This window comes from Runella zeae DSM 19591, assembly GCF_000423565.1.
Taxonomy (GTDB): Bacteria; Bacteroidota; Bacteroidia; order Cytophagales; family Spirosomataceae; genus Runella; species Runella zeae.
The window spans coordinates 1-105,119 of sequence record NZ_AUIF01000041.1 but is presented as its reverse complement, the minus strand read 5'-3'; the positions used below and the strand labels follow the sequence as shown (position 1 = coordinate 105,119).

Sequence of the window (105,119 nt, the reverse complement as noted above, 5' to 3'; positions counted from 1 at the left end):
CATTATCGCTGATATAGGGTAGCCCATCTACTCCCTTTTCAACTACCAAGTCCAAAAAGCCGTTGGCTTGACTCATATAGTAGTGAAGTACGTAGCTGCTTGGCAGCGTGGTACTACCACCACCGCCCCCACTGATTGGCTCGGCTACGATTGTACTCCAAGGAGAAGCAACGCTGTTTTGCCAGCTCCGGGCGCGCGCCTCGATGCGGCCTTGGGTGAAGTAGGCGTTTTGGAGCAGAAACGAAAAGTTTGCTTGTCCATTGTTGGGGCCGCTCAGCAGCGCAGGAGTCGCGGGAGCAGCCAACAAACCCGTGTTAGTGTAGACCCGCCAAGCCTCCGTGCCGACAACTCGGTAATTTAGCTCAAACAATCTCATAGGATTGTGAGGCAATTCCAAAGGAATCGTCACATTGATCTGGTTAGCCGCGTTGCGGGCTACTACGATAGGATTAGGAGCTGTAGGAGGCGTATCCCCTTCGGGTTCAGGTGCCACGGTTTCGCTCCACCAGCGACCAGAGTAGGCTACCCGCTCGTACTGCGTTTCTTCCACCACTGCCCCTTGACTCCACCAGCGACCCGAAAAGGCCACCCGCTCATAGAGCGTTTCGGTTATTACCGGCGCATTTGAATTGAAGGTAGTTTCGGCCAATTTCCATTCAGAGGGCACATTCTCTTTGTCGAGGTAGCGAACCCGTACCCCTACGTGCGTTACCCCCGTGGGAATGTGGGTTCGTTCCCACAGGTGTTCTTTTACTGAGAAGTCCGGTTGATTAAGCAGCACGTATTGAGTCCAATCCCCGTTTTGAATCCGATGCCGCATTTCCACCTGATAATAACCTGCTTTGCGGGTGATGTCTGTCCAAGTGACCTTGATGTCATTCACCTGCTGCACGATAGAAAGGCTTGTAATCGGCGCCACAACCCCACTCAGAACCGACGAAAGAGCCGGAAAAAAAGGCGTAAGCAGCTCGCCCAAAGGCATAATTTGTAGGCTATCGCCATCCTGCCCAATAATGACCACGTGTCCAGGCGTCAGGTTCTCACGTGAGAAGTTGGAGGAAAACCATGCAAGGGCTTCTTTTTGCTCCTCGGTGATGCTTTTAACGTGGGCTGGCACAGTCGGGTCAGCCTCTTCGGTGATAAGATTAAATTGATCACTTACCTGTTGCCAGTCAAAATCTTCTAGTGCATCGTTGATTAATTGTCCTACGAGACTTTGGATCCAAGTTGGTAAGTCACGCCACTCTTTTGTACCAACCCACACTTTTTGTACTGCATTTTCAGTAGGCGGCTCTATCGTTGGCTCCTTGTCATCTAATGCTTCAGCTACACCATTCGAACGTACTCCTTTCAGGCTTCCAATGGTTGGCGTCGCATCCAAATCAGTAGGCGCTGCAGGGGTTGCATCAGGAATTATATCACCACCCGGAACGAAGCCGGGCGGGAAGATGTCATCAACCATCGTAATTAGTGTTTTTGAATGCGTACTGATACTGAAATGTATGGTTGTAGAAGTTTTCTTCGTCGGTCTCATTTACCAGCGCATCAGCACTTACTACAATTGGAATCACTTGGCCGCCAACGTATTCATACTTGTAGCGACTCAGCTTAAAATCTTCAAAAAGATCTATTTGGGACAAGCTAACATTCCCACTTGCTACGCTAAAGTTGCGATGTGATTTAATGTTTGAGTCGGACAGGGGTGCTTGATTGGTGCTATATTGATGCGCAAGTACTGTTTCAATCTGGGTACTGGTATATTTGGTTTCACTAGCTGCTTTTCCATAGGTGCAGAAAGAATCCCAAGCCCCAAGTGAGTTCCACCATAGAAAAAATCGCTTATTTTCGCGATTCGCATAATCCACGAAGTACCTGTACTCCTGAAGCAGCTGTGTCGAACCAGCCCAAATCGAAACGTAATAAGACTTTACCCCTTTTTCGGGATTAACCGCAGGCACATTAAGCCCCAAGAAACTTACGTCGAAAGTAATTTTTTCGTAGAGCGAGACGCCAGCAAGTGCTGGATAATTGTAAGTCTGTAAGCTGTCATCTTGGTATTCTACCCTTATCCTGACGTTGATTTCTGCGTAAGTGCCTCTTGTATTGAAAAAAGTAAGGAAAGCAGGTTCGTCAATTTGTAGTACTCTCATATTGCTACCGTGCCTGAGCGCCCGATCGGCGTTACTATTTTCTCCCCTTACCCAATCAATAGGTATCTTGTTGAGGCCGCTTAAGTAGCCATTGCCACCCCAAATCACGTTTTTGTCGGTTGTCACTGCCGGGGTTCCAACTTGGGCACTTGCTTCAGCATACCGCAGCCGGTATTTCAACGCTGAAGCAGTGTGACGAATCGGCGCAAAACCCGCCCAGCTCCCCGGAAAATCGGGCTTTAGCTCGGCGTGGAGAAGGCTAGCAATGTCAACCTTGATTGAGGTTCGCCCCCCAAAAGGCAGACGCTCATCATAGATCGTCTCATAATTTAGTCCTCTTTTTATTTGGCACTCTAATTTCACGCCGTGGTTTTGCTTGAGCTTCGTAGCAACCCCATTGGTGAGGCTTCGCACTAATCCACCCTGAAAAGCATAGGGCGAAAAGTTGAGACCAATTTCTTTGCGCTTCGCGGTGAAAATAATGCGTGGAAAATCAGGGTCGTTAGGAACCTCCAGCGTAAAATCCCTATTCACGTAGAAATTAGCTTCGAGTACAGTTTTTATGGTACCGAGGTGAGCAATTTGGCCATTACCGGATGGGATTTCATTATTAGAAAGAGGAATGATTTTGGCCGTAAAACGCTGTAGATTCTCTCCCCATCGCAGTTCGATTACTATGTTAGGAGAAAGTGAGCCAGTGAAATATACATCATTGACAGCCAAGACCCCCTCGTTTTCATAAGGAGTATCGGTCGTGAAGGTAGCCACAATGCGATTTTGGCTAAAAGCAGCCGCTGGCAATGAAGAAATTGAAACACCCATACCCGAAAATAGGGTGCTTTATTACGATAAGAATAGGACACTAAGACCACATCGAAGCATTGACCCGAAACGGATCCCGGTATATTTTGATTTCTACGGAGTATCGGTATCCCCACGCGTAATTTAATACGGGTCCAATCCATTGCCCTTGTAGCCTAGTACTTATTTGCACCGGTGCACAATTATACTTGAGCGTTTTACTCCAAGCGTCCTTCTTCAGACGTGCGATGATTTGCTCTAGCAAAGGCACACAAGTTTCGTAGATATGAGACCTTATTTCATCAATCCCTTTGGTTTTCGTATCAACGTATTTCATCACCGACAGCCCTACTTGAAGGGTATCGGTCGTTACACTGCCTTCATCGATGTCATTGTCTGGAAATTCGAGAAGCAAAATTGGCCACCCTAATTCATTTCGTAGCGCACCCAAGGCCGTTTCGGCATTTTCAGGATCTGGTACCACAAAAAAATTGCGCTTACCATCGGCTCGTTTCAAGCCTATCAGCTGATTGGCGTAAGCTTGTAGGGTATTTTCAAGAAACGTAATCATGTTGTTTGGCTTTTGGTAAGGGATTTTTTATACGCTTCGTGGTCTTTGAGTCTCAGATTGAAGCTGGCGAGTATCTCGTATAGATTGGTATTTTTGATTACATCTACCTCACTTTGTTTGTGCTCCGCAAGCCGCACGGCCTGCTCTAGCCAATTGGAGCTTTGGGTAGTATCTTCAGAACTACCTTCTTGAAATACATAGGGAAAAAGACGTTTGAGGTTATACTTCCAACCCTGATAATTCAGTAGAATTGCGGTTTTGACATGAAAAGGCAAGTTTTTAAGCGCCTTGGCTCTCTCATCCACTTGCTTATTGTAAAATTTTGGCCGCGACCCCAAAAAATTATTGGGTCGATAGAAAATCGCAATAAACCTATCAAGCTCCCAACTGTCTTTTTTCTTGTAGTAGCGTTCAAGCATCGTCTCAGCATACATGAATTCTGCGAAAACCAAATTGCTTAGTTTCTCATTGGGTCCATGCCAAATTCGAACGCCTACCTTTATTTTAGAGATCAACCACTTAACAGGGAGCTCTTTGAATTCGCGAAGGTGCTGAAACGAAACTAAAAGGGTTGTCCGCTGGGTAATATTCATTTGAAAATACTCCTTCAGTGGAATATTTAACAAAATGGGAGGAATTGCCCAAACGTTTTCTGAGCTGCTTTCTACGCTCAACAGGATTTTTATTGTGGCCAGATACTGCTGAGAGTTCATCTCTTTCCATTCTGAAGGCCCTTCAAAATACCTTACTTCACCTCCTATGCTATACTGGATTTTTCTCATGCTACCACAATGCCAGAGTTGGTTGAAAAATATCCGTCGTCCGAACTTTTTGGTAAGGCTACGTAGCCATCTGGAAGATGCTCCTCAAGCAACCTGCGTAGCTCTTCCAGTGCTGCTTGGCCATCGGTCTCGTATTCATATATTTGGTCTGAAGGGTTATTGACTTTAGCTCCCACGACCTGAAAGCCAAATTCAGTCCGCTCATAAGTTCCGATTCGCAGTGCTTTTGCTACAGCAAGCAAAGCCAAAGCGGAACAAGCAACTTGCTTTATTTGCTTTTTTGCTTCGCTTTCTTCGTTATCTGGGTCAATTGCGAGCAAAGCTTCAAAAAAACCACTAGCGATCGGTACAATTTTCTGCTGCTGCACGTGGTAGAGCAGGTCATACATAGAAGCAAAAGTGACACGTGAATGAAAGGTTTGCACCAGCTCGTCGAAAGCACTGGCCGAGCGGATAAGTAAACTTTGGAATCTTTTGGCTTGCCTAGAATTTTTCCATATCGTTTTGTAGCCAGCGGTGCTTTCTGCATCAAGTGTTTCGAGCAACATATCTAACGACATCATCCCGGCGTCATAAAATTGCGCTCTCATATCAGCTTTGTCCTTATCTGAGAGTCGCCACATGTTGTCAGTTTTGGAGAAGAAAATCCCCTCATTACCAATCATGGCGCCCCCATTTTGAATATAGAGCGAAATGGCTAGATTGGCCAGCGTAAACCTCGCTTGCTCAACGATAACTTCATAGCCTTCCCCAGAGGTATTTTCAATAATATTTTTCCACAAATCACGTCCAACGATTGGAAAAATATGCTTCAGCTCCGCCAAGACAAAAAATGGCTTCATTGTTTGCAAGCTGAGGTCTGAAGTGACAGATACATAATCTTGCAACTGCTCGGTCGTGTCAAATAAGCCCATTAGGTGGTCACTTGTTTAGTGGATGCTCCTGTGTCCAGAGTAGTAAGGAGCGTTGTTTGATGAATGAAATCAAGCTTCGGATACTTCTTCTGCCAGCCGTTGAATCTCGCCACAAAACGCAATGGCTCCAGCTCAATTTCTCGGAGTGGCTTCATCTTTTCAAGGTAGATTAACAATGCTTCACGTTTATCGCTTCCTCCGGAGCGGCTTCCCATATCTTTGGACGCAAAGCCAGCCAATGTCAAGTCAATCGACAGTGCGTAAAAGAGGTTGGCAGTGGCTTCAAGACTATCCTGAACAAACTTTCCATCGTGGTTTGGATCTTTTATCGGCTCAATAGTCCATTGCTCTGAAGTCTTCCCATCTAGACTTTGTCCGTATTCAGAGACGAAAGCCTTGCCCGCATTTTTCTCGCCCGATAGGATTTTGTCAAACGCCTCAAAGTGTTCTTTCCTGATATTTTTTCGCTGCACCGCATCAGCCTTTTTCCATTTTTCGCCGTAAGTCTTTTCCCAATAGGAGCTAGGCACCTGTATGTGATAGGCTACTCGCATCTGAGTTTTCAGAAGATAGGCTTTGAGTGAAGGGATTTGGGTTAGGATTTCCATCCAACCAGATTGCCTAATACCGTCCCAAAAAGCGAGCTGATAGAAGTTGCGACCAGGAGAAGGATAAGAGCAGGGGTAAATGAATTTATAGTCGTTTGACTGTCCCCGGGTTGCCTCTACGATATCGTAAGCGTAAGGGTTAATGGCAGGGATTTCGGTTACGTACTTATCGCCCTTTTTGGCTTTTGGCCAGTTGGCCGACACCAACACGGATTCGCAAATACCCTGCTCATTTTGCTTTGCCCAACGGCAGTGCATTGCCTCATTGGGCGAAATAAGCGCGATTTTCTTCCGGTCTTTGGTAAGAATCAGTTCTGGGAAAGTATTCTGAAACCAGAAAAGGTCGACCGCGCACTCACGACGATAACGTTTGAAGTGAGCATTGTTCATAAACTCCCAGATTTCGGGATCATCTACTACTTCAATTACCTCTTTGATGCCTTGATTGTTTACCTCATAATGCTTAATCACGGGCAAAATGGTAGACCCTGAAAGCATATTGGCGTGGAAAAACAACGATGGTGGAACCACTGCTACTTTCATGGCCTGTTCCACGATTCTGCGTGGAAAATCATTGTCCTCACCCCAAAAGACAACTTCGGAAGATTGCCATTTGTTCTCTTCTACTACGGTCATGGTAGGCGAAGAGCCGGGCATGTCTCCCTCAGTGATCACAACATTGCTTTTGCCTAACACATAAGCATTTTCAGAAACTTCAATTACCATTACGCTATCTCTAAGTCGTTGACGGATAAGATTAAGTCAATATGAATCCTGTAATTTTTCATCGAGTCCTCATCATAGAAATCCCTCCAAGCCCGTCGCCTATAATGTTTCTTTTTGCCATTTTTCGGTTCAGATTTTGGATGGTACATGCCCATGAGTCTCGCTTTATGAAGCGTTACCAAGTCGCCTCCAGTGTTACGTTTTCTATCGGCAGTGCAAAAGGTGATTTGATTGCAACGAAAATCCATTCCGTCGCCTTGAGTAAGAAAAAAACGCTGAAAAGCCTCCTGAACAGTAATCATGACCGAAGATATAAGCAGAATTAGCGTACGATTCGGACAGTTACTTTCTCACCTTGACATTTCTTTCAATCAGCTTCCAACTTTTTATTACCGAAAAATCGAAGACAATAATCACATCAGAGGAGTTGAGAATAGCGTACTTTTTTGAGGGATAATCCACAACACCCTTAATCCTCACAGATTTGTATCCCTTTTGCTGCAAGTCATACACCATTTTCCGAAATGCACTATTATAAGTTGACTGGCCACGAAAGTTGATGGTATGCTCACAGTCTTCAATTTCAAATTCATGCACAAAACCCCCGTTTTCCATAAATTCATCCTCCGCATCGCTAGTTGCATAGAGCCGCGCTAAAAAAAGATGAGAAGCAAAAAACAACGCCTGAAATCCATACCGAGATTTCTTGTGTTTTTTAATTTGGAAAGTCTCTGAAGCTGATCCTTTATATACAATCATAACGAGTTGACGCTTAAATGCTGATTTTAGGGGTGTTTTTGATGTTTTTTTAGGTCAAAAGAACCCTGATTGCGCTTTAACATCGTGACTTTTAGCCTAAAAAATGGCTATTTGAACACCGAATTGTATTTTTTTTTCTTCTATCTATTTCACAAACAGGCATTTGGCGTTTTCCCTGAAAAAAATATAACCCGCACTGTCGGGCGTCAGCCATCGGGCCCCTGTCCCGTGTTGCAATTGCAACGCTGCCGGTCGGGCGATATATGATTAAATGATGTAAGTCTCAGGGATTGTGAAGCCTTCGCTCTCTCGCTCGCGGTGCATCCCAAAGTATACGATGTCGGCTGCATCAGAGAGGTGAGGGGCATCGACCTGGTCAGCGTTCTTGTCACGCTCAAGGTATTTGTCTTTGGCGTATGGATCCTTGCCTCCCAATTTAATGTCTGTTTCACTCATGGAACCAAGCAGCTCTGCACAGTTATCTTCGTTGAAGAGAGGGTACATTACTTGAGGATCATTGCCTTCGAAGCCTATACCCCATAACATATTACGAGTATAAGAGCTAGGTGTGAAGCCTATGTATCTTTCATCAACGTCCCATCCAAGGTCTCGGAGTTCGTCGACTAACTCATCCTTGGGGTTCTTATCTGAGACTGAGTTAGACTGGATGTGAGTGTGGTCGAAGTAGAAGATAAGTTTCTTCTTATAGTAATAGCGATAGTAGTCATTGAATAAGCCTGCTAGATCCTTGACACGTTGTGGATTCTTCACATACACATTCTTAAGAAAGCGACAGCATGCTCCATCAGGTTGAGCAGTTACAATACAGTTGAAGCTACCCCCAAAGTCAGGAGCAGCGTGCAGGGCTATCATGCGATTAAGGTCGAGGTCTTTCTTACAATTGTTCAGCAGACCTTTTCCATAATCAGTTTCAGGTAAGGCATCTACTACACTATAATCGATTGCATTGTACTTATGCCTATCACCCAGCAACCCATAAAAAGACTGTTGGCCACCAATGGGGCGCTTATTAAGAATCGCTCTATTGTACTCATAGCTTGGTAATTGCTTACGCTGCCGGTCGAAGAATGACTCACGTAACACATCAATGTTTTCGAGCGTGTCGGCTTCGGAGTAGTAGGATAGATCCTTTCTGAGCAGGAACAGTTCTTTCATGTAGCGCATAACCTTACGACGTCGGCCAATGGCCAACTGCTCCATGGGGATATGCTTGGGGTTGAGGCGATGCAGCTCCACCAAGATAGCTTTCACCAAGGCTACTGCCTCCTTATCCATTGTTTTCTCACGCTCAAATAGCCATTTGCCACTTGGCGTATTGGGCATGTCACTACACAAGCAGACCGAATGATGTAAGTAACTACCCGAAAAATACCGCTCGTTTCCACGGTTGGCTGGTAAAAGCTCATCGTCATAGCGTTGTTTGTTAAGGAACCGAACCTCATCACCGACGATCCAATCAATTGAGAGACCATTGGAACTACCGGGCCGGTCCTGGCTTACCAATCGCATCGCGGCCACTTGCTTGGCATTGGCACGTACAAATACGCTATGCTCTGCTGTTTCGGGCGAAAAGTAAGGTAATTCCATCGCATAACGCTTGTCTGGAAATTTGCGCACCCAAAAGTCAACGTCACGACGCATTCCCAAATCCTGCCAATGTTTGAGGATTGGCGGCAAAGTTCGGTCGAGGATTTGGAGATAGGTTTTCGCTACGTTGACACCGGTCGAGCGTGGCATTTCCTGAACACACTTGAGCGTGCGTACGGATAATCGCCCTTCTGATTTTCCAGTCGCTCGACCCCAGAGATTCGTTTCTTCGTTGGCATCAATCAGCATACCGACGAGCTGTGGTCTATTGTAATGTACTTTCTGTCCGTTGGGGGAGGATTGGTATTGCATTGGGGTTTTCCATTAATTCATCGTAGGTTACATCGATTGCCTGCGATTCATTTTTCTTACGTTCACGGTATTTTTTCAGCTTCAGCTCAAGGTTTTGGATAGGTTCAAACCCTAGCAGTGTGGGATCAAACACAGGATTGATCTCAATGATGACTGGCGCTGGGATCAAGTTGTCTGGCTCCATAAAGCCGAGCACTTCAGCAAGTAGCTTGTCTGCTTTCGTGGCTTCTCCAGCTGCTTTGGGTTCAGTGTCTACAATGGCATCGAGCTTGTGCCTTCTTTTTTTTAGACGATGCACCATCATGACCTTCTCAGCCTCCTTATTGACTTTCTCCATGCTCGCAAAGAACTTCATGGTGTTGTAGACATCGATGTAGGCTTGTTTCTCGCTGATCTCAAATTGTTGCATCATTACATTGACGAGCTCGCGATTTGTGAACGGCTCATAAGTGATGTACCATTCGCGGCACCACGTCCAACGTTGTAGCTGCTCTTGTTGTTTTTCACTTAGCTTCGAGTTAGGGTTAGTATAATGCCGGTAGATAGCATCAAAATCGTCCTGAAAACGTTCATCTAAGCTTTTTTTTGACTTTGCGACGGCTTTCTCTTTTTTCATTGATGTAAGTAATCTTTCACTTCTGCGGTTTCGGCCAGAGCGGTCAGCTCCAGTTCATATTTTTCTAATTTCTTCTGTAGTTTGGCGATATCGTCGGGCAATATGGCGGCAATCAATTGCTTTTTGGTACGCGAAATGTAGCTTCGAAGGTTGAGAAATCGACGCAATGGACTTTCTACGACCGGTATCGGTTGATATAGGTGACCTTGCTGCTCATAGAGATCAATCCGCCCAAAGAGATCATCAAGCGTATCAGAAATCTCCAAAATCTGGAAAGCCTTGGTTTTTCGCTCCTCCTTATCTACTACCCTCAGCTGGGCTTTCAGAGCAGCTCGTTCGTTCATCAGGCTTTTGGTGGCACGTCGCCATTCTTTCACCTGTTCGGGCTCATTGTTGTTGGCTTCAATGTGCTGCTCACGAAGCTCCTCTTCGAGCTGCGTGAGACTGGCCAAAAGCTTCTCCTGGTTGTAGCTACTACTGCCGAGCAAAAGCACCCAATAGGTGCCGTTTTCGCCAATCCACTTTTGGTAGTGTTTCACACCTTCGCTATAATCTTGGTGTTGCTTCCATTCTTCAAGGGTAGCGAGGATTTTGGCTCTTTCTTCATAGGACACAGCGCGCATAAATAATTTATTTTGTTATACGTTTTCTGGGTTTTATCTAATGAAAAAAAGTCGGCCAATGACCGACTTTTTCCTTTTTACCATCCTTCCTAGTTCTCTACTTTTTTCACAAAAGGACATTTTGTGGAGAAGAGCCATTCTAAATCCGCTTGAGATGCTTTCCCCACATTGGCGAAATATCGACCTCGGTGGTGAATCGGCATACTACCATCCTTGTTAGGCACCAGTCCGATCACTTGGTAGGTCGCCGCTTTTTCGTCTGGAGCTGCCACGTCAGTAGTATTTAATACTTCAGGCGATTCCTCTGCTTCTTGATTTGCTTTTTTTGCCATGACTAAAAAAGAGGTTTAGGCTTGTGGTGTCAACTGTACGGTACCAGTATAATGTACCTCAAATTTTTGGGCGGCGCTGACCGTAAAATTATACATGGCACCCTCACCCGTTACCTCACCACCAGCCTTGGTGGCGGTCATCGTTGCCTTATGCTTGAACCCACCGATGATCTCATACTCGCCCGCAGGGGTTGAGTTCGGTTTGCTGAGGAAAACGTAAGGCGTGTTGCCGTCTGAGATATTGAACAGAGAAATGGACTGTAAATTATTCCCTGGTACGGCAAACTCCAAACGTGCCATTTTCGCACCACTGTTGCCGGCCGGCTCATAGTTACTTTTCACCGTGTTGGCTTTTGCTTGGATTTTTTTCCAGCATTTTCCAGCCTTGAAGACGGGTACCGTATCAATCAAGAATTTATCGCGCAGTACCGTTTCACTCACAGGTGCTTCAGGTACGCTCACAAAATCCGAAAGCAGGGCGTAGTATAACTCATCCTCGTTACCTCCAGCGTTGGGGTTACAAGGGTCATTGTTTTCGACGATATCAATTACTTCACACATTTTTTCTAAAATTTAAGCCTACGTAGCGTACAGGCTCCCGTAGCCTTGGTGAAAAAAATTACTTTACTTCGCGCAAAAAGCCGACCTGAGCTTCGATTAGTTTAGCCAAAAGTTTGGCGTCTTTCAATGCCTCAATCGTGTATTCTTTTCTTTCGAAGATAAATTTCTTACAAGTAACCTCATAGGTTTTGCCTTTATGGGTCACTTTAGGCAGCCCAGAGCTGATGGACGCTTCCGGTTTTTCATCGAGTTTTTTTTGAAGCTCGTCGATCACCCCTAGCAATTCCTTTTCGCGCTCGGTGGGTGCTGGGGGATTTTGGTTGTTTTCCATGCTTATGGTATAGTTTAGGGATGGGCACTAGGCCCATCCTTTAGGTTTGATCGTTGGTAAACACAATTTCTGGGATGATAAACCCTGCCCCCATCCACCAGTCGGTAAGCAGCTTCACCTGACGGTCGAAAGGCTGGATATCAAACTTGGTCATGTTGTTGGTTTTCTTCTGAAGTAAGATTGCGTTTTCTTTTGGTGTCGCAAAAATCCGGCTACAAGCCGTACCGTTCGCTTTCAGGTTCATCGACGGGATACCCGCCAAAGTAAGATTGGTGAACTTCACTTTGGTCACGCCATTGGCGTTGTCCTCCGTATTGGTGTCCTTCCCGTACTTCTTGTTGTAGCCTCTCTTGAACTTCAGTACAAGATCCTCGCTCTGATAGATTGTCATTGGGATATTGCGGTAGGCTTGTTCAATCCCGGCGTGGAACTGTTCAAGATAGTCCACGTAATCCTCGTCATCGGCCGGAATCGCACCAAGGGTGATTGGCGTAATACGGCCTGAAGTGATGTGGTCGGCGATTATTTTTTGGAGGCCGTCCATCGAAGTCCCGGCCGCGCCTGGCGTATTGGCAGTAGGCGCTGTGTACACCCCACGGCCAATCTCGTTAAGCTCGATGTCCTGGGCGATTTGAGGAATGATTTGGGTCTCAATCCACCAACGGATAAACGGCCATTCGCTACGTTTCACGTTCTCATCGGCCATAAACCCAAACCATGATGCTTCGAGGTCATCAGGCGTTTCAGAAAGGTCGGCTTTCATTTGAAACTGACGGATTTCTACCGGCACAAAAGTCGTGGTTCCGGTCGGCGTGAAAGCCTTCTGAAACGGCTGCACGATTCGGCTGTGGCGTGCTTCACTAGCCCGCCAAATCGTATCATCGGTATACACGGGCGTAAACATCTTAGGCGTTACGAGCTGACGACGTAACTTTTGATGAATCCGCGTCAAGTTTTGTCCTTGATTGAGGTAGTACGCCCCAAACTCGGTGATAATGTCTTGGATATTCATTTATCGTTTTGAAAATTAAGGTGGGTAATGTGGGTACTTACAGTGGGTACTACCCAAATAGCTTATCGGCTTCTTGGTTGTGAGGCAGAGAGTCCATGATCTGCTGAGGCGTTTTGGCAGAGCCTGTTTTTTCTACTTGCTCCTCAGTCGCTTTTGGGGTAGGCTTATCGCCTGGCTGTTGGCCGAGGCGCGTTACTTCGGCTTTGGCCTCGTCACGCTCTTTGGTGAGTGTAGTTACTTGGGCTTTGGCCTCGTCACGCTCTTTGGTGAGTGCAGTTACTTGGGCTTTGGCCTCGTCACGCTCCTTGGTAAGCGCAGTTACTTGGGCTTGAGCATCGTCACGCTCCTTGGTGAGCTGTGCGGTAGTGTCTTCAGAAGTCTCTTCCTCGCCGTGCTTGCCCAGAAGTGACTTAAGGTCCTTGATTAGACTCATTGTAGTTGATTTACGTTTTTTAGTTAAAGATCGGTCGGTGATTTCCTCCATTGCGGAGGAGATATTGGAGATGCCATCGATAAGACCCAACTTTTGAGCTTCCTCGCTCAAGTAGGTAGCACCCTTGAAGGGGTCACCTGCTTTGGGGTTGAGCTTGCTGCCACGTGAAGCTTTCACGTCGTCGATGAAAAACTGATTGTATTCGGTGAGCTCCGCCTTCAGCAGTTTCTCGTCCTTATTGGCAAATAGCTCCCGCACCTCAAGGTTTTTTTCGGTGCTTTGCGCGGCATAGACCTCGTAGATAGGGAGGCCCTGTTTTTCGAAGTAAGCTTTATAATCGGCCAGAACACTATAGGTCCCGATGCTGCCGATGATGTCGTTGGGCTGCGTAGCGTAGATAGCATCTGAGCCTACGATGCCGTAGTAGGCTGCACTCGCAGCGAGATTGTCGACAAGCGAAATGATTGGTTTGACCGGGTTGGCCACGGTCTGAAACAGCTCTCTCGTACCCGAAACCATGCCGCCCGGAGAGTCGACGATCAGGATGGCGCCGAGAAAACGCTTATCTCCGTAGATGCTGTTAAGGGTCGAAACGTAGTCTTTCGAACCAATCCCATACCAGTTGGAGTACTTTACAATGGGCCCGCGAATGGCCATCACGGCTACGCTGCCCGCTGGTGCATCCGAAAGGCTGCTTACGCCCGCACTAGCCGAATAAGCCGCCGTGGCTACCTGCTTGGTTTTCTGCTTATCTTCTGATTCCTCCAGCGACAACACCTTGGCCATTTCGTAGGCATTGGCCAAAGCCCAGCTGGGTGAAATCCACCACTGACCCGAAGAAAGGGCTAATACGGTCTGCTGCAATTCTTTCATATTGCAACATTATTCCCCTTTTTTCAAGCTTAATAGGACAATTAGCGTTCATCGAAAAGTGCTGGCCGCGTAAATATCCCGCTCATTTCCAGCAGAAAACCCCGGCGCTGCTGCAAGGTGGTGATTTCGTAGCTACGTGAGCTAAACTTGAGGGTTTGGCGGTCGCTGCCTACTAATCGCCACTTATCGTCCATATCTTTTACGCGGGCTACCCAGTAGTAGTTTTTCATTTTTTCGAGCTGTTCGACGACTGCCCGACTGTCACGTGGATAGAATCCACCCGTTTTGATTTCGTAGACCGTCCCGTGCTGATTGTTCACGTCTTTTTCGGAATAGAATGCCGTTTCCTCCGAAAACTCTACCCGGAGCCATGCCCAGCTGGGCTTTAGCGTCAATGGCCCCTGAAACCTCAGCCCAGAAGGGATGGCCATCGATGCAATGGCCACCGAGGGTACTATTTCAATATACGGAATGCCGCCCACAGGCCGCTCACAAGGATCCCCACTCAACAATAGATTGGTCATGGTTTCATTAATAGTTTCGCTGGCAAAAATTTCATGTAAAATGAAGGGTCAGAGCCGTGAGTCCGTCGGATACGATAGTACATTTTTCGGATTCTTTCGTCAGGGAATTCTTTTTCGTAGATGTCATAGCGCTCCCTAAACTCATCGATGCAGGGTTGGATATCGCTTTTTCCCGAAATGAAATGATGGTACAGGATGTACATCATCAGTTCTGCGTACATCATGCGCAAGATGAGTCGATTGATGTGGAAGTTTTGCTCAAGCGAAATCTCGGTACCAACCCGAAACGCCACCCATGAGCCTACCACACAGCGGTAGCGATCAGTCAGGTGCGCATACTTGGAAGCGGAAGAAGTGGAAGCTTTTTTCTGAAGCGATAAGTTGACGAGGCTGCCTAGGAGCGTCTCGTTGTTGGCCTCATAGCCATCTTTATAATAATGCTTGAGGTACTTGTTGGTGGCGGGTTCAAGTTGTAGCCAAACCGACACTTTTGGCCAAGGTTTTTCTTTGGTAAAGGTCATAGAAATGCGTAATTTTGGAAAGCTCTCTCACAAGCTTTTCCCTCCTACGCAAGCGCACCTCAAGTGCGCTTTTTTATTTGATGCAATATAATAGCGATTCATTATATTTACCCTAAAAGTTATAATTTGACCTTAAAGAAGTAGATTGAAATAGAAAAAATCCTAGACCAAAGTTATAAAAAAAGCCCTCTTCTTTAGAGGGCCTTTACAAAATATTAATGGGGATTATGATATTTGTGCGCTTCCTCAATTACGGCATTAGCTTCAACTAAACCGTCACCTTCAGGTAAGGATATTTCAAGATTCTTACATATCCTACACACAGTTGCGGCGCGCAAGGGATTGTTTACTGGCACACCTGACATTTTAAAGTTAATTAAATTTCGAACGACAGAATAACCTTTGCTGTCTTCTCTTACAACCACACAGCCTTGCTGTATGAGGTGTACCATAAACTCATCCCGGTTCATACAAATTCAAGCTCTAGGGGTTTTGTTGAAAATATGTCTCCCGCATGCTCTTCTTGACTAGCTTCATCACGTTTAAACATGAGCATGGTTTTAAGTGCGCTCATTAGGTTTTCTACGGACTCTTCGTCAGTATTACCTTCGGCAACTACCTCTGGCAGTTCAGCAATATAAGAAGTAAATCCGCCATCGTTTGGATCTCTAATCAGTACGGCGGTCAGGCTGATTGTTTGCTTCATTGTCATAGTGAAATAAGGTTTATGGAGAATTTTGTTACAATTTTCTACGTACAGTATCTTATTTGTAATTGTAACACCAAAATTGTGCCAGTGATGATAGGTCCATAATAATTAGAATAGTTGGTTGATTGTTTAATAGTTGTTTTAGGATTGCTTAATAATGCCAAAATAGACAAAATCGCAATACCTGTCAAGTTAAAGTTTACAAACGGTCTAAATAACTACAAATACCAAAAAAAATCCCCCAACCAAGCGGCTGGGGGATTCTGAATTTTAAACGCATGTACACTTATCTTTACAAAACGCGCCTCCAATAGCCGCAAGCTTCGAGGTCGTTCATAAAATTCTCACAACTATCGGTTCGGGGAGCTGCCGACAAGCCGCGATATTCTTTCACGCGCTCTGCCATTTCGTCCATATATTCCTGAAGCTCCTGCTCGCTCCCGAAGCGTGAGCCATTTTTTAGGTTCATTATCAATTCTTCAGGGGAGGCTCCTTGTATGGCCTCCCCGTTGTGGTCTTTATATATCATGCCGCTAATTGATTTTGGCGTGTTATTAAATAATTATATACCTCGTTTTGATTAAATTTTTTCAGCGTTTCAAAGGTACCATTTTCAACCTTTTTTGTTTTTGAATATTCGACCAAATTATGAAGAAAAATCACCCAGTTCGAAATTTTACTGAATTCAACCGTCCCTGAATGCTGTCTAAATTCAATCGTTTTGTGTCTTTCGTATGCCTGCATGTTGACTTTAAAATAGCGTTGCGAAAATTGCTCTGCTATATTTTCGATGCTGGTTGCATTTTCAACCCGTGCCTCATACCCTCTTAGGCTTTTGCAGTAGGTGTTTGAATTTCCGCGTCGGCTCTGTGGCATAAAACTATCGATGGCCTCCTCCAATTTTGAATAATTCAAAAGTATATTTTTGGTTTGTTGGAGTCCGATGTTTGCCGCGTCAAAATGAATGTGCATCCCGCAGCTTTTATTGATTTTTACGTTGAGTGCTTCTAGTACCTCGCATACCTTTTTAAGTTCGTCTAACCCTGCTTGGCCTTCCAAAATCGGGCTTACGACTTCAAAAGTATTTTGTCCGCTGAGGCTGGCGTCGGTTATTATTTTCCAGTAGCTTTTTGTGTAGTGGTTATAGCCTTCAGCGTAGCATCTGATTCCTGCGTTTTGAAGCGCCTCGGCTAAAACACTCATGGCCACTCCGTATCCTTCAATTTCTACCCCAAATTTACGAGTGAAGGGCATCAATCTAAATTCCTTTGAGTTTACTCTTTCAGGCCAGTATTTTGCAAAAACGTTCTGAACAAATCCGTAATTACCACCTGTCAAATCAGCCACCTCTCTGCGGGTCAATCCTAGCTCTAATAAGCGTCTTATTTTTTCTGTTTTTGATAGATTTTCGTTTAAAATTGCTTGCGTATTCATTTGATTATCTGTGCGTTATGCGTTTATTTGATAGGACAAACAACGCACTTGTTGTCTCGACAAGCAAGTCTTTCGGCAAGTATTTTTATATATTTTCAGATAATTTTATCGATGATTTTCAGGCATTTATGAAGGATGTATATCTTAACTTTCGGAATACTTTTTCTCATTATTGGTGTGAGCTTTTCTTAAACTTAGGCACTATTTCGGCGCAGCTCCTGTACTACTCGCCGTTCATCCTCTCGCACATAAGAATCTAGGCTTCGGTCGCTTTTCAAGCCCAGGACTACCTTAACAGCCTCCCTGCTCCAACATAGCTCATTAAGCAGCCAATCAGCCAGCGTCTTACGCCCAGCCTTAACGGTCAGCTCTGGATGGACAGGTTGTAAGTTTCGTTCTCTCCGCTCGCCAAGCGTCATTTTCTGAATCACTACGTTTAGCTCTGCAGCCACCAGCTTCAGGTAATCATTCATTTTTTGGTTAGAAAGAATAGGCAGTTTTTCCCAGCCCCCGTATTTCCTTACGATTTCGTTTACCTCTGGCCAACTCATGGCAGGTACCTTGGCCACCTCCTTTGTTTTTATGCGAGTCCAGTTGATAAAATCATACCCGGCCACTTGATAGATTACCGTTTCACCCGCTGCCGCCATGTCTTTCAAATCTTGCCAGTGAAACCCCGTACGACAATAAATCACAAATACATCAGCTACACGCTGAAGCCTTTCGGTCGAAAACTGGTGCGTTCGAAGCAACTCATATTGGCTCACGCTCAGATATATATGAGGCTTCAGTTTTTCGTGTTTGATACGATAGCCGTCAAACGGATTTTGAGCCAGGTATTTTTCTCGTTTTGCCCATGTCACCATTTGCTTCACAACCGACTGATGTTTTCTGATTGTCGAATCCGCAAAAGCTTGCTTCTTGAGCCAGTTGCGATACTGGTGTAGCATATCTAGGTCAAAATTCTCAAGTAGATCCGTTTGTTTTTGTTTCGATATCAAAAACTTCAGTACATTATCCCTGATATCCTCATACCTACTCACCGTTTGTTCTTTCGGTGCACCCATGTCACGAAGTGCCTTAAGCCACTTGTCAAAAATATCCATGAAACGTAGCTCCATCTCACCCGTCATGTAGAGTTCCTTAATTTGATGAGGTGTAAAAGGCTTTTTTCGGCGACTCAGCGTAGTGTAGATATCTAAGAGGTCACCTTCTATTTCATTGAGCCTACCATTTTTGTAGAGGTAGTTAGGGTCAGAAGACTTGAAGCGCTGTCGCTCCACATCAAAATCTGAGGCTTTTCCGTCGAGGTGCGTGCTATAAAGCTCCGCTCTTACGCCATTGATAGTGATACGATGATAAATAGTGCAGTTGCCTTTTTTGCGCTGCCCCTTTGTAGCGTGCCTGTAAAACAGGAGTTCCATTCTTTTTTTTCATAAATTATTCAACGGTTTAAAATTGGGGGCGCTAACCAACTAAAATCCGCTTATTTGGCATAATCTAAAGGGGTACAAAAAATGTCTTTTTATCAAACGGTATGCGCCCGCGAGCTGAGGGCGTGCCTCCAGCTATACGCCCGAATCAATGGACATCTGAAAGTGAGGAGCATGTAAGGAGCTAAACGATTGGGTATGAAGCAAAAAAACCTGCCATTTTGTGGCAGGTTTGTCATTATCAGGGCTTTTTTGAAGCTTTGTGATCCCGCTGGGACTCGAACCCAGGACCCATACATTAAAAGTGTATTGCTCTACCAACTGAGCTACGGAATCCCGTTTTTTCAATTTTCGGTCTGTGTTCCCGTTAATTGTGGTGCAAAAGTAGTAGGTTTGAGAATACGACGCAAGCCCTATCCCAAAAAAAATTATAACATTTTTTCAAACCAGCCCATTATCAAGCACTTAACACTTAAACTTTTTTTTATTTTTATATTTCAAACCACATTTGTGTTAGATTTTCAAATTAAACTACTTCTTTTGACATAGAAATTGTAAATCCTCATTCATTCACTGATACATCGCTTCGGCGAGTTGTTTAAACACCCTTATAATTCCAATGAAACTTTTTCGCTTTGGTACTTTTGAACAAGAAAAACCAGGAGTGATTCTTCCCAATGGTCGTAAAATTGACGTTTCTGCCTTTGGAGAAGACTTTAACGAAGCTTTTTTTGCAACCGACGGCCTTAATCGCCTAGCACAATGGCTCCAAGTCAAAGCCGATAGTTGTCCCGAAGTATCGGATAGCGTCCGCGTAGGTTCGTGCATTGCGCGTCCTTCCAAAATCGTGTGTATCGGACTCAACTACGCCAAACACGCCGCCGAGTCGGGTATGGATGTACCTAAAGAGCCGGTCGTTTTCTTTAAATCTACTTCCGCCTTGTGTGGACCTTACGATAATGTCATCATTCCGCGCAATTCCGTCAAAACTGACTGGGAAGTGGAATTGGCCTTTGTCATCGGAAAAAAAGCGAGCTATGTAGAAGAAGCAGAAGCTATGGACTACGTAGCGGGCTATGTATTGCACAACGACTACTCTGAGCGTGCTTTTCAGTTGGAGCGTAGCGGTCAGTGGGTCAAAGGCAAAAGCAACGATACTTTTGCTCCGCTTGGGCCTTTTATGGCTACCAAAGACGAAATCGCCGACCCACATAGCCTCCGCTTGTGGCTCAAAGTCAACGATGAAATGCTCCAAGATTCTAATACCGACGACATGGTGTTTAAAATCCCAACCTTGGTCAGCTACTTGAGCCAATTTATGACGCTCCTTCCGGGCGATGTCATTTCTACAGGTACGCCTTTTGGGGTGGGCTTGGGCTTCAAACCTCCTCGTTATCTCAATCCTGGCGATGTAGTCGAACTTGGCATCGAAAACCTCGGCACCCAACGTCAAGTAGCAGTGGCGTATCAATAACCTCCGAATTCTTTTTAATGCAAGGGGCGGATGTATCTACATACCGCCCTTCTTTATCTCTCACCTTTCTCCCAAAACTCAGAAAATGTACCGTTTTTTGCCGCTGTTGTTGTTTGTATTTACGGCAACTTTTGCCCAAAAGAAAAACGAAGCTTTCCAATACCACATCAAAGAACTGAACTCTCCCCTCAAAATCGACGGTATTGAGGATGACGAAGCTTGGCAACATACCCAAACTGCCAAAGACTTTTTCATGATAACGCCGATGGATACGAGTCAATCGCGCGCCAAAACCGAGGTAAAACTAGCTTATGACAAAAATCACCTCTATATCCTAGCCATCAACTACAAGCCCGTCAAAGGGTCGTTTGTGGTGGAATCGCTCAAACGTGATTTTAACTTTGGAGCCAACGACAACTTTTTTGTGGTGCTCGATACTTTCGAGGATTTGACCAATGGCTTTTCTTTTGGGGCGAGTGCAGCGGGGGCTTATTGGGACGGGCAAGAAGCCGACGGTACTTTTATCAATCTTAATTGGGATAATAAGTGGCATTGTGTCACCAAAAACTACGAGGACCGCTGGGTATGGGAGGCGTCTATTCCGTTCAAAACCATTCGGTATCGCCCCGAAAATACCCGCTGGGGCATTAATTTTAGTCGCCTAGACCTTACTATCAACGAAAAATCGGCATGGGCGCCCGTGCCGCGTCAATTTCAATCGGCCAATTTGGGCTATGCGGGGGTGCTCGTCTGGGACAAACCCCTCCCTCCTGCTGGCAAAAACATTTCCCTGATTCCGTATGTATCGAGCAGTGTTTCTAAAAACCACATTACGGATAATCCTGCCGACTGGCGACCCAATATCGGCGGAGATGCCAAAATCGCCCTCAATTCTTCGTTGAATCTTGATCTTACGGTCAATCCTGATTTTTCGCAGGTAGAAGTGGATGTACAACAAACCAATCTCGACCGCTTTGAGCTGTTTTTTCCCGAACGTCGTCAATTTTTTCTCGAAAATGCCGATTTGTTCGCGAGTTTTGGTTTTGCTTCTTTACGGCCTTTTTTCTCGCGTCGCATTGGTTTGGGCGTACCGATTGACTTTGGAGTGCGAATGAGTGGCAAGCTTGACAAAAATTGGCGTATTGGGGTGCTCGACACCCAAACGCGCAAACAAGGTGACTTGCCCGCCCAAAACTTCGCGGTAGTGGCGCTCCAACGCAAGGTTTTTGCGCGCTCCAACGTAGGACTGCTGATGGTCAACAAAGAATCGTTAGGCTACGACGAACAGATTCATAAGTCGTTTTCGCAGTACAATCGCAACATCGGTATGGAATACAATTTGGCTTCGGCCAACAACGTATGGACTGGTAAAGCATCGGTGCTAAAATCATTTAGTCCACATCTTACGGGCAATGATTTTGCGGTGGCAACTAGCCTCAATTTCAACAAAGCCAATGTGTTTTGGCAATGGCGCCACGAAATCGTGGGCGAAAACTACAACGCAGAAGTGGGCTACGTACCCAACGCCGCCCGTAGAGGCTACCAAATGGCGATGCCTAATGTAGGTTATTTGTTTTTTGTCAATTCCAAAACCCTCATCAGTCACGGGCCTTTGTTGCAAACGACTTTGTTTTGGAACAAGTCAAATCACCTGACCGACAACGAGACTTTTTTGGCTTATAACTTCAATTTTCGCAATCGCGCCATTGGTATGATTTGGGCTGCCACCAACTATGTGCAGCTACTCGCGCCCTTCGACCCTACCAATACAGGCCGCGAACGGCTCCCTGCTGGCTCTAATCACTACTGGAAATCGTGGGGAACGGATTTTACTTCTAGTCCACGTACCAAATTTACCTACGCTTTTAGTACACGCTACGGCGGGGTTTATGCCAATGGTACGCGTCTCAATCTCCGCACTACGTTGGGGTATCGTTTTCAGCCATACGTTGCTACGAAGTTTTCGGTCGATTACAACATTATCAAAGTGCCTTATCTCCAAAAACCCGTCGAATTGCTTCTCGTAGGGCCACGTATCGATGTTACATTCCGCAACAATCTGTTTTGGACGACTTTTTTGCAATACAACAATCAAGCCGACAACGTAAACCTCAATACGCGTTTGCAATGGCGCTACCAACCTGCCTCCGATTTGTTTATTGTTTATACCGACAACTACCTTCCCGAAAACCTCCGCGTCAAAAACCGCGCTATCGTGCTAAAACTGACGTATTGGTGGAATGTGTAATAAGTCATAGGTATGGAAGGAAGTATGGGGTAAAAAAACGGCAGGTATAACAACAAGAAAACCCATAAAGATCTGAAAATGATCGTATTATATTTGTTATGTAAGGTTTTTGATCTAATCTTTGCGACAAATATGATTCTATGAATACCTCCTTCGAACGTAGCACTAATACAAAAGTAGATTGGCTCACACCACCAGAATTGGTAAAGAAACTTGGATATTTCGATTTAGACCCATGCTGTCCATTAGATGCCCCTTTTTATCATGCCAAACAAAATTTTACGGTAGATGAAGATGATTTATCTCAAGATTGGTTCGGTAGGGTTTACCTCAATCCGCCTTATGGCAAAGGAATGGAGCTATGGATTGAGAAACTAAAGTTTCATGGAAACGGTATAGCACTTATTTTTGCTCGCACCGAAACAAAATGTTTTTTTGACCACATCTGGAATGCCGCAGACGCTCTACTCTTTGTCAAAGGAAGGATTCGATTTTATCATGTTTCAGGAATACAAGGGGGAACTTCTGGAGCACCTAGCGTATTTGTAGCTTATGGACAAACAAACGCTCAAGCATTAAAAAATAGCGGAATAGCCGGGAGATTTTTGCCGTTAAAATAAATCGTTAAGTTGTTGCTAATTCATAACAAATAAAGTCGGCAATATTGAACTCTGCATCAAAAATCCACGGATTTTCTTGAAGGAGCTGTAGCAATGCTTCGTCTTCATGGCGTACGCCACGTATTATCCCAATCACTTGTAAATTTTCGACTTCCGAGCCATTTGGGGAGAAAGTTCGCCCTTCTGGAGAAAGAAATATGTAACTTTTCATTTCCATAGTTTTTTATAATTTCCATTACCCAAAAACTCAAGAAGGCCAATGTTTCGAAGTTGTTGTAATAATTGTCGTATTTTGTCTTTTATTCTAGTATTTTCAGGATATACATTCGAAAAATATTCCTGAAACTTATATGCTTCTTGAAGTGTAAAATGTTGATTAGGGATTGAATTGACGCATATAAACACCTCCTTTTTCCAGCCATTTAAAGAAGCAAGTATGGCTTCTGCCGATAAGTTTACAACCTCTTCTTCCTGATTATCAGGAGATTCTAAGGGCAAATTAGGAAAAGGCAATGCTTGAGATTTGGGAATATTTTCCAGTATTTTTTTTGCAGTGTTTATATCTCCTTGTTTAATTTGACTTGTCTGTTTATCTTTTGAAAGTTTATTAAAATCCTCTACTACTTGAGCTACTAAGTCTTTATCTTCTGAATACAATCCATATTCAAAATTATTGAGAAGACCACCATTGGTTAAATTTCCAGATGTAACAATCACTTTTTCTTCGTCAAATAGGTATATTTTAGAATGTAGTTTTTTATAATTTTTTACAATTCCCTCAGCTTTGATGATCTTTTCTAGTCCTAATAAATCTACCGCTCCTGCATGAACATTGGAAAGTTTTAGTGAAGTGATAAGCTCTATTCGGGTTGAAGGTTTCTTTACAGATAAGAGATCATTACAAATATTTGCTTTCACAAAAGGTGAGGTGATTTTGACAGAAACACTGGATTCTGCCACCAGCTTGAGAAAATCGTTTTTCCAAGGTGTTTTTATAATTTTCATCTAAAATAATTTATAAAATTTAACCCCAAATGTAACCAAAAACCCTTCTTTGAGACAAAGAGAGACTGATAAATTGTTGAGATGTTGGTTTTCTTTTTGCGTTAAAAAACGCAGTTTTGAAACCAAATCGACCATTTTCGTATGAATCCTATCCAAGTCATCGCTTTCGACGCCGACGATACCCTTTGGGTCAATGAACCTTTTTTTCAAGAAACCGAACGCAAATTGTGCGCTCTTTTGGAAGATTATCTGCCACATCATACCGTATCGCAGGAACTATTTAAAACCCAAATCCAGAATCTACCGCTTTATGGCTATGGAGTTAAAAGCTTTATTTTGAGCATGATAGAAACCTCGCTGGAGGTATCAGAAAAGACCATCAGCCTTGAGGTAATCGAAAAAATCATTGCACTTGGCAAAGAAATGCTCCAAAAACCTATTGAACTTTTGGATGGTGTAGAAGAAGTATTACAAACACTTCATGGTCGCTATCGCCTTGTAGTGGCTACCAAAGGTGACTTGCTCGACCAAGAAAGAAAATTGATGAAATCGGGCTTGGCGCACTATTTTCATCACATCGAAATCATGAGCGACAAACGAGAAAGTGATTACCAAAAACTCCTCAAACACTTGGATATTGCGCCTGAGGAGTTTTTGATGATTGGCAATTCTCTAAAATCTGATGTACTTCCGGTGTTAGCAATAGGTGGACATGGGTTTCATATTCCATACCATACGACTTGGGCTTATGAGCATATCGAACATACAATTGAGCATCCTCATTTTCAGAGTTTTTCTTCGTTGCGAGAGATTCTCAATTTATTGACCTAAAAGTAACAAGCCCTTGGTCGTGACTTTCCAAGTTTAGAAATCTCTGAAACCAAAACTTGGAAAGTCTGGTAACAAAAGTCTGGTAACAGGGTTTACTCGTTTCTATACAAAAATAGACTTTCCAAGTTTAGAAATCTCTGAAACCGAAACTTGGAAAGTCTGGTAACAGGGTTTACTCGTTTCTACAAAAAATAGACTTTCCAAGTTTAGAAATCTCCGAAACCGAAACTTGGAAAGTCTACTATCAGCAGTTACTCATTTTCGATGCGATAAAAACGCACCGCATTTTCACCCAATACTTTGGCTTGGTCGGCACTTGAAAAGCCCACATGCGCCATATAGTCGCGTACTAAGCCAATGACCTGCTCATACTCAGCCGCTACTAAACATACGGGCCAATCTGACCCAAAAAGGAGCCTATCTACTCCAAATGCTTCAAAAACAACATCTAAGTAAGGATAAAAATCTTTTTTGGTCCAGTTTTTCCAATCGGCTTCTGTGACCATGCCCGATACTTTACAACTCACGTGCGGGTGCGATGCGAGTTCACGCATGTAGTTGGACCAAGTATTGATTTTTTGGTCTTTGATATAAGGCTTGGCAAGGTGATCTACTACAAAGGAAACGTCGGGTGCTTCGCGAACCAATTGCACCGCTGCCTTGAGCTGGGTCGGATAGATCAAGATGTCGTATGAGAAATCAAAAGCCGCTAGTTGGCGAATGCCTTTGATGACTTCGGGGCGAGCCAAAAAATCATCGGGTTCGGCTTGTGCCACGTGCCGAAATCCTTTCAATAATTCATATTGTGAATAATAGTCCAGCTTATCATAAAGGTTGTCGGCACGCAAATCGACCCAACCTACTACCCCTTTTACAAAGCTGGAATGTTTTTCGGCGAGCGCCAACAAAAATAAAGTTTCGGCCTCCGATTGGTCGGCTTGTACCGCAATACATCCGTCTACGCCGCTGGCTGCTAATACTTGTTGGAGGTCTTCGGGCAAAAAGTTTTGCCGAATGCGCGTCATCTGTTCGTTAATCCAAGCGTCGCGCTCGGCATCATAAATCCAAAAATGTTGATGCGAATCAATTACCATTCTATTGTCTATTGTTGGTGATTTTGTATGAGTTTTTTTATTTCAATACCTCCAATGAAGTAAGCTCAGGTCCGCCGCCTCTATTGCCCGACCCTGCTGCTACATATACTTTCTTTTTGTAAATAGTAGCGCCCGTTCCGTGACGACCTTTGTTGAGGTTAGGGAATTTCTCCCATTTCATGGTCTTGGTGTCCAAGGCTTCTACTTCGGCATGGGCTTCTACTTGACTAGCACTTTCGCCCCCCAAAATAAGCAATTTGTACCCAAAAGGCACGGCGGAGTTTCCGGCCCGTTGCGTGGGCAAGTTGAGGCTTTCGGGGAGGGTTGTCCATGTATTGGTTTTAAAATCAAAGACATCCACGGCAGGTTCGGTCAGATTCAAAACTTGGTTGATACGTGCTGTAGAGCGGCGGCCACCGGCTACGTAGAGTTTATCATCAATCACTGCCACCGATACGTGGTCGCGTACATGAGGGGCGTCGGGAAGTTTGCGCCAAGTATTGGTTTTGGGGTTGTATTCGTCGAGCCATCCCACATGGCCGTCATAATGGCCGTCCTGAATTCCACACACCAAATAAAGTTTGTCTTTATACACCACCGAGCCTGCGGCACCCCGAAGTCGGTCGGTAGGAATTTGGGGGCCTTTGCGCCATTCATCTTTGACAGGATTGAAGATATAGATGTTAGGAATGGGCGTTTCGTGGGGGTAATTTCCCATAAATGCCCCCATCACATACGCTTCATTTTTGTACTCTATGGCCTGAAAATGATGCATTTCGAGCGGAGGTGAGGTCATTTGTCGCCAAGTATTGGTTTCGGGATTGTACTCATCTACGGGACGAGTGCCACGCCCGCCGATGAGATAGAGCTTGTCGGCGACTTTGGTGAAGGCATTTTCGTGCCTAGCTGTACAGCTTGTGCTTGATTGAACAGTCTCCCAAGGGGTTTGAGCCTGCGCCACGGCAACGACCATGCAGCTCATTCCAAATAAAGCAAAAGTAAGTTTCATAGTTTATAAAAATAGCTATTGTTAAAACCTGCACATGGATTATTTTTACTCAATACCTCAGACTTTCTAAGTTTAAAGCATGGACGAAAACTTAGTACATTGTTAAGTAAATAGTTTTATTTTTTGCTCGCAGAGGTGCGCTGAATAATACAAACGCAGATTTGCGCCGAAAAAAGGGGCATATAGCCAATAATCTGCGTTTCTCTGCGATTTCAATCTGCGCCAATCGGCGGGTAAAATTTAAAGAAACTTAGCTAACACTGTACTTAGAAAGCCTTTCTTTATCAATCACTTACGACTGAATTCTAAATCTTGAAAATCAAAACTAAAATCGGTCAAAGGCGAAATCGCCTGCATTTTCATGCCCGAGGCTTTGCCGGTGTTGTCGAGGTCAAACATCACGTAGGCGTCGGCATCCATGCTGCGTTCGTTCCATTTTACGATAAAGGTATTGCCTTTGTACGGAAAAAGTTCGCCCGTCAATTGGAAAGAACGTTTGGAGTCAAACCACATTTTGCCATTTTTGAGTGAAATCACCACTTCCCCAAACCACTTATCTTCATAGCTTCCTACGTACAAATTAGGGTCAATTTTGGCCGTATTGTTTTTTTGTTGGGTTTCGATGTCTTTCCAGATTTCGGTGGTTATTTTCTTGGCTTCGGCTTCATTTTGCAAAACGCGCTCGTGGTTTTCTTTGATACGGTCGATGCCCTTGATTCCCAAGTAACTATCTTTGATGGTATTGGTGATAGCCGTAAAAGCCGCACCTGATTGTTGATTGGTAAAGACAATGATACCTAGCTTGAGTTCGGGCAGGAGCGTTACTTGAGTTACAATCCCCGCCAAGCCTCCCGTATGCGTAGCTTGCTTATAGCCCTTAACATCGCTCAAAAACCATCCCAATCCGTAACTAGCAAAGTGGGTATTGTAAACAGAACTTCCTCTGACGGGGATAATCGTCTGCGGTGTCCACATTTCCTCGTGTACAGCTTTGCTAAAAAGTTGTTTGTTGCCATCGTATTTTCCACCGTTCATTTGCATCATAATCCACTTACTCATGTCGGCGATATTGCTGTAGATACCTCCAGCGGCATTGGCTACTTCACTCCAATCTCGACGTATTACTTTCAGGGTTCCCTCCACTGGTGCGTGAGGGTCTATTACATTTGATTTGTCTTTGAGTCGCTTAAACGAAGCTGCCGTTTGGGTCATTTTGAGGGGTTGCAAAATGCGGCTTTCGATAAACTCCTCCCAACTCATTCCCGATACTCTCGTCACTACTTCGCCCGCTACAATGTAGAGGAGATTGTCATAATCATATTTAGTGCGAAAGCCAGAAACAGGTTTCAAGTATCGTAGATTGTGAATGATGTCTTTTAAAGTAAAGTTGTTTTGGTCGGGCCAAAACATCAAATCGCCCGCTCCTAACCCCAAGCCACTTCGGTGAGTGAGTAAATCTCTTACCGTAAATTCCTCTGTCACGTAGGGATTATACATTTTAAACTCAGGAATCACGTCGGTTACTTTGGTATCCCAGCTGAGCTTTTTTTCGTCTATCAACATCCCCAATGCCGCCGCCGTAAATGCTTTGCTATTAGATGCAATTCCGAACAAAGTATTTTCATCGACTTTTTGTTGGGTATTGAGCGACCGCACGCCGTATCCTTTGGCATGAATCACTTTATCGTCTTTGACTACTGCTACGGCAATACCCGGCACATCAAAGGTTTTCAAGGTTTTTTCGACCAAGGCATCAATTTCGGCCGAGGAAATCACTTGTGCGCGTAGCACTACAGTGTACAATAAAAGAAGTAGGAAGAGAGTATATTTTTTCATGGTTTTTGATGAAAGTTGTCATTGAATCTAATGCGAACTTACACCTAATTTGAATCAAAAAAGGCTACTTCAAAGATAAAATCTATCATGAAGTAGCCAAAAACACGAAACGGCGTTTAAATCATAATTACATTTTTTTATCCAATCGCCTAATTTCCCGAATAACATTTTTCAAAAACGCTTTTCCTTTTTCATCAAAAGGCAAACGGGTATCTTCTTCGTAAAATTCGTAGCTAATTCTGCCCTTATCATCACTTTCTACGATAAGTAGCTGCCCGTTTTTGTCATAACTCAAATAAGAATGGGGAGGCATGGTTTGGATGGCAGTCCCTTCTTCATTGAATACAATTCCGCGTGAAAACCTAATAACGGTTTGACTAAAATCACTACCTTCTTTGATAGTAGTCATTGGTCCGCCCTTGTATTTGAGCCATTTCATACTGGCTTTTTCGCGTTCGCCGCAGGCAACTACTGCGACCATCAAAACAAAAAATAATATCTTTTTCATGACTATAGAATTTTTACATTGCTACTATACAATACAAAGATATAGGCAATTACTGATATTATGCAATACAAGGTACTATGTTTTAATAACACAAATTGATAAAAGGTCAACAAATCAGATAAGCGGCTTATTTTAGGTGAATTGGCTTAGAGGTATGAGATTTTGTTGTTCATCTAACACTATCATTTCTGCCAAATAGTCTGGGGCAATTTTGCCATACTGCGTATCGATTCCGAGATGAGTAGCTGGATAGAGCGAAGCCATCCTAAAAACTTCATCTTTAGGAATCCCCACTTTGTGAATGCAGTTTCTGACGGCGTCGAGTAGAGTAATGGCTGAACCCGCTAGCTTGCCGTCGTCGTTGAGGAGGCGTTTGCCGTCATAGTTGGCCGTAAAATCTTCAAACTTAAACTGCATAGGTTGTATTTTGGCGAGCGTGGCATCCGAAATCAAAAACAGCCGCTCCGCCATCAATTGTTTGGCAATTCGTACCGTTGCAAAATCGCAATGATATCCATCCACAATGATACTTGCATGAGCCACGGGAGTATCCCAAATCGCGGTTACGACGCCAGGCTCACGACTCTCAAAAGGCCGCATGGCATTGTAAAGATGCGTTGCTAAATGAATCCCGCTTTCAAAATACGTTTTGGCCTGTGAATAGGTCGCATTGGTATGGCCCAAAGACAATATAAAGTGGCTTTCTTGTAAAAGATGCAAAAGCTCTTCAGGCCAAATCTCCGGGGCGATTGTCATCATAGTGGTCAATCCTTCAGCTTGGGCGATGATTTCGACTACCTCTGCTTTGGTAGGAATCCTCACTTCTTTGGCACTGTGGGCACCTCTTTTGGCAAAATTGATGAAAGGCCCTTCTATATGTAGCCCTACGACGCCTTTTTTGCCAGAAGCGATATAGGCTTTCGTAACGTCAATGGCTTTTAGGATACGCTCATGCGAAGTCGAATACAAGGTAGGTACGATAGCGACCGTACCATCGGTTCCGTGGGTATCGACCATATCTTGCAAAGATTCTTCTGACAAATCGCGCACAAAAAAGCCTTGCGAACCTCCATACACCTGCAAATCCACAAAACCCGGAATGAGGTCGTGCCCTTGCAAATCGAGGATGCGCAATCCATCGGGGAGAAGGTCTGGAGAAACTATTTCTTTAATGCGTTCATTTTCAACAACAACCGCGTGATTTTCTATTATTTCGTCGCCAGTGTAAATTGTACAATTGGTAAGTGCGTACATAGGTAACATGATTTTTTTGGGAACTTCCCGAAAGATGTAGAACTTTCGGGAAGTTTTTAGAAGGAATGATGAATAAAATTTGGCTCTCTTCTCCGCACTTAAGCGGTCACGAACAAAAATACGTACAAGAGGCTTTTGCCACGAATTGGGTAGCGCCTCTTGGCCCCAATGTAAACGGCTTTGAAGAAGACCTTTGTAGCTATATAGGAGTAGCTCATGCCGCTGCCCTATCGTCGGGCACGGCGGCTTTGCATTTAGCATTGGTCATGCTGGGAGTAGGTGCGGGCGATGTGGTCCTTTGTCAGTCCTTTACTTTTGCGGCTTCTGCCAATCCAATCGTATACTTAGGAGCTACGCCCGTTTTTGTAGACTCCGAAACCCATACTTGGAATCTATGCCCTGATGCCCTTGAAACGGCGATTAAAGACCAGAAGAAACAAGGCAAACAAATCAAGGCACTCATAGCGGTACATCTCTATGGTATGCCAGCCCAACTGCACGAAATTTTAGACATATGTAATCGCTACGACATCCCATTGATTGAGGATGCCGCCGAAGCACTTGGCTCTACGTATGCAGAAAAAAAACTAGGGAGTTTTGGAAAACTGAATGTACTTTCCTTCAATGGCAACAAAATCATCACTACCTCAGGCGGAGGGGCCTTGCTATCTGATGATGAACAATTTATCCAAAAATCGAAGTTTCTGGCAACGCAAGCCCGTGATGATGCGCCCCATTATCAGCATTCGGAGATTGGATACAATTACCGCCTTAGCAACATCTGCGCCGGAATCGGACGCGGGCAAATGGAAGTTATTGACGAGCGCGTAGCTCAAAGACGCGCCAATTTTGACTATTATGTAAAATCATTGTCGTTTATCTCAGGCATCAGTTTTCAGCCCGAAGCCGCAGGAAGTTTCTCTAATCGGTGGCTGAGTTGCGTCATTATTGACCCATTACAGACGACGGGTGGTATCAGCCGCGAAGACGTGCGTCTTGCCCTTGCGGCCAAAAACATTGAAGCTCGTCCTCTTTGGAAACCCATGCACTTGCAGCCTGTTTTTGAAAAAGCTCCCTTTTATGGAAAAAACGTGGCCGAAAATTTATTCGACCACGGGCTTTGTTTGCCGTCAGGCTCCAATCTTACGCCTAATGAATTGGCGCAAATAGTGGAGGTTATCCAAGGTTGTTTTCAATAATAATCCATAGGGTCTTCGGCTACGCGGGTGTTGTCGTGCCAAGTATTCATTTGGGCCATATCTTCCGGCGAAATTTCAAAATCAAAGACCTCAAGATTGGCCTTCAAGCGGCTCTTTGTCACAGACTTAGGAATCGTAACGGCTCCTTGTTGTAATGACCACTTAATCAGTATTTGAAACGTGCTTTTACCATATTTTTCGGCGATTGCAATCAAGCGCGAATCTCCTGACTTTAGTCCTCTGACTAGCGAAGCATAACCTTCCACTTGGATGCCTCGCGCCCGACAATAGTCAAGTTCTTGAGGAAGATAGCAATAAGGACTCAATTCAAATTGATTGACTGCGGGAATTAAATCTGTATGCGGCCACAGTTCTTCAAAGTGCGGCGCATAATAATTAGACACCCCCACTGCTCTTGCGCGACCTTCGGCGTATATTTTTTCCAAGGCTTTCCAAGTCTGGATGCGATGCTCTCGTACGGGCCAATGAATGAGATACAAATCTACGTAATCGGTTTGGAGTTTACGGAGGCTTTCGTCAAAAGCCTTGATCGTAGACTCGTACCCTTGGTCTTCGTTCCAGACTTTGGTAGTGAGGAAGATTTCATCACGAGCGATACCACTGTCGCGCATAGCTTGCCCTACTTGGCGCTCGTTTTTATAAATTGTCGCTGTATCGAGCAGTCTATAGCCCATCTCCAATGCCCACAATACGGCTTGCCGAATATCATGGTCGGGCTGAGGGTCATAAATCCCCAAGCCTAGTTGGGGCATTTGGATACCATTATTGAGGGTAACGAAAGGAATCATAATGAGGAAAAATGCGATTAGTTAAAGGCTAATAGATGAACTATACCGTTTTGTTAATATACGTGTCAAGACCATAGAATGTTCCTGTGGTGTTGCAACAACCAAAACTATTATTAAAATTGCATTCAAAAGTGACATTTTTTATTCATTACAGTCAAGATAGGAAACTTATCTTTGAATCTATTCTTTAGACTTATTTCAACTACTTATGAGAATGCTCCCACGCTTCCTTCTCTTTCCAATGCTGGTTGGTGTAGTAATGCTACAATCATGTTCTCGCAATCCCGTAACAGGCAAGCGAGAAATTATTTTGATGTCAACTGACCAAGAAATTGCCCTTGGCCAACAATCGCACCCGTCGATTGTGGCTTCGATGGGTTTGTATGAAGACAAAAAACTGCAAAGTTTTATTTCTGAAAAAGGAATGGCAATGGCCAAAATTTCGCACCGGCCTGAGCTACCTTATCAGTTCAATATCATCGACTCACCCGTGGTCAATGCCTTTGCGGTGCCAGGTGGCTACGTGTATTTTACGCGTGGTATTATGGCTCACTTCAACAATGAAGCCGAATTTGCCGGCGTACTTGGTCACGAAATTGGCCACGTAACGGCTCGCCATTCCGCCCGTCAACAAACCAGTCAGATTTTGGGGACGGTAGGTTTGATTGCAGGAATGGTACTTTCTCCCAAACTTGCTCAGTTTGGCGAACAAGCCATGCAAGGATTACAATTATTAATGCTTAGTTATAGCCGCGCCCACGAGTCAGAATCCGATAAAATCGGGGTGGAATATTCAAGCAAAATCGGCTACGATGCCCACCAAATGGCTAATTTCTTTGGTACTATCAAGCGCATCTCTGACAACGCAGGACAGTCGATTCCCAATATCATGTCAACTCACCCTGACCCCGGTGACCGCTTTAACAACGTTCACCAAATGGCCAAAGAATACCAAGCTGCACAGCCCAAAAACTACGCTGTCAATCGGGATAGCTATTTGCAGATGATTAACGGAATCGTGTATGGCGAAGACCCTAAACAGGGTTTTGTTGAAAACAACGTGTTTTATCATCCTGAGCTACGTTTTCAATTTCCGACGCCTGCGGGATGGCAGACCCAAAATTCTCCTGCGCAGTTTGTGATGGCACCCAAAGACGGCAAAGCCGAAATGATTTTGATGCTTGCAGGTACCAACCTCGACTCTGCGGCGCTAAACATACAAAAACAATTTAATTTGAAGGTATTGGAAAGTGCCCGCCGTACCATCAATGGCAATCAGGCGATTGTGCTTGTATCTCAGCAGCAGCCTCAACAGCAACAACAAGGCCAGCCACAACAGCAGCAAACACCCGCCAATACAGTCCAAGTTGCTTCATGGTTGATTCGCTACAACGGCATGGTTTATGCCATTCATGGCGTAACAACGGCTGATATTTTCACTACGTTGTTTCCTACTTTCAAAAACACCGCCGAAAATTTCCGTATGCTCACCGACCCTGATAAGCTCAATCGCAAGCCCGAACGAATTTTTGTAAAGACTGTCCCCCGCGATGGCTCGTTTAAAGACATAATGACTACATTAGGAATGCCTGCTAATCGCATCGAAGAGCTAGGAGTAGTCAATAGCATGAAAGCCGACGACCAAGTAAAACGCGGTACTTTGATTAAGGTAATTGGGAAGTAAAACATTGATTTTTCCAAAGAAACGTTATCCTTTGAAATTATTCAGGGATAACGTTTCTTTGTTTTACCCCAAAGTAAAACGCTTACCGGGCAGCGACCGAACGTAGCCTTGGAGTTCTAAATTGAGTAATAAATTGGCTAGTTTTCCTGGGGCAATCTGACTTTCCCACGTCAAATCATCAATCGCCATTTCACCTTTTTTTCGAAGTAAAGCCACAACTTGCGTTTCTTCTTGCGTAAAGTGCTCGGGTATAACAATCTCCCCCTTTGAAAATTCTTTTCCTTCCTGCCAGCTTAGAGCAGCTAGAAAATCTTCTACTCCCGTATAAATTTGAGCTTTGTGCGTCCTGATGAGTTTGTTGCATCCTACCGAATAGGAATTGGTGAGATTTCCGGGTACTGCAAATACATCCCGATTATAATTGTTGGCATATTCTGCCGTGATAAGTGCGCCTCCTTTATCGGCAGCTTCTACTACCACAATAGCATCCGTCACTCCTGCAATAATACGATTTCGAGCTGGAAAACGCATAAAATCAGGTTTAGTACCGAGGGGATATTCGGTTAAAACACCCCCTTGCTGTTGCATCTCTTGGGCCGTTTTGGCGTGTGTACCCGGATAAATTATGTCTATTCCAGTAGCCATTACGCCTATGGTAGGTACTTGATATTTGAGACATGCCCGGTGCGCCATGATGTCGATGCCATAGGCCAGCCCACTCACCACCGTGATGCCTTTTCCAGCCAATCCTTCTATCAACTGCTCAGTTATATTTTTGCCATAATCGGTGGCTTTGCGTGTACCTACAATACCTACAAAATGCCCTTTATTCAAATCAATATTGCCTTTTCCGAACAGAACCACTGGTGCTTCATAAAGAGACTTAAAGCGCTGAGGATAATCAGCATCCGTAAAAAAATAAACTTGGACACCCGCTTGTTGAAGCTTTGTAAGTTCTATTTCGGCTTCTCGAAGTCCTACTTTGTTTAAGATGACCCGAGCAATACTCTCTCCTACCCCTTGAACACGGATGAGAGATTTAAAATTAGCCTCAAATACTTTTTGAGCGGTGCCAAAATTGGCAATTAAATGTCGAATCAAAACTCCCCCCAAACCGGGTGTCAAATGCAAGCCTAATTGAAAAAGGCGTTCGTTCATAATTTTGTTTTTGAATGGTTATTGGAATGATGTATTGGCAGATTATAAACCTTAAGTAAGGTCTACAATCTGCGTATGTAGAGTTTTCCATAACCTTTCCGAAACCTTAATGCTTCTTGCCGCCTAAATATTGACAGTTGACGAGGGAGTCAATCCCCTCATACAATACGGGCACCTTTTCATATTCATAAGCTACACTGAGAGGACGGGTGTGGTTGTTGTCGCCCATGGCTACGTCTACATCATGCATAGTAAACTGACAGGGGTGTTCGTAGCCACATGCTATCGAAATTTCGAGAATCTCTTTGGTGATGGTTTTGGCATAGTTATAAAAACGTTCGCTCTTGAGCGTGGGGTCAAGTCCTGCTTGTAGCCATTTACTTTGAGTAGCTACGCCCGCAGGACAATGGTTGGTATGACACAATTGGGCTTGAATACATCCAATCGACATCATTGCTTCGCGAGCCACGTTGATAATATCGACTCCCATCGCAAAGGCCATGATGGCCTGCGCTGGTAAACCCAACTTACCCGAACCTATGAAAGTGACTCGGTCAGTAAGACCATGTTTTTTAAAAATCTTATACACACTCGAAAAACCATACACCCAAGGCAACGCCACATGGTCGGCAAAAGACGGTGGAGCGGCTCCTGTACCACCTTCTCCCCCATCAATCGTAATAAAATCAGGCCCTACTCCCGTTTTGACCATTAGTGTCGCTAGCTCTTCCCACATTTCGAGTTTACCCACCGCTGCTTTGATACCCACCGGAAGACCCGTTGCCGCAGCCATTGCTTCTATAAACTCCAACATTTCGGGCAAGTCTGAGAAAGCACTGTGCGCAGCCGGCGAAATCACATCTCTTCCCATAGGCACATGTCGTATATCAGCAATTTCTTGGGTGATTTTGGCCGCAGGCAGTACCCCTCCTTTACCGGGTTTGGCTCCTTGCGACAATTTCAGCTCCAACATCCGAATGCTTGGATTTTTCTGGGTGAGTTTTATTAATTTTTCCATGACAAAATTCCCTTCATCATCTCTTATGCCAAAATAGGCCGTGCCGATATTGAGCACTACATCCGCTCCTTTGTCATGATAAGGCGAAAAACCGCCCTCACCTGTGTTGTGATAGCAGCCAAATTTGGCCGCGCCTTGATTGAGAGCCGTAATTGCCGAAGCCGACAATGACCCAAAGCTCATGCCAGAAATATTGATGACTTGTTTGGGACGATAGGGCCTTTTGCGGTTGTGGGTCAAACCTATCACTTTAGGGGCGGGCAACACATAAGGATTTTCACGATAGGGGTGATTTTTGGGCAGTCGTTTGGTCAATAAGGCTGGTTTTATAAAAATAAATCCCGCACTATTGACATCTTGATCGGTGCCAAAGCCCTGAAAATTGTTTTCGCGCTTGGAAGAAGCATAAATCCACGAACGTTGACGGCGGTTGAAGGGCAGTTCTTCGCGGTTGTTGGCTACAATGTATTGGCGCAGCTCCGGCCCTACTGTTTCGAGCCAATACCGAAAATGCCCAATCACGGGAAAATTATGTAAAATGGTATGTTTTTTTTGGGTAATATCATACACTGCTACCGCAATCAAAACCACCACTAACACTACTATCATCCAGCCCCAAGCCGGCAAATTTGTGTTCCAATCCATACAAAGGTTTAGTTATTTTTATTCAAAATTTTAAAACAAATTTCGCCAATTTCGCCTAACATCTTCTCGGCTTCCTCTACTTTAGTATCTCGTATAAATACCGAAATCACAAAAGGAACTTCACCAAAAACAATCCCCGCATCTCCGCGCACGTACGCCAAGCCACCCGTTTTATGGGCGATTTTGACGTGTTTCGGAATGAGTCGAGGAAGAGTCAGCGTATCCTGATTTTCATATAAAAAACCCATCATGCGCTCACACAACATGGGCGTAGCCACTTTTTGGTGATAAATAAGCCTCAAAAGAGTATTGATATCGCGGCATGTGACATAGTTATCAATACCCCGAGCCACCGCAACGGTATCCATCATCACACGATTGAGCTGTAAACCTTCTAATCCCAAACTTTTGCTGCGGTGGTTGATATTTTCTCTTCCCACTTTTCGGATGATAACATTAGTTGCCGTATTGTCACTTGCAATCATCATCAGCCTAGCAAGCTCGTCGATATTCATCTCCTCACCAGCCATACGTTTAGAAAGGACGCCAGAGCCTCCCACTTTGTCACTATCGGCGAGTAGATATTTATCTTCTAATTGAAAACGCCCCGCTTTTACTTGCTCCATCAGTTCTACCAAAATCGGGATTTTGATGACACTCGCAGAGGGTACCGTTTCTTGAGATTGTTGACTAAAATAAACGTGTCCGTCCAAAGATTCAACTTGGATATTGATACGCATTTTGGAAGAAAAAGACATAAGATACGTTTCAAGCGGCGCAAAATCGGGCTTTTGTTGGCCTTTTATTTCATAAAAAAGAAGCATAAAACCAAGCAATACAATCCAGTAACGCATAAGGTGGAGGGTTTGTGGCGACAACTTACACATAGCCAACAAAAAAATCAAGCATGTCCCTAAAGCTTTAATTATAAAAACAGGCGAATATGAATAGTTTTAATGTTTTAGTCGTTTTATTTTTTTCATTATTTCAAAAGGCCCTATGACAATTAGCCAGTTTATATCTATTTTTACCAACTACCTTTTATTTACTACTCACCATGAAAATCATCAACACCCTTTTTTTATCATTTGTGTTTTCTCTCACAAGCATCGCCCAGCAAATGACCGCTACTACCCGCGATGCCATCAATCGTGAAGGTCTCGCAGTGATGTCAGCCAATAATACAAGTCTCGCTTTTTTTGACATCAAAGGCTCCAAAGGGAGCGTAGTGGGGGATTCTTATTTGGATTCAACTTGGACTCTAGGTAGCGTCAAATTGTTTCAAAAGATAGGTGCTCCCGGACGCGAAGGTGACAGCATCGCCAATGTACCTTTACGCCTAGATTTATATACCAATGAGCTAGAACTCAAAGCCAATGATGCGAAAGATATTAGAGCTGTGAAGGGTAATCAAATTCGTTTTTTTACGCTAGAATCTCCCCAGCGGCGCATTTTTCTAAACGCCCGAAGTTTCCGCAGTGAAGACAACCTTCAAGGTTTTTTGGAATTGGTGGCCGGCGGTCGAATCTCACTTGTGGAGTTTACGAAACTAAATATCATCAAACCCAACTTCAACGAAGCGCTTTCGGTAGGGAGCAAAGACACCAAACTCGTCAAAACAAGCCAATACTATGTAGTCAAAGGCAATACGCTCTTTCCTCTGACTACCTCTAAGAAGAAAGTATTGGATGCGCTTGCCGACCGTGCTGATGATGTTGAAAAATTCATCAAAACCAATAGTCTCAATCTCAAATCTCGTACTGATTTGGCCAAGGTTTTTGAATATTACAACAACTTATAACGCCCTACAATCGGATAATGGTCGGAGTATTTGACCTCACTAAGTGTTTGAAAATCTAACGCTTCAAGTTTTTTAGGGTCAAAAAACTGATTATCAATCCGAATAAACTTAGGGGCGTTTTTATATGAAAAACCAAAGCCCGTACCTGCTTCTTCAAAAGCATTAGACAAACGTTTACGGACTTGCCCATAAGCATAGTTGTAAGGCGTTTCGTTGAAGTCGCCACAAACCATCACGGGATGCGGGCTTTGGTTAATCCATTCCATGAGTTGTTCGACTTCTTTTTCATGGTGAATAAAACCTCTCTTAAGTTTTCCTAAGACTTTACGGGTTTCGGATTTTCCTTGTTGATAATCTTTCCCTTTATAGGCTTCTTTGATTCCGCCAAAGCGGACAATCATGGAGCGAAGGTGTACATTGATGACCCTAATTGTGTCTTTTTCAATCTTAATATCGGCATAGACCATACCATTTTGATTCTCAAAAACCTTGTTGCGCGTTTTTACAATCGGGTATTTCGACAAAATCACCAGTCCAAAATAATTGTGTTCACTTTGATTGGGACTTCCATAAAGGGAGGCATGATAGGGGTGATTGACTGCCTTAAATTGATTTAAGGTATTGAAATACTCACTTTTACTGTTGTTATAAAATTCTTGTAAACATTTGATATCCACCTCTTTGGTCTTAGTCCAATCTATCAGATTGCGCGCATTGGACAGTTGTTTTTGGTTTAAATACCCTCCCACATCAAAAGACATGACATTGTAACTCAAAACCGAAATTTCTTTGCCCGTTTCTGCGGGAGCCGAATGCCATCCAAAAGTACGCGGCCAAAAAGGAAAACTCAGCAGTACTCCTAAAGCAGGAAGTAGGGCATTGCGAGGCTTGAAAAACAGCCAAAAAAGGCAGAAAAGAAAATGAATCAACAACACAACTGGGAAGGTAATCATCAAAAAACCTACTATCCAATGCCCCGAAAATGCAAAATATACCAACGCATATACCAGCAATGTATATCCTAGAAATAGTTGGTATAATCGAGTAAAAAAGGAGGTTTTGAATTTCATCGGGCAAAGTGGGGAGTTAAAAGGTCGATATTTTAGCTGCAAAGTAAACACTTCTCATTTGATAAATAGTATGGAAGAAAACGTAAAAAATGCCACCCTATTTTTCCAGAACAAAGAATAGAATGAGGAGTTTCTATTTCTAAAAAATGGATTTAATGCCCTTAAAGCACAGTTCTTACAAAATTTAGCAGGGTAGAAAGTGCGCACTTGTATCTTATTATCAAGAAGATATAAGCATATCATAGCCCCAATAGAACGTTCGGAAAAAAGTATGCTTGCCTCAAACTAATATTATTCAAGCTAAATATTAATAATGAAAAAGTTATTTGCGATGGGAGCTTTTATGGCTCTTCTGAGTGTTGGACTGATTCCAAGTGTATCAGCACAAAAAAACAATTGGACTCCTCTCTTTGACGGAAAAACCCTCAAAGGCTGGAAACAGCTCAATGGCCAAGCCAAATATGAAGTACAAAATGGCGTGATTGTCGGAACGGCTGTCCCTAATACCCCAAACTCCTTTTTGACTACCGAAAAAGACTACGGCGATTTCATTTTTGAATGCGAGGTAAACGTCGATGAAGGGCTCAATTCGGGGATTCAGTTTCGGTCATTATCAAAACCCGACTACAACAATGGGCGCGTGCATGGCTATCAAATGGAAATCGATGCGAGCGACCGCGACTATTCGGGAGGAATCTACGACGAAGCACGTCGCGGATGGTTGTATGTCCCCGATGCCAATCCCAAATCAAAAGGCGTGTTTTTGCGCAACAATCAATGGAACAAATACCGCATCGAAGCCATTGGAAATAGCCTTCGTACTTTTGTAAATGGAGTCGAGATTTCGCATGTAATCGACGATTTGACCCCAAGCGGCTTTATTTGCTTGCAAGTTCACTCCATAGGAAATCGCGCCAATGAAGCTGGAAAGCAAGTTCGTTGGAAAAATGTACGTATTCAAACTACCAATTTGCAGCCCTCACCCGCCAGTGATATTCGTATCGAAAACTGGATGGTCAACAATATCTCGGAGGCCGAAAAAGCCCAAGGCTATCGTTTGTTGTGGGACGGTCAGACCACTAAAGGCTGGCGCGGCGCTTACAAAACAGAATTCCCCAAAAGTGGCTGGAACATTAAAGATGGTGTTTTGACGGTCGATAAAGGCGACGGTGGCGAATCTACCAACGGCGGCGATATCATTACTACTGACGAATTTGGCGCTTTCGAACTCACATTTCAGTTTAAACTCACTGAAGGTGCCAACTCAGGTGTGAAATATTTTGTGCGTGAATTGCTCCAGTATACCCATGAATTCAAACCAGGGCAACCGATGGTTGTACCTGCCGAACATGCCCAAAAAGGTTCGGCGATTGGTTTAGAGTTTCAGGTATTAGATGATGCCAAGCATCCTGACGCCAAAATGGGCGCGGGCGGAAATCGCACGATTGGCTCGCTATATGACCTTATTCCGGCCGACAAAGTAGGAGCCAGAAAAAATTCAATCAAAAAAATTGGCGATTGGAACATGGGCCGTATCGTGGTCTATCCCAACAACCGCGTGGAGCATTACCTCAACGGCTATAAGGTAGTAGAATACACCCGAAACTCAGACTTTTTCAAGGCCCTCGTTCAGCGCAGTAAATATGCCATATGGGGCGACAAATTTGGTTCGGCCGAAAAAGGCCCCATCTTACTCCAAGACCACGGCGATGTAGTGAGCTATCGTAGTATCAAGATTCGGGAGCTAAAATAGCCTAACCCTCTTTTTTTGGAGTATCATTAAATAACGTTCATTTTTGTAAGCAATCATTACCTAATTTTCAACTTAGCACATTCACTTATATCATGGAAAGACGTGACTTTATCAAAAAATCAGTACTAGCCAGTGCCGCAACAGCTATGTCGGCTACTAGCTATTCAAAAATCATCGGAGCCAACGACCGCGTACGCGTGGGCGTAGTGGGATTCTCTGACCGTCACCGTTCGTCGCACGTAGGGCCTTTCAAGGAATTGTCTAAAAAAATGAACTTTGAAATGACGGCTCTTTCCGACATCTGGAATCGCCGCCGCGAAGAAGGAAAAGCATTTTTGGATAAACAATTGGGCGGAGATGTGAAAGTATTTCGTAACAACGAAGAAATGTATGATGCACGCATCGTAGATGCGGTGTTTTTGAGTACTGCCGACTTTCAGCACGCGCTCCATACCATTGAAGCCGTAAAAGCAGGCTGTGATGTATATGCCGAAAAGCCCCTAGCCGAAACCATGGAAGACAACCGCGCCGTGTTGAAAGCCGTGAAATCATCTGGTAAAATTGTGCAGATTGGCTCACAACGCCGTAGCGGTGCTAATTATTGGGCTGCCGATGAATTTATCAAATCGGGTAAGTTTGGGCCTATCGTTATGGTGGAATTGATGTGGAACGTCAATCAGCCTGGCCGCTGGCGCCGCACCGAACTTACCAAAACCCTCAAAGAATCGGATGTAGATTGGGTACGCTATCAGCTCAATCGCCCCAAAGCAGCATTCGATGCTCGTAAATACCTCGAATATCGTCTTTTCTGGCCTTATTCATCAGGGATTCCGGGCCAATGGATGAGCCACCAAATCGATACTGTACACTGGTTTAGTGGCCTACCTCACCCACGCTCGGCGGTTGCCAATGGCGGTATTTATCAATGGAAAGACGGCCGTACCAACGCCGATACACTTACAGTAGTGTTTGACTATGGCCCACTCAACGACCCCACCTCTGGTTTTCAAGTACAGTTTACGAGCCGTTTCTCCAACTCTGCCGGCGAAACCAAAGAGCTTTATTATTCAAACGGGGGGATGATCAATCTCGATACCAACGAAATCAGCGATACTGGAGGCTTGCGCGAGCGCGAAGCAAAAGCCATGGGACTAAGCGCCAATTTGCTCAAACCTATGAAATTAGAAGGAGTAAAAGTAGCGACTGATGCCAACACTGGCGGAGATGAACTCACCTTCAATCATATCAAAAACTGGATGGAGTGTGTTCGTAGTCGCAAGCAGCCCAATGCTCCAATTGAGGCAGGTTATCAGCATTCGATTGCGACGATTATGGCCAATGCCGCTTACCGAACTGGTCAGCGCGTTACTTTTGATGAAAAAAGTCAGGAAGTATTGGCGGGAGGCAAACCGTTTAAATACTAGAAATTTGATATTCACAAAAATAGGCGGCTCCCACAAGAGCCGCCTATTTTTGTAAGTACTAAATCGCATTCACTTAGGCCATTATTTTGCCCAACGAATTATCATACAAGTCTTTGGCTTCTTCGCTAGTAACAATCGTTTGACCATCAACTACAAAACCTTTAGCCGTCACTTTCCCCAATAAAGCATGGGGAGTTTTGAGCGTACCACCCACAATCTGCTGGAATTCGGCTTGTTTTTCAGGACTAACACTCACTAACACACGGCTTTGTGCTTCTCCAAACAAGAAAGCATCTTTGCGATAATCGTCCATTGACGTAATTTCAAAGCCCAAACCGCGCGGCATGGCTGCTTCAGCCAACGCCACAAACAAACCACCGTCCGACAAATCGTGCGCTGACTGTATCAATTGTTTTTCTATCAAAGTACCGACAGCCTGCTGAAGCGCAAATTCTTCGTCTAAGTCAAAAGCAGGCGCAGGCGAAGCCTTTATCCCACGATAAGAATACAAGTACTCAGAAGAAGCAATATCGTTTTGAGACTGACCGACCAAATAAATCAAATCACCTTCGTTTTTGAAATCAAGGGTCATCTGCTTTTCAGGTTTTTCAATCAAACCAATCATCCCAATGGTTGGCGTTGGAAACACGGGCCCGTCGTCCGAAGATTGATTATAAAAACTTACGTTTCCGCCCGTTACTGGCGTGCCGAATTTTTTACAGGCTTCGCCCATTCCTTTTACGGCATTCACAAACTGCCAATAAACTTCTGGCACATATGGGTTTCCAAAGTTGAGGTTGTTTGTAACCGCCAAAGGCTCGGCACCCGTACATACAAGGTTACGAGCAGCTTCGGCCACTGCTATTTGCGCCCCCACAAAAGGATCGGCATTTACATAGCGCGCGTTGCAATCTACCGTCATCGCAATAGACTTCTGATAATGGGGACGTTTTACATCTCTGATACGTACCACCCCCGAGTCAGAGGGGCGGTTGGTACTACGATTGGCCGTACCTACCGTAGAGTCATACTGCTCATATACCCACTTTTTAGAGGCGATGTTTGGATGCGACAAAAGATGTTTAGCTACTTTGGCAATTTCCTCTCCCGCCACATCAGCAATAGCCTCAGCATCAAACTTTTTAAACTCTTGATAGTACGCAGGTTCGCGGTATTCGCGGTGATATTGAGGTGCGCCGCCCCCCAGCACCAAGTCATGCGCTGGTACGTCGGCGATAAGCTCGCCGTGTTGGAAGAAATGCAATCTGCCACCTTCTACTACTTCGCCAATCTGCGCACAGTGCAAATCCCATTTATCAAAAATCCCTTTTATAATATCTTCTTTGCCTTTTTCTACTACCACTAGCATCCGCTCTTGCGACTCCGAAAGCAAAATCTCCCAGCCTTTCATATTGGCTTGGCGGGTAGGTACTTTGTCTAAATCAATCACCATCCCATGCTCCCCTTTGGCACTCATTTCGGAAGTAGAGCAAATAATACCTGCCGCTCCCATATCCTGAATACCCACTACGTAGCCTGTTTCGATGATTTCGAGGGTAGCTTCCAAAAGTAGTTTTTCCATAAAAGGATCTCCTACCTGCACAGCGGGCAATTTTTCGGTCGATTTTTCGGAAATATCTTCTGAAGCAAAACTCGCCCCGCCAATTCCGTCTTTGCCCGTAGCCGAGCCTACAATAAACACCGGATTGCCTACGCCATAGCTAATGGCTTTGGCTACCTTACCTACTTCGACTATACCCGCCGAAAAAGCATTGACGAGGGGATTGGTATTGTAACATTCGTCAAAAAATACCTCTCCTCCGACCGTCGGAATCCCAAAAGCATTGCCATAATCACCAATTCCTTTGACAACTCCTTTGACGAGCCACTTTGTTTTGGCCAATTTGGGATCTCCAAAACGCAGAGAGTTCAACTGTGCAATTGGGCGCGCACCCATCGTAAAAATATCACGATTGATACCACCTACCCCCGTAGCGGCTCCTTGATAAGGTTCCAAGGCCGAAGGGTGATTGTGAGATTCGATTTTGAAGCTACAAGCCAGCCCGTCTCCGATATCTACCAAACCAGCATTTTCTTCGCCAGCTTTGGCAAGCATTCGGTCAGAGTCGCGGGGGAGAGTCTTGAGCCATACGATAGAGTTTTTATAAGAGCAGTGCTCAGACCACATCACCGAAAAAATACTCAATTCGGTAAAGTTGGGCGTACGGCCTAGTATCTGCTTGATTTGTTCAAATTCTTCGGGAAGAATACCCAATTTCTTGGCAGTTTCGACGGTAGGAAGTTGTTCGACGTGTTCCACGAGTGGGGGATTTGTAATTGAGAAATTAACCAGCAGTGCCACGATGACACCGATTATGTGACTATATCACGCTGCAAAGTTAGGATTTAGCACGGAGAGGCTCAACATATTTTCCAACTTTAAGAATATTTATGTTTGTGACCTGCCCAAATCGCGCATTTTAAGGCTTAAGAAGCAATAGAAGCCACTCCAAGTAGGCCTTAATAAGAAAACCACGGAAGTCCGATATTTATTCTAAAAGATGATGTTGCAAAAAGAATCGCTGACGTATATTTTTGGCAAAACTTGATTTTTACATTATGAACGCATTGTTTTTTTTGTTGTTTTTTCAGATTTATCAATATCCTATTCTACCCTCTTCTGGCACCAAAACGGAGTCATTTGTCCCCAAAGGTTGGCATATTTTGGAACAAGCGGTAGGGGATTTAAACAAAGATAACTTACCCGATCTTGCAGTGGTCATCGAAAGTGATGTCACCGTCAAAAATCTCAAAGAAACTGACAATGACCAAAACCCCAGAATCTTGTGGGTAGCTTTCAAGCAAACTGACGGCAGCTATAAGCTTTCAGTGCAATCCAACGAATCTATTTTGCTCTCCAACGAAGGAGGGGTCTTTGGCGACCCTTGGGCAGGATTGGTCATCGAACGCGGCACTTTATTGGTGCAGTTTTACGGAGGCAGCGCCGACCGTTGGGGCTATGATTATCGTTGGCGTTTCCAAAACAATGACTGGGCATTGATTGGTGCTACTTATACAAGTGCCTCTACCCACAACAATCAATTTCGTAAATATGACTTCAATCTCAGCACTGGCGTAGGTGAGCTAACCCAAGGTCAGTGGCTTGAGCCTGATAAAGGCAAAGCAACCAACGACAAAGTATCTCGTTTCAATATTGGGAAAAAACCACTTTTTAAACTTAAATCTTTCAAACCCAACCAATATGCCATTTATAAAGAGATTTATATTTGAGATGAGCATCGTATGCTCTATTTTTATCTCGTGGGGTTTAGTAAATAGTGCCATTGCTCAAGAATTGGTGATTACACGCCCCGCCACCTCTCTTTATCAAGAGCCTTCATTGACTAGTAAACCTAATGGCTCAGTTGGCATCGGTAGTAGTGTAAAATTATTAGAAAAATCTCGCAATGGTAAAGCCCTCAAAATAAGTAGCAGTACGGGCAAGATAGGGTGGATTGTTACCAGTCAAGCAAAAATAATTGACCAAAAGCCACTCCATACAATTCTATTGGAGGTGGCACGTGCCTATATGTTGCGTCCTGAAGAAGATAGCAGTCCCAACCTTGAAGTAGAAAAATGGATTATGAGTCTTAAAAATGACAAAAATTTCACTTCTCTTCAAATCGCAGAATTAGAACTTTATCGGTTGCTATGTATTCAGAAAATAGCTCGTACTGTTCAGCCCGATAATACCAAATTGAAAACTTGGGTAAGCACTCACAAAAACTATGTTTATTACTCCGACTATGGCAATGCAGGCTATTTTCTTGACCCTCAACTTCTTTGGAAATTAGAAAGCAGCATTCCTGTCAATACGCCCCTTAAAGAACAAGTAGCCTTTGAAGCAAGTAATTTAGAAATAGGGGGAGAATGTGAAGGCTATTGGGTATGTGTACTCGAAAGAGCCATGAACAAAGCTGGCAATTATCTCAAAAAGTATCCTAATGGCAAAAATGCTGCTTTTTTTGTCAATAATTTAAAAGAAGAATTAGGCGCTCTTCCTATCGACAGCATCAAAGAAATGGACGCAGCAGATCAAAAGTCAACCAAAAAGTTGGCTAGTGAATGGCGAGCCGTTTTAGTAAAAGTACCCGATAGCGCCGCAAAGAAATCGCTCCTCGCAATTTTCAACAAAATATAGTGCATTATCAAAAAGCCCGTGAATCTATCACGGGCCCGATACTATCTTAAATACTAGCAACAACCCGCATCAGGGCTACAACAGGCAGCGCTGGAAGTCAGATTGTTTAGTTCAATTTTAGGCTTTTCTACTTTCTTTTTCATCACCACCGCCGAACTTGGGCATAAGCTGCTTATTTGGGACGAATGTGCGACTTCGGTAGGTATAGCGCTTCTATCTACCTGTTCAAAACCTTCTTTTTCAAAGTACTTCTCGGCGGTTGTGGTGATTAAATATACTTCTTTAACTCCCTCTAAACGAGCTTCTTTGAGAATACCATTGACTAACCGATGCGCAATTTTGAAATTACGAAAGTCTTCCAAAACTGCCACCGAACGTAATAATCCATACGTACCGTATATTTCGAGCCCCGCTACGCCTACAAGCTTGTCGTCAGCCAATGCTATCGAAAAATAGGGCAAAGTAAGTTCAATATCTTCGGTAGGTAGCCCTGCTGATTTCAAAGTTTCTACAACCAATTCGAAATCAGACGCTTGTGCTTTTTTAAGTTGTATTGAAGGACTAATCATGCCAGGCTTTTCGGCGTAGACCGTAATACTATAAATCCCTGTACCACTTTGTCTAAACTCGGCTATTTCGGCCTCCGACAAAAAAGAGCCTAAAATTTCATCAGGGAGGTATATCTCGCGCTCTTTTTGTAATAATACATTGACAAAGCCTGTTTTTTGAATCAGCCCCAAATACAATTCTTTTTGAATAGCACCCGCTACGCAGCCTGCATACATCTCAGCAGCCTGCTGAAGCCCCGCCGGAAGCTCCCCTACCAATACTATATCCGAAATACTAAAATGACCTTGTGGTTTGAGTACGCGATAGATTTCTTCAAAAACACGCGCTTTGTTAGGGACTAAATTCAAGACACAATTGCTCACCACTACATCGGCTATGCCATCGCTGACGGGCATCTCTTCGATGTCGCCCCAGCGAAATTCGACGTTATTAAAACCCAATTTTTCGGCATTGATACGGGCTTTTTTGAGCATTGCTTCCGTAAAATCAATGCCTATTACTTTGCCCTCCCCTCCTACTTGTGTACGAGCTACAAAGGCATCATTGCCGGCACCACTTCCCAAATCTATCACCGTATCTCCTTTCTTGATTTGGGCAAATTGGGTAGGCAGGCCGCATCCTAGTCCCAAATCAGCCTCGGCCACGTAGCCACTCAGCTTGGTGTAATCTTCGGCCATGATTCCAATAAAATCTTCATCGGAACTACAGCTAGGCCCGCACCCACAGCAAGAGGCAGCATTTTGATTTTTTGATTGGTCCGCCACTTCCGTGTATTTTTCGCGTACCAGTTCTTTAAGTACTTGTTCAGCATTCATGATTGTAATATTACGATGATTAATGGCAAAAAAATTTAACAACAGCTTGTTTTCGCTAAAAGCCCAAATACAGCTCCAAAAGCTTCTTCAGCTTCTTCCCAAACTACTTGGTTGATACAATAACACACACGCGGAGGCTCAATACTCCCTTGAATGATGCCGATACGTTTAAGCTCTTTTAAATGCTGTGACACAGTGGCCTGAGAAAGAGGCAGTTCGTCGACCAAATCTCCGCAAACACAGGCCTTTTTTTGAGCCAACAACCGCAAAATAGCTACTCTTGCAGGATGCGCAAAGGCCTTTGCTAAATCTGCGATACGGTTTTCTTTGTCTGTAAAAACTTCTGTTTTGGACAGTCCCATGAGTTAAATCAATAATCCATCGCAATATTACGATAAAAATTAAAACAAAAATATTCTTCGCTAAAAAAATTTACAAGCCTTTCTCTTTTAGCGATTTCGCTCCCGCAAGCCATCAATAGAATGCTTACCTCCCCCAAAAACAAAGATGGTTCCGTAGAGCAATAAATATAACAATGCCGCTTCTTTTTTAGCAAACGGGTCGTCGCTGTGAGCCACAAAAGCGGCCACCATCATTGTAATCATGAGCGGAATACTCATTAAACGGCTTTTGACACCCAACAACAGCAAAAGTGCACAGAAAACTTCCGCAAAAACGGCCAATAAAAGTGACGGGTAAGTACCAATATGCAATGGGTCTCTAAATTTAATAGTGCCTCCCGCCATGAGTTTGTGCCATTTGGGAAGACCGTGTGCTAAAAACATGAAACCGCCCCCCAAGACACGTAGCAAAAGCAACCATATATCTGTCAAAGTACCAATAGCTGTGTTTTTTAATAATGAATTCATTCGTTGGCTGATTACGTTTTTTTTATATTTCTATAACTCACTTTATCTTATTTTAGTACAAATTATCAAGCAATTTTGTTTAAAAAACGGTATGGTTTTTGTGGCATACGTCTAGGGTTTATGATAGACTACTCATCGGCTTAGTTTCCCCCAAAAGTCTCCTTATTTTGGCAAATATGTTGTTTGAATCTATTCGCTTCTCCGAAAAATATTTTGCTTAAAATATTCTCTTTTTCATTATAAAAGTGAGCAGACACATCTCCAAACAAAATATTATATCAACCTAAGTTCCAACACTTTAAGGGATTTTTTCCTTTAGAAACACCCAAAAATCATTTTATGGCACTACTGCTCACCTAGTCACATAGTGTCTCAATCAGGCATAAAATAACCTAGCAAATTCTTGGTTTTATCCTTTTTGTTACCGTTATTGGCATTGTTATTGTACCATTTTTGGCTACTTAATAAACCCCAAGACATACATGAAAAAACTACTTTTAGTACTTGTATTATGTATTTTCTCGCAAGGTGTTTTCGCCCAAAAAGCGGCTGCTGACTCCACTAACCATACTCCCGTCATAAGCGATTTATTGAAGTTTGCCCACAAGCATCTTGCTTATCGCTATCGGAGCGGAGGCAGTTCTCCCAAAGGCTTTGATTGTTCAGGATTTGTCAGATATTGCTTCTCCAAATTTGGTTATTATTTACCTCATTCAAGCGCTGCCCAGATTTCGCATGGCGTCGAAATCGCCCTAGGCGAAGCCAAAGCAGGTGACTTGATATTTTTCAAAGGACACAATTCCCAAAGTGCTCGCATTGGCCATGTAGGCATGATTGTAGAAGTAGGCACAAACTACGTCAAGTTTATACATTCGGCATGGAAAGGGGGAATTCGCTATGATTTTCTGCACGCCGATTATTATCAAAAAAGGTACATGGGCGTAAGGCGAGTCGTAAAATAAAGATTTTCAGAGTATTTGTATCACTACTTCGTCATCCTGAGGGTATCCTGTACAGGTAAGCATCCATCCCTGCGCCAAGTCTCGTTCTGTCAATACATCATTGATAATCATTCCTACTTTTCCCGAGATACATTTACCAATACAAGCCGAGCACCGTCCTCCTCTACAACTGTAAGGAAGCTGAATACCTGCCTCAAGTGCCGCTTTCAAGATATTGGTATAAGCAGGTACTGTGAGTTGGTAGTCTTTTCCCAAATATCGAAGACCAATCGTATGTGCTTCCGAGGTAGGTAATTGAGGAATTGCGGTTGGAATCGTAAAATTTTCTTTACGAATTTGGGTTTCATCAAAGCCCATATATCCCAACGTAAACTGTACTACTTGCATATAAATGGGCGGCCCACAAACAAAAAACAAAGCATCTTTTGGCTCAAAGAGTAGTTTGTTTTTTACCCAATCTTCGGTGAGCGTATTATTGAGCCGACCGCGCATTCCATCCCATTCTGAGGAAGGTTCGCTCAGGAGATGATACAAGCGCAGTTGGCTAGGAAACTGAGCTTGAAGCTCTTCTAGAGCATCTTTAAAAATAATTGTACGCTCACGGGTATTGCTGTAAAGCAACGTGATTACACTTTGGGGTTCGAGATATAGGACTTTTTTGAGCAACGAATACATAGGCGTAATTCCGCTTCCCGCAGCAAACATAAAAATGTCGCGTTTGGTAGCTGACTGCGTAGTCACCATAAATCTGCCCGCTGGTAGCAATGCTTCCAACACATCCCCTACCTTCAAGTGGTCAAGCAAGTATCGTGAGATTTCGCCGTTAGTCACTCGTTTGACCGTAATGCACAGATTATCTTCTTCAGGCCAAGAACTCAAGGAATACGACCGACGAACTTCATGGTCATTGTGTCGTACTATCAACGTCAGGAATTGTCCTGATTCGTATAACATTTTCTCGCCATCAAGGGGTTCTAAGAAGATTGTCTTGGCGTCATAAGTTTCACTGACAAATGCTTTTACGCGTAGTTGGATAGTACTGGACATCAATTCTTAGTTTAGGGTTACGATTACTTATATTTTGACCAATCTTTCGACGGCTTTTTCGAGCGTTTCTTGTTTTTTGGCAAAACAAAAGCGCACTACACCGTTGTCTATTCCTTCTTGATAAAACGCCGACACTGGGATACACGCTACTCCATGCTCTTTGGTAAGCCGAATAGAAAACTCCCTGTCGGACTCACTCGAAAAATGATCGAAATGGTATAGTTGAAAATAACTACCTCGGCTAGGTAACGGCTTAAAACGCGTTTGTTTCATCAATATCCCAAAGTAATCTCGTTTTTGCTGGTAAAACTGGGCAATAGCCCGATAAGCATGTTTATCTTTGAGATACTCTCCCAATGCCACCTGCGCTGGCGTATAACATGAAAAACAATTGAACTGATGTACTTTGCGAAACTCTACCGTAAAAGCAGGAGGAGCTACGCAATAGCCCATTTTCCAACCAGTACAATGGTATACTTTCCCAAATGAAAAACAAACAAAAGCTCGCTCACGCAAATCGGGGTACCGCAAGATACTTCGGTGTGGTTCGTGGTCATAGATAAGATGCTCATACACCTCGTCAGACAGAATGAGCAGGTTGTGCTGCTGCACTAAATGACGCAACTGCGCAATGTCTTCCTCGCGCAACACACTGCCGGTGGGATTGTGAGGAGAATTGAGCGCAATCATGCGAGTACGAGGGGTAATCCGCGCTTTTACTTCCTCCCAGTCGATTTGATAAGACGGAAATTGTAGCGGAATCCTAATCGCTACGGCACCATTCACTTCGATATTGGGGATATAGCTATCATAGGCCGGCTCAAACACAATCACCTCGTCTCCTGCTCTTAGTACCGACGTAAAAGCCGTATAGATAGCATAGGTTCCTCCTGGTGTGATAGTGATTTCGGAATCAGGATTGACAACCACTCCATACAAATCTTGGATTTTGGAGGCAATACTCTCGCGAAGGGGCATCCAGCCAGCCATCGGAGAATATTGATTAAAGCCTCGTTCCATGGCCTGACTAGTAAGCCTGACCAAAGGCTCAGGCATTTCAAAATCAGGGTATCCTTGAGAAAGATTGATGGCATCATACTCATGAGCAAGTGCCGACATTACAGTAAATATGGTGGTTCCGACGTTGGGAAGTTTCGACTCTATTTTTAAACCGTCCATGTAGTGTTTGGTAATTTCGTGTAAAATTATTCTATTCACACCGAATTCGCGATGAATTTTGGGTTTTCCTTTTTCTCAATCACAATTTGTCAATTATCTTTAAAACCAAACTTACACAAATCGTTTTTTTGTCATCTATCATTCTCTGCTAAATTTCTCTACACTCAATGGAATCATTATTTACCGCCGATGCGATTATTAGTTTACTAACCCTGACGTTTTTGGAAATCGTTTTGGGTATCGACAACATCATCTTTATCTCGATTGCAGCCAACAAGCTCTCTCGGACAGACCAACCCAAAGCACGAAACATCGGCTTGCTCCTTGCCATGATTTTCAGGGTATCTTTGTTGTTTGGTATTTCGTTTATCATTTCGCTTTCTAAGCCTTTTACCCATATCGATATGGGGTGGCTACAAGCCGCCTTCTCAGGACAAAGCGTTATTCTTATTGTGGGAGGATTGTTTCTTCTTTACAAAAGTACGTCTGAGATTCACCACAAATTGGAAGGCGCTGAGGAAGAAGTCCACACTACTCAAAGCAAAGGAAAAGCTACGCTTAGCAGCGTGGTTATCCAAATCGCCCTTATCAACGTGGTGTTTTCGATTGATTCTATTTTGACGGCTATTGGTCTTACCCAAAACGTGACGGTCATGATTATCGCCGTGGTGCTATCGGTGGTCATCATGATGCTATTTTCGGGTCCAGTGGGCGATTTTGTCAATCGTCACCCTTCTGTACAAATGCTAGGCTTGGCTTTTTTGATTGCTATCGGTTTCATGCTGATTGCAGAAGGTGCTCACTTAGCAGAAGTTTCTATTTTCAATACTCACGTAGGTTCAGTTCCTAAAGGTTATCTTTATTTTGCCATTGCTTTTTCGCTTTTTGTGGAGTTTCTCAACATCAAAATGCGTAAAGGTGCCAAGCCTGTTCAATTACACAGCTACCCATCTCAAGCCGAGAAAGAAGGTATCTTACCTACGCATCAATCAGAGTAGTCTCTTTTGGTAAAAAAGCGTTGGTGTTTGTTGCATAAATAAAACACCAACGCTTTTTTTATGGCTCCAATCCCTCGTTTTTTTAAATATACTTCACCTCATCAACCCGACTATCTATGAAAAAAACTTTACTCCTCAAACTCATCATTAGTTTTTGTTTAATAGCTGCCGAGCTTTCAGCTCAGTACCCCATTTTACCTGAGCGAGATCGCGCCCGCGTCGTTGACGAAATCTTGGAAGACCGTCTTACCAATCTTCTCCCTCAGCTCATGCGTCGTGAGGGAATTGATATGTGGGTCATCATCTCCCGCGAATACAACGAAGACCCCGTCATGCGGACGATGCTACCTAGTACGTGGCTTTCTGCCCGCCGACGTACTATTATGGTTTTCTACGATGCCGGTGGCGACAAACCACTCGAAAAACTAGCCATCGCTCGTTATGATGTAGGAACCTTACTAAAAGGTGAGTGGGACATCAATGTACAGCCCAATCAATGGCTCGCTCTTGCCAACGCTATCGAACAACGTAATCCTAAAAAAATCGCTCTCAACTTTTCTAAAGATTATGGTCATGCTGATGGCCTTACTTATACCGAGCAAAAGGAGCTAATGGCTCATCTGTCTGAAAAACAAAAATCCAAAATCGTAGCAGCTGACCGTTTGGCGGTAGCATGGCTCGAAACACGTAGTGCCAAAGAAGAAGCCATTTACCCGATTATTTGCCGTATTTCTCACGAAATCATTCAAGAAGCTTTTTCCGAAAAAGTAATCCATCCGGGTGTTACTACTACCGACGATGTAGTATGGTGGATGCGACAAAAAGTAACCGACTTAGGACTAGAAACTTGGTTTCATCCCACCGTCGATATTCAACGCTTCGACCCGGCTAGTTTTGACCATCTTCGTACTTTTTCTAAACGCCCTGCTCAGCAAGTCATCATGCCCGGAGATTTGTTACATTGTGATTTTGGCATTACTTACCTTCGTCTCAACACCGACCAACAGCAGCACGCCTATGTGCTTCGTCCAGGCGAAACAGAAGTACCAACTTTTTTGAAAAAAGCTTTTGCGCAAGGCAATCGTCTTCAAGACATTCTTACTTCTCGCTTTAAATCGGGTACAACTGGCAATCAAATGCTCCTTGCCTCGCTTGAGCAAGCAAAAAACGAAGAAATCACGGCTAGTATTTATTCTCACCCCATCGGGGTTCATGGACACGCTGCGGGCCCTACCATAGGTATGTGGGATCAACAAAAAGGCGTAGCAGGTCCGGGTGATTATCCTCTGTTTCCTAATACGGCCTATTCCATAGAATTGAATGTAGCAGTCGAGATTCCCGAATGGAAAAAAACAATTAGAATCATGCTCGAAGAAGACGGCTACTATACACAAGAAGGGTTTAAATACCTAGACGGGCGGCAAACAGAAATTTTTACGATTCCTCGAAAATTGCCTAATGTGAAGTAAATTAGTTAATTAAGAAATTTAAAAACAACTATTTAATTTCCTCATTTTCAAATAATTAATTAAACATTTAACCCCTGAAAGACTTATTTTATATCTTTCAGGGGTTAAATGTTTTATGAAGGCAAAACGTCTTTACCTTGACGTTTCGCAATCGACAATAGCAACGCTGGCAGTAAGATGAGATTGGTACACATTGCTACCAACAGCGTAATAGAAACCATCACTCCCATGGCTGCTGTACCCCCAAAACTTGAGGCGGCAAAAATCGCAAACCCACAAAAAAGAATTGCTGCGGTATAAATCATACTCAACCCCGTCCCAAAAATTGATTGGGTAATCGCCTCCGACGGGGTACGTCCTCTTTGATATATTTCTTGGCGATAACGCGTCAGGAAGTATACTGTACCATCAGATGCAATACCGAAAGTAATGCTAAATACAAGAATAGTAGTAGGCTTAAAGTAAATCCCAAAATACCCCATGATACCTGCTGTAAGTGCTAAAGGAATAAGACAAGGCAACTTAGACAATAGAATAATCGATACTGAGCGGAACAGCACCATTCCTACCAATGCAATCAGTACAATCGCAATCAACAAACTCTCATAAAGATTCCCTAACAGATAGTCGTTACTTTTTAAGAACACAAGACTGTGTCCAGTCAAACTTACTTTGTATTGGTCGGGGCTAAAAATAGAATCTACTTTAGGCCTAATCTCCTTGATAAGTTCTTTGATACGCTCCGACCCCACATCGGCCATTTGAAAACTCACCCGCGTAATACTACGGTCTTTATTCAAAAAAGTGTTTAATTGCTGTGCTCCGCCCTGCTCGCTTTTTACGTAATCGGTAAGTTTGGAAAGCTCCAATACCCCAGGCAATACATAATATTTGCCATTTCCTCCTCGGTAAGCTTGATACAAAAACCGTGAGGCTTCTACGGCTGAGATAGGTTTAGAAAATTCTTTGTAAGAAGCCAATTCATTTTGCAAAGCTTTGATTTTGTAAAGTGTTTTGGCTTGATTTCCAAAAACACCATTAGGCTGTTTGGTATCAATCATGACCTCAAATGGCAATACTCCATTGAAATTTGATTCAAAAAAACGCAAATCAACATAGATAGGGTCATCTTTGGGTAAATCATCCACTACGTATCCTATGGCTTTTATTTTGGTCATGCCATAGGCCGAAATCGCAATCACAATGACCATGGCAATATAGATAGCCCGCCGCCGATGATGTACCAAATAATCTACTTTGTGTAAGAATCCCATAGCCCATTTGCCATCCAAATGACGCAAATGACGCGCCTTAGGAACATCCATATAATACAAAGTAATCGGCAACAGCACCAAACACAACACAAAAGTTATCATAACACAAATCGAAGCCACAATCCCAAACTCCACCAAAAGTGCACTGTTGGTAAAGTAAAACACGCCAAAGCCAATCGCCGTAGTGGCATTAGCTAAGAAAATAGAAAGCCCAACCTGTACCACCATTTCACGAATGGCTTTAAGCTTATCGCTATGAGATTTCAGCTCGGCTTGGTACTTATTAAGTAAAAATACGCAGTTGGGCACACCAATTACAATCAACAGTGGAGGAATAAGCCCTGTCAAAGCGGTGATTTTATATCCAAAAAGCTGAAGTATCCCTACCGAAAATACGACTCCAATCAGTACTACACCGATAGAAACCATAGTAAGCCGAAGCGATCTGAAAAATGCCCATAAAATAAAACCTGTCACCAGAACCGCTAGGCCCATAAACAACTGCATCTCACCCGAGATTTTTTTCATAATCACGGTGCGGATGTAAGGCATACCTGAGTAATGTAGCGAGGTGTTGTGTTTTTCTTCAAACTCCCTTGCCATCTCTCTGATGTCTTGTACAATCGTAATACGTCGCGAAGAATTTAGTTCTTTTTCGTTGAACGTAATCACAATAAGCGTAGCATTGGTCTTCGAATTGAGCACCAAGCCCTCATAAAAAGGCAAATCACCCACTTGCTTTTTGATCGAATCAGCCTCTGCTTGAGTAGTAGGTAAGCCCTTGAGCAGTGGAACAAAATCGAATCGACTCAAACTATCATTACGCACTACTTTATACAAATGACCAAGCGACATCACGTTTTTAATCCCCTTTGTGTCTTTGATGCGTTGCGCCAAGTTGGTCCAATCCCGAAATTTATTAATTTCAAACATCTTTGAATCTTCCCAACCAATCACCATCACACTGCCGTCTTCGCCAAAGAGTTTACGAAAATCTTGGTATTCTTTTTCGGTGGGATCATTGGGCGGAAGTATACGCGCCATTTGATACGAAAGCTCAATTTTACTGCCTTCATAAGCCATAAAAGCAGTGGACAATACTACTATCGCAACTAGTATAAGTCGAAAACGAATAATAAAATCTGCAATTTTATGCCACATAAATACCAATCCAGTTTTATGAAAGGTGCAAAGATAACTTACCTAGACAGATGATAAGGTCTTAAAATGTCAATATGATAAAAAAAGAACACACCCAAACCACCAATCTACTTGTTTTCAGGCGATTATAAATCGAATAAAATTTAATGAAAAAATGTAGCTACATTTTTTGTCATTCTAACTTCCTCTTTCTGCCCCTATTTTTACGCCGTTAGATTTACTTTCAAGCCGTTTAGTAAAAACCTCTTTCCTTCTCGACCATTAAATAAATATCATTACAAAACAAACATCCAGTAGTGATACCTTGTCTTATCTATTACTATTGCAATACTTTAATAATCAAACACTAACCCTCACTTTGTATGCAATTTTTCTTTTTCAGAGTCTTTGTTTTTGCACTTCTCAACTTCATTGCTTTTTGGGTACATTGGTGGGTTTTTAAAACCAATCACCCCTACTTAGCTTGGGGTACTGCCATAGTGCATCTTATTGTTCTTATCTTTTTTCCATACACTAAATACTTCCGTCCCAAATGAAAAACACTCTTAAACTAATGATTTTGAGCGTTGTGGCTCTTTCTGCTTGTAATCGCGTTCAGCCCAACTACGAAGGTGTACTCATGAAAAACTACGGTCGCGAAGGCCGAGGCGATTTTTCAGTAGTGACAGGTTCGCAAGGGCTACTTGGGCCAGGCACAGAGCTCTACCAAGTACCCATGTTTGAACAAAAAGCTGACCCTACCGAGGTAGTCATTACTGCCAAAGATGCAGGTGTGTTTACGGTAGACCCCTCCCTTACTTATCAAGCCATCAGAGGCAAAGGGGCTGATATTATTTTCAACTACAAACACGTCGGAATCGATGATGCCAATACCATCATGGACAACATTGAATCGGCAGTCTTAAATGCTTTAGTCGTCAATGCCTACCGTGAAGAAGCGCGTAATTTTAGTACTGATAGTCTGATGAACAACCTCAATAATTTCGAGCAATCGGTAGAGATGAGATTAAAAAAAGATTTTGAAAATAAATTCTTCACCCTTACCGCACTTACTAGTGGTCTCAAACCACCCGCTTCTATGGCAGAGGCTATCGAACGACGCAACAATGCCAAGCAACAAGCCGAACAAGTTAGAAACGAACTTGAAGTAGCCCGCATGAACCTAGAAAAAGCCAAGATTGAAGCTGAAGCCAACCGCGTCAAAGCGAGTGGGTTAGAGCCTAGAGTATTACAAGAGCAGTGGATTGAAGCCATTAGAACTACCCAAAATAAGGTCATCATTACAGACGGTCGAACCCCCATTATTTTGGGTCAACAATAATCAATTTATTGTATCTACTCTTTCATCAAACAGGGCTTGGATTGGTTGGATATCCATTTTTTGTTCAATTACTTTTTGAATGTCTGACGAAACATTTGAAAAAAAATCAAGCCCTGTTTTTTGCTCTATTTCATCAATGCTTACCCGATAAGTTGACCACTTTTGGGCACCAACGGCGTTGTTATTGGGCATCCATACACCAATCACCCGCGTCGAGGTTTGTACTCGCTTTAGGTCATTGAAACCCACAGGCAACACACAAATCACTTTCCAAAGCGCGCTTGGCACCGTGATTTTGCTATTTCCAATACTCGTCGCCCCTCCGTTGTCACCTTCTCCACCTACTCCCCAAGTACCTGCTATGATGTAGAGTTCATTGCCCTCTTTCATGAGCGCACGGCAATATTCTTCCAACAATCGCCAGCTTTGACGGTTGTGTTGAGGAGCTTGAGGAACGATATTGGTCAACAAAAACGTGCTTTTATTTTCTTCTACCGTACTATCGCGGTCGTCGCTAGGGCAAAGATGCCCCCGGTCAAAACCACTGTTGGTATAGTCTGCATGACGAGCTACGTACCAGCCCGCCGGCAGGGTATTGTCGGCAATAAACGAACCCGTGTAGCGCTCAACTCCTCCTTTCCAAGCTTCCGACAAATGCCATGCACACCAGTTTGTCAAATTTAGGGTAGCATTATAGCTTACCACATAGGTTTGTTTTTCAAGCAGATAGTTTGTTAAATTGGCGGGATTGGTGGTGGCTTTACTAGGATTGCCAAGAGCAAGATGTGCATCACGGGTAGGTTTTTCATTCACAGGAATCACTTCTGACTCCGAACGGCAAGCTCCTAGCATCAGCCCCGTTACTATTAATAAATAAAGCGTTTTCATGCGTTGTTTTTCAGAAGCTCTTCTTTACAAAAGCACAAGAATGAGCCTTAGTTTACCAACGAAATTACATGAATACTTTTATTTTAGTATAAAAAAAATACCCATTTTTGTATATAAAAATAAGCCACAAAGGCTGTATTTGAGATTTTTAGTATATTTTCCACTACACTTAAAGCACAAAAAAATACCCCTACCTTTCGGCAGGGGTTCTTCAAGAAACGGTATGGAAAACTAAAAAAAATCACTGACTTTCTTCAACTACCAGCTTTTGAGGAGCAGGCTCGTTTGAAGTGTGTTTAAGATTCCGCGAAAGGTAAGAGTATATCGCTGGAATAATATAAAGTGTAAGAACAGTTGAGAATAAAAGCCCTCCTACTACTGCAATCCCCATAGAAACACGGCTTTCGGAACCCGCTCCCAACGCAAGCGCGATAGGTAAAATTCCTAGAATAGTACAAAGGCTAGTCATCACAATAGGCCTAAAACGCGCCGCCGATGCTTCTTTGGCAGCTTCGATTTTACTCAATCCCGCTTCTTTTCTTTGATTGGCAAACTCCACAATCAAAATCCCGTTTTTGGTAACAAGCCCTACCAAAGTGATAATCCCGATTTGACTAAACACGTTGAGGGTTTGACTAAAATCCCACAAAGACAAAAGCGCTCCGCACACTGCCAACGGCACCGTCAATAAGATAATAACAGGGTCAATAAAACTCTCAAATTGTGCCGCCAAAATCAGATATATCAAAACAAGCGCCAAGGCAAATGCAAACAACAAACTCGAAGAACTATCTTTGAACTCACGCGATTGACCATCCAATGCCGTAGTATAAGTATCGTCCAAGACTTCATTGGCGATCTTGTCCATTTCATTGATAGCTTGCCCCAGCGTCACTCCTTTGGCTAAGCTTGCGGTAATCGTAGCCGCTGACGACCGATTGAATCGGAACAACTGCGGTGGGGAGCTTTGTTCCGTTAATTTGACAAAATTATCAAGTTGAATAAGTTCGTTGCGGTTACTTTTTACAAAAAGTGATTTCAAATCAATAACATCGTTCCGGTCTGAGCGGTCGATTTGTCCAATGACTTGGTATTGTTTTCCGTTCATCAAAAAATACCCAAACCGCCGCCCCGACAATCCCAGTTGAAGCGTCTGCGCAATATCCTGAATCGAAACCCCTAAGTTTTGGGCTTTGTCACGGTCAATTTCAAGGCGAATTTCGGGCTTTGTAAACTTAAGGTTAACATCTGTCCCCTGCAACATCGGACTCTCGCTTACCCTTTTCATGAGCTCAGGGATAATTGCCCTCAATTTTTCATAACTAGTTGCTTGTACTACGTATTGAAGGGGGAAATTGGCTCCTCGCTGCCCCGTTTGGATAGTAGGATCTTGAATCACAAAAGAGCGCGCACCCGGTATCTTCTTTACTTTGGCTTGAATAGCCTCCGAGATTTCCATCTGTGACCGCTGCCTCATTTCGGGTTCGGTCAATACCACCCGCACAAAACCAGTATTGGTGGCATTGGTCGAAAATCCTGGAGCGGTGATGGTAATCAAAGCACTTTGCTCTTGAGGACTAATTTCGTCATCTACTACTTTGGCAAACTCTTGCAAAAATTGGTCCGTAAAATCAAATGTTGCTCCTTCTTGCAAGGTGATAGATACTCTCAAGCCTCGTCTGTCTTCCATAGGAGCCAGCTCAGAAGGAATCGCGTCGTATTTGAATAGCGCATAAATGACCCCAATAAAGCCTACCATCAATACCCACGCCAACCAACGTACTTTCATAAAGCTAGCCAAAGAAGCTTCGTAGGCCTCATTGAGCCACACAAAAAATGGTTCGGTCACTCGATACAACCAAGGTTGTTTATGACGGGTCTTGAGAAGTTTTGAACTTAACATAGGAGTCAACGTCAACGACACAAATGCCGAGATGATCACTGAACCCGCTACTACAATCCCAAACTCTCGAAAAAGCCTACCCGTAACACCTTGTAAGAAGATAATGGGCAAAAACACTGCCGCCAAAGTAACGGTTGTAGAAATAATGGCAAAGTAAATTTCTTTTGACCCCGCCACTGACGCCTCCCAGGGCGACATCCCTTCTTCTATCTTGGTGTAAATGTTTTCTAATACCACAATCGCATCATCCACTACTAGCCCAATCGAAAGCACTATTCCAAGTAGCGTCAGTACATTGATTGAGAATCCCATAATGTACATTAAAAAGAAAGTACCTACGAGAGAGACAGGAATGGCGGTCAAGGGAATGAGCGTACTGCGCCAATCACGCAAAAAGATAAAAATAATAAGCGCAACCAGTACAAATGCCACAATGATGGTTTCTTCTACCTCTTCTATCGAGCGCCGAACTGAGCGCGTATAATCAAAGCCAATCGCAGGGACAATATCGGGAGGCAAGTCTTTTTTGATTTGATCAAAACGCTTGTATACCTCATCCACAATCGCGATTTGGTTTGCCCCCGGTTGAGGTACGATGGCCACCCCTACCATCGGAATACCATCGCGACGCATAAGAGTACGCTCGTTTTCGGGGGCTAGTTCGGCGCGGCCTACATCAGCAAATTTCACGACCCTATCAGCATCCTCTTTCACTATCATATTGTTAAACTCCTCAGCCGTAGTAAGCCGCCCCAACGTACGCACTGTCAGCTCAGTAGTGGCACCTTCAATCGTACCCGAGGGAAGTTCGATATTTTGGCGAGTGAGGGCATTGAGTACGTCAATCGCCGTAAGCCGATAAGAAGCCAATTTTAGGGGGTCTATCCACAGACGCATAGCGTAGCGCTTTTCGCCCCACACCTGAATGGAGCTTACGCCCGGAATCGTCTGCAAACGTTCTTTGAGTTGACGCTCCACCACGTCATTGAGGTCGAGCATCGAACGCTTCTCACTTTTTACATTCAAGAAAAATATGGGATTTGAATCAGCATCAGCTTTGGAAACAATGGGTGGATCTATATCGCGCGGAAGTAGTCCCAAAGAGCGAGATACGCGGTCGCGGACGTCGTTGGCGGCTGTCTCCAAATCAATTCCTAAATCAAACTCTACCGTGATGTTGCTTCGTCCGTCGCGGCTTGAAGAGGTCAGAGTTTTAATCCCCGAAATCCCGTTGATAGACTCTTCGAGCGGCTCCGTAATCTGTGATTCTATGATTTCGGCATTGGCACCGGTGTAGCTCGTACTGACATTGATAACGGGTGGTTCGACGCTAGGATACTCCCTCACCCCCAAATATGAAAACCCAATCAAACCAAAAATGATGATAATTAACGACATCACTACCGCTAATACTGGCCGCTGAATACTGGTTGTTGATAACGAAGCCATTCTTTTTGTTTAATTTGATTTTGGATTTAAAGAACGTACAAATTTGAATTCAAAAACTTACTTTAATTGGTACGCACTACATTCTTAATATCTACCTCTCCACCGGGCTTCACTTGCAAGATACCCGAAGTTATCAAAGTATCTCCTACCGAAAGCCCTTTAAAAATTTCTATGGTTTTGTCTCCTCGTGTTCCGATTTCGACGGGTATTGATTGAGCTTTGTTATTCTTAACCACAAACACGCTATGGCCTTTTAGATTGGGAATCACCGCCTCAGTAGGCACTACGATGGCATTGGGTTTAGAATTAAGAATAATTTCAATTCGAGCAAATGAACCCGCAAAGAGTCGACGGTTGTTGTTGGGGCTAGTTGCTCTTAAAGTAAGCGTACGCGTATTAGGATCTATTTTGGGCTCAATGGCATATACACGACCACCAAATTTCTCACTTCCTCCTTCTGTCGTAAAGGTAATCGGCGTACCTTTATTTACATTAAGTGCATATTTTGCAGGTACCGAAAAATCTATCTTAGCCGGATTAATATTGGTCAAAGTGGCGATTTTTGTAGTGCTATTTGGTGCTAAGTAACTCCCTTCACTCACATAACGTAGCCCAATAGTACCATCAAAAGGTGCTTTTATCAGCGTTTTTTCAATTTGTGCTCTGAGATTATCAATATCAGCGTTTAGGCTATTCAAGTTTGTCAAACTGATATCATAGTCTCTTTGGCTGATAGCTTCCTTTTCTAAGAGTCTTTTTTGGCGTTCTTCGTTGACCTCCGCGAGTTTCTTTTGATATTGCAACTTCTGTAATTGGGCCTGCAAATCAGCATCATTGATACGCACCAAAACCGTCCCTTTTTTCACATAATCACCTTCTTTAAAGTTGATAGCCGTCACACGACCTGCTATTTCGCTTCTAATCTCCACTTCCTCATTAGCGATGATGGTACCCGTTGATACAATTTTTTCTTCCAATCGTTGATTACCAACTACCATTATATTAATAGGAGCAGAACCTCCCTTAGAAGCAGCTGAGGCCGCCTGAGTGCCCGTATTTCCCGCACTTTTTTCTTTCGATTCAGTATATTGTTTTAGTTTTGGGTAAAAAGCTAATCCAGTAATAATTAGGATAACAAGAACTGTCAAAATCGACTTTATAGGCTTGCTCATTATGTTAGGTCATTGCATTTTTCTTGTAAAAAAGTACTTATCTTCAAGCGCAGCGAGAGTATGCTTTTTGCACCCGCCGACAGTGATGTTCTGATAGAGAAAGAGTACTTTTATTTACATAGCTATTTACTTAAAATATGTTTAACAAGAATTTACTAACGACGAATTTTTGGTTTTTGTCGTCGTAGCAAACAAAAAAAGCGACACCTCGCCCTCTATTTTAATAGTATATGTACTGAAAAAGCTACCCTTTTGAGGTAGCTTTTTCAACATTAAATTTGACCAACAATTATCCTAGTATCCTGTACTTTGAGCTAGGCTCTTGTTTTGATCTAGTTCTCTTTGTGGAATCGGCAATATTGTTTTTGGAGCACCAAATGCCGCCGCTGCCAAAATAGATGCACTGCCTGTAGTACGTAGAGGTTTTTGTCTTCTCAACAAATCCATACGGCGATGCCCTTCAAAAGCCAATTCTTTTCTTCTTTCTAGCAAGATAGCATCAATGAATGCTTGCTTGGTAGCAAAAGTACTGATTGTCCAAGCAGGAAGTCCCGCCCGTACTCTGATAGGATTGACCAAATTGATGGATTCGATATTTACACCATTCAATTCTGCCAAAGCTTCCGCTCTTGTAAGATACATTTCAGAAGTACGCATCATGGGAGCCAAGTCAGTATTGGTAGCAGCGTCTTTGTATTTAAGAGTCATACGTCTTCTTTGGTTGTCAGCGGCAGTCGCTAAATCACTTAGTTCTGTGATTCTTTTATCGCCCGCTTCCAACGCAAAAACTCTTTCTAAATCTGCGGAAAATGCGCAGTCACCGCGACCACCTTGTGAAGCAGGTCTGTGATAAGATGCCCATCCACCCGAACCTGTACGGCCATTGTCGGTAGCACTATTGACAATTGCAAATACGTGCTCAGTAGTAGGAGTAGCTCCGTAAAAACCAAAGTTGCTAGCAACGCTGTAAAGTGAAGTAGCGTTTATCACTTCATTGGCGCTATCGGCGGCTTTCTGAAACTCCCCTCTCAACAAATAGAGACGAGCTAAGTAACCAGCAGCAGCGCCCTTCGTAGCACGTCCACGAGATTGAGCAGTAGTAGCTACTGGCAAATTAGGAAGCGCTTCGGTTAAGTCTTTGATGATTTGCTGATGCACCTCCGCTACAGTAGCCCGAGCTGGAAATTCGACCGTACCTGTAAAGCTTTTCAATACCAAAGGTACACCAGGGGTATTGCCATTGCTTACTTGAAAGGGCTGTCCAAACATATTTACCAAGCTCAGATACAAGATAGCTCTCATAAACTTAGCTTCGGCTACAAATTGAGCTTTTTCGGCTTCTGTAAAAGACGGATCACTTACCCCTGGTACATTATCAATCACGGCATTGGCACCATTGATAGTTCTATAGTGAACTTGCCAGTGAGCTTGGATTGTAGTATTAGGTGAAGTAGTTACGTAATTGTTAATATCTTGCAAGGTTGGAAACGACCCTACAAATTCAGTATTATCTGCTTGAAAGTCCTGGATGATTTGTGGACCAGCCCCAAACACATCAAGCAACTGAGATTGTGAATACACCCCCAACAAAGAGGCTTGTGAGTTAGACTTATTTGAAAACGCTTGACTAGTGGCAATTGATTGCTCAGGCAACACTTCAAGTCGCTCAGAACAGCCAGACAAAACGGAAAGAACAAACCCTACCGTCAGTATTTTTTTATTTATCTTTATCATTGTGTGTGTTGCATTTAAAAGATTAGAAACCAATATTTAAGCCGACTGTGAAAGTTTTTGCCTGAGGTAAAGCAAAAAATGACTCGCCCACAATCAAGTTGCTAGGGCCATTGGCTGATACTTCTGGATCTGGTCCTCTAAAGTTTTTGTCCTTGATAAGGAATAAGTTTTGTGCCAAAGCATAAATCCTAGCACTTCTCAAGATTTTCTGCTCACCAAACCATTTTGTTGGCAGGTTATATCCCAAATTGATGTTTCTCAAGCGGGCAAAAGAACCATTCTGAAGTTGGAGAGTGGAAAGTTGATTGAATAAAGGAGCTGTTGAACTAGATAGTTTAGGAATAAACGCTTGATCTCCCTCTTTTTTCCAATAATTCAACAAATCAACTGATTTATTAAAGCCAGCTGAAGCCACATTATCTGTAAATCTTAGTCCATCAATCAACACTTTGTTGCCATAAGAGAAGCTAAACAATACCGCTAAGTCAAATCCTTTATAGCTCAAATTAGCATTCAGACCACCCGTCCATTTGGGTAAAGCAGAACCAACAAATACACGGTCGTTGGCCGAATAAGTAGTAGTAGGCTGTCCAGCTTTGGTAAGCCATTCAAAATCTCCCGTTTGAGGATTTACGCCATTGGCTCTTACCAAGAAAAATTCGTTGATAGTACGACCTACCACGGCTCTTTGAGCCGAAGACCCATTTACAAAACGGTTTCCGTCGGCGTCGACACTTGCTTCTGGCAATTCTAGCACTTCATTTTTCAAATACCCTGCATTAAAGCCTATGCTCAAGTTAAGGTCTTGTTTTTGAATCACTTTCGCGCTAAAATCAATATCCACTCCTCTGTTCTGCATTTTACCTACGTTGTTGGCGGCACTAGCAAAACCTGTCGTAAATGGAAAAGGCACGTTCAACAACATACTAGATGTAATCTTGTTGTAGTAATTCAACGACAATGAGAAAATGTTTTTGTAAAATGTAGTATTGATTCCAAGATCCAACTGAGCCGTTTCTTCCCAAGTCAAATTAGGATTAGGTACTTGAGTAGGTCTCAAACCAGGCTGAGCAAGGTAGTCGGCATCTGTACCACCCTGGTAAAGGCCCAATGAAGGGAAGTTCCCGATGCGGTCGTTACCAGCAGTACCATAGCTAGCCGTTAGTTTCAAGAAGTTGATAAAGTCACTACTTTTCAAGAAAGTTTCTTCGCTGATTACCCAGCCACCACTCACAGCATAGAAGATACCATATCTTTTGTTGGCTCCAAATCTCGATGAACCGTCTCTTCTCATTGAAGCACCTAGCAAATATTTGCCATCATAAGCATAGTTGGCACGAGCAAATTGTGACTCCAATGCCCAACGAGAACGCTCTTCCAAAGTAGTAGTTGGAGTAGCAGCAGATACAACGTTGGGTAAGGCATCACTTGCATAACCACTACCTCCAACGGCGATACGGTCATAGTCCGAAACTTCGTAACTATATCCTAACAATACATCAAAAGAGTGCTTATCTTTATCTAAGAAATACTTGAGGGTATTGGTGGTCAACCATTTGCTATCCTTTCTAATATCTCTTGAACCACTTCCTCCTGGAGTAAACAAGTTTACTTCCCGATATTTAGAATCTCCTACGTTGATATCCATTCCAAAATCTGTTCTAAATGTCAGATTCTTCAAGATATCAAGCTCGGCATACACGTTTCCAGTAGTTCTTCTCGTAATGTACTTGTTGATGTTGAGTTCTTCAAGTGCTAACACGTTTTGAATAAAACCGGTATTTACATAATTTCCTTGCGCATCTCTTGGCAATACGTTAGGAATTTGCAAATAAGCAGAGGTAAGCGGAGCATAAGTGTTGTTTTCAGCACCAATACGATCCATGTCTACTGTTGCCATAGACATATTGGTCCCAAATCTAAAGCGGTCGCTGATTTTGTGCTCTAAGTTAAATCTGCCTGATAGCCTATCCAACTCATTACCAATTGTGAAGCCTTGCTCTGTTCCGTAAGTTCCGGCAAAATAAAAAGATGTGTTTTTTGAGCCGCCTCTTGCAGATAAGTTGATTTGGTTGGTTTTACCATTACGTACTACCGCATTTACCCAATCAAAATAATCGTTACTTAGTTGAAGAGGAGCCAATCCACGAGCTGCTCTGTATTCACCTACAAAGCCGTTGAATTGCTGCGTGTTCATCATTGGGAACAAATTAGTAGGCTTCGAAAACCCTGTAAACATATCCACGTTGATTTGGGTTTTCTTATCTACCAATCCTTTTTTGGTATTAATCAAGATTACACCATTTGCCCCACGAGAACCATAGATAGAAACAGCCGCCGCATCTTTCAATACTGACATTGACTCAATGTCGTTGGGGTTGATGTTCATTAAGGGGTTCAAGGCAGTACCCCCACCTTGAGCACCAGTTAGTTCGCCGTCGTTAAGAGGTACTCCATCAATTACAAAAAGTGGCTGCCCACCCGCCGTAATCGACGCTGCCCCACGAATACGAATAGAAGGGTTTGACCCTAACAGCCCCGAAGAAGTCACCATCTGCACACCGGCAGCTTGTCCTTGCAACAACTGCTGAGGCGACAATACTGGCCAGTCTTTGATTGATTTTGAAGATAGGGTTGATATAGTCTGAGTGCTCAACTTTTTTGATTGCTGACCATAGCCTACTACTACCACTTCACTCAATACATCGGCCTCATCTGCCAAAGTTAGATTGATAATCGATTGATTACCTACTACGACCTCGGTTGTCTTCATCCCCACAAAACTAAAAACTAATGTTTGTTGTGGAGTAGCTGTAATAGCATAGCTACCATTCAAATCAGTTTGAGTTCCAGTGTTTGTGCCTTTCACAATTACACTTACTCCGGGGAGTACACTTCCGTCTGTCGTACTGGTCACAACCCCTGTTACCCTGCGCTCTTGTGCCCGAAGCTGAACACAAATGACCAATAACAAGCCTAGGCTTGTTAGTAAAAAATTCCGCATAAGATTTAGTTTGGTTTTTAGTTGAACAAAATGGTGTTTGTTACACTCCTTTTTTCAAAGTTGCGGCAAAGATAAAAACAACTTTCATAAAAAGGTACATTTGAGTAAATAGAAACCGTTGTTTTCCCCAATAATATACTGCGAAACAGAAAATCATGAGGAATAAGGCAGTATTTTTACGCAAAAAGAATACTAAAAATAAGTAAACCAGCCTGATAAAACACTACAATTTCCACTTACCTTACTTTTGGGTATTTTGAATTACACAATCTTAAAAAGCATAAGCTATGCTCCCTATTTTTTCAAAAATCTCTTTTTTGGGCTCTAATTTCTAAGTATATTTATTCATAGTTTGTTTATGTTAAAATCTATTTACAAAACTATATCCAGACAAAAAGGTTAACCGAAAGACTAAATTATTTACTTTCGGGTTCGTTATAAAAAGGCTTTCTTTCTAAACATCCAGCCTTTCTTCCACATAAATACGGTACATTATAGCTTACCCCTATGCTCGAAACTTTTCTAGAAAAATCGGCAAAATACATTTTCAATCAATTCCAAGATACCCAAGCTTTAGCCAATGTGACGGTAGTTGTCCCCACTCGAAGAGCCGCTTATTTCTTTAAAAGGGCTTTGGGGCAGTGTGCTGATAAGCCTTTTTTGTCGCCTCAAGTCACTTCTATCGACGATTTTGTTACGTCCAAATGTGGCCTCGAAATCGCCGACAACGTAAGTCTACTATTTGATTTGTATGATATTTTTAAGCAAGTCGATCGAAACATTACCTTTGAGCGCTACCTCCAATGGGGAAGTATGCTATTACGCGATTTTGATGCCATAGACCAATATCTGGTCGATACCGACTACCTGTTCAATTATATTACCGAAGCCAAAGCGCTGGAACGTTGGCAAATAGATTGGCCCAAAAGCAATGTCCCGGTTGATTCGGAACGTATCAAAGCTTATTTTGAGCTTTTCTCTAATCTAAAAGAAGTTTATCAACAATTCAGTCAAAGTCTGCAAGCTAAAAAACAAGTATATCGAGGCCTAGCCTATCGTCAATTGGCCGAAAATACTTTTGATTTGTTACTTAATGACGAACAACCCCGCCCCCACCCTACTCTTCCTGACCATTATTTTGTAGGGCTGGCAACGCTTAGCAACGCCCAAGAAAAAATCATAAAAACACTCATCACGGCCAAACGAGCGGAGATTTTGTGGGATACGGACTTCTACTACATGCGTGATAACCCTTACATTGAGGGAGGAAAAGCACTCCGTAGATACCGCGATGCAGCATGGACAGGCGCTTGGAAATGGACAGAAAATTATCTACAAGATTCAACCAAAGATATAAGGGTATATGCCGTGCCTAATGCTTCTATGCAGGCCAAAGTCGCCGGCGAGCTCTATAAAGAATGGTGCCACGACGAACAAGGCGGAACCGAAAATCGCCCAGTCGCAATCGTACTAGCCGATGAAAATATACTTGTGCCGATGCTCAATGGGCTAGATGAACAAGTTTCAGATTTGAATGTGACGATGGGGCTTACCCTTCGCAATTCGTTACTTTTTACCCTGGTTGATTCTTTGTTTGAATTACAATTTACGATTGCTGAATTCAAATCTAAAGACGGACGGAATATTAAAATCCCTAAATACAACCACCGAACCATTCAAAAGGTACTGAATCACCCTTTTATCCGTAGATATGAACACCTGACGCTTCAAAACCGCGACACTTCTCAGCCTACTATCATTCAAAAAACAATCCGCGAGATTCAAAAACAAAACTTCGTATTTCTAGACCCTTCTCAATTGCTTGAGTGGAGCGGAAATCATATACTTTTTAAAGTTTTGTTTACCCGCTGGGACGACAACCCTCATACAGTCATCAGAGCTTTTTACAACCTTATTGATTTGCTTAGAGAAGTATATAAAGACACCCAAAATGCCATCGAAACCGAGTATTTGTATTTGTTTTATACGCTCATCAAACAACTCGAAACCACCCTTACGCATAGCCGTGCCGAAAAACTGACCTTGCGTACTTTTAAAGCTTTTTTGTATGAGCTTATTCGTCAAACGCGCATCCCTTTTAGTGGCGAACCAGTAAGCCCTTTACAAATCATGGGTATGCTCGAAACCCAAGCATTAGATTTTGAGAAGTTGATTATTTTGTCAATGAATGAGGGCGTTTTTCCCGCTTCAAAACGACAAAACTCTCTCATTCCTTGGGACATAGCCAAAGAAGCCGGCCTGCCTATCTATAGCGACCAAGATGCTATCATGTCGTATCATTTTTATCGACTACTCCAGCGTGCCAAAGAAGTGCATTTGGTGTATGTTACGGATACCAACACTTATAATGGAGGGGAAAAAAGTCGGTTTATTATGCAACTTGAATATGAGCTGATTCCCGCCACAAAAGGCAAAATTCAGCTTCGAGAACACACCGTTTTGTTCCAAGAAGAAGCTCAACTCGCCCCTTCTGCTACCGAATTACTCCCGCCTGCTTCGCTTTCGGCCAATGACTGGACTGTCCCCAAAACTCCTGAGACGTTGGCATTTTTGATAGAAATCCTTCAACGTGACGGTCTCTATGCTACTCACCTCAACCAGTATTTGAAGTGTTCGCTTCAATATTATTTCAGTCGAGTCGCTGGCGTATCTGAAGACGAAGACATCGAAGAACGCATGGGAGCCGCAGATTTTGGTTCGTGGATACACAAAGTCCTCGAAAGAATCGACATCGAGTATATCATAGCAGATCAGCCTTTTGAAGATGAAAATGTAACTCAGATTTTAAAAGAGGAGTTTACCAAAGAGTTTGGTGGCTTTGATGCAGAATCAGGCATCAATCGACTGCTTTATCAGGTTGCTGAGCAAACGGTCATCGATTTTTTACGTGAACAACGTACCCAAAATCAAGATTTGAAAGTACTCTCTACCGAACAAAAGCTTACGGCGTCGCTTCCAATTGTATATCGTGAGGGAGTCATTGATTTAAAAATTTCTGGAAAAATCGACCGCATTGAGCTATTAAATCGTACGATTCGAGTAGCCGATTATAAAACGGGTAAAATAGACCAGCTTCCCAAAGTAACTCCTGAAAAGCTACATGACATCATGAATCTGGGAACCAACTCCAACTATGAGAAAATCAGGCAATTGTGGATTTATCAGTATCTTATTTATAAGCAAATGCTCCACCAGCGAGGTCTCACATTTCGCAATCAAGATTTCACTTTAGAAGATTACGAGGTGACTTCTGGGTTTTATTCTTTGCGTAATATCAAAAGAGGATTTATCGAAAACCCTCTTGAGTTTGAGACCAATGACCCCGAAAGTTATGTAGCCTATTCTGAACAATATTTGACTGCTTTTATTACCGAAAAGCTTTTGAATGTAGAAGAACCTTTTCAGAAAACCCAACATCTTGTGGCATGTCAGTATTGTGATTATCGTCAAATATGCGGACGTTAAGTGTTTTCAAGCTTTCAGGCAGCCTCTCGAAGTGCTTCCAGCACTTTGACACGTCGCCTCGACACAGGTACCTTAAATCCATCAGTAAGTTTGAAGATTCGATTTTTGCAAGGAACTACGTACAATAGATTGATCATGCAACCTCGGCTAACCCTCAAAAATGGCGTAGGTAATACGTTTTCAAAAAGCTTTAGGGTTTTTGAAATCAAAATGCGTTTACCATTTTTGAGAACAACCCACGTATAGTTGCGTTCTCCTTCTAGTCTTACGATTTCTTGTAAAGGTACAAAGACTTTATAGGAATTCATGGGCAACCTTATTCCAACAACTCCATTGGAGGTTTCAATTAATATGAGCGTTTTCATAATGAATGGACGGGGTTAAAGTGTCATTGCAAAATTGCGCCCCCCCCTTCTGCCAATCAATGGGAAAATTCCCACTATGCTGTCGGTGTTTTCCCCGTATTTTTCCCAAATGCTATCTCAAATTACTAAATTTGCTCCATGTTTGCCATTGTAGATATTGAAACCACCGGCGGAGCTTATGCCACCAGCCGTATTACAGAGATAGCGGTTGTTCGCCATGATGGCCATGCCGTGATTGATTCTTTTCAAACATTAATCAACCCTCAGTGCTGGATTCCAGGCTTCATTACCCAGCTAACAGGTATCAACAACCAGATGGTGAAAGATGCTCCTACTTTTGAAGAAATTGCGCCAGAGATAAGTCGAATCACTCGCCATGCTACCTTCGTGGCGCACAATGTCACGTTTGATTATGGTTTTATAAAAAGAGAATACCAGCGTATCGACGAATATTACGACCGAGATACTCTCTGTACTGTGCGTCTTAGCAAAAAGATTTTTCCTGGTTATAAATCATACAGCTTGGGCAATATCTGTCGTGATTTAGCGATTCCTCATACCCATCAACATCGCGCCATGGGTGATGCTTCAGCCACTGTTAAGCTTTTTGAGCTTTTGCTCCAAAATGACCACAAGGGCATTTTAAAAGATTATTGGAAGTAGTTTACTATAAATTCGTATAATAAATTTAATATATTACCATACCTACAATCCACTATCTTGCAAGCGAGTTCAAATATAAAAGATAAGTAAATTTAATGAACTTAGCGCTTATTACTACATAAACCAACGTTATATATGCTCTCCAAATACTTTCAAATCAATTACCTTATTATATTAATTGCTATTTTGCTTGTAGAAGTTGTTTTTAGTTTTTCTCTCAAAGAATATATCCTCAATGACAAATTCCTCTATAACTCCTTTGCGGAACAAATGACAATGGAGGAGGTTGAAAATGCCGTTACAAGTGTTAAAGAGAGTTTTTGGTTATTATTATTAAGCGCAGTACTGAAAGTCATTGTAGAGATTTTTTTGATTGCCCTTGCTATCAATCTTGGCACTTTGCTGTTTGAATACCAAATCACCTTTAAACAGATTTTTGGAGCAGTTACCAAAGCTTATATCATCTTTGCAATCACTCGTGTAGTATTAATGGCTATTTATGCTTATGAGGGAGTATCCAGTCTTGAAGACCTCAACTACATTCCTAAGCTATCTCTATTTGAGCTGTTTGATGCTCAATCTCTTCCTAATTGGGCAGTATTTCCATTACAAATTGCAAACTTACCCCAACTGTTTTTTATATTACTAACCTCCCTAGGATTGAATCAAATCCGCCAATATGGGTTTGCCAAATGGCTCCTTGTGGTTTTAGGTACTTACGGAACAGGGCTAGTGATTTGGACTATATTAGTGACGTTTTTAGTAATTCTTTAGTTTTATTATTGACCTAATAATTTTACCTTTGTTTTCATTACATAATCTTTTAGGTGTCTGCCGAAAAACCTGCAACGAGTAGGCTATTATTTTTCCAATTCAAGTTATGAAACTTCTCTCATTCGAACGAATGGCCAAGATTGAAGGGGGTACTTGTTTCTATGCTAATCAGGTACTTACCTTAGCAGTGACACTTGGCAATCCTGTTTTGTTGAAGTTTGCTCAGAATCTTATCGCAAGATATTGCGGTGGAAGCGACGGAGACAGTTACGGTTAGAATTATTCCCACATCCCCTAATCCAGTTTATTCTAAAAAATAAACTGGATTTTTCATTTTTTATGAATTATCAATCTTTTCATCTGACTCAGCGCGAAGAGTCTGACTGTGGTGCGGTTTGCTTGTTGTCGGTTTTACGCTCCTTTGGTGGCAATGCTACTCTTACTAAAATTCGAAACTTGAGTGGCACTTCCTCTACCGGAACTACCTTATTAGGTCTTTTTCAAGCTTCAAAAAAACTAGGACTTGAAGCCCAAGGATTTGAAACCGACATTGCTCATCTTAAGCAAATTTCCTCTCCTGCGATATTACACATTTTAAAAAGCGGACATCTCCTCCATTTTGTAATATGTTATGGATATGATACCGCTCAAGACGCATTCATCGTTAGTGACCCTGCTGAATCACGGATAAGCTACATCCCTGCTCATGACTTAGATACTCTATGGCAATCCAAGACTCTTTTACTGTTAAGCGCTTCAGAGAGTGTTTTGAATGAAAAAACTCCAAACAATTATTGGACAAAACTTCGATGGCTTTATGGATTTGCCGCACAAGACCTCAATCCCCTTTTGATGGCTTTCGTATTGGGAGTTGTCATTTCGGGGTTAGGGTTATCGGTGGCTATCTTTTCTCAGAAACTCGTTGATTACATCTTACCTTCAAAAGATTTATTTAAACTAAGCGTTGGAGCAGGTTTACTGCTGTTTTTACTCCTAATACGCTCTTTGTTTACTTATTTGAGGCAGCTTCTTTTACTACGACAAACTAAGTACTTCAACGTCCGCATCATCGAGTATTTTTATTCTACTCTTATAGGGCTTCCTAAGTCTTTTTTTGATACCCGAAAAACAGGCGACTTGATTGCTCGTCTCAACGATACAAGTCGCATTCAGCAGACGATTTCTAACCTCTTCGCTAACTTAGCGCTCGAATTTGTAGTGATTTTGGTCAATGTCATTGTCTTGTTCAATTACCACACTTCCGTAGGGATATTGTCAATTGCTTGGCTACCGTTGTTTGGGTGGATAGTATATTTATTCAATCACGAACTCATTGATAACCAACGAAAAACAATGGTAACATATGCTTCAAATGAGAGTCATTATATAGATACTATTCAAGGGATTGGCACTATTAAAGTAGCCAATCGAGAAACTCACTTTGCAAGCCTTACCAAAAGTGTCTACCTATTGTTTCAGGAAGCTAGATTTCAACTTGGACTTGTATCTAATCGATTCAATATCAGCTCTCAATTAGCAAGTACTTTGTTTATTGTCGGAATCATTTGGTATAGCTCGTGGCTGGTAGTACACGGTAGCCTGTCTGTGGGGTCGGTAATGGCTATCACCCAAATGATCAGCATGGTAATGGCCTCAGCTGCTAGTGTGGCTTTAATCAATATTCAATTACAAGAAGCGCAAGTAGCCCTAGAGCGAATGCAGGAATTTACCACTTTGCCTAGTGAAGCAGCACTGTTTGGGGGTGATTTGGAGATTAGTACCTTCGAGCAATTGCGGATAGAAAAACTTAATTTTAGATTTACTGGCCGCCCTCTTCTACTTGATTCTTTTGATATGACCCTCAAAAAGGGTGAAATAATAGGAATTTTGGGAGAAAGTGGTGGTGGTAAAAGTACTTTATTACAGATTTTACAAGGGTTTTATAACCCTGAGAGCGGACTTATTAAAGTTAATGATATCAACTTCGAGTCGCTTTCGTTGCCTCACTGGCGAGGTTTGGTAGGAGTGGTACCTCAGCAGGTTAAACTTTTTAATGGTTCACTTTTTGAGAATATTTTGCTCAACACCCCTACCGAAGAAAATACCGAGAAGCTCATTGAGTTTTTTGAAATCCATGGTTTGACTGAGTATTTTGAAAAATTCCCATACGGCTTCAATACTATATTGGGAGAAACCGGTGTTAATATCTCAGGGGGACAAGCCCAATTGGTAGCTTTGGCAAGGGCACTCTACCCTCGTCCACAGTTACTGCTGCTCGACGAAGCCACCGCATCTATGGATAACCAAATGGAACAAGCTGTACTGGATTTGTTGATGCGTTTGAAACCCGACATGGGCATTATTTTCGTGACACACCGGGTCGAGTCTACTCGTGTCGCCGACCGCCTCTATCGTATTAGGTCATAGTATTACCACCATTCTTGGATACCATTGACGATTCTAAAGGGACGTTCTTCAGTACTATTACAATCGCGACAGTGAAGCCAATAAAGCCCATTAGAAGGCACATTTTGAAAAGTAATCGTATGTTCTTTCGCTTTTTGCTTGGCAAGTGGTTTCCAATATTCATCCCAATAAAACAATTCATAAGTTCGAGAAGGCAGGATTTTATTATTATCGTTAACGGGTAAATACCTGACTTTAGCAATAGTAGTACTTGTACCCAAATCAAGACCAACCCAGTGATCTTCTCCCCTTTGTTTGTTCAAAACAATACTATTTCCAGGTACTCCGTCAAAAGCATGATGAGGATTTGGGACCGAACCGATAGCAGTACCGTTGAGTGGTGCAGAGGATTGAGGAGCAAAAAACTCTAATTCTCCGACTTTAATTGATTCATGAAAACTTTGTGCCAATCGTACATAACGAAAAGCTTTTTGACTCTTAATAGTAGCCTCTTCCCAGAGAGACTCATACTGTAAATTGTCTCTCATTTTATAACCACCTACATCGGTTAGCACCCATTTTTCCATAGGATTTTCAATAGTATATAACAATGTGGCATCTTTAAAATCGGGAGTATTTGCCCCCTCAAAACGTGCATACCTGTAGAACTCCGCCATATAAAGTTTGCTTCTCGTACGTTTGAGCGGGTATTTTCGCTCTACTAGCATGGATTCTCGCTTGGAAGAATCAAACCGAATAGCTATGGGGTCACCTTCTAACGGGAAAATAATGGGTGCTCCTGCCGCCTCATACGACCCTTTTTTATAAAACATAGGCATGTATAAAATTCCACGACCCATATTTTTAAATAATGCCTTTTTATCTTTCACAAAGCCTCCCCCAATCGCCTGCCAATTATTCCTTTGAAAAATACATAAATAAACAGGGGTATCGTCGCTAACGTTGAAATCAAGTTCAACATCGCCGGTAGGGGTATAGAAATGAGTAACGTCCAATGCACGCGCATTCCTTAAATAAATGGGCAATTCGCTCTCTTCAATCCCTAGTCTTTCAGCTTTGACGGCAAAGCTACTGTCTACTTTGATGAGGTTTTTGCGATACACTTTGGCAGGTTTGGACTCACCACGAGTAAACAAATAATAATCACCAGGGCTATCTTCCGCTCCTAAAAAAGGCAAAAACTCATTTTGATTAATTACAAGTGCATTCCAAACATGCCCCGCTGTATGATTGGCCCATTGGGGAGTATAATCAATCGCAATCGGAATACCATAGGAACGTCCGATATATGCAGCTAAATTGGCCATATCCGAACAGTTTCCCCTTTTGCCACGTAACAAATTGTTGATGTCTATACGACCCGGATAATCATCAAAATGAATCGAATATTTAAACCAAGTGATAAGCTCTTCATTGAAACGACATGTTAGTTCTTGCATGCTAGTATCGTACTTAGATGTCATCAATGAATCATAACGAGCCCTGAGTTCTTTTCGCCAAATTGTAGGAGGTTCTGAAAAATTTCGATAAGGAAGGATATAATTGCAAAAAGACTCAAAACTCACAGACTTATACCATGGTGCGGATTGCCAAGCTGCAAATGCCAAATCAATATGTTCAATAAAAAACCCTGATTTTAAGGACTTTAAATCGCTTTCTGTGAATAGATTTTTATCATTTTTCTCCACAATCTTTGAAATCAAGGAATCTTTCAATGCCTTGATTTTATAATCTACTAAGGGAGCCGTATTGGCAAAAATGGCATTGTATTGGGTCAACCAAGGACCGTCGTAATAGGTAGCTTTTTCGATATTACTTAAGAGAATAATGGCCGCTTTGAGCTTAAGGCTATCGTTAGGGTTTTGACGATAATGTATCAGTACCTTCTCAAGCTCAGGACGATTGTCTCCCGCCAGCTCCAGATTATGTTCTAAAGGATCAGCATTTGAGTTTTTACCACATCCCGCAAGCATGACGTAGCTAAAGGCAATCCAACTAAGATACAGGCAGATACGAAAGTTTGACATAAAAGGCGACGTTGAGAGAATATCAAAAATTTCTTTAAAAAGGCCATTTAGGGATATTTTTAACCCATTTGTTGTGGGAAGTTTGGAAGAAATATCCTCGATTTTGTGAGTAAATATCACAAAAAACCTGCTATTTCCAATAAAATTTACTCAACCTTTGCCTAAGTCTTAAATTCATTCAACGCGTATGAAAATATCCTTCGACTCCAAGTACCGTCGACAAGATTTTTTATTGGTTTTACTGCTTCTCATCGTTATTTACATAGGTTTTTGGAATATTTCAGTAGTTTTTCCTGTCCTACTCCTCGGTACTACTTTTATAATATTACGACTAGCCACTTCCGACCTAAATTTTATGACTTTTACCTGGGTAGATGCCGTATTTACGCTACTATTATTTGCCGAAATCCTCAATTATTGTTTCTCGATTTATCCACCTAATAGTTTTTTATCATTTGAGAGAACGCTTTACTTTTTCTTGATTTATACTAGCGTAAGGATAGCCCTAAAGCATATTCAGTCAACTCATACGCTCATTTTGGGACTATCTGGGTATGCTTTATTGTTGATACTGATTAGCTTTTCTATTTTTCTCTCTTTTCAAAGTCAACTTCAGCTAGAAGGTTGGAGTGACATCTCGCATTTCAAAAGCATGTTTGCCCCTTTCAAGCTTTTTACCAACGAATGGGCCAGTATTGCGGTTTGTTTCTTACCATTACCACTTATAGCAGGTAGCTTATTTCTAGATTCAAAAGTAGGGATAGTACTTACTTTGTTCGCTTTCGCTCTTACTAATCTAAGCGTTTTTATGAGTTTTTCACGAGGGGCTTATGTATCTCTAATTATATTTTGGGTTGTGTTGTGTCTACTGCTATGGTACTTCCAAACTTTCCATTTTAAGATACTCATTCGACTTTTGCTCATTGGAAGTTTGTCTACAACGCTAATGGTGACTACTATCTCCCGACCTATCTTAACTACACTTTCGCTCAACCAAACCGTATCACAACAACGTAGTAATCAAGGCAGGCTTACTATCTTAAAAAATAGCCTTTGCCAATTAGAAAATTACTGGTTTTTAGGTGTAGGCAGCAATAACTACCCCATAGTTAGCGACTTATGTCAACCTGCTAATGAGGATCAAGGTTTTTCCCGATTTACAAACAACACTTATCTTCAAATTCTCATCGAAAAAGGCATCTTAGGTTTACTACTTTTTTCCTTATTTTTTTTGTTGGTATTGAGGGCATTATGGCAAAACATAAAGCACGCACATTCCCCGAGCTCCGCCCTCATGGATATTATCCTGCTGGCGGCACTAATAAGTATTTTTGTACGTGAATTATTTTTTTCAACTCTACTTTATAGTTCTGCAGTTTGGACTCTTACTAGTGTGTACGTTGGTATTGCCACTCGCCGTAGCTATCCAGTGTTTTTTAAAGGTCAAAAAACGTTGTGGCTTACTTTAGGAAGTCTTATTTTAAGTGTAAGTCTCTGGAGTTATTATCAACGATACCAGTATTATGAAGCGAACCGATACGCTTCCGAGGCTCAAAAACACTGGTACAATCATGCTCCAAACGAGGCTTTAGAAAATATACAAAAGGCCATCGACTTAGCTCCTCAGGTTGCCCCTTACCATGAATTAGCTGCTTTTATCATTGGCTCATTCCCTATCGAAACTCAATCGCTGTGTTCAGACAGTTTACAACCTTCATTACAAGCTTTGCCAAAAGCAATACAGTATATAGATCAAGCCCTAGAACTCAATCCTCACGATGCAGGATTTCATTTTACCAAAGGATGGCTGAGTTTTCTTTTGAAACGCAATCCTGAACAAACCTTAGTGCACTTTAAACAGGCCATAGCACTTGACCCTAACAATACCGAATTTTTGGTTGGAAATGGTCTAGTATTTGAATGCCAAGGTGATAGTTTACAAGCATTTTCATACTACAAACAAGCCATCCGTCGAGACCCAGAAGCTATTGATTCTGATTTTTTTCAGGCATTCGAAGTTCGCTATCCTGGCAAACTCGCCTCTTTGATAGCTCAATCTACCAACGATTTACAAAATAAGATTGCTCAAAACTATAGCACGATTTTAGCCGCAAAACTCGGAAAATTGTGGTTGAAACAAGGCAAGCCCCAAGAGGCAAAAAATATATTACAAAAAGTAATTAAGGAGCTACCCTACTTGAGCCGCCCTTACTGTTATTTGGGAAGTATTGCCGCCATGGAAGGCGATACTTCACAGGCACTTATCCTCTATCGTAAATCTTCATTTTTGAATGTGTTAGATTATCTACCACTGCTCGAAATGGCAAATTTACGATATGCTCATATGCAGCAAGATGTAAAGCAAGCTCGTAGTGTAGTAAATAGTTATCGTATTGCGGCTGATCATTATCTCAATATTCATTCTCTTTATGAGTCCAAAGCAGCTCTTAAATACGAGCACCGCACCGACAATGGCCTTGTGATACAAAACCTACCAGCTACCCTACGACTCCAACCAGATTGGAATCGGGTTTTTAATCAAATAGCCCAAGCATACCACTTATTAAAGTCAGAAGAACTGGCTAGTCATTATAGAATACTAGCTTCCAAAAACCACAAATACATTGAGCGAAAGGAGCTTCGCTAAGTTTTTGGGACTAATGATTTACCTCAAAAATGCCCCATTATTTACCCTAAACCCACTTTTGGACACATTAATTCATAACATTTGGGATGAATTGACTACTTTCTTTGTTTCTTCAAAATGTGTGATAAAAATCCCACTTACCACTACTTTATGTCTCGCAAACGCAAAAAATTCATGATTACCCTAGTACTGCTTTTAGTTACCCTCTCATTTGGGGGTTATTTGTTTATGCAACAACCTCAGTTTGGAAAGAATCCTTCTGGCTCCCATCTCGACCGCATCAAGCAATCCCCTCATTACAAAAATGGCGCTTTCCAAAATCAACATTTGACGCCCGATTTAGCCGAAGGAATTTCTTACTTCGATATTTTGAAAGCCTATTTTTCTAAAGTATCTGAAAAAGAACCCCTAAAAGCGTTGCCTTCCATAAAAACTGACCTTAAAAATATTAAATCAGACCAGCCCGTAGTGGTGTGGTTTGGGCATTCGTCTTATTTTTTACGTATCGACGGGAAAAATATTTTAGTGGATCCCGTTTTTAGCGGACATGCCTCTCCAGTTTCTTTTTTTGGGGCCAACTACCAAGGAAGTAATGTATATACACTTGACGATTTTCCGCCGCTAGATTTGCTTATCATCACCCACGACCACTACGACCACCTCGACTATGAGACGGTCAAAAATCTACAACCTAAAGTCAAAAAAGTAATCACTTCCTTAGGAGTAAGCTCTCACTTGATACGTTGGGGATATATCCCTTCTCAAATCACAGAGCTTGATTGGTGGGAAAGTACCGATATTGATAATACTTTTAAAATAACGGCAGCCCCTGCCAGACATTTTTCAGGAAGAGGGTTTAAAAGAATGCAGACACTCTGGGCGTCTTTTGTCATCCAAACTCCACAAAATAAAGTATATGTAGGGGGGGATTCGGGCTATGATACTCATTTCAAGGAAATTGGCGAAAAATTTGGCCCCTTTGACCTTGCAATTCTGGAATGCGGTCAGTATCACCCTTATTGGAAATACATCCACATGATGCCCGAAGAAACCGTACAAGCTGCCGTTGATTTGAAGGCAAAAGTGCTTTTACCTGTACATTGGAGTAAATTTACGTTGGCACTACATCCATGGCACGAACCAATAAAGCGCCTTGTCGCAAAAGCGCACGCGCTAAATCAAAATATTGTAACACCAATGATTGGAGAAAAAGTAGAACTCGAAAAAAACTTACCCCTCAAAGAGTGGTGGGTTTACTAAGCTTCCTAAAAAATATAGAATTGGTAGTAGAGTGTCATGAGAAAAGGCGACTGAGCTTTCTTCTCATGACACTTTCTTAAAAAGCAGGGGTGAGATTAACGGCCTCCACTTTTTTGATTTCGGGAACTGACTTCAAAATTGCTTCTTCCAACCCCGCCTTGAAAGTCATAGTAGACATAGGGCATGAGCTACAAGAGCCCATCAGTTCAAGCCGAACGGTCATATCGTCGGTTATTTCTTTGACAACCACGTTTCCGCCATCAGCCTCCAAATACGGGCGAATATTGTCAAGAGCCGTTTCGACGCGAGTTTTGAGTGTATTTTCCATGTTTATAATATGATGCGCTAAAATGCTAATTTCTGCGGCGTAAGTCAATATGCTTCTATAAATACTTTCTACTATTTCCGTCAAAATCAACTTACGCGCTTCGTTGTCAAACTCTAATTTCTACTTGCTTAGTCTTTGCAAGCGTAGCGTTCCGTATCGCCACTTGCTGCGCCAAGTTCTCCGCCGCTTCTTGAAAAGCTTCTTTGGTGATAGGGTCTCCATTCAAAAAAGCAGGACGTCCTTCATCTCCTCCTTCTCTAATACTTTGTACCAAAGGAATCTGTCCTAATACCGATACATCAAACTTATCGGCGAGCTGCTGCCCGCCTTCTTTACCAAACAAATAGTACTTATTATCTGGCAACTCCGCTGGTGTAAAATAGGACATATTTTCGACGATTCCTAACACCGGTACGTTGATTTGAGGTTGGCGAAACATCGCTAACCCTTTAATGGCATCTGCCAAAGCAACTTTTTGTGGAGTAGTCACTATTACAGCACCTGTTACAGGCAATGCTTGTACTAATGTGAGGTGAATATCGCTCGTGCCTGGCGGCAGGTCTATCAACAAATAGTCCAGTTCTCCCCATTCTACATCACCAATCAATTGCCGAAGTGCCGTACTAGCCATAGGCCCACGCCATACTGTGGCACTTTCTGCCGGCACCAAAAAGCCCATAGAAATCAACTTGATGCCCCATTGCTGTACTGGAACCATCAAATTGCGACCTTCACGCTGCACAATACGTGGTTGCATATCTTCCGCCCCAAACATTACAGGCATCGAAGGGCCATAAATATCGGCATCTAAAATGCCAACCTTGGCTCCCGACCGATATAATGCCATTGCTAAATTGGCCGTAACAGTCGATTTACCTACGCCTCCTTTACCAGATGCAATAGCGATGATGTTTTTCACTTGAGGCACTACTGGCCCTCCGTTGCGACTAGTCGTGACATCAGCCGTTAGGTTGACAGTAACTTGGATATGCTCTCCAAAAAACTTATGAATTGCATCTGTACAGTCTTTTCGAATCAACTCTTTGAGAGGGCAAGCAGGAGTAGTAAGAACTACCGTAAAGCTTACCGAATCTATCCCCGTCTCAACATCTTTCACCATTCCTAAGGTGACGAGGTCTTTTTTTAAGTCTGGTTCTTGAACCGTACTAAGTGCTTGTAATATCTTTTCTTTGTTTATGGTTAAGTCTCCCATGGGTCTTACATGCATTCGTTGGGAAAAATTACTCCTACTCCCAAGAATATACTGATTGATTATGATTTAAGAAAGAACCCCAAAATTAAAAGGAAAGTTTGCCAAAATCCTATTTCTGACCTTAAAACACTCTTTTGTTTTAAAAAAACAGAAAGCCGACCGTCAAACCGACTTTCTGTTTAGCTACCTACCTAGTGGAAGTCGTTTTTAATCAAGAAGTTTGTTTTGCATTTTCTATGCTCCTTACGAAGGGTTTTAGTCCTTTAAACAACAACATGCACGATAATGAACAACCGATAAGCACCGATATAGCCCACGATAAATGAACTTGTTGGGTATCTCCAAAAATTTTGTCATTAATGAAACCAACAGCCAAAGGCCCGCCGCCCAAGCCCACTATATTAACAATAAACAAAAAGAAAGCTGAAAAAGTAGCTCTCATGGGGGCTGGCACCATTTCTTGAAGTGCAGCCGTAGCAGCACCGTAAGGGAGCGAAGTAAAAAAACAAATCATTGCCAATAAACCTACCAAAAGTATAAGGGGAATTAGCTTAAAAATCATCATCACTAGCACTACACCTGCCAAGGCTGTTCCAATGAGCATTCCCTGAAAACCAACTCTCATCTTGGCATCTGCTACGCCATCTTTGGTAAGTTTGTCAGCATAACGTCCTCCCGTATACACTCCTAAAGTAGAAAAAACGGTAATAACCACCCCTAACAGCAAACCCGCTTGCGACTCTGTAAAAGTATATTTTCTCACTAAAAGTGTAGGAATCCAAGCAGTGGTAGCATAAGATGAAAAGGCCATAAAAGCAATCCCAAAAAACAAACACAATAATGAGGCCTGATTGCCTCGAAAATATTGAATCACTTCCGACATAGCTATGGCTTCTTTTCGTGATTGTTGACGAATTGGCTCTTTAATAGTAAATCCAATCAAGAGCACAATCAATAAGCCCGGCAATCCTACCATAAAAAATACACTTTGCCAAGGATATACGTCTCCAAAAAACGGTACATGCCACATCCCTTCCACGTTGATAAGTTTCAAAATCAGCGCTACCAACAATATAGACAATCCTGAACCTACGTATACTCCTAGGTTATAGACGCCCATAGCCGTACCGAGTTTTTGACGCGGAAATAAATCGCTAATCATCGAATAAGCCGCTGGTGATAAAGCAGCCTCTCCAATACCTACTCCTACTCTCGCCCAGAACAGCTCTCCGTAAGTATCTGTAACCCCACAAATAACTGTCATGAAGCTCCAGATAGTGATTCCCCATAAAATGATGCTTTTGCGACTTTTGCGATCAGCCAATCTCCCAATAGGAATCCCCAAAAGCGTGTAGAAAATAGCGAAACTGAAGCCTATCAATAATCCCACTTGGGTATCTGTAATGCCAAAATCACGCTTAAGAGGCTTAACCAACAATGTAAGTACCTGACGGTCGATGAACGAAGAAATATAAGCAAGCATCAATACGCCTACAACGTACCAAGCATATCGTAAAGAAGAAGGAGAATGATTCATAGAAGTGAGATTTTATGAATATAGTCCCGAACCTTGCATAAGTACTAGTGGATATTTTATTTATTTTCTCAAAATCTTACTATTTACAAAATAATACCAAATCGACACCACAGTCTTTGTTCATTTTGGTATATATTCTCTTTACTCAAACTCATCAAGTTGAGAATTATATCAATTTATTTAATTAGATTATCATCTATATATACTAAGTATAATCAATGCCAATAATTGTTCATAACCAAATCAAAAGGCTCTATCATATACCTGAAAATCATGTACTTAAACGATTGTTTACACATTGATTAAAGGGCGTCTATTTTCAAATTTCAATAATATTATTATTCAAAGAAATGGTTCGTTACAACAGCATGTAGAGCCTTAAAAAAAAATTGATTATCAAGCATTTGCCTAGAATTAAATCCTTTTCTATTTTTGTATCTTTAAAATAGTATCTATTTACCCCTATTTGTTTCAAACGTTTATGCAAAGCTCTTTTTTATACTATTTAATATCTGGTTTTTTGTGGTCTTATGACCTGTATGAAGCCACTATTTCATCATTAGTAAAAACTGAGAAAGATTTTGCGAAACACTCCATCCAAGTTTCAACTAAAGAGGCTTTTTTGAAGTATTTGGCACCAAATGCTATCCTTTTTGAACCCTCAGGCCCCGTCAATGGCTATCAGAAATGGCAAAATACGACTAAAGATGAAGCCGTTTTGGCGTGGTCTCCTCTCTTTGCTGACTTATCAACTAGCAGCGATTTGGGATATACTACAGGATGGTATACTCAAAAAAGTGACCGAAAAAGCACAAAAATTGACGAATACGGGCATTTTGTAACTGTGTGGGAAAAACAGCCCTCAGGTGAATGGAAAGTAGCGGTCGATATCGGGATTTCACATCCACCAAGTGGCATCATTCCGATGTTTCAGGCCGCCCAAAAATCCGCATTTACGGGAAAAGTAGACCCAGAAAATGCAAAAGATGACTTGATGAGTTGGGAAACTCATTTTTGCAAATTACAAAACGAGAAGGGACAAAGTATTTTTGAAAATTATCTCGCTCCCCAAGCAAGACTATACCGCGAAGAAAGAAGTCCCTACATCACTCCCGAAGATATAAAAAAGGCTATATCGGATCCTAAATTCTCTGTAAATTATACGCCTCTCGACGGCGACATAGCTGTCTCGGGTGATTTAGGGTACGTATATGGTAAAACAGAAATACAACTTGCCAAAGAGTCCAAGTCAGGAAACTATCTCAGAATCTGGAAAAAGAATGCAGCCGGCACTTGGCAAGTCATGGTAGACTTAGTAAATTATTAGAAATTTGGCCACAAATATGTAATTTTGGGGCTGTAATGTGCGTTTATATATAAGTTTCTTAAAACAAAACTCTACAGCCGTGTCCAAAATTATATCTTCTCGCCAAGTTCTTCTTTTTCTCGTAGTTACTTTGATTAGTAGCTGTAGTTTGAGTTCAGAATCATTGTCGCTCAAATCTATTGTTTCCTCTACTTTGAAGCCCACTGTTTCAAAATGCAAAAGCAATGAGCTGATTTTATGCAAAAAAACTTCTGAGCGCTGTCCACGTACCCGACCTATCATATAAAATGGTTTTATGACGGTTCAGCGGCTATTTTAGGGCTTTCATTCGCTAGGTGAACTATTTTGTAAGTTGGAGATTTACTTTTGTAAATAACTGATTTTGACACCTACTATGAAGGTTATTCTCAACGATAGAAAATTACTTTTTTATGGCCCATTGATTTTGTGGGCAGTGGCTACTATATTCTTCAACCTTCCTACCCTTTGTACCGACGGCTACGTCGTCGCTAAGTTTCTAATAGTTGGGCTTATTTCAGTGTATTTTACATGGTTTATGGCTCGTTGGCTTATTATCAAGGTCAGACAACAATATCCGGGAATCGAAAAAATCCAGCAACGCCTTATTGCACTGGGCCTTTTGAGTATTCCAGCCTTGATAGTACTTGTTACACAGCGACTTTTATTTTTTGATTATTTTAACATTACCAATAGTCCTAAGTTTGACTGGTTTCATTCCGAAACTTTGTTTATGGTAGGGCTCAATTTGTTTTATATCGCCATTATTTTCGCCATTTACGAAAGTCGCTACTTTTTTCGCCAATGGCTTATTAGCAAACGGCAAACGGAAGAATTGAGCCGCGCTAATTTGGAAATGCAACTCGATTCGCTCAAAAACCAAGTTCAGCCTCATTTTTTATTTAATAGCCTCAATACCCTCCAAGCCCTCGTCAAATCCAACGAAAACAAAACCGCCGTTAGATTTATCGGGGATTTATCGCAGGTATATCGGTATTTACTTCAAAGCAACGAGCAGCAACTTATCTCGCTAGAAAAAGAACTAGAGTTTACTTATGCTTATTTTAGTTTGTTAAAAACCCGATTTGAAGACGGTATCACTTTAGAAGTAAATATTGACCCTAGCTGTAGACATACCCAAATCCCCCCTCTTACACTCCAACTTTTGGTAGAAAATGCCGTAAAACACAACGTAGTTTCAACTTCCAAACCCCTCAACATCAGGATATTTACTGACCAAAACAAATTCTTGGTGGTTCACAACAATCTCCAACGCAAACCCAACAATTCTATTCCTTCTCCCAAAAAAGGGCTTACTAATATCTCTTCCAAATATTCGCTTCTGGGCCAGTCAGAAGTGCAGATTTTTGAAAAAGAAAAAGTTTTTGAAGTACGTATTCCTCTTATTGGGGAGGTCGTTACGAAAGAGCCAAGTATTAGTCAACAACCCAAACTAACCGTATGAAAGTAATAATCATTGAAGACGAAGCGTTAGCCGCACGCCAACTCAAAACGATGGTACAAGATTGTGACGAAACCATTGAGATATTGGCAGTGCTTGATAGCGTAGAAGCGTCAGTTGCTTGGTTAAGCACTCATTCTGCTCCCGACCTTTTGTTGATGGACATTGAACTTGTAGATGGACAGAGTTTTGAGATTTTTAATCAAATTGAAATCAAAAGTCCCGTTATTTTTACAACTGCTTATAACGAATACGCCATCCAAGCTTTCAGGGTCAATAGCATAGATTATTTACTTAAACCCATCGATGAGGATGCTTTGCGTCGTAGTTTAGCCAAATTTCAAGAACTCAAGAAAATATACGGTACCACCCAAGATAATCCTTTGGACATCGACGGGCTTTTGCACCTTATCAAACAAACTCAACATGGGCCTAGCGAATACAGAGACCGTTTTTTATTGAAACAAGGGGCGCGTCTTATCCCTATAGAACTCCATGAAATTGCATATTTTTATAGTCAAGAACGCCTTAGTTTCGTCAAAACATGGGATGAGCGGGCTTTTATTATCGACTATACCTTAGACGAACTTGAGTGTCTACTCAATCCCAAACATTTTTTTCGAGCAAATCGTCAGTTTATTCTCTGCCCCAAAGCTGTCGATAAAATTCATTTACATTTTAATAGTCGCCTCAAAATTGATTTGCGTCCTCCCACCGAAGAAGAAGTATTTATCAGCCGTGACAAATCGAGTGAATTTAGAAATTGGATGGGGGAATAAGCCGCTTGAATTGTCTTACAAATAAGTTTCGCATTTCTTATGATACGCTTTAAACAAGTTACTCCTTAAGTGCTTGTGGGTTTATAAAGTTTATCGCAACACAAATATACCCAAAAACCACAAACCAAACAAAATCAACACTTTATCTTCGTGTTGATTTTTTAAATACAAAATATTGGGTCTTGTGTTTTGTCTAAACTTTTGTTTTCATCCAAGTAGTACATTTCATTTTTTGAGACGTAGCAAATAGATACACTCCTAAACCAACTAAAAATGGCCAATTCGATTTCAGCAACTTTAGACCAATCTTCACAGCAGTCTAAAGGAGCAACCAACGATTTTTTGATGGGCATTCCTCCTTATTTGTATGCCGTTGTGTTTTCTTCCCTCTGTGTTATTGTAGGTCTTATTTGGGACATCTGTTGGCATTTAAGTATTGGTCGTGACGGGCTTCTTTCACCACCACATTTAGTTATTTATGTAGGTGCTATTGTGTCTGGGCTTTTTTCTGGCTATCAAGTTTTGTATACTACTTTCAAAGGAAGTGCCTCCCAAAAAGCACAAAGTGTAAAAGTGTGGGGTGTGTTTTATAGTTCACTAGGGGCGTTGTTTTGTATCTGGGGTGCTCTCATGATGCTTACCTCCGCTCCTTTTGATGATTGGTGGCACAATACCTACGGCCTAGATGTGCAGATACTATCTCCCCCACATACCGTATTGGCTTTAGGCATAATAGGAGTTCAATTTGGGGCGATTGTGAGTGTTTTGTCTGCTAAAAATCAATTAGCACAAGCGGTATTTGGCAATCTTCAAACTCCTAGACGCATACACCGTCTTCAGTTGTTGTTTGCTTTGGCAGCGGGGTTTTTGATTACAATGTGGTACACGCTTCTTTCCGAAGAGCTAGGCGCCCGCGAAATGCACAATGCTAGTTTTTATAAGATTACAGCCATTGCCTTTCCGTTTTTGATGTTAGCATTTGGAAGAGGCATAGGTGGCAAATGGCCCATTAGTTCGGTGATGGCGGTTTATACGGGAGTGATGTGTCTTACGCTTTGGATTATTCCTTTGTTTCCGGCCGAGCCCAAACTGGGTCCCATTTGGAATCACATTGACCATTATCAAGGCTTTGCGTTCCCGTTGATGTTTATCGTACCCGCCTTGATTATGGACTGGATACTTCGTCGCTTTACGTATCTCAATGACTGGGTCATGGCCACCGTGATGGGTCTTGTGTTTGTACTTACGATGCTGCTTATTCAATGGCCTTTGGGAGAATTTTTGTTAGAATCTCCCCATTCGCGCAATTGGTTTTTTGGTACCCACTATTACTATTTTGGCAACGACCCCAATTGGGAATATCGATTCAAGTATGCTCCTTGGCAACTACAAAGCATATCAGATTTTTGGATAGGGATGGCTTATGCTCTTGGATTCGGGATTTTGTCGGCGCGAGTAGGTTTGGTATGGGGTAAATGGATGAAAAAAATTCAACGTTAAGTCATTTTAGTTTATGAAGATATTTTCGGTAAAAACAATACTGCTTGGACTATTATCTTGGGGGATTGTGTTTGGCGCTTTAAGTCACGTAGGAAGCTCGGGGGTATTGTTTCAAGGTCAGGCGGGAGCTTATCGTGTATTGGTCAATCTCCAGCCACCTGATGTCATTCCGGGTACTGCCCAAATAACCGTATACGTAGAAAACGGAAATGTAAAGCGTGTACACGCCCGCCCTATTTATTTCCGAACGGGTGCTGAAGGAGCGCCTTCCTCAGACGAGATTCTCCCCACTCCTAATCAAGCAGGGCAGTTTCAAGGAATAGTGTGGCTAATGGCAAGTGGTGCTTCTAGCGTACAAATCACGCTTGAAGGCGATGAAGGGCCGCAGCAGCTTGTGGTGCCAATTGTAGCCATCTCAACCGCCAAACGTGATATGCCCGCCGGTTTAGGAGTGCTTTTGAGCCTACTTGGGATTTTGCTAGTGGTTATTTTGGTTACGGCTATTGGAGCAAGCGCAAGCGATGGGCTCTTACGAGCTGGCATCCAACTTACCCCTCAACAACGCAAAACCCGTTGGTTTCATATGGGTATTGCCACGGTAGCATGTTTGGCGATTTTGTATGGAGGAAGTAGCTGGTGGAACAGCTGGTCGGATGACTATCGTCAATATATGTACAAACCTTTAGAAGGAAAAGCTACTGTTATTAATCAAAACGATGAACGAGTATTGCAGCTCAAAATAGATACATTATCACTCCTCCAAAGTCGCCAACGCCGTACTTCTTTAAGTTTTCTAGTTCCTGACCATGGCAAGCTGATGCATTTGTTTTTGGTACGACAGCATACTCTTGATGCTTTTGCACACCTTCACCCCGAGCGTCGCGATACCACCACTTTCGAAGCTTATTTGCCTAAGCTTCCTGCGGGCAAGTACCTAGTGTATGCAGATATAGTACAACGCTCAGGGTTTACCGAAACCATTACGGATACGGTAGATATCCCCGCTTTTTATGGTAAAGGTCAGCTCAAAACCGACCCAGAAGACACCTATGTAGTAAGTGATCCGCTCAATCGGCCCAAACAAATTCCTATGGATGAAAACGTAGTGATTTGCGGAAAGCCCGGCAGTAAAACGAAACTTCAAGACGGTAGCACGGTGGTATGGGAAGGCAAATCAGATATGGCTTTTGAAGCTGGAAAACCCTATCAGCTTGCTTTTGAGGTATTTGACCCGAATGGCAATGCTGCTTTGCTGGAGCCTTATTTAGGAATGAACGGTCATGCGGCTATTGTGCGTGCCGATGGCTCGGTGTACATTCATTTACATCCTGTAGGAACCTATTCGATGGCAGCTCAGCAAACTATGCAAACCCGAATTGCTGATACCACACGCATCTATCGACTTCAGAATGACACCAAAACATTTAGGGACAGTATTGACCGATATCTAGCACATCTTAAAACGCTTACTCCTACCCAACGTGACCAATTGCTCATGAGTAGCATGACTGGCAATACCTCTCACGATATGAAAGAAATGAAGCATGAAAATCGCATCGTTTTCCCCTATGCTTTCCCCAAAGCCGGGCAATACCGCATCTTTTTACAAATCAAACGCAACGGCCAAGTCTTGACTGGTATCTTCGATGCTACTGTAAACTCTACTTCCCTATAGATTTTAGACTTTGGGGAACTATGATTCCCAAAAGTTGATTATTTAGCGAGTAAGGTATGATGATTCCAACCCCCTTACTCGCTATTTCAATGCAAATCGACTTAACGTTTCTACACTCCAAATTTAGCGGTCTCTTCGAAATCGGCCTTCTCCAAGAACTGGCCCAAGTAGGCAATTACATGGAAATTGAAGAGGGACATGTACTTATGCGCCCTGGTGGATATATCCGTAGTGTTCCAATCATTTTGAATGGTTCTATCAAAATTCTTCGTTCAGACAGTGATGGTAGAGAAGCTTTATTATACTATCTTGGTGGATTAGATTCTTGTGCTATGTCGCTCACTTGCTGCCTCAACCGAAAGCAGAGCGAAATCACCGCTATCGCCGAAGAACGCACTCAATTGATTGTGATTCCAGTTGAGAAAATTGAAGAATGGATGACCAAATATTCTTCTTGGAAACAATTCGTGTTTGCTACTTACCAAAAGCGTTTTGAAGATTTACTCAGTGCCATCGACGAAATCGCTTTTCATAAACTTGACGAACGCTTAATCAATCTTCTCAAAAGAAAATCTAAACAGTGCAAATGCACGGTATTTAGCATCACCCACGAGGGCCTTGCCAACGAGCTAGCTACTTCACGCGAGGTGATTTCTCGTTTACTCAAACAGTTAGAAAAAATGGGGCAAGTAAAGCTCTCTCGTAATAAAATAGAGCTATTGTAAGTTGATTCCGCTGACTATTATAGATTTTCTAAAACTAGCCTGATAATCCTACTTACCAAGTATTTTGTCTATTAGCACAATCCAAGCATGTTTTGTTTTTGAAACGGTTTTACATATTTTTAAGTAGTACTGCTTCATAGCCTGATTGATAATATCTCGTAGCTATGCTTTTATTATAACCTTCTATTCGTTTACTTTGCTGTTGACTTACTCTCACACCTCCATATAAATACCTACTTAAAATGGAACAAAATGACTTTAAAGAACTCCCAATTGAGGAGCTTCTTAACAAACAAAAAACCTTTAAAACTTCGTTAGCTTTTTTTTGCGGGATTCTAATTGTGATGTTTATTGTTTGTTTCCTGTTTACTTTAAGCAAAGGATTTAGTGCCTTTTCGCTTCTTCCTTTTGTGTTTTTTCCGATGTTAGTTGGCTTTATAAATAATCTACAAAAAATCAAGAAAGAAATTCAGATTCGGAATTCTTCCATGTAATTAACAAAAGAAAGGCAAATGCCTATCTTTCTATATAAATTTTCTGAGTCTCAATATTTTATTTCATGCCCAAGTTTATCTATTCTTTGCTATCTAGTCATTATTACCTTTTTTTAGTTCTCATCTTGCTTTTTTCCGCGTGTTCTCAAAAGCAGTTTGAACCCACTAAAAGTAGCGCAAAAAATATCCTTTTGTTCAGTTTCGAAAGCTTCGCTCCTTCCATAAAGGCAGCTATTGATAGTAATCAAAAAGTAATCACTGCTGTATTACCAATAGGTACGGATGCTAGTAAGCTCACTCCTACCATTGTAATCTCAGAAAAAGCAACTGTGGCTCCAGCTTCGGGTGTTGTACAAGATTTTACCAAGCCTGTGACTTATACCATAACTGCCGAAGATGGCTCAAGCCAATCTTTTGTAGTACAGCTTTCGGTTGCAAAAAGTACCGCTAAAATTATTAAAACATTTGTCTTTCAATCATTAAACCCAAATATTAGTGCTGATATAGATACTCTAACCCATACTATTCATGCTTCAGTACCATTCAGTATAGCACTTCATTCGCTTACACCCACCATTAGTGTTTCAGAAAACGCTACGATTTCGCCCGCCTCAGGAACAAACCAAGACTTTACAAAGCCTGTGATATATACAGTCATGGCCGAAGATGGCAGCACTCAAAACTATACAGTAACTCTCTCTAAATCCAAACCAACCAAAGAAGATTTTGCGAATTGGGCTAATCAATGGCAAAATAGCCCTCCTCTTCAGCTTTCGCTTCAAGAAGTCACCCAAAATGAAACTTATTGGGGTGACATAAAAAATGGTAGTATTTATTTGAGTAAATACCAGAATGGCAAAGAATATGTAATCACTCACCAAAAAATCCCGACAAGTCAAATTAGTAGTATTGTAGAGTTTAATAATGCCATTTGGGTAGCAACAGCATCTGGATTATTGACAATTACCTCGCAAGATACAACCCTACTACATTCCAAAAACACAAACATTGATTTTGAGAACACTACTAGTCTAGAAGTTTTCGATAATACGCTTTATTGTGCCACCAAGACCACTATTTATAAACTTGTACAAGAAAAATGGCAACATGTACTTAACATACCAGAAGAAAACATTTTAGGTTTTACACTTTACCAAAACCTTATATACGTCAATACAAATCAGTTTTTGTATAAATACGATGGAGTACTACAAAAATTTATCAAGCCGGTATCTTCGTCATTACTCACAAAAACCATTAAAGTAAATGCTAAAGGTGTCGTCTGGATTGGTTTTTGGAGTGGTTTGATAAGATTCGAAAATAATACTTTCCGCACTTTCTCTCTCTCTAACGTACCTAGCTTCCCCCCTAATGGGCTAGAAACTTTTGTGATTGATACGAATGATTATATTTGGATGGCATGGAGCAAACAGGGATTGGTGGTGTTTGAAGAAGGAAAAATAATTCACCATTTTTTGAAATCAAACTCTTCTCTTTTATCGGACAATATCACTAATATCAAACTAAAAGGAGGAAACATGTATATTGGCTTTTTTAATTATGTTTTTGGTTCGAATACCAACTATGGAGTAGCTAAAATCACTTTTAATTAGAGATGTCACCCGTTGTCCTTATTCTTATCTTATTTACAGCTTACACTTCTTATAAAGGTTTCAAAGACCTTTCTTTTTTTCACAAATATGCCCTTAAAACCGACCAAGTATTGGTATTTAAACAATACCAACGCGTAGTATCGGCTGGTTTTTTGCACGCAGATTGGTGGCATTATGGATTCAATATGTACGCGCTCTATGCCTTTGCTAGTTCGTTTGAAATTATTGTAGGAAGCGTTAATTTTAGCATAATTTTCTTTGTAAGCCTTATCGGCGGCAATTTGCTTGCCCTGTTTTTTCATAGGCACGACAGTGCGTATATGGCCGTAGGAGCATCTGGGGCGGTTTGTGGAGTTATTTTTGGGCTTATTGCCCTTTTTCCCGACATAGATATTCGCCCCCTTTTCATTCCTTTTTCATTTCCAGGCTGGATTTACGGTATTATATATATATTTTACTGCATCTATGGCATCAAATCCCTTAACGACAATATCGGCCACGATGCGCACCTAGGTGGAGCGATAGTCGGTCTGCTAACCACTATTGCTTTTTACCCAGAAGTAATCGCCGCCAATGGGATTGTGATAGCACTAATGGTAGTTCCTGCTATCATTTTTTTAATCATCATTCTCAAAAGACCCGGTTGGCTTTATATTCAAGGGTTTTCATTCAGGGTTAAAAACCATCGCAATGTCGATGACCGATATCAGGATGAACGCTATGAAAACCAACAAAAAGTTGATAAAATTTTAGAAAAAATCCACGCTAAGGGCATCGATAGTCTTACAAAAAGAGAGAGAGAAATTTTAGAAAAAAACACTTAAAATAACACCTCACGACGGTAAGCATACACGTCTTTTTTTACTCTAAAATATATTGTATTTTTCTCAGAAATTTTCTCCGCGACAAGCTTTTTAGATGGCTAGAAATATTCACAAAAACTCCCTATTGGAAGTCTAAATTCACTTTTTTTACAATTATATATATTCTGTTTACTCCTTTCCCGAATACCAACTCTTGGTCAAAATGGGCACTGGCGGCAAATGGCTAGCAGCACGCCTCGAACTAATTGACGGGAGTGGGGCGCATCCTTTTGAGGCTATCTCCGACAGTGTGTTTGTGGGAAAAGTGCTTAATGAAAGAGATAAATCAAATTTTAAGAAACGAATAGCACGCCCTCTCATACCAGCACCGCTACAAGCTGTAGGTCTTCAGGCGAAGTATTACTTTATAATCGTAGGAAGCTCACTCTCTAAGCTACGCTTAAGGTTTTGTACTTGTTTTGTTTGCGCTGGTTTATCTCTACAAATCAGAATCAAGGTTGAGTTTTCAGCATGGCCTTACTTTCTGCGCTATTGGTTGTTTTTTATGTGAGTGATTTATTCTAAATTCGCCAAAACTAAACTTTTTTAGCTTGCATGAATTCTTTGCGCACACCCCTCTATTTCGCACTTGCGGCAGTGACTTTTGTAGCTTGTCAAAAAGAAGAAAGCAAAAGTACCCGTACTTCATTTTTGGATATTTCGGGCATGGATACTACCGCCAATCCTGCCGATGATTTTTTTCAATATGCTTCGGGCAATTGGCTCAAAAATACTCAGATTCCAGCCGACCAAACAGGTTGGGGGTCTTTTTATACCTTGTATGAAGAAAACTTACAAAAGCTGCATGGCATCTTAGAAGAAACCAGCAAAACGTCTCATCCAAAGGGAAGTTTGGAACAAAAAGTTGGGGATTTTTACCTTTCAGGAATGGATACCATGACCATTGAGAAAAAGGGGATTGAGCCAATTAAAGGGTATCTAGCCGAAATTGACAACCTCAAAACACCCCAAGACATCCTCGACTACACCGCCAAACTTGAGTCGGTAGGTGGGGTATGGGTGGCTTATTATATAGGAGCCGACGAAAAAAATCCTGGCTATAATGCGCTTCAATTGGCTCAAACGGCGCTTTCACTGCCCGAAAAGGATTATTATACCCGTACCGATGCCGAAACCAAAAAGATAAGAGAAGCTTTTAAAAAATACGTAGCCACACTTTTTGCTTTGTCGGGAGTGGATGAAGCCACGGCTCAGAAAAAAGCCGAAGGTATTTTGAAACTCGAAACCGAAATTGCCAAATCTCACCGCAGTCCTGTAGAACTGAGAGACCCCGAAAAAAACTATAATAAATTTGCCGTTAAAGATCTAAACAAACTTACTCCTACCATTGACTGGGTAAGGTTTGTCCAAAAAATGGGCGCCAAAACCGATACCGTAATTGTAGGCCAACCTGACTATTACAAAGCACTTAGCACTCATCTCAAATCCCAGCCTATAGAAGTACTCAAAGACCGAATGAAGCTATCTGTGTTGTCGGGTGCCGCCTCTTCTCTCACCAAGGCTTTTAGAGATGCTCGCTTTGAGTTTTATGGCAAAACCCTCAATGGACAGCAAGTAGAAGATGCCCGCTGGAAGCAAATCACCAATGAAGTAGACGGTGGTTTGGGGGATTTATTGGGGCAACTATTTGCCAAAAAATATTTTACAGCCGAAGCCAAAACGCGGATGAATGAGCTTGTCAATAACCTCCAAGACGTATACCGTGAACGCATCAATCGCCTCGACTGGATGTCGGATTCGACCAAAGTAGAAGCCGTAAAAAAATTGAATGCTTTCATCAAAAAAATTGGTTATCCTGACAAATGGGAAGAATATAAAGACGTTGAAATTGTAAAAGATAATTTTTTTGGAAACAAAACTTCGATTGCCATTTCACAAGCCAAACGCGACCTAGCCAAAATTGGCAAGCCTGTTGACAAAACAGAATGGGGAATGAGCGCCCCTACTGTCAATGCTTACTACAACCCTACCTTCAACGAAATTGTGTTCCCAGCAGGAATCCTCCAGTTTCCATTTTTTGACAATGCCGCCGACGATGCTATCAACTATGGGGCTATTGGGGCGGTGATTGGTCACGAAATGACTCACGGCTTTGATGACCAAGGGCGACAGTACAACTACATGGGAATGCTCCAAAACTGGTGGAAACCTACCGACAGCGATAAGTTTAAAAGAAAAGCATTGATCGTGGTAAAACAATACGACGGCTACAAAGTATTGGACAACATGAGTGTCAATGGCCAACTAACCTTAGGCGAAAACCTTGCTGATTTGGGAGGACTTTCGATTGCTTATGAAGCATTCTTGAAAACCAAACAAGGGCAAAGCAACGACAAAATCGACGGGTTTACGCCCAAACAACGCTTCTTCCTGAGCTATGGGCAAGTCTGGCGTATCAAAAACCGCGACGAAACGATGCGCCTTCGTATCAATGCTGACCCTCACTCTCCCGAAAGGTTTAGGGTGAATGGTCCTCTTTCTAATATGGACGAATTTTATGAGGTATTCAATGTCAAACCTAAAAATAAAATGTACCGTCCTGATAGTTTGAGAGTTAAAATTTGGTAGTTTCTTAGAAAGCCGCCTTGTAAGCGGCTTTCTGTATAATTATTGCTATTTTTATGTTTCACTCTAACTACCCGTACCTTGACTTTCGACGATTTTGATTTTGACTATGAGCTTCTAGATGGCCTTCATGCCATGGGGTTTGAACACCCCACCCCCATACAAGCACAAGCGATTCCGGTTGTGCTTAGCCATAAAGACCTCATTGCCTGCGCCCAAACGGGGACTGGCAAAACAGCCGCGTATCTATTGCCTATTCTGAATAAGATTATCTCCGCCCACAGTGACCAACGGCATCTTAATACGCTTATTTTATCGCCTACCCGAGAGCTTGCTATCCAAATAGATCAACAAATTGAAGGCTTGGGATACTTTACTGGCATAAGCTCTATTGCGATTTATGGGGGAGGCGACGGTGCGGCTTGGAGCCAACAACGCAAGGCACTTGCCGAAGGAAGTGAAATCATTATTGCTACTCCTGGGCGGCTCATTGCTTTGCTACAAATGGGGGAAATTAATTTTAAAAACCTTCAGCATCTGGTACTCGACGAAGCCGACCGTATGCTCGACATGGGGTTTTATGACGATATCATTCGGATTATTGGGTATTTGCCTCAAAAACGTCAAACCTTGCTTTTCTCGGCAACCATGCCTCCCAAAATAAGAACCTTGGCTAACAATATCCTGCACAAGCCCGAACAAATCAATATAGCCGTGGCTCAACCTGCCGAGGGAATTTTACAGCAAATTTATTTTGTATATGACGAACAAAAAATCGGTCTTCTCAAATATATCCTCAGAGAAGGCGATTTTACGAGTGTTATCATATTTGCTTCGACCAAAGAAAATGTCAAAAAACTCAACGACGAGCTCATTCGTAATCGACTCAATACCAAAGCCTTTCATTCTGATTTACCTCAAAAAGAAAGAGAGGAAATCTTGCGCGAGTTTAAAAACAAAACTTTACCGATTTTAATCGGAACCGATATTTTAGCCCGTGGTATTGATGTAGAAGGCATTAGTTTAGTGATAAATTTCAATGTACCTCATGACCCCGAAGACTATATTCATCGCATAGGCCGCACCGCCCGCGCCGATACTACAGGCACGGCTATCACGTTTGTCAATGATAAAGAGCTTCGAAAACTAAAGGCCATTGAACAAATGATTGGTAAAGAAATTCCCAGGGTGAGTCTACCGGCAGCCTTGGGAGCAGCTCCGGAGTTGAAGCACACAACAATTTCTAGCAAGCCAAAACGTAGAAAAAAACGGCCTTTTCAGCGCAATAAGCCCTCTACAACCTCCGACAATAAATCCAAAAGTTGAATCAAAAATCGTGAGTAGGAATAAAGCCTTTTTTCCCTTTTGGTAGCATTTAGCTAAACATTAATCCTATGCGTGAAACCTTTTCGCTATTTGCAGCACTGATGATTTTGGGGCACTTACTTATCTCTTGTGGTGGCTCAAAACAAGAATCTCAAACTACTTCAACTGACACTATGACTCGTATTGTTAAAACTACTTTTGGGACCCTTCCCGACGGTCAAACAGCCGACTACTACACGCTCCGAAATAAAAACGGAATGGAAATCAAAATCACTAATTATGGAGGCATTATTACTCACTTAATGGCCCCCGATAAAAACGGCACTTTTGAAGATGTAGTTTTGGGCTATGATTCGCTAGGGGGTTATCTCAAAGCATCTCCGTATTTTGGTGCTTTGGTAGGGCGCTATGGCAATCGTATTGGAAAAGCTAAATTTACTTTAGAAGGAAAAACATATTCGCTTTTGGCCAACAATGGCCCCAATAGCCTCCACGGTGGCAAAGTAGGTTTTGACAAAGTAATATGGAAAGCCGAGCTTATCGACAACGATAGCGCCCTCAAACTTTCCTATAGTAGCAAAGATGGCGAAGAGGGTTTTCCGGGCACCTTGAACACAGAAGTGGTGTATCGCCTTACCGACAATAATGAACTTGAAATAGAATACACCGCTACCACCGACAAACCCACTATCGTCAACCTCACTAATCACACTTATTTTAACCTCACCGGTGGAAAGAGAGATATCTTAGGTCATCAAGTGTCTATCAATGCGGACAAATTCGTTCCGGTTGACAATACATTGATTCCTACTGGAACACTTCAAGATGTAAAAGGCACTCCTTTTGATTTCTTGCAACCTACCGAAATAGGAAGCCGTATTGATGACCCTCAAGATGAGCAAATTAAATTTGGAGGAGGTTATGACCACTGCTGGGTACTCAATGAAAGTGGCGACTCGCTCAGATTGGCCTCTACCGCCTACGAGCCTACCTCAGGACGATACATGGAAACTTTTACGACGGAGCCTGGCGTGCAATTTTATACTGGAAACTTCCTCAATGGAAGCATCACTGGCAAAAATGGAGTAGTCTATGGCAAACGTTCAGGCTTCTGCTTTGAAACCGAGCACTTCCCTGACTCACCCAATCAGCCTTCATTCCCAAGTGTAGTACTTCGTCCGGGCGAAACTTATAAAACCAAAACAGTATATAAATTTTCAACAAAATAGGTTCCATCTACCCAAAAACGAAATGACTTCGTAGGCTTACGAAGTCATTTCGTTTTTTAAATTTGGTCATATCGTATTATTGCATTAGTTTAGCGATTATCAATAACCAACCCCACCTTAGAGAATATGGCCATGTTAAGCCGAGTTGCCAATTCGATTTATTGGATGAATCGTTATATCGAACGAGCCGAAAACTATGCCCGTTTCATTGGCGTTAATTTCAACTTAGCCTTTGATCTCCCGCCTAATGTCAGCGAGCAGTGGGAGCCTCTTTTGATTGCAACTGCCGACAATTACCTCTTTTATCAACACTATGATGAGCCAACGCGTGAAAATGTCATTAACTTTATGACATTTGACAAACGCAATCCCAACTCTATCTTTAGCTGCTTGATGGCTGCTCGCGAAAATGGGCGTACCATCAGAGAAAGTATCTCTAAGGAGATGTGGGAAAATCTAAATCAGCTCTACTTGTGGATGAAAGACGTAAAACCGCAAGCAGAATGGGATCTCAACCATATGCAGGATTTTTATGCACAGGTAAGAAGCGGTACTCAATTGTACTACGGGGTCATTGATGCCACTATCACCCGCAACGAAGCTTGGCATTTTGGACGTTTGGGGCGTTTTATGGAGCGTGCCGACAAAACATCCCGTTTCTTGGATGTGTCGTATTTTACGCTCTTACCTGATACCGACATCACAGGCTCTACATCGGAGCTGATGCTATGGACTGCCGTGCTCAAATCTGTAAGTGCTTACAACATGTTTCGTCAACAGTATCAGACAATTACCCCCACTCATATGGTCGAGTTTTTGATACTAGACAAACTTTTTCCTCGGGCAATGGCCCATTGTATCCGTCAAGCTGAATTATCTTTGTACGAAATATCAGGAACCCCAATCACCAATCGCTTCAGCAACCAAGCCGAAAAAATGATGGGCAAACTCCGCTCTGAGATTGAATTTACCGAAGTAGAAGATATTTTTCGGGTAGGTTTACACCAATACCTTGATCAATTTCAAATACGAGGAAACGAGGTAAGTAAATCTATCTTTGAAACCTATTTTGACATCAAACCTGTTGATTTATAAGAAATGACTTACTGTTTAGGAATCAAGGTCGCTTCGGGACTGGTAGCTATCGCAGATACTCGCCTTACGTCTGGCACTGAAGTAACTACCAACAAAAAGATTTCCATCCATCAGTTGGAAAATCATTCGATGTTTATCATGACATCGGGCCTACGCTCGGTACGCGACAAAGCTGTCACTTATTTTAAGGAAGTGATTGAAGACCAAGATCGTAGTTTCAATAAACTTTATAAAGCCGTCAATGCTTTTGGTCAACAAGTACGCCGCGTCGCTAATGAAGATCGAGAAGCCCTCGAAGAAGCAGGACTCAATTTCAACTTGTATGCGATAGTAGGTGGCCAACTAGAAAACGACGACGAACATAAGTTGTTTCTATTGTATCCAGAAGGCAATTGGGTCGAAGTGGGCGAAACTTCTCCCTTCTTTGTCATTGGCAACTCTAATTATGGCAAACCTCTACTTTTTAGAAGTTTAAAATATAATTCTTCAATGGTAGACGCCCTTAAAGTAGGTTTTTTATCTTTTGACTCCACTAGAGTAAGTGCCAACGACGTCGATTATCCCATTGATGTCGTTATGTATGAAAGAGATAGCTTTCATTTGACGGAGCATCGTTTCCAAAAAGATGACCTAGCCCATTTGTCTTTGCAATGGAGTATGCTTTTGCAAAACTCCGTTCAACGACTTCCCAACGACTGGATGGGGCCAGTTCTTGAAAAACTCCGCGAAAAAGTTTAAACACTATATTATGGATTTACATGTAAAGCATACTTTATACTATACTTATTCTGATTTGGTTTTTTTGGAGCCTCATACTCTTTACTTACATCCCAAAGCCAATCCTCACCAGCAAATAATGGGTTTTTCGCTCATAGTTGAGCCGACTCCAAGTATGCTTGTCCATAATATTGACGCAGAAGGCAACCACCAACATATCGCTTATTTTCGAGAAAATACAAATTACCTGACCGTTTCGGTCGATATGACCGTCCGCTCCGATGATTTTAATGTTTTTGAATTCGTTTTGTTTCCCTTCGAAACAGAGCGATTGCCTTTTCAGTATCCCGAAGTCCTCAAAAAATACTTACACCCTTATCTCATCAGAGAAGGGGTCACAACTTATGTAGAGCAATACGCTCGCCAAACTGCGGCGGTAGCCAAATGGCATACGGTTCCATTTCTCACCACTCTCTGCAACAATATCTACCAAGATTTCATGTATGAGCGACGCGACGTAGGTGCACCTCTTCCTCCTGAGCATACGCTCATTGGTCGCAAAGGCTCCTGCCGCGACTTTGCGCAGCTTTTTGTGGCTTGTTGTCGTAGTGTGGGTATTGCGGCGCGTTTTGTGAGTGGCTATCTGTATGGAAATACCCTTCAGCAACACGACTTACACGCTTGGGCTGAGGTATATCTGCCAGGAGCTGGATGGCGCGGTTTTGACCCTACCGAAGGCAAAGCTATCATGAACAATCACGTGTACCTAGCTTCTTCGGCCGACCCCCAACTTATTCCCCCTGTAGCGGGTACTTTTAGAGGCAAAGCACGCTCTTCTCTTCAGGCAGAAGTGTTTGTAGGAGAAAAATCGTAGCTCGCCTATCTTTTATGTTTTGATTTTATTATGCTAAAAACCACCGTTAAAATAAGTAACGTCACCAATCTCTCTGACGCGCGCTATTGTGCTGGAATGGGTGTAGAGCTGCTCGGATTTAATATCGACGACTCATCAGAATATTTTGTAGACTTGAAAAAATTCCAAGAAATCAGAGCTTGGATTGCTGGAGTACCCATTGTAGCCGAAACCACCACCTCAGACCCCGCTGATTTGCTAGAAAAATTAGGGAAGTACCAACCTGATTTTATTCAAATATCTAACCCCGAATTGCTTCCTTGGCTCAAAAGTGAAACCGCTAAGCCTCTTATCTTGAAGGTAGAAGTGGATCAAGATGCCGATGATATAGAAGCGATTCTTACGAAGTATGCACCTTATGTCACTTATTTTTTATTAGAATCTAGCAACAATACTTCTTTAGATGAAGATTGGCCCGATTTCTTGAAATCTTTGGCTCAACGCTTTTCTATTTTACTAGGTTTTGGAATCACGCCTGACAATGCCACCTTTCTGACCGAAGATTACAATATCAGTGGTATCGCTCTCACAGGTAGTGAAGAAATCAGGCCAGGATTCAAAGATTTTGGGGAGCTAATGGATATCTTGGAAGCGTTGGAAGAAGAATAAAAAGGTTAATTTTTTACAAAAAGAGGCCGTCTCAAAAGCAATTTTGGGACGGTCTCTTTGATTTTAAGCAGCAAGCGGCTGATTTTGTCTAAATTTTTGTTGTGGTAAAGATAAAATGGTTGTTTTTTGCAATTTCGACTGTTTCTGCGGTTTATTTTTCACTTTTTCGTTCTTTGGGGCATCTTTATAGGCTTTTTTCCTCAGATTGTGGGCAATACAAGCCAGCCCAACTTCAATTTCTACCTTAGCTAAGCCTTTTAGACGTAGCCTTTTGAAGTTGTGGTTGGATTTTATCTGCCCGAAGGTGGCTTCTACATCTTGGGGTCGTTGTTTTCGATGTTTGATTCCTTCTTCTGAATTTAGTTTTTCTCT

General features: G+C 42.4%; 90 protein-coding genes, 1 tRNA gene and 1 pseudogene. 38 read left to right on the top strand and 54 right to left on the bottom strand.

Going from position 1 to position 105,119, the window contains the following annotated elements; genetic code table 11:
- From G563_RS0112615 to G563_RS0112495, 24 genes are all read right to left on the bottom strand, one after another.
- The coding region (locus G563_RS0112615; RefSeq protein ID WP_028665630.1) for a hypothetical protein at positions 1-1,462 on the bottom strand (1,462 nt) is incomplete at its 3' end.
- On the bottom strand, positions 1,455-2,972 hold the full coding sequence (locus tag G563_RS0112610) for a hypothetical protein (protein WP_028665629.1): 1,518 nt from the start codon (positions 2,970-2,972) through the stop codon (positions 1,455-1,457). The genes G563_RS0112615 and G563_RS0112610, both read right to left, overlap by 8 nt.
- A gap of 40 nt (positions 2,973-3,012) precedes the next feature.
- On the bottom strand, positions 3,013-3,522 hold the full coding sequence (locus G563_RS0112605) for a hypothetical protein (protein ID WP_028665628.1): 510 nt from the start codon (positions 3,520-3,522) through the stop codon (positions 3,013-3,015).
- Complete coding sequence (locus G563_RS0112600) at positions 3,519-4,304, bottom strand: hypothetical protein (RefSeq protein WP_028665627.1); 786 nt, start codon at positions 4,302-4,304, stop codon at positions 3,519-3,521. Before G563_RS0112600 ends, G563_RS0112605 begins: the two co-directional genes overlap by 4 nt.
- Positions 4,301-5,218: a DUF6712 family protein gene (locus tag G563_RS0112595; RefSeq protein WP_028665626.1), complete on the bottom strand. Its 918-nt coding sequence runs from the start codon at positions 5,216-5,218 to the stop codon at positions 4,301-4,303. The genes G563_RS0112600 and G563_RS0112595 overlap by 4 nt, the downstream gene beginning before the upstream one ends.
- On the bottom strand, positions 5,218-6,552 hold the full coding sequence (locus G563_RS0112590; RefSeq protein ID WP_028665625.1) for a hypothetical protein: 1,335 nt from the start codon (positions 6,550-6,552) through the stop codon (positions 5,218-5,220). The genes G563_RS0112595 and G563_RS0112590 overlap by 1 nt, the downstream gene beginning before the upstream one ends.
- Positions 6,552-6,854 (bottom strand): hypothetical protein, encoded by a 303-nt coding sequence (locus G563_RS0112585; protein WP_028665624.1) that lies wholly within the window; start codon positions 6,852-6,854, stop codon positions 6,552-6,554. The genes G563_RS0112590 and G563_RS0112585 overlap by 1 nt, the downstream gene beginning before the upstream one ends.
- A 40-nt stretch (positions 6,855-6,894) precedes the next feature.
- Positions 6,895-7,311 (bottom strand): hypothetical protein, encoded by a 417-nt coding sequence (locus G563_RS0112580; protein ID WP_028665623.1) that lies wholly within the window; start codon positions 7,309-7,311, stop codon positions 6,895-6,897.
- 267 nt (positions 7,312-7,578) lie between these two features.
- Entirely contained in the window at positions 7,579-9,069 is a 1,491-nt protein-coding gene (locus G563_RS0112570; RefSeq protein WP_157585287.1) for a hypothetical protein, read from the bottom strand.
- Positions 9,070-9,184: 115 nt separating this feature from the next.
- Positions 9,185-9,847 carry a hypothetical protein gene (locus G563_RS0112565; protein ID WP_028665620.1) on the bottom strand — a complete coding sequence of 221 codons (663 nt, stop codon included), beginning with the start codon at positions 9,845-9,847 and terminating at the stop codon, positions 9,185-9,187.
- Positions 9,844-10,470: a hypothetical protein gene (locus tag G563_RS0112560; RefSeq protein ID WP_028665619.1), complete on the bottom strand. Its 627-nt coding sequence runs from the start codon at positions 10,468-10,470 to the stop codon at positions 9,844-9,846. Before G563_RS0112560 ends, G563_RS0112565 begins: the two co-directional genes overlap by 4 nt.
- A gap of 89 nt (positions 10,471-10,559) precedes the next feature.
- Positions 10,560-10,802, bottom strand: coding sequence for a hypothetical protein (locus G563_RS0112555; RefSeq protein ID WP_028665618.1), 243 nt, complete (start codon positions 10,800-10,802; stop codon positions 10,560-10,562).
- Between the two features lie 15 nt (positions 10,803-10,817).
- Positions 10,818-11,363, bottom strand: coding sequence for a hypothetical protein (locus G563_RS0112550; RefSeq protein ID WP_028665617.1), 546 nt, complete (start codon positions 11,361-11,363; stop codon positions 10,818-10,820).
- A gap of 58 nt (positions 11,364-11,421) precedes the next feature.
- Positions 11,422-11,694 carry a hypothetical protein gene (locus G563_RS0112545; RefSeq protein ID WP_028665616.1) on the bottom strand — a complete coding sequence of 91 codons (273 nt, stop codon included), beginning with the start codon at positions 11,692-11,694 and terminating at the stop codon, positions 11,422-11,424.
- A gap of 40 nt (positions 11,695-11,734) precedes the next feature.
- Positions 11,735-12,706 (bottom strand): hypothetical protein, encoded by a 972-nt coding sequence (locus G563_RS0112540; protein ID WP_028665615.1) that lies wholly within the window; start codon positions 12,704-12,706, stop codon positions 11,735-11,737.
- Positions 12,707-12,755: 49 nt separating this feature from the next.
- Positions 12,756-14,003, bottom strand: a complete 1,248-nt coding sequence (locus G563_RS36975) for a S49 family peptidase (protein ID WP_169579751.1) — start codon at positions 14,001-14,003, stop codon at positions 12,756-12,758.
- Between the two features lie 50 nt (positions 14,004-14,053).
- Positions 14,054-14,536: a hypothetical protein gene (locus G563_RS0112530; protein WP_028665614.1), complete on the bottom strand. Its 483-nt coding sequence runs from the start codon at positions 14,534-14,536 to the stop codon at positions 14,054-14,056.
- On the bottom strand, positions 14,533-15,057 hold the full coding sequence (locus G563_RS0112525; RefSeq protein WP_028665613.1) for a hypothetical protein: 525 nt from the start codon (positions 15,055-15,057) through the stop codon (positions 14,533-14,535). The genes G563_RS0112530 and G563_RS0112525 overlap by 4 nt, the downstream gene beginning before the upstream one ends.
- Positions 15,058-15,272: 215 nt before the next feature.
- Complete coding sequence (locus G563_RS0112520) at positions 15,273-15,509, bottom strand: hypothetical protein (protein WP_169579750.1); 237 nt, start codon at positions 15,507-15,509, stop codon at positions 15,273-15,275.
- A 14-nt stretch (positions 15,510-15,523) separates the two neighbouring features.
- Positions 15,524-15,769 (bottom strand): type II toxin-antitoxin system HicB family antitoxin, encoded by a 246-nt coding sequence (locus G563_RS34590; RefSeq protein WP_169579749.1) that lies wholly within the window; start codon positions 15,767-15,769, stop codon positions 15,524-15,526.
- Between the two features lie 289 nt (positions 15,770-16,058).
- The gene (locus G563_RS0112510) at positions 16,059-16,295 is read right to left on the bottom strand and encodes a hypothetical protein (protein WP_028665611.1); all 237 of its coding nucleotides are present in this window, start codon (positions 16,293-16,295) and stop codon (positions 16,059-16,061) included.
- Complete coding sequence (locus G563_RS0112505; protein ID WP_028665610.1) at positions 16,292-17,200, bottom strand: amidoligase family protein; 909 nt, start codon at positions 17,198-17,200, stop codon at positions 16,292-16,294. The genes G563_RS0112510 and G563_RS0112505 overlap by 4 nt, the downstream gene beginning before the upstream one ends.
- A gap of 194 nt (positions 17,201-17,394) precedes the next feature.
- Positions 17,395-18,624: a phage integrase SAM-like domain-containing protein gene (locus G563_RS0112500; protein ID WP_028665609.1), complete on the bottom strand. Its 1,230-nt coding sequence runs from the start codon at positions 18,622-18,624 to the stop codon at positions 17,395-17,397.
- A gap of 272 nt (positions 18,625-18,896) precedes the next feature.
- Positions 18,897-18,969: transfer RNA gene (locus tag G563_RS0112495), tRNA-Lys, on the bottom strand.
- 283 nt (positions 18,970-19,252) lie between these two features.
- Between G563_RS0112495 and G563_RS0112490 the strand changes: the two genes are divergently transcribed.
- From G563_RS0112490 to G563_RS0112480, 3 genes are all read left to right on the top strand, one after another.
- Positions 19,253-20,107: a fumarylacetoacetate hydrolase family protein gene (locus tag G563_RS0112490; protein ID WP_028665608.1), complete on the top strand. Its 855-nt coding sequence runs from the start codon at positions 19,253-19,255 to the stop codon at positions 20,105-20,107.
- Positions 20,108-20,192: 85 nt separating this feature from the next.
- Positions 20,193-22,355, top strand: a complete 2,163-nt coding sequence (locus G563_RS0112485; protein WP_028665607.1) for a carbohydrate binding family 9 domain-containing protein — start codon at positions 20,193-20,195, stop codon at positions 22,353-22,355.
- A 140-nt stretch (positions 22,356-22,495) separates the two neighbouring features.
- The gene (locus tag G563_RS0112480) at positions 22,496-22,975 is read left to right on the top strand and encodes a DNA N-6-adenine-methyltransferase (protein WP_028665606.1); all 480 of its coding nucleotides are present in this window, start codon (positions 22,496-22,498) and stop codon (positions 22,973-22,975) included.
- Between the two features lie 4 nt (positions 22,976-22,979).
- Here the strand turns inward: G563_RS0112480 and G563_RS0112475 are convergent, their stop codons facing one another.
- Complete coding sequence (locus tag G563_RS0112475) at positions 22,980-23,186, bottom strand: hypothetical protein (RefSeq protein ID WP_037326736.1); 207 nt, start codon at positions 23,184-23,186, stop codon at positions 22,980-22,982.
- The gene (locus G563_RS38635; protein WP_051210940.1) at positions 23,183-23,980 is read right to left on the bottom strand and encodes a phospholipase D-like domain-containing protein; all 798 of its coding nucleotides are present in this window, start codon (positions 23,978-23,980) and stop codon (positions 23,183-23,185) included. The genes G563_RS0112475 and G563_RS38635 overlap by 4 nt, the downstream gene beginning before the upstream one ends.
- A 141-nt stretch (positions 23,981-24,121) precedes the next feature.
- Between G563_RS38635 and G563_RS0112460 the strand changes: the two genes are divergently transcribed.
- Entirely contained in the window at positions 24,122-24,811 is a 690-nt protein-coding gene (locus G563_RS0112460) for an HAD family hydrolase (protein WP_028665604.1), read from the top strand.
- A 251-nt stretch (positions 24,812-25,062) separates the two neighbouring features.
- Here G563_RS0112460 and G563_RS0112455 read toward each other — a convergent pair whose 3' ends face one another.
- From G563_RS0112455 to nagA, 5 genes are all read right to left on the bottom strand, one after another.
- Complete coding sequence (locus G563_RS0112455; RefSeq protein WP_028665603.1) at positions 25,063-25,905, bottom strand: amidohydrolase family protein; 843 nt, start codon at positions 25,903-25,905, stop codon at positions 25,063-25,065.
- Positions 25,906-25,942: 37 nt separating this feature from the next.
- Positions 25,943-26,914, bottom strand: a complete 972-nt coding sequence (locus tag G563_RS0112450; RefSeq protein ID WP_028665602.1) for a Kelch repeat-containing protein — start codon at positions 26,912-26,914, stop codon at positions 25,943-25,945.
- 288 nt (positions 26,915-27,202) lie between these two features.
- Positions 27,203-28,750, bottom strand: coding sequence for a serine hydrolase (locus G563_RS0112445; protein WP_028665601.1), 1,548 nt, complete (start codon positions 28,748-28,750; stop codon positions 27,203-27,205).
- Positions 28,751-28,877: 127 nt separating this feature from the next.
- Positions 28,878-29,258, bottom strand: coding sequence for a hypothetical protein (locus tag G563_RS0112440; RefSeq protein ID WP_028665600.1), 381 nt, complete (start codon positions 29,256-29,258; stop codon positions 28,878-28,880).
- A gap of 132 nt (positions 29,259-29,390) precedes the next feature.
- Complete coding sequence (gene nagA / locus G563_RS0112435) at positions 29,391-30,521, bottom strand: N-acetylglucosamine-6-phosphate deacetylase (protein ID WP_051210939.1); 1,131 nt, start codon at positions 30,519-30,521, stop codon at positions 29,391-29,393.
- 56 nt (positions 30,522-30,577) lie between these two features.
- On the opposite strand from nagA, the gene G563_RS0112430 reads away from it, so the two are divergent.
- Positions 30,578-31,711 carry an aminotransferase class I/II-fold pyridoxal phosphate-dependent enzyme gene (locus G563_RS0112430; protein ID WP_028665598.1) on the top strand — a complete coding sequence of 378 codons (1,134 nt, stop codon included), beginning with the start codon at positions 30,578-30,580 and terminating at the stop codon, positions 31,709-31,711.
- On the opposite strand, the gene G563_RS0112425 is transcribed toward G563_RS0112430, so the two are convergent.
- Positions 31,705-32,520 carry an aldo/keto reductase gene (locus G563_RS0112425; RefSeq protein WP_028665597.1) on the bottom strand — a complete coding sequence of 272 codons (816 nt, stop codon included), beginning with the start codon at positions 32,518-32,520 and terminating at the stop codon, positions 31,705-31,707. The two genes, G563_RS0112430 and G563_RS0112425, sit on opposite strands and share 7 nt — an antisense overlap.
- Before the next feature lie 214 nt (positions 32,521-32,734).
- On the opposite strand from G563_RS0112425, the gene G563_RS0112420 reads away from it, so the two are divergent.
- Entirely contained in the window at positions 32,735-34,204 is a 1,470-nt protein-coding gene (locus G563_RS0112420) for a M48 family metalloprotease (RefSeq protein ID WP_374754501.1), read from the top strand.
- 63 nt (positions 34,205-34,267) lie between these two features.
- Here G563_RS0112420 and dprA read toward each other — a convergent pair whose 3' ends face one another.
- The 3 genes from dprA to G563_RS0112405 form a co-directional block, all read right to left on the bottom strand.
- Positions 34,268-35,362 (bottom strand): DNA-processing protein DprA, encoded by a 1,095-nt coding sequence (gene dprA / locus G563_RS0112415; RefSeq protein WP_028665595.1) that lies wholly within the window; start codon positions 35,360-35,362, stop codon positions 34,268-34,270.
- A gap of 106 nt (positions 35,363-35,468) precedes the next feature.
- Complete coding sequence (locus G563_RS0112410; protein WP_028665594.1) at positions 35,469-37,025, bottom strand: FMN-binding glutamate synthase family protein; 1,557 nt, start codon at positions 37,023-37,025, stop codon at positions 35,469-35,471.
- Between the two features lie 8 nt (positions 37,026-37,033).
- Positions 37,034-37,879, bottom strand: a complete 846-nt coding sequence (locus G563_RS0112405) for a serine hydrolase (RefSeq protein WP_229598497.1) — start codon at positions 37,877-37,879, stop codon at positions 37,034-37,036.
- Between the two features lie 203 nt (positions 37,880-38,082).
- On the opposite strand from G563_RS0112405, the gene G563_RS0112400 reads away from it, so the two are divergent.
- On the top strand, positions 38,083-38,826 hold the full coding sequence (locus G563_RS0112400) for a hypothetical protein (RefSeq protein WP_028665592.1): 744 nt from the start codon (positions 38,083-38,085) through the stop codon (positions 38,824-38,826).
- On the opposite strand, the gene G563_RS0112395 is transcribed toward G563_RS0112400, so the two are convergent.
- Positions 38,811-39,896 carry an endonuclease/exonuclease/phosphatase family protein gene (locus G563_RS0112395; protein ID WP_028665591.1) on the bottom strand — a complete coding sequence of 362 codons (1,086 nt, stop codon included), beginning with the start codon at positions 39,894-39,896 and terminating at the stop codon, positions 38,811-38,813. The genes G563_RS0112400 and G563_RS0112395 overlap by 16 nt on opposite strands.
- Before the next feature lie 313 nt (positions 39,897-40,209).
- Here G563_RS0112395 and G563_RS0112390 point away from each other — a divergent pair, with 313 nt between their 5' ends.
- Together G563_RS0112390 and G563_RS0112385 are read left to right on the top strand one after the other, a co-directional pair.
- Positions 40,210-41,649, top strand: coding sequence for a 3-keto-disaccharide hydrolase (locus G563_RS0112390; protein ID WP_028665590.1), 1,440 nt, complete (start codon positions 40,210-40,212; stop codon positions 41,647-41,649).
- An 89-nt stretch (positions 41,650-41,738) separates the two neighbouring features.
- A complete protein-coding gene (locus tag G563_RS0112385; RefSeq protein WP_211235269.1) occupies positions 41,739-43,073 on the top strand; it encodes a Gfo/Idh/MocA family protein in 1,335 nt (444 codons plus the stop codon).
- A gap of 73 nt (positions 43,074-43,146) precedes the next feature.
- Here G563_RS0112385 and purL read toward each other — a convergent pair whose 3' ends face one another.
- Positions 43,147-45,393 (bottom strand): phosphoribosylformylglycinamidine synthase subunit PurL, encoded by a 2,247-nt coding sequence (gene purL / locus G563_RS0112380; RefSeq protein ID WP_028665588.1) that lies wholly within the window; start codon positions 45,391-45,393, stop codon positions 43,147-43,149.
- A 299-nt stretch (positions 45,394-45,692) separates the two neighbouring features.
- Here purL and G563_RS36965 point away from each other — a divergent pair, with 299 nt between their 5' ends.
- Both G563_RS36965 and G563_RS0112370 read left to right on the top strand, forming a co-directional pair.
- Positions 45,693-46,364 (top strand): hypothetical protein, encoded by a 672-nt coding sequence (locus G563_RS36965; RefSeq protein WP_028665587.1) that lies wholly within the window; start codon positions 45,693-45,695, stop codon positions 46,362-46,364.
- Entirely contained in the window at positions 46,336-47,274 is a 939-nt protein-coding gene (locus G563_RS0112370) for a hypothetical protein (RefSeq protein ID WP_028665586.1), read from the top strand. The genes G563_RS36965 and G563_RS0112370 overlap by 29 nt, the downstream gene beginning before the upstream one ends.
- Positions 47,275-47,327: 53 nt before the next feature.
- Here the strand turns inward: G563_RS0112370 and arsN2 are convergent, their stop codons facing one another.
- From arsN2 to G563_RS0112355, 3 genes are all read right to left on the bottom strand, one after another.
- Positions 47,328-48,659 (bottom strand): arsenic resistance N-acetyltransferase ArsN2, encoded by a 1,332-nt coding sequence (gene arsN2 / locus G563_RS39145; protein ID WP_157585285.1) that lies wholly within the window; start codon positions 48,657-48,659, stop codon positions 47,328-47,330.
- Between the two features lie 35 nt (positions 48,660-48,694).
- Complete coding sequence (locus G563_RS0112360; protein WP_028665585.1) at positions 48,695-49,021, bottom strand: ArsR/SmtB family transcription factor; 327 nt, start codon at positions 49,019-49,021, stop codon at positions 48,695-48,697.
- Positions 49,022-49,108: 87 nt separating this feature from the next.
- A complete protein-coding gene (locus tag G563_RS0112355; RefSeq protein WP_028665584.1) occupies positions 49,109-49,528 on the bottom strand; it encodes a DoxX family protein in 420 nt (139 codons plus the stop codon).
- Between the two features lie 482 nt (positions 49,529-50,010).
- On the opposite strand from G563_RS0112355, the gene G563_RS0112345 reads away from it, so the two are divergent.
- Positions 50,011-50,490: a C40 family peptidase gene (locus G563_RS0112345; RefSeq protein WP_028665583.1), complete on the top strand. Its 480-nt coding sequence runs from the start codon at positions 50,011-50,013 to the stop codon at positions 50,488-50,490.
- Between the two features lie 6 nt (positions 50,491-50,496).
- Here the strand turns inward: G563_RS0112345 and G563_RS39140 are convergent, their stop codons facing one another.
- Both G563_RS39140 and G563_RS0112335 read right to left on the bottom strand, forming a co-directional pair.
- Positions 50,497-51,537, bottom strand: a complete 1,041-nt coding sequence (locus G563_RS39140) for a ferredoxin--NADP reductase (protein ID WP_037326727.1) — start codon at positions 51,535-51,537, stop codon at positions 50,497-50,499.
- Between the two features lie 27 nt (positions 51,538-51,564).
- Entirely contained in the window at positions 51,565-52,755 is a 1,191-nt protein-coding gene (locus G563_RS0112335; protein WP_310586560.1) for a methionine aminotransferase, read from the bottom strand.
- Between the two features lie 128 nt (positions 52,756-52,883).
- Here G563_RS0112335 and G563_RS0112330 point away from each other — a divergent pair, with 128 nt between their 5' ends.
- Entirely contained in the window at positions 52,884-53,714 is an 831-nt protein-coding gene (locus tag G563_RS0112330) for a TerC family protein (RefSeq protein ID WP_028665580.1), read from the top strand.
- A 116-nt stretch (positions 53,715-53,830) separates the two neighbouring features.
- Positions 53,831-55,183 (top strand): M24 family metallopeptidase, encoded by a 1,353-nt coding sequence (locus G563_RS0112325; RefSeq protein ID WP_028665579.1) that lies wholly within the window; start codon positions 53,831-53,833, stop codon positions 55,181-55,183.
- Positions 55,184-55,296: 113 nt separating this feature from the next.
- On the opposite strand, the gene G563_RS0112320 is transcribed toward G563_RS0112325, so the two are convergent.
- Positions 55,297-57,618, bottom strand: coding sequence for an efflux RND transporter permease subunit (locus tag G563_RS0112320; RefSeq protein WP_028665578.1), 2,322 nt, complete (start codon positions 57,616-57,618; stop codon positions 55,297-55,299).
- 532 nt (positions 57,619-58,150) lie between these two features.
- Between G563_RS0112320 and G563_RS0112310 the strand changes: the two genes are divergently transcribed.
- A complete protein-coding gene (locus tag G563_RS0112310) occupies positions 58,151-58,939 on the top strand; it encodes an SPFH domain-containing protein (protein WP_028665577.1) in 789 nt (262 codons plus the stop codon).
- Here the strand turns inward: G563_RS0112310 and G563_RS34565 are convergent, their stop codons facing one another.
- From G563_RS34565 to G563_RS0112280, 5 genes are all read right to left on the bottom strand, one after another.
- Positions 58,940-59,827, bottom strand: a complete 888-nt coding sequence (locus tag G563_RS34565) for a DNA/RNA non-specific endonuclease (protein ID WP_037326689.1) — start codon at positions 59,825-59,827, stop codon at positions 58,940-58,942.
- A 241-nt stretch (positions 59,828-60,068) separates the two neighbouring features.
- Complete coding sequence (locus G563_RS0112300; protein WP_028665576.1) at positions 60,069-63,179, bottom strand: efflux RND transporter permease subunit; 3,111 nt, start codon at positions 63,177-63,179, stop codon at positions 60,069-60,071.
- Between the two features lie 62 nt (positions 63,180-63,241).
- The gene (locus G563_RS0112295; RefSeq protein WP_028665575.1) at positions 63,242-64,351 is read right to left on the bottom strand and encodes an efflux RND transporter periplasmic adaptor subunit; all 1,110 of its coding nucleotides are present in this window, start codon (positions 64,349-64,351) and stop codon (positions 63,242-63,244) included.
- A 294-nt stretch (positions 64,352-64,645) separates the two neighbouring features.
- The gene (locus tag G563_RS0112285; RefSeq protein ID WP_051210938.1) at positions 64,646-66,085 is read right to left on the bottom strand and encodes a RagB/SusD family nutrient uptake outer membrane protein; all 1,440 of its coding nucleotides are present in this window, start codon (positions 66,083-66,085) and stop codon (positions 64,646-64,648) included.
- A gap of 22 nt (positions 66,086-66,107) precedes the next feature.
- On the bottom strand, positions 66,108-69,089 hold the full coding sequence (locus G563_RS0112280) for a SusC/RagA family TonB-linked outer membrane protein (RefSeq protein WP_028665573.1): 2,982 nt from the start codon (positions 69,087-69,089) through the stop codon (positions 66,108-66,110).
- Between the two features lie 507 nt (positions 69,090-69,596).
- On the opposite strand from G563_RS0112280, the gene G563_RS0112270 reads away from it, so the two are divergent.
- Positions 69,597-72,575, top strand: a complete 2,979-nt coding sequence (locus tag G563_RS0112270) for a PD-(D/E)XK nuclease family protein (protein ID WP_037326686.1) — start codon at positions 69,597-69,599, stop codon at positions 72,573-72,575.
- A gap of 14 nt (positions 72,576-72,589) precedes the next feature.
- Here G563_RS0112270 and G563_RS34560 read toward each other — a convergent pair whose 3' ends face one another.
- Entirely contained in the window at positions 72,590-72,940 is a 351-nt protein-coding gene (locus G563_RS34560; RefSeq protein ID WP_051210937.1) for a LytR/AlgR family response regulator transcription factor, read from the bottom strand.
- A 138-nt stretch (positions 72,941-73,078) separates the two neighbouring features.
- Between G563_RS34560 and G563_RS0112260 the strand changes: the two genes are divergently transcribed.
- The 4 genes from G563_RS0112260 (at position 73,079) to G563_RS34555 (ending at position 76,804) form a co-directional block, all read left to right on the top strand.
- Complete coding sequence (locus tag G563_RS0112260; RefSeq protein WP_028665571.1) at positions 73,079-73,603, top strand: 3'-5' exonuclease; 525 nt, start codon at positions 73,079-73,081, stop codon at positions 73,601-73,603.
- 135 nt (positions 73,604-73,738) lie between these two features.
- On the top strand, positions 73,739-74,377 hold the full coding sequence (locus tag G563_RS0112255; protein ID WP_028665570.1) for a hypothetical protein: 639 nt from the start codon (positions 73,739-73,741) through the stop codon (positions 74,375-74,377).
- A 106-nt stretch (positions 74,378-74,483) separates the two neighbouring features.
- The gene (locus tag G563_RS38030; protein WP_157585283.1) at positions 74,484-74,654 is read left to right on the top strand and encodes a hypothetical protein; all 171 of its coding nucleotides are present in this window, start codon (positions 74,484-74,486) and stop codon (positions 74,652-74,654) included.
- 62 nt (positions 74,655-74,716) lie between these two features.
- The gene (locus tag G563_RS34555) at positions 74,717-76,804 is read left to right on the top strand and encodes a peptidase domain-containing ABC transporter (RefSeq protein WP_037326721.1); all 2,088 of its coding nucleotides are present in this window, start codon (positions 74,717-74,719) and stop codon (positions 76,802-76,804) included.
- A 2-nt stretch (positions 76,805-76,806) separates the two neighbouring features.
- Here the strand turns inward: G563_RS34555 and G563_RS0112240 are convergent, their stop codons facing one another.
- A complete protein-coding gene (locus tag G563_RS0112240) occupies positions 76,807-78,831 on the bottom strand; it encodes a transglutaminase-like domain-containing protein (RefSeq protein ID WP_157585281.1) in 2,025 nt (674 codons plus the stop codon).
- Between the two features lie 187 nt (positions 78,832-79,018).
- On the opposite strand from G563_RS0112240, the gene G563_RS0112235 reads away from it, so the two are divergent.
- Positions 79,019-81,478, top strand: coding sequence for an O-antigen ligase family protein (locus G563_RS0112235; RefSeq protein WP_084650840.1), 2,460 nt, complete (start codon positions 79,019-79,021; stop codon positions 81,476-81,478).
- Positions 81,479-81,652: 174 nt separating this feature from the next.
- Positions 81,653-82,738 carry an MBL fold metallo-hydrolase gene (locus G563_RS0112230; RefSeq protein WP_028665567.1) on the top strand — a complete coding sequence of 362 codons (1,086 nt, stop codon included), beginning with the start codon at positions 81,653-81,655 and terminating at the stop codon, positions 82,736-82,738.
- Positions 82,739-82,814: 76 nt separating this feature from the next.
- Here the strand turns inward: G563_RS0112230 and G563_RS0112225 are convergent, their stop codons facing one another.
- The 3 genes from G563_RS0112225 to G563_RS0112215 all read right to left on the bottom strand — a co-directional run bounded on the left by G563_RS0112225 (position 82,815) and on the right by G563_RS0112215 (position 85,816).
- A complete protein-coding gene (locus G563_RS0112225) occupies positions 82,815-83,066 on the bottom strand; it encodes a NifU family protein (RefSeq protein WP_028665566.1) in 252 nt (83 codons plus the stop codon).
- A gap of 106 nt (positions 83,067-83,172) precedes the next feature.
- On the bottom strand, positions 83,173-84,279 hold the full coding sequence (locus G563_RS0112220) for an Mrp/NBP35 family ATP-binding protein (RefSeq protein ID WP_028665565.1): 1,107 nt from the start codon (positions 84,277-84,279) through the stop codon (positions 83,173-83,175).
- Between the two features lie 211 nt (positions 84,280-84,490).
- On the bottom strand, positions 84,491-85,816 hold the full coding sequence (locus G563_RS0112215) for a spinster family MFS transporter (protein WP_028665564.1): 1,326 nt from the start codon (positions 85,814-85,816) through the stop codon (positions 84,491-84,493).
- A gap of 481 nt (positions 85,817-86,297) precedes the next feature.
- Here G563_RS0112215 and G563_RS36960 point away from each other — a divergent pair, with 481 nt between their 5' ends.
- The 16 genes from G563_RS36960 to trpF all read left to right on the top strand — a co-directional run bounded on the left by G563_RS36960 (position 86,298) and on the right by trpF (position 104,747).
- The gene (locus G563_RS36960) at positions 86,298-87,143 is read left to right on the top strand and encodes a nuclear transport factor 2 family protein (RefSeq protein WP_051210936.1); all 846 of its coding nucleotides are present in this window, start codon (positions 86,298-86,300) and stop codon (positions 87,141-87,143) included.
- Positions 87,144-87,537: 394 nt separating this feature from the next.
- Complete coding sequence (locus G563_RS34545) at positions 87,538-88,626, top strand: sensor histidine kinase (protein WP_051210935.1); 1,089 nt, start codon at positions 87,538-87,540, stop codon at positions 88,624-88,626.
- Complete coding sequence (locus G563_RS0112195; RefSeq protein WP_028665562.1) at positions 88,623-89,402, top strand: LytR/AlgR family response regulator transcription factor; 780 nt, start codon at positions 88,623-88,625, stop codon at positions 89,400-89,402. The genes G563_RS34545 and G563_RS0112195 overlap by 4 nt, the downstream gene beginning before the upstream one ends.
- A gap of 273 nt (positions 89,403-89,675) precedes the next feature.
- Positions 89,676-90,902, top strand: a complete 1,227-nt coding sequence (locus tag G563_RS0112190) for a hypothetical protein (RefSeq protein WP_028665561.1) — start codon at positions 89,676-89,678, stop codon at positions 90,900-90,902.
- Positions 90,903-90,915: 13 nt separating this feature from the next.
- Positions 90,916-92,577 carry a DUF8832 domain-containing protein gene (locus G563_RS0112185; RefSeq protein WP_028665560.1) on the top strand — a complete coding sequence of 554 codons (1,662 nt, stop codon included), beginning with the start codon at positions 90,916-90,918 and terminating at the stop codon, positions 92,575-92,577.
- Positions 92,578-92,666: 89 nt separating this feature from the next.
- Complete coding sequence (locus tag G563_RS0112180) at positions 92,667-93,302, top strand: Crp/Fnr family transcriptional regulator (RefSeq protein WP_028665559.1); 636 nt, start codon at positions 92,667-92,669, stop codon at positions 93,300-93,302.
- Between the two features lie 685 nt (positions 93,303-93,987).
- Positions 93,988-95,409 carry an SGBP N-terminal domain-containing protein gene (locus G563_RS36955; protein ID WP_169579748.1) on the top strand — a complete coding sequence of 474 codons (1,422 nt, stop codon included), beginning with the start codon at positions 93,988-93,990 and terminating at the stop codon, positions 95,407-95,409.
- Between the two features lie 2 nt (positions 95,410-95,411).
- Entirely contained in the window at positions 95,412-96,233 is an 822-nt protein-coding gene (locus tag G563_RS0112165; RefSeq protein WP_028665556.1) for a rhomboid family protein, read from the top strand.
- 202 nt (positions 96,234-96,435) lie between these two features.
- Positions 96,436-96,783: a hypothetical protein gene (locus G563_RS0112160; RefSeq protein ID WP_028665555.1), complete on the top strand. Its 348-nt coding sequence runs from the start codon at positions 96,436-96,438 to the stop codon at positions 96,781-96,783.
- A 44-nt stretch (positions 96,784-96,827) separates the two neighbouring features.
- Positions 96,828-98,861 carry a M13 family metallopeptidase gene (locus tag G563_RS0112155; RefSeq protein ID WP_028665554.1) on the top strand — a complete coding sequence of 678 codons (2,034 nt, stop codon included), beginning with the start codon at positions 96,828-96,830 and terminating at the stop codon, positions 98,859-98,861.
- A 78-nt stretch (positions 98,862-98,939) separates the two neighbouring features.
- The gene (locus G563_RS0112150; RefSeq protein ID WP_028665553.1) at positions 98,940-100,184 is read left to right on the top strand and encodes a DEAD/DEAH box helicase; all 1,245 of its coding nucleotides are present in this window, start codon (positions 98,940-98,942) and stop codon (positions 100,182-100,184) included.
- 68 nt (positions 100,185-100,252) lie between these two features.
- The gene (locus G563_RS0112145) at positions 100,253-101,413 is read left to right on the top strand and encodes an aldose epimerase family protein (protein WP_028665552.1); all 1,161 of its coding nucleotides are present in this window, start codon (positions 100,253-100,255) and stop codon (positions 101,411-101,413) included.
- Between the two features lie 132 nt (positions 101,414-101,545).
- A complete protein-coding gene (locus G563_RS0112140; RefSeq protein WP_028665551.1) occupies positions 101,546-102,508 on the top strand; it encodes an alpha-E domain-containing protein in 963 nt (320 codons plus the stop codon).
- 3 nt (positions 102,509-102,511) lie between these two features.
- Entirely contained in the window at positions 102,512-103,246 is a 735-nt protein-coding gene (locus tag G563_RS0112135) for a proteasome-type protease (protein ID WP_028665550.1), read from the top strand.
- A gap of 10 nt (positions 103,247-103,256) precedes the next feature.
- A complete protein-coding gene (locus tag G563_RS0112130) occupies positions 103,257-104,099 on the top strand; it encodes a transglutaminase family protein (RefSeq protein WP_028665549.1) in 843 nt (280 codons plus the stop codon).
- Between the two features lie 30 nt (positions 104,100-104,129).
- Positions 104,130-104,747 (top strand): phosphoribosylanthranilate isomerase, encoded by a 618-nt coding sequence (gene trpF / locus G563_RS0112125; RefSeq protein ID WP_037326681.1) that lies wholly within the window; start codon positions 104,130-104,132, stop codon positions 104,745-104,747.
- Positions 104,748-104,930: 183 nt separating this feature from the next.
- On the opposite strand, the pseudogene G563_RS39195 reads toward trpF, so the two are convergent.
- Positions 104,931-105,119 (bottom strand): annotated as a pseudogene (locus G563_RS39195) (transposase); the annotation flags it as partial.

Coding starts and splice junctions, on each gene's coding strand:
- dprA (WP_028665595.1), bottom strand. CDS start 35,362: ATGAACGAACGCCTTTTTCAATTAGGCTTGCATTTGACACCCGGTTTG.
- G563_RS0112440 (WP_028665600.1), bottom strand. CDS start 29,258: ATGAAAAAGATATTATTTTTTGTTTTGATGGTCGCAGTAGTTGCCTGC.
- G563_RS0112390 (WP_028665590.1), top strand. CDS start 40,210: ATGAAAAAGTTATTTGCGATGGGAGCTTTTATGGCTCTTCTGAGTGTT.
- G563_RS0112410 (WP_028665594.1), bottom strand. CDS start 37,025: ATGGATTGGAACACAAATTTGCCGGCTTGGGGCTGGATGATAGTAGTG.
- nagA (WP_051210939.1), bottom strand. CDS start 30,521: ATGTTACCTATGTACGCACTTACCAATTGTACAATTTACACTGGCGAC.
- G563_RS0112320 (WP_028665578.1), bottom strand. CDS start 57,618: ATGTGGCATAAAATTGCAGATTTTATTATTCGTTTTCGACTTATACTA.
- G563_RS0112325 (WP_028665579.1), top strand. CDS start 53,831: ATGAAAAAAACTTTACTCCTCAAACTCATCATTAGTTTTTGTTTAATA.
- G563_RS0112300 (WP_028665576.1), bottom strand. CDS start 63,179: ATGGCTTCGTTATCAACAACCAGTATTCAGCGGCCAGTATTAGCGGTA.
- G563_RS0112255 (WP_028665570.1), top strand. CDS start 73,739: ATGCTCTCCAAATACTTTCAAATCAATTACCTTATTATATTAATTGCT.
- arsN2 (WP_157585285.1), bottom strand. CDS start 48,659: ATGAATGCTGAACAAGTACTTAAAGAACTGGTACGCGAAAAATACACG.
- G563_RS0112525 (WP_028665613.1), bottom strand. CDS start 15,057: ATGACCTTTACCAAAGAAAAACCTTGGCCAAAAGTGTCGGTTTGGCTA.
- G563_RS0112490 (WP_028665608.1), top strand. CDS start 19,253: ATGAAACTTTTTCGCTTTGGTACTTTTGAACAAGAAAAACCAGGAGTG.
- G563_RS0112355 (WP_028665584.1), bottom strand. CDS start 49,528: ATGAATTCATTATTAAAAAACACAGCTATTGGTACTTTGACAGATATA.
- G563_RS0112555 (WP_028665618.1), bottom strand. CDS start 10,802: ATGGCAAAAAAAGCAAATCAAGAAGCAGAGGAATCGCCTGAAGTATTA.
- G563_RS0112475 (WP_037326736.1), bottom strand. CDS start 23,186: ATGAAAAGTTACATATTTCTTTCTCCAGAAGGGCGAACTTTCTCCCCA.
- G563_RS0112485 (WP_028665607.1), top strand. CDS start 20,193: ATGTACCGTTTTTTGCCGCTGTTGTTGTTTGTATTTACGGCAACTTTT.
- G563_RS0112230 (WP_028665567.1), top strand. CDS start 81,653: ATGATTACCCTAGTACTGCTTTTAGTTACCCTCTCATTTGGGGGTTAT.
- G563_RS0112420 (WP_374754501.1), top strand. CDS start 32,735: ATGCTCCCACGCTTCCTTCTCTTTCCAATGCTGGTTGGTGTAGTAATG.
- G563_RS0112295 (WP_028665575.1), bottom strand. CDS start 64,351: ATGAGCAAGCCTATAAAGTCGATTTTGACAGTTCTTGTTATCCTAATT.
- G563_RS0112425 (WP_028665597.1), bottom strand. CDS start 32,520: ATGATTCCTTTCGTTACCCTCAATAATGGTATCCAAATGCCCCAACTA.
- G563_RS0112195 (WP_028665562.1), top strand. CDS start 88,623: ATGAAAGTAATAATCATTGAAGACGAAGCGTTAGCCGCACGCCAACTC.
- G563_RS0112570 (WP_157585287.1), bottom strand. CDS start 9,069: ATGCCACGCTCGACCGGTGTCAACGTAGCGAAAACCTATCTCCAAATC.
- G563_RS0112545 (WP_028665616.1), bottom strand. CDS start 11,694: ATGGAAAACAACCAAAATCCCCCAGCACCCACCGAGCGCGAAAAGGAA.
- G563_RS0112370 (WP_028665586.1), top strand. CDS start 46,336: ATGCCATTTATAAAGAGATTTATATTTGAGATGAGCATCGTATGCTCT.
- G563_RS36965 (WP_028665587.1), top strand. CDS start 45,693: ATGAACGCATTGTTTTTTTTGTTGTTTTTTCAGATTTATCAATATCCT.
- G563_RS0112450 (WP_028665602.1), bottom strand. CDS start 26,914: ATGAAACTTACTTTTGCTTTATTTGGAATGAGCTGCATGGTCGTTGCC.
- G563_RS0112530 (WP_028665614.1), bottom strand. CDS start 14,536: ATGACCAATCTATTGTTGAGTGGGGATCCTTGTGAGCGGCCTGTGGGC.
- G563_RS0112140 (WP_028665551.1), top strand. CDS start 101,546: ATGTTAAGCCGAGTTGCCAATTCGATTTATTGGATGAATCGTTATATC.
- G563_RS0112505 (WP_028665610.1), bottom strand. CDS start 17,200: ATGAATACGCAAGCAATTTTAAACGAAAATCTATCAAAAACAGAAAAA.
- G563_RS34545 (WP_051210935.1), top strand. CDS start 87,538: ATGAAGGTTATTCTCAACGATAGAAAATTACTTTTTTATGGCCCATTG.
- G563_RS0112460 (WP_028665604.1), top strand. CDS start 24,122: ATGAATCCTATCCAAGTCATCGCTTTCGACGCCGACGATACCCTTTGG.
- G563_RS0112225 (WP_028665566.1), bottom strand. CDS start 83,066: ATGGAAAATACACTCAAAACTCGCGTCGAAACGGCTCTTGACAATATT.
- G563_RS0112540 (WP_028665615.1), bottom strand. CDS start 12,706: ATGAATATCCAAGACATTATCACCGAGTTTGGGGCGTACTACCTCAAT.
- G563_RS0112500 (WP_028665609.1), bottom strand. CDS start 18,624: ATGGAACTCCTGTTTTACAGGCACGCTACAAAGGGGCAGCGCAAAAAA.
- G563_RS0112550 (WP_028665617.1), bottom strand. CDS start 11,363: ATGTGTGAAGTAATTGATATCGTCGAAAACAATGACCCTTGTAACCCC.
- G563_RS0112135 (WP_028665550.1), top strand. CDS start 102,512: ATGACTTACTGTTTAGGAATCAAGGTCGCTTCGGGACTGGTAGCTATC.
- G563_RS0112280 (WP_028665573.1), bottom strand. CDS start 69,089: ATGCGGAATTTTTTACTAACAAGCCTAGGCTTGTTATTGGTCATTTGT.
- G563_RS36960 (WP_051210936.1), top strand. CDS start 86,298: ATGCAAAGCTCTTTTTTATACTATTTAATATCTGGTTTTTTGTGGTCT.
- G563_RS0112600 (WP_028665627.1), bottom strand. CDS start 4,304: ATGAGAAAAATCCAGTATAGCATAGGAGGTGAAGTAAGGTATTTTGAA.
- G563_RS39140 (WP_037326727.1), bottom strand. CDS start 51,537: ATGTCCAGTACTATCCAACTACGCGTAAAAGCATTTGTCAGTGAAACT.
- G563_RS0112185 (WP_028665560.1), top strand. CDS start 90,916: ATGAAGATATTTTCGGTAAAAACAATACTGCTTGGACTATTATCTTGG.
- G563_RS0112165 (WP_028665556.1), top strand. CDS start 95,412: ATGTCACCCGTTGTCCTTATTCTTATCTTATTTACAGCTTACACTTCT.
- G563_RS34560 (WP_051210937.1), bottom strand. CDS start 72,940: ATGAAAACGCTCATATTAATTGAAACCTCCAATGGAGTTGTTGGAATA.
- G563_RS0112130 (WP_028665549.1), top strand. CDS start 103,257: ATGGATTTACATGTAAAGCATACTTTATACTATACTTATTCTGATTTG.
- G563_RS0112155 (WP_028665554.1), top strand. CDS start 96,828: ATGAATTCTTTGCGCACACCCCTCTATTTCGCACTTGCGGCAGTGACT.
- G563_RS0112180 (WP_028665559.1), top strand. CDS start 92,667: ATGCAAATCGACTTAACGTTTCTACACTCCAAATTTAGCGGTCTCTTC.
- G563_RS0112395 (WP_028665591.1), bottom strand. CDS start 39,896: ATGAAATTCAAAACCTCCTTTTTTACTCGATTATACCAACTATTTCTA.
- G563_RS0112235 (WP_084650840.1), top strand. CDS start 79,019: ATGAAAATATCCTTCGACTCCAAGTACCGTCGACAAGATTTTTTATTG.
- G563_RS0112480 (WP_028665606.1), top strand. CDS start 22,496: ATGAATACCTCCTTCGAACGTAGCACTAATACAAAAGTAGATTGGCTC.
- G563_RS0112160 (WP_028665555.1), top strand. CDS start 96,436: ATGGGCACTGGCGGCAAATGGCTAGCAGCACGCCTCGAACTAATTGAC.
- G563_RS0112145 (WP_028665552.1), top strand. CDS start 100,253: ATGCGTGAAACCTTTTCGCTATTTGCAGCACTGATGATTTTGGGGCAC.
- G563_RS34565 (WP_037326689.1), bottom strand. CDS start 59,827: ATGAAAACGCTTTATTTATTAATAGTAACGGGGCTGATGCTAGGAGCT.
- G563_RS0112520 (WP_169579750.1), bottom strand. CDS start 15,509: ATGGTACACCTCATACAGCAAGGCTGTGTGGTTGTAAGAGAAGACAGC.
- G563_RS0112345 (WP_028665583.1), top strand. CDS start 50,011: ATGAAAAAACTACTTTTAGTACTTGTATTATGTATTTTCTCGCAAGGT.
- G563_RS0112565 (WP_028665620.1), bottom strand. CDS start 9,847: ATGAAAAAAGAGAAAGCCGTCGCAAAGTCAAAAAAAAGCTTAGATGAA.
- G563_RS0112360 (WP_028665585.1), bottom strand. CDS start 49,021: ATGGGACTGTCCAAAACAGAAGTTTTTACAGACAAAGAAAACCGTATC.
- G563_RS0112510 (WP_028665611.1), bottom strand. CDS start 16,295: ATGATATATAAAGACCACAACGGGGAGGCCATACAAGGAGCCTCCCCT.
- G563_RS34555 (WP_037326721.1), top strand. CDS start 74,717: ATGAATTATCAATCTTTTCATCTGACTCAGCGCGAAGAGTCTGACTGT.
- G563_RS0112190 (WP_028665561.1), top strand. CDS start 89,676: ATGGCCAATTCGATTTCAGCAACTTTAGACCAATCTTCACAGCAGTCT.
- G563_RS38030 (WP_157585283.1), top strand. CDS start 74,484: ATGAAACTTCTCTCATTCGAACGAATGGCCAAGATTGAAGGGGGTACT.
- G563_RS0112405 (WP_229598497.1), bottom strand. CDS start 37,879: ATGCGTTACTGGATTGTATTGCTTGGTTTTATGCTTCTTTTTTATGAA.
- G563_RS38635 (WP_051210940.1), bottom strand. CDS start 23,980: ATGAAAATTATAAAAACACCTTGGAAAAACGATTTTCTCAAGCTGGTG.
- G563_RS0112585 (WP_028665624.1), bottom strand. CDS start 6,854: ATGATTACTGTTCAGGAGGCTTTTCAGCGTTTTTTTCTTACTCAAGGC.
- trpF (WP_037326681.1), top strand. CDS start 104,130: ATGCTAAAAACCACCGTTAAAATAAGTAACGTCACCAATCTCTCTGAC.
- G563_RS0112445 (WP_028665601.1), bottom strand. CDS start 28,750: ATGAAAAAATATACTCTCTTCCTACTTCTTTTATTGTACACTGTAGTG.
- G563_RS0112605 (WP_028665628.1), bottom strand. CDS start 3,522: ATGATTACGTTTCTTGAAAATACCCTACAAGCTTACGCCAATCAGCTG.
- G563_RS0112240 (WP_157585281.1), bottom strand. CDS start 78,831: ATGTCAAACTTTCGTATCTGCCTGTATCTTAGTTGGATTGCCTTTAGC.
- G563_RS0112430 (WP_028665598.1), top strand. CDS start 30,578: ATGATGAATAAAATTTGGCTCTCTTCTCCGCACTTAAGCGGTCACGAA.
- G563_RS0112220 (WP_028665565.1), bottom strand. CDS start 84,279: ATGGGAGACTTAACCATAAACAAAGAAAAGATATTACAAGCACTTAGT.
- G563_RS0112310 (WP_028665577.1), top strand. CDS start 58,151: ATGAAAAACACTCTTAAACTAATGATTTTGAGCGTTGTGGCTCTTTCT.
- G563_RS0112400 (WP_028665592.1), top strand. CDS start 38,083: ATGAAAATCATCAACACCCTTTTTTTATCATTTGTGTTTTCTCTCACA.
- G563_RS0112270 (WP_037326686.1), top strand. CDS start 69,597: ATGCTCGAAACTTTTCTAGAAAAATCGGCAAAATACATTTTCAATCAA.
- G563_RS0112455 (WP_028665603.1), bottom strand. CDS start 25,905: ATGGTAATTGATTCGCATCAACATTTTTGGATTTATGATGCCGAGCGC.
- G563_RS0112260 (WP_028665571.1), top strand. CDS start 73,079: ATGTTTGCCATTGTAGATATTGAAACCACCGGCGGAGCTTATGCCACC.
- G563_RS34590 (WP_169579749.1), bottom strand. CDS start 15,769: ATGACAATGAAGCAAACAATCAGCCTGACCGCCGTACTGATTAGAGAT.
- G563_RS0112590 (WP_028665625.1), bottom strand. CDS start 6,552: ATGGTAATTGAAGTTTCTGAAAATGCTTATGTGTTAGGCAAAAGCAAT.
- G563_RS0112610 (WP_028665629.1), bottom strand. CDS start 2,972: ATGGGTGTTTCAATTTCTTCATTGCCAGCGGCTGCTTTTAGCCAAAAT.
- G563_RS0112560 (WP_028665619.1), bottom strand. CDS start 10,470: ATGCGCGCTGTGTCCTATGAAGAAAGAGCCAAAATCCTCGCTACCCTT.
- G563_RS0112215 (WP_028665564.1), bottom strand. CDS start 85,816: ATGAATCATTCTCCTTCTTCTTTACGATATGCTTGGTACGTTGTAGGC.
- G563_RS0112595 (WP_028665626.1), bottom strand. CDS start 5,218: ATGGGCTTATTTGACACGACCGAGCAGTTGCAAGATTATGTATCTGTC.
- G563_RS0112580 (WP_028665623.1), bottom strand. CDS start 7,311: ATGATTGTATATAAAGGATCAGCTTCAGAGACTTTCCAAATTAAAAAA.
- G563_RS0112285 (WP_051210938.1), bottom strand. CDS start 66,085: ATGATAAAGATAAATAAAAAAATACTGACGGTAGGGTTTGTTCTTTCC.
- G563_RS0112330 (WP_028665580.1), top strand. CDS start 52,884: ATGGAATCATTATTTACCGCCGATGCGATTATTAGTTTACTAACCCTG.